General features: G+C 41.9%; 112 protein-coding genes, 1 riboswitch and 1 other annotated feature (1 of these 114 running past the window's edge). Of the genes, 79 read left to right on the top strand and 33 right to left on the bottom strand.

Annotated elements, in window-relative coordinates:
• The 3 genes in view from H538_RS0107950 to H538_RS0107940 are tightly spaced (at most 20 nt apart) and all read right to left on the bottom strand, a layout consistent with a single transcriptional unit that may run on beyond the window.
• Positions 1-1,208, bottom strand: partial view of a YheC/YheD family endospore coat-associated protein gene (locus H538_RS0107950; RefSeq protein WP_026677165.1) — the 5' portion only. It extends 166 nt beyond the left edge of the window; the window shows 1,208 of its 1,374 coding nt (coding positions 1-1,208); its start codon is at positions 1,206-1,208; its stop codon lies beyond the left edge, outside the window.
• Positions 1,186-2,274 (bottom strand): YheC/YheD family endospore coat-associated protein, encoded by a 1,089-nt coding sequence (locus tag H538_RS0107945; RefSeq protein ID WP_026677164.1) that lies wholly within the window; start codon positions 2,272-2,274, stop codon positions 1,186-1,188. Before H538_RS0107945 ends, H538_RS0107950 begins: the two co-directional genes overlap by 23 nt.
• A gap of 20 nt (positions 2,275-2,294) precedes the next feature.
• Positions 2,295-3,677 carry a YheC/YheD family endospore coat-associated protein gene (locus tag H538_RS0107940; RefSeq protein ID WP_051291385.1) on the bottom strand — a complete coding sequence of 461 codons (1,383 nt, stop codon included), beginning with the start codon at positions 3,675-3,677 and terminating at the stop codon, positions 2,295-2,297.
• A 105-nt stretch (positions 3,678-3,782) separates the two neighbouring features.
• On the opposite strand from H538_RS0107940, the gene H538_RS0107935 reads away from it, so the two are divergent.
• From H538_RS0107935 to H538_RS0107915, 5 genes are all read left to right on the top strand, one after another.
• On the top strand, positions 3,783-4,919 hold the full coding sequence (locus tag H538_RS0107935; RefSeq protein WP_026677162.1) for a DUF445 domain-containing protein: 1,137 nt from the start codon (positions 3,783-3,785) through the stop codon (positions 4,917-4,919).
• A 37-nt stretch (positions 4,920-4,956) separates the two neighbouring features.
• Positions 4,957-5,313, top strand: a complete 357-nt coding sequence (locus H538_RS0107930) for a YlbF/YmcA family competence regulator (protein ID WP_026677161.1) — start codon at positions 4,957-4,959, stop codon at positions 5,311-5,313.
• 109 nt (positions 5,314-5,422) lie between these two features.
• Positions 5,423-6,271: a Cof-type HAD-IIB family hydrolase gene (locus H538_RS0107925; RefSeq protein WP_026677160.1), complete on the top strand. Its 849-nt coding sequence runs from the start codon at positions 5,423-5,425 to the stop codon at positions 6,269-6,271.
• Positions 6,272-6,435: 164 nt separating this feature from the next.
• Complete coding sequence (locus H538_RS0107920) at positions 6,436-7,920, top strand: aldehyde dehydrogenase family protein (protein ID WP_026677159.1); 1,485 nt, start codon at positions 6,436-6,438, stop codon at positions 7,918-7,920.
• A 405-nt stretch (positions 7,921-8,325) separates the two neighbouring features.
• Positions 8,326-8,892, top strand: coding sequence for an MOSC domain-containing protein (locus tag H538_RS0107915; RefSeq protein ID WP_026677158.1), 567 nt, complete (start codon positions 8,326-8,328; stop codon positions 8,890-8,892).
• Between the two features lie 440 nt (positions 8,893-9,332).
• Here H538_RS0107915 and H538_RS0107910 read toward each other — a convergent pair whose 3' ends face one another.
• Entirely contained in the window at positions 9,333-9,518 is a 186-nt protein-coding gene (locus H538_RS0107910; RefSeq protein ID WP_026677157.1) for a YhzD family protein, read from the bottom strand.
• A gap of 146 nt (positions 9,519-9,664) precedes the next feature.
• Here H538_RS0107910 and H538_RS0107905 point away from each other — a divergent pair, with 146 nt between their 5' ends.
• From H538_RS0107905 to H538_RS27095, 6 genes are all read left to right on the top strand, one after another.
• Positions 9,665-10,882, top strand: coding sequence for a metallophosphoesterase family protein (locus H538_RS0107905; protein ID WP_026677156.1), 1,218 nt, complete (start codon positions 9,665-9,667; stop codon positions 10,880-10,882).
• Between the two features lie 12 nt (positions 10,883-10,894).
• On the top strand, positions 10,895-13,918 hold the full coding sequence (locus tag H538_RS0107900; RefSeq protein ID WP_026677155.1) for an ATP-binding protein: 3,024 nt from the start codon (positions 10,895-10,897) through the stop codon (positions 13,916-13,918).
• A gap of 48 nt (positions 13,919-13,966) precedes the next feature.
• The gene (locus H538_RS0107895) at positions 13,967-14,641 is read left to right on the top strand and encodes a response regulator transcription factor (RefSeq protein ID WP_026677154.1); all 675 of its coding nucleotides are present in this window, start codon (positions 13,967-13,969) and stop codon (positions 14,639-14,641) included.
• On the top strand, positions 14,638-16,011 hold the full coding sequence (locus H538_RS0107890; protein ID WP_026677153.1) for a sensor histidine kinase: 1,374 nt from the start codon (positions 14,638-14,640) through the stop codon (positions 16,009-16,011). Before H538_RS0107895 ends, H538_RS0107890 begins: the two co-directional genes overlap by 4 nt.
• Before the next feature lie 37 nt (positions 16,012-16,048).
• Entirely contained in the window at positions 16,049-17,011 is a 963-nt protein-coding gene (yhaM, locus tag H538_RS0107885) for a 3'-5' exoribonuclease YhaM (RefSeq protein WP_026677152.1), read from the top strand.
• A gap of 297 nt (positions 17,012-17,308) precedes the next feature.
• Entirely contained in the window at positions 17,309-17,572 is a 264-nt protein-coding gene (locus H538_RS27095) for a sporulation YhaL family protein (RefSeq protein WP_051291381.1), read from the top strand.
• 36 nt (positions 17,573-17,608) lie between these two features.
• On the opposite strand, the gene H538_RS0107875 is transcribed toward H538_RS27095, so the two are convergent.
• Positions 17,609-18,481, bottom strand: coding sequence for a peptidylprolyl isomerase (locus H538_RS0107875; RefSeq protein ID WP_026677150.1), 873 nt, complete (start codon positions 18,479-18,481; stop codon positions 17,609-17,611).
• Between the two features lie 420 nt (positions 18,482-18,901).
• On the opposite strand from H538_RS0107875, the gene H538_RS25460 reads away from it, so the two are divergent.
• Positions 18,902-19,003 (top strand): YjcZ family sporulation protein, encoded by a 102-nt coding sequence (locus tag H538_RS25460; RefSeq protein WP_081412604.1) that lies wholly within the window; start codon positions 18,902-18,904, stop codon positions 19,001-19,003.
• Positions 19,004-19,151: 148 nt separating this feature from the next.
• Here H538_RS25460 and H538_RS0107865 read toward each other — a convergent pair whose 3' ends face one another.
• Positions 19,152-19,337: a hypothetical protein gene (locus H538_RS0107865; RefSeq protein ID WP_026677149.1), complete on the bottom strand. Its 186-nt coding sequence runs from the start codon at positions 19,335-19,337 to the stop codon at positions 19,152-19,154.
• 87 nt (positions 19,338-19,424) lie between these two features.
• Here H538_RS0107865 and H538_RS0107860 point away from each other — a divergent pair, with 87 nt between their 5' ends.
• Together H538_RS0107860 and H538_RS0107855 are read left to right on the top strand one after the other, a co-directional pair.
• Positions 19,425-19,994, top strand: coding sequence for a YpmS family protein (locus H538_RS0107860; protein WP_026677148.1), 570 nt, complete (start codon positions 19,425-19,427; stop codon positions 19,992-19,994).
• Positions 19,995-20,058: 64 nt separating this feature from the next.
• The gene (locus H538_RS0107855) at positions 20,059-20,406 is read left to right on the top strand and encodes a DUF1878 family protein (RefSeq protein ID WP_245595206.1); all 348 of its coding nucleotides are present in this window, start codon (positions 20,059-20,061) and stop codon (positions 20,404-20,406) included.
• Here the strand turns inward: H538_RS0107855 and H538_RS0107850 are convergent.
• Both H538_RS0107850 and H538_RS0107845 read right to left on the bottom strand, forming a co-directional pair.
• Positions 20,397-20,978: an HTH-type transcriptional regulator Hpr gene (locus H538_RS0107850; RefSeq protein WP_026677146.1), complete on the bottom strand. Its 582-nt coding sequence runs from the start codon at positions 20,976-20,978 to the stop codon at positions 20,397-20,399. The genes H538_RS0107855 and H538_RS0107850 overlap by 10 nt on opposite strands.
• A 334-nt stretch (positions 20,979-21,312) precedes the next feature.
• Positions 21,313-21,678 carry a YtxH domain-containing protein gene (locus H538_RS0107845; RefSeq protein WP_026677145.1) on the bottom strand — a complete coding sequence of 122 codons (366 nt, stop codon included), beginning with the start codon at positions 21,676-21,678 and terminating at the stop codon, positions 21,313-21,315.
• Between the two features lie 437 nt (positions 21,679-22,115).
• Between H538_RS0107845 and H538_RS0107835 the strand changes: the two genes are divergently transcribed.
• Positions 22,116-22,535 carry a YkvA family protein gene (locus H538_RS0107835; protein WP_026677143.1) on the top strand — a complete coding sequence of 140 codons (420 nt, stop codon included), beginning with the start codon at positions 22,116-22,118 and terminating at the stop codon, positions 22,533-22,535.
• Positions 22,536-22,567: 32 nt separating this feature from the next.
• Here H538_RS0107835 and H538_RS0107830 read toward each other — a convergent pair whose 3' ends face one another.
• Together H538_RS0107830 and H538_RS0107825 are read right to left on the bottom strand one after the other, a co-directional pair.
• Positions 22,568-23,113 carry a tryptophan transporter gene (locus H538_RS0107830; protein ID WP_026677142.1) on the bottom strand — a complete coding sequence of 182 codons (546 nt, stop codon included), beginning with the start codon at positions 23,111-23,113 and terminating at the stop codon, positions 22,568-22,570.
• Between the two features lie 105 nt (positions 23,114-23,218).
• The gene (locus tag H538_RS0107825) at positions 23,219-23,644 is read right to left on the bottom strand and encodes an HIT family protein (protein WP_026677141.1); all 426 of its coding nucleotides are present in this window, start codon (positions 23,642-23,644) and stop codon (positions 23,219-23,221) included.
• 369 nt (positions 23,645-24,013) lie between these two features.
• Between H538_RS0107825 and H538_RS0107820 the strand changes: the two genes are divergently transcribed.
• The 3 genes from H538_RS0107820 to H538_RS0107810 all read left to right on the top strand — a co-directional run bounded on the left by H538_RS0107820 (position 24,014) and on the right by H538_RS0107810 (position 26,794).
• Positions 24,014-24,757, top strand: coding sequence for an ABC transporter ATP-binding protein (locus H538_RS0107820; RefSeq protein ID WP_026677140.1), 744 nt, complete (start codon positions 24,014-24,016; stop codon positions 24,755-24,757).
• Complete coding sequence (locus tag H538_RS0107815) at positions 24,754-25,974, top strand: ABC transporter permease (RefSeq protein WP_026677139.1); 1,221 nt, start codon at positions 24,754-24,756, stop codon at positions 25,972-25,974. Before H538_RS0107820 ends, H538_RS0107815 begins: the two co-directional genes overlap by 4 nt.
• A gap of 79 nt (positions 25,975-26,053) precedes the next feature.
• Entirely contained in the window at positions 26,054-26,794 is a 741-nt protein-coding gene (locus H538_RS0107810) for an EcsC family protein (RefSeq protein ID WP_026677138.1), read from the top strand.
• Positions 26,795-26,846: 52 nt separating this feature from the next.
• On the opposite strand, the gene H538_RS0107805 is transcribed toward H538_RS0107810, so the two are convergent.
• Entirely contained in the window at positions 26,847-27,278 is a 432-nt protein-coding gene (locus tag H538_RS0107805) for a ferritin-like domain-containing protein (RefSeq protein WP_026677137.1), read from the bottom strand.
• A 208-nt stretch (positions 27,279-27,486) separates the two neighbouring features.
• On the opposite strand from H538_RS0107805, the gene H538_RS23375 reads away from it, so the two are divergent.
• The gene (locus H538_RS23375; RefSeq protein WP_051291379.1) at positions 27,487-28,200 is read left to right on the top strand and encodes a phosphatase PAP2 family protein; all 714 of its coding nucleotides are present in this window, start codon (positions 27,487-27,489) and stop codon (positions 28,198-28,200) included.
• Positions 28,201-28,241: 41 nt separating this feature from the next.
• Here the strand turns inward: H538_RS23375 and H538_RS0107795 are convergent, their stop codons facing one another.
• Together H538_RS0107795 and H538_RS0107790 are read right to left on the bottom strand one after the other, a co-directional pair.
• Positions 28,242-30,167 carry an N-acetylmuramoyl-L-alanine amidase gene (locus H538_RS0107795; RefSeq protein WP_026677136.1) on the bottom strand — a complete coding sequence of 642 codons (1,926 nt, stop codon included), beginning with the start codon at positions 30,165-30,167 and terminating at the stop codon, positions 28,242-28,244.
• A 285-nt stretch (positions 30,168-30,452) separates the two neighbouring features.
• On the bottom strand, positions 30,453-31,844 hold the full coding sequence (locus tag H538_RS0107790; protein WP_026677135.1) for a membrane protein: 1,392 nt from the start codon (positions 31,842-31,844) through the stop codon (positions 30,453-30,455).
• A 209-nt stretch (positions 31,845-32,053) separates the two neighbouring features.
• Here H538_RS0107790 and H538_RS0107785 point away from each other — a divergent pair, with 209 nt between their 5' ends.
• The 11 genes from H538_RS0107785 to H538_RS23370 all read left to right on the top strand — a co-directional run bounded on the left by H538_RS0107785 (position 32,054) and on the right by H538_RS23370 (position 46,630).
• Positions 32,054-34,189, top strand: coding sequence for a transglycosylase domain-containing protein (locus tag H538_RS0107785; protein WP_026677134.1), 2,136 nt, complete (start codon positions 32,054-32,056; stop codon positions 34,187-34,189).
• A 64-nt stretch (positions 34,190-34,253) separates the two neighbouring features.
• Positions 34,254-35,858: an ATP-binding protein gene (locus H538_RS0107780; protein ID WP_026677133.1), complete on the top strand. Its 1,605-nt coding sequence runs from the start codon at positions 34,254-34,256 to the stop codon at positions 35,856-35,858.
• Between the two features lie 11 nt (positions 35,859-35,869).
• Positions 35,870-36,553 carry a response regulator gene (locus H538_RS0107775; protein ID WP_026677132.1) on the top strand — a complete coding sequence of 228 codons (684 nt, stop codon included), beginning with the start codon at positions 35,870-35,872 and terminating at the stop codon, positions 36,551-36,553.
• 189 nt (positions 36,554-36,742) lie between these two features.
• Complete coding sequence (locus H538_RS0107770; protein ID WP_026677131.1) at positions 36,743-38,047, top strand: CitMHS family transporter; 1,305 nt, start codon at positions 36,743-36,745, stop codon at positions 38,045-38,047.
• Between the two features lie 78 nt (positions 38,048-38,125).
• Positions 38,126-39,100: a tripartite tricarboxylate transporter substrate binding protein gene (locus H538_RS0107765; protein ID WP_026677130.1), complete on the top strand. Its 975-nt coding sequence runs from the start codon at positions 38,126-38,128 to the stop codon at positions 39,098-39,100.
• A 247-nt stretch (positions 39,101-39,347) separates the two neighbouring features.
• Entirely contained in the window at positions 39,348-40,382 is a 1,035-nt protein-coding gene (gene hemE / locus H538_RS0107760; RefSeq protein ID WP_026677129.1) for a uroporphyrinogen decarboxylase, read from the top strand.
• Between the two features lie 6 nt (positions 40,383-40,388).
• Positions 40,389-41,318 carry a ferrochelatase gene (hemH, locus tag H538_RS0107755; RefSeq protein ID WP_026677128.1) on the top strand — a complete coding sequence of 310 codons (930 nt, stop codon included), beginning with the start codon at positions 40,389-40,391 and terminating at the stop codon, positions 41,316-41,318.
• Positions 41,319-41,357: 39 nt separating this feature from the next.
• Positions 41,358-42,764, top strand: a complete 1,407-nt coding sequence (gene hemY / locus H538_RS0107750) for a protoporphyrinogen oxidase (RefSeq protein WP_026677127.1) — start codon at positions 41,358-41,360, stop codon at positions 42,762-42,764.
• Positions 42,765-42,930: 166 nt separating this feature from the next.
• Complete coding sequence (locus H538_RS0107745; protein ID WP_026677126.1) at positions 42,931-43,404, top strand: hypothetical protein; 474 nt, start codon at positions 42,931-42,933, stop codon at positions 43,402-43,404.
• A gap of 123 nt (positions 43,405-43,527) precedes the next feature.
• Positions 43,528-44,100 (top strand): TetR/AcrR family transcriptional regulator, encoded by a 573-nt coding sequence (locus H538_RS0107740; RefSeq protein ID WP_035350415.1) that lies wholly within the window; start codon positions 43,528-43,530, stop codon positions 44,098-44,100.
• A gap of 166 nt (positions 44,101-44,266) precedes the next feature.
• Complete coding sequence (locus H538_RS23370) at positions 44,267-46,630, top strand: YhgE/Pip domain-containing protein (RefSeq protein WP_051291377.1); 2,364 nt, start codon at positions 44,267-44,269, stop codon at positions 46,628-46,630.
• A 105-nt stretch (positions 46,631-46,735) separates the two neighbouring features.
• Here the strand turns inward: H538_RS23370 and H538_RS0107730 are convergent, their stop codons facing one another.
• Complete coding sequence (locus H538_RS0107730) at positions 46,736-47,458, bottom strand: amino acid ABC transporter ATP-binding protein (protein WP_026677124.1); 723 nt, start codon at positions 47,456-47,458, stop codon at positions 46,736-46,738.
• 157 nt (positions 47,459-47,615) lie between these two features.
• Between H538_RS0107730 and H538_RS0107725 the strand changes: the two genes are divergently transcribed.
• From H538_RS0107725 to paaX, 17 genes are all read left to right on the top strand, one after another.
• Positions 47,616-48,350 carry an MBL fold metallo-hydrolase gene (locus tag H538_RS0107725; protein WP_026677123.1) on the top strand — a complete coding sequence of 245 codons (735 nt, stop codon included), beginning with the start codon at positions 47,616-47,618 and terminating at the stop codon, positions 48,348-48,350.
• Between the two features lie 25 nt (positions 48,351-48,375).
• Entirely contained in the window at positions 48,376-49,365 is a 990-nt protein-coding gene (lplA, locus tag H538_RS0107720) for a lipoate--protein ligase (protein WP_026677122.1), read from the top strand.
• A gap of 90 nt (positions 49,366-49,455) precedes the next feature.
• Complete coding sequence (locus H538_RS0107715; RefSeq protein ID WP_026677121.1) at positions 49,456-50,199, top strand: type II toxin-antitoxin system SpoIISA family toxin; 744 nt, start codon at positions 49,456-49,458, stop codon at positions 50,197-50,199.
• A gap of 27 nt (positions 50,200-50,226) precedes the next feature.
• Positions 50,227-50,385, top strand: coding sequence for a hypothetical protein (locus H538_RS26040; protein ID WP_154657926.1), 159 nt, complete (start codon positions 50,227-50,229; stop codon positions 50,383-50,385).
• 674 nt (positions 50,386-51,059) lie between these two features.
• A complete protein-coding gene (locus H538_RS0107700) occupies positions 51,060-52,370 on the top strand; it encodes a phenylacetate--CoA ligase family protein (RefSeq protein ID WP_026677120.1) in 1,311 nt (436 codons plus the stop codon).
• A gap of 129 nt (positions 52,371-52,499) precedes the next feature.
• Entirely contained in the window at positions 52,500-53,408 is a 909-nt protein-coding gene (gene paaA / locus H538_RS0107695; protein WP_051291394.1) for a 1,2-phenylacetyl-CoA epoxidase subunit PaaA, read from the top strand.
• A 24-nt stretch (positions 53,409-53,432) separates the two neighbouring features.
• Positions 53,433-53,777 carry a 1,2-phenylacetyl-CoA epoxidase subunit PaaB gene (gene paaB, locus H538_RS0107690; RefSeq protein WP_026677118.1) on the top strand — a complete coding sequence of 115 codons (345 nt, stop codon included), beginning with the start codon at positions 53,433-53,435 and terminating at the stop codon, positions 53,775-53,777.
• Positions 53,777-54,583, top strand: coding sequence for a 1,2-phenylacetyl-CoA epoxidase subunit PaaC (gene paaC / locus H538_RS0107685; protein ID WP_026677117.1), 807 nt, complete (start codon positions 53,777-53,779; stop codon positions 54,581-54,583). The genes paaB and paaC overlap by 1 nt, the downstream gene beginning before the upstream one ends.
• A 38-nt stretch (positions 54,584-54,621) precedes the next feature.
• Entirely contained in the window at positions 54,622-55,116 is a 495-nt protein-coding gene (gene paaD, locus H538_RS0107680; RefSeq protein ID WP_026677116.1) for a 1,2-phenylacetyl-CoA epoxidase subunit PaaD, read from the top strand.
• A gap of 51 nt (positions 55,117-55,167) precedes the next feature.
• Positions 55,168-55,473, top strand: coding sequence for an EthD family reductase (locus H538_RS0107675; RefSeq protein WP_026677115.1), 306 nt, complete (start codon positions 55,168-55,170; stop codon positions 55,471-55,473).
• Positions 55,466-56,242, top strand: a complete 777-nt coding sequence (locus H538_RS0107670; protein ID WP_026677114.1) for an enoyl-CoA hydratase/isomerase family protein — start codon at positions 55,466-55,468, stop codon at positions 56,240-56,242. The genes H538_RS0107675 and H538_RS0107670 overlap by 8 nt, the downstream gene beginning before the upstream one ends.
• Positions 56,243-56,257: 15 nt before the next feature.
• On the top strand, positions 56,258-57,028 hold the full coding sequence (locus tag H538_RS0107665) for an enoyl-CoA hydratase-related protein (protein WP_026677113.1): 771 nt from the start codon (positions 56,258-56,260) through the stop codon (positions 57,026-57,028).
• A 107-nt stretch (positions 57,029-57,135) separates the two neighbouring features.
• On the top strand, positions 57,136-58,650 hold the full coding sequence (locus tag H538_RS0107660; RefSeq protein ID WP_026677112.1) for an aldehyde dehydrogenase family protein: 1,515 nt from the start codon (positions 57,136-57,138) through the stop codon (positions 58,648-58,650).
• A 171-nt stretch (positions 58,651-58,821) separates the two neighbouring features.
• Complete coding sequence (locus H538_RS0107655; protein ID WP_281172177.1) at positions 58,822-59,754, top strand: 3-hydroxyacyl-CoA dehydrogenase; 933 nt, start codon at positions 58,822-58,824, stop codon at positions 59,752-59,754.
• Entirely contained in the window at positions 59,751-60,953 is a 1,203-nt protein-coding gene (locus H538_RS0107650) for a thiolase family protein (RefSeq protein WP_026677110.1), read from the top strand. The genes H538_RS0107655 and H538_RS0107650 overlap by 4 nt, the downstream gene beginning before the upstream one ends.
• 12 nt (positions 60,954-60,965) lie before the next feature.
• Positions 60,966-61,742: an enoyl-CoA hydratase-related protein gene (locus H538_RS0107645; protein ID WP_026677109.1), complete on the top strand. Its 777-nt coding sequence runs from the start codon at positions 60,966-60,968 to the stop codon at positions 61,740-61,742.
• A gap of 69 nt (positions 61,743-61,811) precedes the next feature.
• Positions 61,812-62,705, top strand: a complete 894-nt coding sequence (paaX, locus tag H538_RS0107640; protein WP_026677108.1) for a phenylacetic acid degradation operon negative regulatory protein PaaX — start codon at positions 61,812-61,814, stop codon at positions 62,703-62,705.
• 36 nt (positions 62,706-62,741) lie between these two features.
• Here the strand turns inward: paaX and H538_RS0107635 are convergent, their stop codons facing one another.
• Positions 62,742-63,257 carry a gamma carbonic anhydrase family protein gene (locus tag H538_RS0107635; RefSeq protein ID WP_026677107.1) on the bottom strand — a complete coding sequence of 172 codons (516 nt, stop codon included), beginning with the start codon at positions 63,255-63,257 and terminating at the stop codon, positions 62,742-62,744.
• 74 nt (positions 63,258-63,331) lie between these two features.
• Here H538_RS0107635 and H538_RS0107630 point away from each other — a divergent pair, with 74 nt between their 5' ends.
• The 8 genes from H538_RS0107630 to lpdA all read left to right on the top strand — a co-directional run bounded on the left by H538_RS0107630 (position 63,332) and on the right by lpdA (position 72,535).
• Positions 63,332-64,282, top strand: coding sequence for an NAD(P)H-dependent flavin oxidoreductase (locus H538_RS0107630; protein ID WP_026677106.1), 951 nt, complete (start codon positions 63,332-63,334; stop codon positions 64,280-64,282).
• 638 nt (positions 64,283-64,920) lie between these two features.
• Positions 64,921-65,442, top strand: a complete 522-nt coding sequence (locus H538_RS23365) for a L,D-transpeptidase (RefSeq protein WP_051291375.1) — start codon at positions 64,921-64,923, stop codon at positions 65,440-65,442.
• Between the two features lie 186 nt (positions 65,443-65,628).
• On the top strand, positions 65,629-66,024 hold the full coding sequence (locus H538_RS0107620; protein WP_026677105.1) for a thioesterase family protein: 396 nt from the start codon (positions 65,629-65,631) through the stop codon (positions 66,022-66,024).
• Positions 66,025-66,555: 531 nt separating this feature from the next.
• A complete protein-coding gene (locus tag H538_RS0107615; protein WP_035350392.1) occupies positions 66,556-67,656 on the top strand; it encodes a Leu/Phe/Val dehydrogenase in 1,101 nt (366 codons plus the stop codon).
• A gap of 34 nt (positions 67,657-67,690) precedes the next feature.
• Positions 67,691-68,752, top strand: a complete 1,062-nt coding sequence (gene pdhA, locus H538_RS0107610; RefSeq protein ID WP_026677103.1) for a pyruvate dehydrogenase (acetyl-transferring) E1 component subunit alpha — start codon at positions 67,691-67,693, stop codon at positions 68,750-68,752.
• A gap of 2 nt (positions 68,753-68,754) precedes the next feature.
• On the top strand, positions 68,755-69,750 hold the full coding sequence (locus H538_RS0107605; protein WP_026677102.1) for an alpha-ketoacid dehydrogenase subunit beta: 996 nt from the start codon (positions 68,755-68,757) through the stop codon (positions 69,748-69,750).
• 103 nt (positions 69,751-69,853) lie between these two features.
• Positions 69,854-71,098, top strand: coding sequence for a dihydrolipoamide acetyltransferase family protein (locus H538_RS0107600; RefSeq protein WP_026677101.1), 1,245 nt, complete (start codon positions 69,854-69,856; stop codon positions 71,096-71,098).
• Positions 71,099-72,535 (top strand): dihydrolipoyl dehydrogenase, encoded by a 1,437-nt coding sequence (lpdA, locus tag H538_RS0107595; RefSeq protein WP_026677100.1) that lies wholly within the window; start codon positions 71,099-71,101, stop codon positions 72,533-72,535.
• A gap of 478 nt (positions 72,536-73,013) precedes the next feature.
• On the opposite strand, the gene H538_RS0107590 is transcribed toward lpdA, so the two are convergent.
• Together H538_RS0107590 and H538_RS0107585 are read right to left on the bottom strand one after the other, a co-directional pair.
• Positions 73,014-73,769 (bottom strand): dienelactone hydrolase family protein, encoded by a 756-nt coding sequence (locus H538_RS0107590; protein ID WP_026677099.1) that lies wholly within the window; start codon positions 73,767-73,769, stop codon positions 73,014-73,016.
• 17 nt (positions 73,770-73,786) lie between these two features.
• Positions 73,787-74,341: a helix-turn-helix domain-containing protein gene (locus H538_RS0107585; protein WP_026677098.1), complete on the bottom strand. Its 555-nt coding sequence runs from the start codon at positions 74,339-74,341 to the stop codon at positions 73,787-73,789.
• A gap of 97 nt (positions 74,342-74,438) precedes the next feature.
• Between H538_RS0107585 and H538_RS0107580 the strand changes: the two genes are divergently transcribed.
• Positions 74,439-75,146, top strand: coding sequence for an AzlC family ABC transporter permease (locus H538_RS0107580; protein ID WP_035350390.1), 708 nt, complete (start codon positions 74,439-74,441; stop codon positions 75,144-75,146).
• 3 nt (positions 75,147-75,149) lie between these two features.
• Positions 75,150-75,461 (top strand): AzlD domain-containing protein, encoded by a 312-nt coding sequence (locus H538_RS0107575; protein ID WP_026677096.1) that lies wholly within the window; start codon positions 75,150-75,152, stop codon positions 75,459-75,461.
• Between the two features lie 33 nt (positions 75,462-75,494).
• Here H538_RS0107575 and H538_RS0107570 read toward each other — a convergent pair whose 3' ends face one another.
• The 4 genes from H538_RS0107570 to H538_RS0107555 form a co-directional block, all read right to left on the bottom strand.
• Positions 75,495-76,187 carry a YetF domain-containing protein gene (locus H538_RS0107570; RefSeq protein ID WP_026677095.1) on the bottom strand — a complete coding sequence of 231 codons (693 nt, stop codon included), beginning with the start codon at positions 76,185-76,187 and terminating at the stop codon, positions 75,495-75,497.
• Between the two features lie 92 nt (positions 76,188-76,279).
• Positions 76,280-77,311, bottom strand: a complete 1,032-nt coding sequence (locus H538_RS0107565; RefSeq protein WP_026677094.1) for an ABC transporter permease subunit — start codon at positions 77,309-77,311, stop codon at positions 76,280-76,282.
• On the bottom strand, positions 77,301-78,182 hold the full coding sequence (locus tag H538_RS0107560) for an ABC transporter ATP-binding protein (protein ID WP_026677093.1): 882 nt from the start codon (positions 78,180-78,182) through the stop codon (positions 77,301-77,303). Before H538_RS0107560 ends, H538_RS0107565 begins: the two co-directional genes overlap by 11 nt.
• The gene (locus H538_RS0107555) at positions 78,166-78,567 is read right to left on the bottom strand and encodes a GntR family transcriptional regulator (RefSeq protein WP_026677092.1); all 402 of its coding nucleotides are present in this window, start codon (positions 78,565-78,567) and stop codon (positions 78,166-78,168) included. Before H538_RS0107555 ends, H538_RS0107560 begins: the two co-directional genes overlap by 17 nt.
• 169 nt (positions 78,568-78,736) lie before the next feature.
• On the opposite strand from H538_RS0107555, the gene H538_RS0107550 reads away from it, so the two are divergent.
• Positions 78,737-79,555 (top strand): HAD family hydrolase, encoded by an 819-nt coding sequence (locus H538_RS0107550; RefSeq protein ID WP_026677091.1) that lies wholly within the window; start codon positions 78,737-78,739, stop codon positions 79,553-79,555.
• Between the two features lie 35 nt (positions 79,556-79,590).
• Here the strand turns inward: H538_RS0107550 and H538_RS0107545 are convergent, their stop codons facing one another.
• The gene (locus H538_RS0107545; protein WP_026677090.1) at positions 79,591-80,079 is read right to left on the bottom strand and encodes a cupin domain-containing protein; all 489 of its coding nucleotides are present in this window, start codon (positions 80,077-80,079) and stop codon (positions 79,591-79,593) included.
• Between the two features lie 290 nt (positions 80,080-80,369).
• Here H538_RS0107545 and H538_RS26555 point away from each other — a divergent pair, with 290 nt between their 5' ends.
• The 3 genes from H538_RS26555 (at position 80,370) to H538_RS0107530 (ending at position 82,366) form a co-directional block, all read left to right on the top strand.
• Positions 80,370-80,594, top strand: a complete 225-nt coding sequence (locus H538_RS26555) for a hypothetical protein (protein WP_026677089.1) — start codon at positions 80,370-80,372, stop codon at positions 80,592-80,594.
• A gap of 84 nt (positions 80,595-80,678) precedes the next feature.
• Positions 80,679-80,960 carry a hypothetical protein gene (locus H538_RS0107535; protein WP_026677088.1) on the top strand — a complete coding sequence of 94 codons (282 nt, stop codon included), beginning with the start codon at positions 80,679-80,681 and terminating at the stop codon, positions 80,958-80,960.
• A 122-nt stretch (positions 80,961-81,082) separates the two neighbouring features.
• Positions 81,083-82,366, top strand: a complete 1,284-nt coding sequence (locus tag H538_RS0107530; RefSeq protein ID WP_026677087.1) for a M48 family metallopeptidase — start codon at positions 81,083-81,085, stop codon at positions 82,364-82,366.
• Positions 82,367-82,395: 29 nt separating this feature from the next.
• On the opposite strand, the gene motB is transcribed toward H538_RS0107530, so the two are convergent.
• Together motB and motA are read right to left on the bottom strand one after the other, a co-directional pair.
• Entirely contained in the window at positions 82,396-83,169 is a 774-nt protein-coding gene (gene motB, locus H538_RS0107525; RefSeq protein ID WP_026677086.1) for a flagellar motor protein MotB, read from the bottom strand.
• On the bottom strand, positions 83,162-83,947 hold the full coding sequence (gene motA, locus H538_RS0107520; RefSeq protein WP_026677085.1) for a flagellar motor stator protein MotA: 786 nt from the start codon (positions 83,945-83,947) through the stop codon (positions 83,162-83,164). Before motA ends, motB begins: the two co-directional genes overlap by 8 nt.
• 220 nt (positions 83,948-84,167) lie before the next feature.
• Here motA and H538_RS0107515 point away from each other — a divergent pair, with 220 nt between their 5' ends.
• Together H538_RS0107515 and H538_RS23360 are read left to right on the top strand one after the other, a co-directional pair.
• Complete coding sequence (locus tag H538_RS0107515; RefSeq protein ID WP_026677084.1) at positions 84,168-84,737, top strand: TlpA disulfide reductase family protein; 570 nt, start codon at positions 84,168-84,170, stop codon at positions 84,735-84,737.
• A gap of 212 nt (positions 84,738-84,949) precedes the next feature.
• The gene (locus H538_RS23360) at positions 84,950-86,431 is read left to right on the top strand and encodes an ATP-binding protein (RefSeq protein ID WP_051291373.1); all 1,482 of its coding nucleotides are present in this window, start codon (positions 84,950-84,952) and stop codon (positions 86,429-86,431) included.
• 73 nt (positions 86,432-86,504) lie between these two features.
• Here H538_RS23360 and H538_RS0107505 read toward each other — a convergent pair whose 3' ends face one another.
• A complete protein-coding gene (locus tag H538_RS0107505; RefSeq protein WP_026677083.1) occupies positions 86,505-87,260 on the bottom strand; it encodes a CAP domain-containing protein in 756 nt (251 codons plus the stop codon).
• A gap of 226 nt (positions 87,261-87,486) precedes the next feature.
• On the opposite strand from H538_RS0107505, the gene H538_RS0107500 reads away from it, so the two are divergent.
• From H538_RS0107500 to H538_RS0107475, 5 genes are all read left to right on the top strand, one after another.
• Positions 87,487-88,095 (top strand): hypothetical protein, encoded by a 609-nt coding sequence (locus tag H538_RS0107500; protein ID WP_026677082.1) that lies wholly within the window; start codon positions 87,487-87,489, stop codon positions 88,093-88,095.
• A 250-nt stretch (positions 88,096-88,345) separates the two neighbouring features.
• The gene (locus H538_RS0107495; protein WP_026677081.1) at positions 88,346-89,305 is read left to right on the top strand and encodes an aminoglycoside phosphotransferase family protein; all 960 of its coding nucleotides are present in this window, start codon (positions 88,346-88,348) and stop codon (positions 89,303-89,305) included.
• A gap of 614 nt (positions 89,306-89,919) precedes the next feature.
• Positions 89,920-90,702: an undecaprenyl-diphosphate phosphatase gene (locus H538_RS0107485; RefSeq protein WP_026677079.1), complete on the top strand. Its 783-nt coding sequence runs from the start codon at positions 89,920-89,922 to the stop codon at positions 90,700-90,702.
• Positions 90,703-90,827: 125 nt separating this feature from the next.
• A riboswitch (cyclic di-AMP (ydaO/yuaA leader) is annotated at positions 90,828-90,962 on the top strand.
• An 83-nt stretch (positions 90,963-91,045) separates the two neighbouring features.
• Positions 91,046-91,702 (top strand): potassium channel family protein, encoded by a 657-nt coding sequence (locus H538_RS0107480; protein WP_026677078.1) that lies wholly within the window; start codon positions 91,046-91,048, stop codon positions 91,700-91,702.
• Between the two features lie 39 nt (positions 91,703-91,741).
• Positions 91,742-93,061, top strand: a complete 1,320-nt coding sequence (locus H538_RS0107475) for a TrkH family potassium uptake protein (RefSeq protein ID WP_026677077.1) — start codon at positions 91,742-91,744, stop codon at positions 93,059-93,061.
• 15 nt (positions 93,062-93,076) lie between these two features.
• On the opposite strand, the gene bcaP is transcribed toward H538_RS0107475, so the two are convergent.
• Together bcaP and H538_RS0107465 are read right to left on the bottom strand one after the other, a co-directional pair.
• The gene (gene bcaP / locus H538_RS0107470; protein WP_026677076.1) at positions 93,077-94,474 is read right to left on the bottom strand and encodes a branched-chain amino acid transporter BcaP; all 1,398 of its coding nucleotides are present in this window, start codon (positions 94,472-94,474) and stop codon (positions 93,077-93,079) included.
• A 165-nt stretch (positions 94,475-94,639) separates the two neighbouring features.
• Positions 94,640-95,101 (bottom strand): hypothetical protein, encoded by a 462-nt coding sequence (locus H538_RS0107465; RefSeq protein WP_026677075.1) that lies wholly within the window; start codon positions 95,099-95,101, stop codon positions 94,640-94,642.
• Between the two features lie 284 nt (positions 95,102-95,385).
• Between H538_RS0107465 and hutH the strand changes: the two genes are divergently transcribed.
• On the top strand, positions 95,386-96,909 hold the full coding sequence (gene hutH / locus H538_RS0107460; RefSeq protein WP_035350387.1) for a histidine ammonia-lyase: 1,524 nt from the start codon (positions 95,386-95,388) through the stop codon (positions 96,907-96,909).
• A 24-nt stretch (positions 96,910-96,933) separates the two neighbouring features.
• Here hutH and H538_RS0107455 read toward each other — a convergent pair whose 3' ends face one another.
• The 3 genes from H538_RS0107455 to H538_RS0107445 form a co-directional block, all read right to left on the bottom strand.
• On the bottom strand, positions 96,934-97,968 hold the full coding sequence (locus tag H538_RS0107455) for an acyltransferase family protein (RefSeq protein ID WP_026677073.1): 1,035 nt from the start codon (positions 97,966-97,968) through the stop codon (positions 96,934-96,936).
• A gap of 169 nt (positions 97,969-98,137) precedes the next feature.
• Entirely contained in the window at positions 98,138-99,262 is a 1,125-nt protein-coding gene (gene ytvI / locus H538_RS0107450) for a sporulation integral membrane protein YtvI (protein ID WP_245595205.1), read from the bottom strand.
• Between the two features lie 19 nt (positions 99,263-99,281).
• Positions 99,282-100,094, bottom strand: a complete 813-nt coding sequence (locus H538_RS0107445; protein ID WP_026677071.1) for a YihY/virulence factor BrkB family protein — start codon at positions 100,092-100,094, stop codon at positions 99,282-99,284.
• A 320-nt stretch (positions 100,095-100,414) separates the two neighbouring features.
• Here H538_RS0107445 and H538_RS0107435 point away from each other — a divergent pair, with 320 nt between their 5' ends.
• The 6 genes from H538_RS0107435 (at position 100,415) to serA (ending at position 106,961) form a co-directional block, all read left to right on the top strand.
• On the top strand, positions 100,415-101,101 hold the full coding sequence (locus H538_RS0107435) for a TerC family protein (protein WP_026677070.1): 687 nt from the start codon (positions 100,415-100,417) through the stop codon (positions 101,099-101,101).
• Positions 101,102-101,223: 122 nt separating this feature from the next.
• On the top strand, positions 101,224-101,451 hold the full coding sequence (locus H538_RS0107430; RefSeq protein ID WP_026677069.1) for a FeoA family protein: 228 nt from the start codon (positions 101,224-101,226) through the stop codon (positions 101,449-101,451).
• Entirely contained in the window at positions 101,451-103,460 is a 2,010-nt protein-coding gene (gene feoB / locus H538_RS0107425) for a ferrous iron transport protein B (RefSeq protein WP_035350384.1), read from the top strand. The genes H538_RS0107430 and feoB overlap by 1 nt, the downstream gene beginning before the upstream one ends.
• A gap of 29 nt (positions 103,461-103,489) precedes the next feature.
• Positions 103,490-103,687, top strand: coding sequence for a FeoB-associated Cys-rich membrane protein (locus tag H538_RS23355; protein ID WP_051291371.1), 198 nt, complete (start codon positions 103,490-103,492; stop codon positions 103,685-103,687).
• 136 nt (positions 103,688-103,823) lie between these two features.
• Positions 103,824-104,075 (top strand) — a binding site (T-box leader).
• Between the two features lie 155 nt (positions 104,076-104,230).
• On the top strand, positions 104,231-105,385 hold the full coding sequence (locus tag H538_RS0107415) for a pyridoxal-phosphate-dependent aminotransferase family protein (RefSeq protein WP_026677067.1): 1,155 nt from the start codon (positions 104,231-104,233) through the stop codon (positions 105,383-105,385).
• Complete coding sequence (gene serA / locus H538_RS0107410; protein ID WP_026677066.1) at positions 105,378-106,961, top strand: phosphoglycerate dehydrogenase; 1,584 nt, start codon at positions 105,378-105,380, stop codon at positions 106,959-106,961. Before H538_RS0107415 ends, serA begins: the two co-directional genes overlap by 8 nt.
• A 110-nt stretch (positions 106,962-107,071) precedes the next feature.
• Here serA and H538_RS0107405 read toward each other — a convergent pair whose 3' ends face one another.
• From H538_RS0107405 to H538_RS0107395, 3 genes are read right to left on the bottom strand one after another with little or no spacing between them, the layout of a single operon-like run.
• Positions 107,072-108,052, bottom strand: coding sequence for an ABC transporter permease (locus tag H538_RS0107405; protein ID WP_026677065.1), 981 nt, complete (start codon positions 108,050-108,052; stop codon positions 107,072-107,074).
• Entirely contained in the window at positions 108,045-108,959 is a 915-nt protein-coding gene (locus H538_RS0107400; protein WP_026677064.1) for an ABC transporter ATP-binding protein, read from the bottom strand. Before H538_RS0107400 ends, H538_RS0107405 begins: the two co-directional genes overlap by 8 nt.
• The gene (locus H538_RS0107395; RefSeq protein ID WP_026677063.1) at positions 108,956-109,753 is read right to left on the bottom strand and encodes a GDSL-type esterase/lipase family protein; all 798 of its coding nucleotides are present in this window, start codon (positions 109,751-109,753) and stop codon (positions 108,956-108,958) included. The genes H538_RS0107400 and H538_RS0107395 overlap by 4 nt, the downstream gene beginning before the upstream one ends.
• Positions 109,754-110,488: 735 nt before the next feature.
• On the opposite strand from H538_RS0107395, the gene H538_RS0107390 reads away from it, so the two are divergent.
• The 4 genes from H538_RS0107390 to pdxS form a co-directional block, all read left to right on the top strand.
• Complete coding sequence (locus H538_RS0107390; protein WP_026677062.1) at positions 110,489-111,967, top strand: FTR1 family iron permease; 1,479 nt, start codon at positions 110,489-110,491, stop codon at positions 111,965-111,967.
• A gap of 7 nt (positions 111,968-111,974) precedes the next feature.
• Positions 111,975-113,141, top strand: a complete 1,167-nt coding sequence (gene efeO / locus H538_RS0107385; protein ID WP_026677061.1) for an iron uptake system protein EfeO — start codon at positions 111,975-111,977, stop codon at positions 113,139-113,141.
• A 26-nt stretch (positions 113,142-113,167) separates the two neighbouring features.
• Positions 113,168-114,439 (top strand): iron uptake transporter deferrochelatase/peroxidase subunit, encoded by a 1,272-nt coding sequence (gene efeB / locus H538_RS0107380; protein ID WP_026677060.1) that lies wholly within the window; start codon positions 113,168-113,170, stop codon positions 114,437-114,439.
• 236 nt (positions 114,440-114,675) lie between these two features.
• Positions 114,676-115,343 (top strand): pyridoxal 5'-phosphate synthase lyase subunit PdxS (gene pdxS, locus H538_RS0107375; protein ID WP_026677059.1); only part of this gene is annotated, 668 nt, incomplete at its 3' end.

Genomic DNA, 115,343 nt, shown 5'->3' with positions numbered 1-115,343 from the left:
TCTGTATCAATGCCAAGGTCAAAGCCGATTTCGCCGATTATGCCCGAAATCACCTGATCGATGCTTTCACTAATTTCAAGAGCAGCCTCCTTTAACCGATTTAACATCTCACTTGTTTTCCCCATTTCATGAATAATTTCTTGAATGGTTTTTACTTCACCGCCATTGGCAATATGGGTCGTCACACTTCCTGAACCTGCAATCTTCGCCGCCATCGCACTAACGACCCATTTTCCATTTTCGTCTTTGTTTGTGTGGATGCGGAAGTCTATCGCTTTATCATTCCATTTCAATAAATTTATTCCTTGCTGGACGAGAATGGACTTCAACTTCCCTGAAGGGTACTGCCTGAGCAAAAGCCGGTTCAAGCTCGAATAACGTCTCAGGCGGTTTTGGTCCGCTAAACGGAATCGGCAATAATAGCTCTCTCCCCGTTTTAAAATTTGTTGAATGCCTTGCCCGAGGCTTCCTTTCGCGGGCTTTAAATATAGGTGTGAATGGCGTGCGAGCATATCTTCGATTTGAGAGGAGTCAGGATCAAGATATGTTTCTGGCAAATAATGACTGACCTTTGGATCAGTTAATAAACTATGATGAATTTCCCATTTGTTAAAAAAGGACGGATTGAAAATAGGAATATGAAAATCTCTTTCAAAACGATCCATGGCGGATTTTAAACTTTCAAGATTTTCCGTCTTTCGATTCGGCAGCCGGTTATAAATGACAGAAGGAATCGGCACTTTTCGCTCGATCCAGCCTTTGGAAGTATAAAAAAGTCCATTGATCGTCGACTCTTCCCAATTGATATGATGAGGGCCAAACATAAAATAATAAGCGCCTACTTTTCGTTCCACTGAAAGCAATTTTGCAAACAGCATTGATCTATCACCGACAGGACGGAGTTTATTATCCGTAAAGCCGGCAGTAAAAATGCCAATGAGCGGGCCGATATAAAGAAAATTTCCCTGTTGAAATAAATGGACTGGACCTTCGTGAGGGATCAAAAGCGTATCCCATAGATCTTCTGATAGAAGAAATTCTTCCTTTTTATCTGGATGAGGCGCCATTTTGCATACAACTGTTTTACAACCGAGAACTAGAAACTGTGGAAATTCCCGTTTAATCACCCATTCCCTAAAATAGGATTCCGGGACATAAAAGGTTCCATTTTCTAGTTTCTCTTTTTTAATGGGTAATGGTTGTGACACGATGATCCACTTCCTTTTTCTTTTTGAGATACTGGTAAAATCGCAAAGGAGCCTCCCAGAGTTGTGGCATGACCTGAGGGTTTGTCTTTACGATAACTTTATGGCCCGGTTTAGAGTTCACCTCAAGCAACCAGACCTTTCCTTGTAGATCAATTCCAAAGTCGACACCGAGCTCAAAAAGGGAGCCGAATCGTTCTTCTAACAGGCCGGGTAAATAGCGGACGGTCTCTTGCAATTGCCACTCAATGTCCGCTTTTTGCTGATCGGTGTAGCGCTTCATAAATAGTTCATAGACCATTACAGAGCCTCTTGCGGCCAGGTTTGAAACAATTCCGCCGGGTTTGCCGCACCGGATTCCTCGCCCTCGTTCAACCCATCTGCCTTCTTCATTTTTTTGCAGAAGAATGCGAACATCAAACGGCTCATGTGCTGGCGTTTGAAGGTTTAGGAAAGGCTGGGCAATCATACGGTTAGAAAGTAAGATGGAAGATAATTCTTTTATGAGTGTATGTTCGGAAATGGCTTTTTTGCTTGTATGTTTTCGGTATTGTTTTATAAGGATAAAATCTTCTTTTTTCTTTTCGATCACGTGTATCCCCTGGCCGCAAGAGCCTGAAACCGGCTTGAGCAAAACAGCCTTATGCTCATTTAAAAATCGCAGGATAGAAGCTGGATGAGACGTAGAAATCGTGGGAATGAGCTTATCGATAAAAGCAGAATGAGCAAACAGCAGTTGATAGACCGCCCATTTTCCCGGAAGGCCGTGCCCGAGGAACGTGATGCCGGGACGCTTTTTAAGCTGTTGAACGATGGGCCGAAACGTCTGAAGATCACTTTCAGTTTGATAAAAACAGCGGTCATAGATAAAGGACGGCAGAGGCGATGTTCCCTGAACCCAGCCTTTGTCCTTTGAATACCGAAAGCCATCTACCGTTCTATTAGATAAATCGGCGCCTTGAGGAGTAAACAGAAGTACAGAAATGCCCATGTTAACTGAACATTTCCCGATTCCGTTATAATAGGTTTCTTCCTGGCCGGGATAAAGCATCATAATACCAAGTGTCACGTTAGTATCACCTCGGGTTTTTAAAGATGCGAAAAGCGTGCGAGATATAAACTGTATTGAACGATAGTAGAGGCGGAAGGGCGGATGGTGTTGGGACGGGAAGGCAAATCCATGTTTTTCGAAGGCTTCGAATTAACCTCCAATATCCATGGTTCCATGTTTTGGTCAAGTGCCAGGTCAACGCCAAGTTCACCATATAATCCATCCATTTCCCGGCTCAGCAGAGTCACCGTTTCTATACTTAATTCATAAATAAAGCGTAGCAATTGCCGTGCTTTTGTGACATCCATACAGCGCGCGAGCACCTCATCTATTTTTTTTTGCTCGCCGCCTCGTGCCAGATTTGAAATAAACTTTTCTTTTTCTGATACTCTTGCGACAGCTGATGTGACCTGCCATTCTCCTTTATCATTGCGATGGCAAAGAATCCTGAAGTCAAATGGGCGGCCATCATAGGTTAAGAGTTCCAGCCCTTGTTGAATAATGAAATTTCGCTTTTGAATCCGGTTTTTTAAGTTTTGGACGAGTGAAGAGTAGGAAGAGAATTGATGGCGCTGTTCGCCATTTAACGTTGAATAATCAAGCTCATACCATTCATTCATTTTTTTAACTCTGAAAATCTTTCGTCCCTGGCTGCCATGAATCGGTTTTAAAAACAGGCATTCATGTTTGGCGAGAAGGAATTCAAGCGTTGCCTTGTCTTCAAGCAGGACCGTTTCTGGCAAATAAGGTTTGAGTTCTTCATAGGGCGACAGCTTCTCGTAAACTTCCCATTTATTCAAAAAATGGTCGTTAAAAAAGGGGATGGATTCATCACGGCAGCGCTGGAAAAACAGTAAGCTTTTTTGCGCATTTTCCGCTGATCTTGTTGGTATTCTATTGTGCACGACATCAGGAAAAGGCAACGGCTTTTGAACCCATTGTTCATGCTCATTAACATATCCGTTAATAAAATCAGAACCGATATCTTCAAGGGAAAAAACATAAAGAAAGATGCAGTGTTTTTTACAATAAAGGGCCAGTTCTTTGCAATAATCGGTAAGGTTGCCGAAAATGGCTTCACCTTCTTTGTAGACCGTTGTTAAAACGGCAAGGATTGGCCCGAGTCGAAGCTGCTTTGATTGCTTCATCCAACCGACTTGCAGACATAATTGTGGGAAAGGGATCCGCAGTTCTTTCCATAAGGCCTCATTCAATCCAATGGTGTTCTCGTCAAGAGAATCAGAGGCTATAAGTTGAACTTTCCCTTCTGTTTTTCCAAATAAAATAAAGATGCTCTCTTTTTTGTCTACTTCTAATCGGTCAATAGTTGAAGGGTGAAGCAAAACCTCTCGTTTGTGAATAGGTTGATGAATAACTTGAATTGTAAAACATTCTTTCGTATCCATGGCCGTTCCTTTCATAAGCTGCTCATCTCATTCATTTGATTAGGCAAGTGCGGATATCGTATACTATGAAAGCAATATAAAATATGTGAAAAACTCAATTCTTTTTATAGAGGTAAGAACATGAATAGTTGGTTAACCATTATTTTTATGATTGTCATCGGTGCGGTCATTGGCGGCGTTACGAATTTAATAGCCATTAAAATGTTATTCAGGCCGTACAATACCCTTTATATCGGGAAGTTCCGTGTTCCGTTTACGCCGGGCCTTATTCCGAAACGAAAGTCACAGCTTGCCGTTCAGCTTGGAGAAACGGTGATGAAGCATCTTTTGACTGCTGAAGGGGTTCAGTCCAAAGTAAATGATCCTGTTTTTAAAGATGAATTAAAGACTTGGATCGGCAAAGAAATCGACAGGTTTTTAACGAGTGACATCACGATTCAGCATATTTTGCAAACGAAATTTCACATTCAAAATGCGGAAGAGACCATTAAGGAAAAAGCGGGGCTTTATTTGGAGAAGGAACTTTCTTCCTGGCTTACATCCGTTAAAGAACAATCGGTGGAAGAATTTTTGCCTGAAAGAATACAAGAGAAAATCGAAGCGAAACTCCCAGAGCTGACAAACATGCTTTTTGAAAAAGGGATTGATTATCTGGAAAGCTATGAAGGAAAACGGATGTTGGAGGACGGAATTAACACCTTTTTAAAGGATAAAGGCATGCTTTTGAACATGGTTTCGATGTTTTTTGAAAGCAGTACGCTTGTGGACAAAATTCGCCCCGAATTCGTCAAGCTGTTAAGACGGGATGAAACGAAACAAATGCTTGAACAAATTTTATTGAAAGAGTGGCAGGCCATTAAAAAGAAGAAGCTGGAAAATTTGGATGAACATCTTGAGCTTAAAAAAATCGCAGAACCGATTAAAGATGCGCTTCTGTCGCGCTTGCCCCTACAAGAGTTGTTCTATACTCCTTTAAAAGACCTAACGAAAAACTACCGGGAAGGCATTATCGAACGCTTCGTTCCGCAAGCCATTGAGCTCGCCACCCAATTGATTAACAATCATTTAGAAGTTATTTTTGAGAAACTTCAACTTGCGCGCATTATAGAGGAACAGGTAGAAGCATTCTCTCTTCAGCGGTTAGAGGAAATCATCATCTCGATCGCAAATAGCGAGCTGAAGATGATTACGTTTCTTGGCGCTCTTCTCGGAGGGGTTATCGGTTTCGTTCAGGGCGTTATTGTGATATTTTTGTAATTGAATGATCGCAAATAAAAATTAAGGGAGTTTTACAATGCCGAATCTATATGATCTTGCGTACGATCTTGAAAAAGCACTCCGCGACAGCAGTGAGTTTCAGACGTTAAAAGCCTGCTATGATGAGGTGGACAACGATCCAAATGCTAAACGCGCATTTGATGATTTTCGCGAGTTGCAAATGAACTTGCAGCAAAAACAAGTTGCCGGACAGCAAGTAAGTCCGGAAGAAATCGAAAGGGCACAACAGCTGTTCCAAAACGTTCAACAACATGAAGTCATTACAAAATTAATGGAAACCGAACAGCGTATGAGCTTAATGATCGCGGACTTAAACCGGATCATTACGAAACCGCTTGAAGAGCTTTACGGACCGATGATCGATAAAGAATAACCAAACTCCTCTGTTCTATAAAGAGCAGGGGAGTTTTTGTTCTAATTCCTCCCTTTTTAACATATGGTGATAAAGGAATACTACTTTATATGGGAAGAGGGGGATCGCCTTGGTTTACAAACTGCTTGCCCTTGACATCGATGGAACCTTGTTAAGAAGCAATTTTCGCCTTGACAGGGAGACCAAGGACGCAATTGAATATGTGAAGAAGAAAGGGGTATATGTGACACTTGCTGCGGGCCGGAACTTTCCATCAACGAAAAAGGTCGCTAAAGCCCTTAAGTTAAATAGTTATTTAATTAGCCATAACGGTGGTTTTATCGCTTCAGATATTGATAAACCTCTGTATGAATCGAGAATATCGGAGCAGGATACGTATGAAATCGTTCAGCTCTTAGAAAATTATGAATGCCACATCCGTCTCGTCCATGAGCGATATTCGGTTGGCAACCAGGTGAAGCAAAAAAATCAACTTGTTGCGAAATTAACGCTTGGGACCGGGGATCCGTTATTTTATCCAGTAACGTTTACAGAAGATTTAGGTGACCACGTTCTAAAGCATTCCGTCGCACCGCCGAAAATTGATGTTCAATTTTTGGATGAAAAAGAACGGAAATCGGCGTATCAACATTTGAAAACACAATTTCCGGAGTTTGAAATCACCTCATCAGCTTATTGCAATTTTGAAATCACCCCTCCGAAAGTAACGAAAGCAAGCGGATTGATCCTATTAGGAAGCAAGCTGGGCATCGCACCTCAAGAAATGGTCGCTGTTGGTGACTCATATAGCGATAAGGAAATGATTGAGCTTGCCGGACTCGGGGTGGCGATGGGAAATAGCCCGGAAGAAGTAAAAAGGAGTGCAAAGTGGATCACCCGGACAAATGATCAACTCGGCGTCTCCTATATGATTAAAGAAGTCTTCAGAAAACAGCTGCGTGTTAGCATGTTTCAGTAAAAGCTCCTTCCTGGGAGCTTTTTATGTTGCTTAAATTTGTCGAATTAAATCGAAAATTTTTCAATTTGATTACAAATGTAAATATACCGTAGAAATGAAAGGGTTTCCAAGGGAGGGGGTCGAATGTATGTAATGTAAGAACCAATATTGTAAGGAGGATTCAAATGGAAAAAACAGTTAGTCTCAATTTGTTACCGAAAGTTGCAGAATTTTTAAATGGCACGAAGAAGCATTTCATTAATGGTGAATGGGTAGCTTCTCAATCGGGAAAAACATTTGAAACATTAAATCCTTCAACTGGAGAAGTTCTTGCTGTCGTTGCGGAGGGCGGCAAAGAAGACATTGACAGAGCGGTTAAAGCTGCCCGCAAGGCATTTGAAACTGGCTATTGGTCAAAAATGAGCGCATCAAAGCGTGGGCAATTGATTTATAAGCTTGCTGATTTAATGGAAGAACATAAAGATGAACTTGCACAGCTTGACACACTCGACAACGGGAAACCGATCAATGAAACGAAAAATGCGGACGTTCCGCTTGCGATTGACCATTTCCGTTATTATGCAGGATGGGCAACTAAGATTGTCGGACAAACGATTCCGGTCGCCGGAAACTTCTTTAACTATACTCGTCATGAGCCTGTTGGCGTTGTTGGCCAAATCATTCCGTGGAACTTCCCGCTTCTTATGGCAGCGTGGAAACTTGGGGCGGCGCTTGCAACAGGATGTACGGTCGTGTTGAAACCTGCCGAACAAACACCTCTTTCGGCATTATACCTGGCGCAATTGGCGCAGGAAGCAGGATTCCCGGAAGGCGTCATTAACGTTGTTACGGGTGCGGGTGAAACAGGAGCGGCATTAGTTGACCATCCGGATGTGAACAAAATTGCGTTTACCGGTTCAACAGAAGTCGGCAAACTCATTATGGAAAATGCCTCCAAAACGTTAAAACGGGTTACCCTTGAACTTGGTGGCAAGTCTCCGAACATCATTTTGCCGGATGCAGATATGTCCCGCGCCATTCCAGGGGCATTAAGCGGCATTATGTTCAATCAGGGACAAGTTTGTTGTGCGGGATCCCGCCTATTTATCCAGAAAAAAGCGTTCGACAATGTCGTGGCTGATCTTGTGTCACATGCAAAAAGCATTAAGCAAGGTCCTGGCCTTGATCCTGAAACGAATATGGGACCTCTCGTATCCGAAGAGCAGCATAACCGTGTCTTAAGCTATATTGAAAAAGGAAAAGACGAAGGGGCTGAACTTCTAACCGGCGGTTCTGTGCCGTTTGAAAAAGGCTATTTCGTTGAACCAACCATTTTCGCTGATGTCAATGACGAAATGACGATCGCGAAAGAAGAAATTTTCGGTCCAGTCGTTGCGGCAATGCCGTTTGAAGAGTTGGATGAAGTGATTGACCGCGCCAATCGATCCGATTATGGCCTGGCCGCAGGACTCTGGACGGAAAATATTAAAAATGCCCACTATGTCGCCAACCGCTTAAAAGCCGGTACGGTATGGGTGAACTGCTACAACGCATTTGATGCCGCTTCTCCATTTGGAGGTTACAAACAATCCGGCATCGGCCGTGAAATGGGATCTTATGCGCTGAATAACTATACTGAAGTGAAGAGTGTCTGGATTAACTTAAAATAGGAGATAAACAATAGTGCAAGCCTTTTGATCCGAAGGCGTGCCTTAGGGGGTACAATAAAAGAACGGAATAGAAGAAGCCCGGGCTGTCTGATCCAACAGCCGGGCTTCTTCGTGTTTTTTGAATGTGTAGTAAGCTTGCTTTATTTTTTTACCCGCTTTTATAACCAACCCAGCCCTGTTAAATTTTTATCGGCTTTAAGGCAAATGGTACAAAAGTAGCGAGAATAGCCAATAAATACTAAAAACTCGCGCAAACTGATATGAAAGTTTTTCCCTGCATGATAAATTAATGCAATAGAGAGCAGGAGGGGGCGGCCCAAATAAACAAATGGACCGAGTAAAGAAGAAATTCATTTTTACAAGCTGCTACGTAACGGGCTTCATCTTTCAGGAGGGGAATTGCCAATGAAAACCGTTGAATCTACCATTGAAGCTATTTTAATTGCCGATCAGCCGGATACGTTTGTGACCCGCCGGATTCCGGAGGTAAAACTCGAATTTGGGGGGATTCCGGGTGACCGGCATTTCGGCATAACGAGCCGCGCTGATTCACGCCAGCCGATGTACCCGAGAGGAACGGAAATTATGAATCGCCGGCAAATCACCATTTTATCTGTTGAAGAATGTGAAGTAATCGCGGAACAATTAGGAATTGAAAAAGTATTACCGGAATGGCTGGGAGCAAATCTATTAATGAGCGGATTCCCCGATTTGACAAAGCTAACGATCGGATCGCGGATATTGTTTCCGAGTGGCGCCGGGCTTATTTGTATGGGGGAAAACCAGCCATGCAAATTTCCAGGAGAAGAAATTCAGAAACATTTTCAAGAACATCCAAAGTTGGCGGCTAAGTTCGTCCGTACGGCCTACAGACGACGCGGGATCGTATGCGCGGTTGAGCGGCCAGGAGTCATCCAACAGGGAGACAATGTACGCATTCTCATCAATGATTTTGCCAATCCAATGCAGTAGACACATATGTTTCTCCGAAATGGATAGACAAACTCTTTTTAATATTCCTTTTCCCAATCAAATAGTAGAGGACTTGAGCCTTTGAACATTCTTTGGGACTGCTTTTTTGTCCCTGAGACGGATTCTATTGGACAGATTGCTGGCTCCGGAACATAATTTTGTCCGAGAGACGGATTCTATTGGACAGATTTTTTCCTCCGGACCGTATTTTTGTCCGTGAGACGAATTCGATTAGACAGATTTCTTTCTCTGGGTCACTCTTTTGTCCATTAGACAAGCTTTTCGCTTAAGTTTTTTCAGATCCGATCAAGGCGCTCTTTATTAAAAGTGCGGGAAAATAGATCCAGTGTCCGGCGCTAACCGGGAAAGTAAAAAATATAATATGAAGAAGCTTGATTTTAAAAATAACCCGGTGCTGGCTTACAGCATCGGGTTAATTATTACCGATGAAACAAAAGCAATTGCCCCGCGGGGGATGTAAGGCGGTGAGTATGTTCATGGCAATTGGCTTCTTTTAAGCGGGCTTCACCGAGTTTTTTCGCTTCTTGATCATTTTCTGCCTGAATCGTTTCATCTAACAATTTCTCTCCGCTTTTATCAAATGCTGTTAAAAAGTAGGTTTTCAATGTCGTAACTCCTTTCACTCCATACTACTTTTCTATTTCGCTTTTTAAAGAAAATTTCCTTTCTATGAAATGAAAAATTGAGATAGAACGTATTTTCGTATTTATGATAAAATATTGGCAAGAATGGTAGTAGAGGAGGGGAAATCATGCTTAAATTTTTGCACTGTGCGGACTTACATCTTGACAGCCCGTTTAAAGGACTCTATCATTTGCCGACCTCGATATTTAAACGAATTCAAAACAGCACTTTCCAGGCGTTCAAACAGGTCGTTCAAACTGCGATACAGGAAGAGGTTGATTTTGTCATTATTGCCGGTGATTTATATGATGGGCAAGACCGGAGCCTGCGGGCGCAAACCCGGCTGCGAAGGGAATTGGAACGGCTAAGTGAAAAGAACATCCCGGTTTATATTGTTCACGGCAATCATGACCATTTAGAAGGGAAATGGGTGGATCTTCATTGGCCGGAATCGGTTCATTTTTTTAGCGGTGGACAAGTGGAAAGTATCGCATATGAAAAAGACGGAAAACGATTGGCGATGATTCACGGTTTCAGCTATGAAAAGCGTGCCGTGATGGAAAACCGCGTCCATCTTTATCCCGATGGAACCGATGAATGTTATCATATTGGAATTTTACACGGGAATGCTGAAGGGCGTAGCGGTCATGATCCTTACGCGCCGTTTCAAGTGGAAGAGCTAATTGGAAAAAATTATGATTATTGGGCGCTTGGCCATATCCATAAACGAATCGAATTGCATCATGATCCACCGATCATTTACCCGGGGAACATTCAAGGACGGCATCCGAAAGAAACAGGAAAAAAAGGCTGTTATGTCATTCAGCTGAATGGCAAGCAAGCAACAGCTGTTTTTCACGAAACGCAGGATATTATTTGGCATGAGGAAAAAATCAACATTGCCTCTTTTTCAAACCTTTCTGAGCTTGTAGAAAAGAGCTTACAAATAAAAGAAGGGCTTCGCGAGTACGGAAAGGGTGTTTTAGTTAAGCTTATCCTTGAAGGAGATTCGGATTTCCACCATGAACTAAACGGCCAATTTTTAGATGAGATGCTTGAAATGATACAAGAAGGGGAAGAGGAACATTCGTCGTTCGTTTATCCCTATCAAATTATTGTAAAAACGATGCCGAAATGGGATAGAGAGAAACTTGTAAATGAGACCCATTTTGTTGGCGGATTATTGCGGAATATTGACAGCTATGAAGAGGTGGATCAAGCTGTTTCTGAATTGTTTTTACATAAAAAAGCAAGGCGTTATTTAGAAGCCTTTACTTCCGAAGAGAAAAAAGAATTGATGAAAGAAGCGGAATCACTTTTACTTATGTCTCTATTAAAAGAATAAGGAGGTGGAAAGATGCGGATTAAAAGCCTGCATATCTATCACTTCGGGCAATTTCACAATTTGCAAATCGATCAGTTTTCGCCAGGGATGAATGTGATTTTCGGCGAAAATGAAGCAGGAAAATCAACGATCATGCAGTTTATCCAATCTATTTTGTTCGGTTTCTCGACAAAGCTGCAAAGTGAAAAGCGCTATGAACCAAAAGACGGCAATACACCAGGCGGCCGGCTGACAGTGGAAACGAAAAAGTACGGAACGGTGACTGTTGAGCGAATTGCGACAAAAGCTGCGGGAGAGGTCAATATCTATTTGGAAAATGGTGATCGGAAAGATGAAACGTTCCTCTCCGCAATACTTAATGGAATGGAAAAAAGCTTTTTTCAAGGCATTTATTGTTTTGATTTGGACGGTCTTCAAGGAATTGAAAAGATCAATGAAAATGAACTGGGCAACTTTCTGTTAAGTGCGGGAATGACCGGAAGTAAAGAACTTCTTGAGCTTGAAGCTTTTTTAGAAAAACAGCAGGCCGACTTGTTTAAGCCGGGTGGAAGAAAACCGCCGATGAATGAAAAATTGGCCGAGCTCCAAAAGGCGGAAGAAGAGCTGCTTAAATGGGAACGTAAAAATGAGGAATATGAAGCGATGGCGACAGAAAGGGCCAGGCTTCAAGAAATGATAAAGGAACAAACGTTTAAAAAGGCGGAGCGGAAGGAAAAAATAGCCCAATTCGAAAAATGGGCAAATCTCATGCCGTACCTTAAAGAAAAACGGAAATATGAGATGGAGCTTTATCAACTGGGGGATGAACCATTTCCAGAAAACGGGTTATCCCGGTTGGAACAATTAAAGGCACAGCTCGTTCCACTAAAAGGCGAATGGGAATTCTATACGAATCGCCTGAACGACACGAAAGCTAAAGAGAAAACGCTAGCGCCCTCTTTAGAAATTCTTTCGCTCGAAGGAGAAATTACATACCTCAATCAGCAGGCCGTTACGTTTGAACGGCTCCAAAAGGAAGAGAGCAGTTTAAAAGAGCGGCTTAAGGCGATTGAAGCCGAGCAGGAGGAGCTCGTGCAAGATGTCGGCGAAGAATGGACAGGCGACAGGTTACAAACATTGAATACGAGTCTTGCGGCAAAAGATGAACTTGTAAAACTACTGAAAGAAAAAGATTTTTTCGTTCAAAAGAAAAAGCTGTTGGATGATGAGCTCAACCGTGCGCGAGAGGCATTGGAACGTTCAGAAGCGCAGGAACGAAAATTATATGCATGCCTTTTGCCAAAAGAGGAACGAGACCGTTTAGAGGAGAAAGTGGCTCAGTTTAAAGCGAGTGAAAAGCAATTGGATGAAAGAAACCGACTTGAAGGCCAGGTTGAATCGATTGAAAGGCAGCTGCAATATTCAGCAGGGGGGGATCGAAGAAATCCTCCGATGCAAGCGATTCTATCTTTTCTTCTCGCTATTGGTCTATCAAGTTACTTCATGAGCCAGCATCATTATTTTTTTGGGTGTTTAGTTGGGCTGCTTCTATTAATAGCAGGCGGCTTTCAATGGAAAATGAATGTAAAGAAAAGCCCTCTCCATGCTATTCTGCAAAAAGAGAAAGAGAGGTTGCTTGAACGGATCCAAACGCTCAAGGATACTTGCGAAGAATGCATCCAAAGGGATGAGGCAAAGGAAATTGAACGCCAGCTTTCCAGCGATTTTGAAAACAGACAGGCCTATCGACATATAAAAGATCGTGTGCAAGAGGAGGAACGGCGATACCAGTCTGTTGTTTCAGATTATGACCAATTAGAAATTGCCGAACATCAGAATGAAAAGAAGCAGATAGAATGGTGCGACCGATATGGCTACCCGGGAGAAAAGGAACATTTATTCATTCCGGGGTACTTCGAAAAATTAGAAAAGTTGAAGGGGGTTTTGAAACGAGAAGAACAACTCCAGGCCCGCCTTGCCTATGTTCAGCACGAAATACAAGAGATGATTCAAAAGATTGGGCGCATCGCTTCTAAATTGAATCTCACTCGCCTTGAATCGTTTGTTCAACAAATAAGCCGAATGCAAGAAATGTTAACGAAAGAGAAAGATAAAAAGATAATTTACAAACAATTACAAGCAAAGATCAATGATGATGAAGAACGGGCAAAAGAGATTCAAATGAAGATCACACAATATGAAAAAGAAATACAAACTTTATTGAAACAAGCAAATGCAGCCAATGAAGAAGAGTTCAGAAGGAAGGCTTCCATAGCTGAAGAGCGGAGACAGCTTCGATCTAACCTTCAAACGTTAATGAGCCAAATGTACGCCGCTGGGTACACGGACAAAGAAATTGAAGAGATCACCAATCAACTTGCCGATCGGAATAAAGGGCTACATGAAGAAATTGAGGAACTTCAAAACAGTTTAGACCAACTGGAAAAAGAGCTTGAAACATGCGCGGCCAAGCAATCAGAGCTATCGGTAAAAATGACGCAATTGGAAGAAGGCGGATCATACTCTGAATGTTTGCACCGCTTTGAGCTTCTTAAAAGCGAATTTCAAGCAATGGCAAAAAAATGGAGTGTTTACCGTCTTGCTGATGACCTCTTGAAAAAAACGAAGGAAGGTTATCAAACTGAACGCCTTCCGAAAATTATTGAAAAAGCGTCTATCTATTTTCAAAAAGTCACATCGGGCCGTTATTCGAGCATGTGGTTGGCAAACGACAATGGTACGATCATTGTAGAGGATAGGAATGGAATACGGTTTAGCGTAAGCGAGTTAAGCAGGGGAACGGCAGAGCAGCTTTACTTGACGCTCCGCTTAGCATTAGCTTCCCTTTATCAAGAAGAAGGGCTTCCTTTTATTATGGATGATATCGCTGTGAATTTTGATAAAAAGCGGACGAAGGAAGCGCTGTCTCTGATTGAATCGGTTGCCCGGGACCATCAAGTCCTTTATTTTACGTGCCATGAGCCAATTGTTTCTGCTGCAAAAAGTGCGAACGTGCTGGAAATAAAATCTGACCGGACACGTACACTAATTCACTAGGTTTGTCCGCATTTTATTATATAATGAGAGAAAGATGAGGTGATCAAAATGTCAACATATCAAATTTATCTCGTTGAAGATGAACAAAACCTTTCCCAGGTGCTAAAAGCTTATATGGAACAAGAAGGCTGGGAAGTTACGATATTTGATGATGGGGAAAAGGCGTGTGAGCATATTGTTGATGAGCCCCATCTATGGATACTCGATATTATGCTCCCGGGCATTGATGGATATGAAGTGTTGAAGAAAATCAAGCGGCATAAGGAAGATACGCCAATTATATTTATATCTGCGCGCGACCAGGATTTAGACCGCATCGTCGGGCTTGAACTGGGAAGCGATGATTATTTGGCCAAGCCCTTTTTGCCGAGGGAACTTGTCATCCGGGCAAAAAAGCTTTTGGCAAGAATTTATGAACAATCTACGGCAGTGCCGAAAACGATCGAAATTACAGGATACGAAATTGATCCGATCGCCCGGAAAATTACACACGGGGACGAGCTGATTAATTTAACATCGAAAGAAGTAGAAGTTCTTCTTTATTTATTGGAGAACATCGGAACGGCTAAATCGAGGGAAGAAATACTCCATCACGTATGGGGAGAAGATTATTTCGGCTCGGACCGGGCGGTGGATGATGTCATACGGAGAATCCGTAAAAAAATGCCGCGCTTAAATCTCGAAACCGTTTACGGCAATGGGTATAGGATTGTAGAATTATGATTTCGCTAAACCTGTCACAGCGCATCTGGCTTTCCTTTGCGCTTCTCATTTTAACGATTGGTCTTGTCATTGCAATCATTTACCCACTATCGATCAGAAACACGTTGACGGAAGAGTCGTACCAGATTATTGAACTAAAGCAGGAAGAAATTTTAAATCAGGACAATGATTCGAATGCATACGGGGCTAAATTTCAACCGGACTCTTCCACTGGTTTTATTGAACGGCAAAAAGCGGCCCGGTCAGTCGGCTATATTGTTTTTACCCATCAGCTGGCAAAGATAGAAGGGGATTATGTGCCGAAGAATGTGGTTAACGAAATGGCAAAACATGCTTTCGGCCAACATTCGATTCAGGGAAGATATGAGCTGAATTATAAGGATAGGACATTATTTTATGTGGTGAGAAAATTAGATGATTTCAATTATCCTAACACGTATTTAGTTTCCTATATGTGGGACACTTACCGAAGTCAAATGGTCAGCCGACTCTGGTCCCGATTGTTATGGATTCTATTTATGACAGGGTTAATTGCTGTTATTCCGGCGCTCTGGCTGGCGCGTTATCTTCGTTCTCCTTTAATCGTCCTTGGGAAAAAGTTTGAACAAATCGCCGAACGGAATTGGAAGGAACCGTTTTATTGGCAGGGAGAAGATGAATTCAGACGACTGTCTCATCAATTTGAAAGGATGAGGCAAAACTTGATTCGCTATGACGAAAATCAGAAAACGTTTATCCAGCATGCTTCCCATGAGCTAAAGACGCCGGTGATGACAATTAAAAGCTATGCCCAGTCGGTGAAGGACGGAATCATGCCGAAAAAGAGTGTAGGGGAAATGATGGACGTCATATTAAGCGAAGCAAACCGAATGGAAAAGCGCATTCAAAACATGCTCTATTATACAAAGCTTGAAGCGATGAAATTAGAGCCCGTGGAAATGCAGGAAATTCAATTTGGTCCGTTAGCTGAAGAAGTAGTCGAGCGGTTCCGCTTTCAAAAGGATGGGATCCATTTTTCGATCAAAGGAGAAGAAGTCGTCTTTTATGGCGACCGGGAACAATGGACAATCCTATTTGATAATTTAGTGCAAAATGCCATCAGGTATGCAAAAACGGAAATTGAGTTATCAGCAAGAGTAGTCGGCGGCGATTCCATTTCACTTGCTGTTTGGAATGACGGGGAACTGCTTTCAGATGAGGAAAAAACGAGGCTGTTCTTGCCATTCCGTAAAGGGAATAAGGGTCAGTATGGCCTTGGGCTTGCCATTGTAAAGCAAATCGCCGAATTGCACGGCGGCCGCCCGATTGCCAAAAATGCGAATAACGGTGTCGTATTTGAAGTAATCCTTCCGATTGACCGGAAAAAATAGTTATATCAGTTAATTGAAATCATGTGAGGTGGAGAGAGTGCAAAAGGGGATAACCCATTATAAGGTTGGCGAATTCTTCGATGTATTTTTATTAATTAAATCCGTATCTAAATCGGTAGCAAGCAATGGAAAGCCTTTTTTAAGCCTTGTCCTGCAAGATCAAAGCGGTGACGTAGATGCAAAGTTATGGGATTGTTCGCCAGAAGATGAAGAAATTTATGTTCCTCAAGCAATCATTAAAGTAACAGGTGAAATGACGAATTTTCGGGGGAAACAGCAATTAAAACTCAAGTCGATTCGTCCGGCAACAGATATGGATGGCGTCAGGATCAGTGACTTTATTGAATCCGCTCCGCTCAGCCAGGATGTAATGATGGAGAAGATAACCCAATATATTTTTGAAATGAAAAATCCCAATATACAACGTCTGACAAGACAACTATTAAAAAAATACAAAGATGATTTTCTCGTTTTTCCAGCGGCAGTGAAAAACCATCACGAATTTGTTTCAGGCCTTGCTTTTCATGTCGTTTCCATGCTTGATCTGGCAAAAGGGTTGGCCGCTCTTTACCCTACACTTGATACCGACTTGTTGTATGCAGGCATCATTCTCCATGATCTCGGAAAAGTGATCGAGCTGTCGGGGCCGGTTGCGGCAAACTATACGCTTGAAGGAAAGCTGCTCGGCCATATTTCCATTATGGTCAATGAGATAGGAATGATGGCAAAAGAATTGGGGATTGAAGGTGAAGAGGTGATTGTATTGCAGCATCTCGTTTTAAGCCATCATAGCAAGGCGGAATGGGGAAGTCCGAAACCGCCGCTTATTAAAGAAGCTGAGATCCTCCATATGATCGATAATTTTGATGCGAAAATGAACATGATGGACCGAGCCCTTGAAAAAGTTGAACCGGGCGAGTTTACGGAAAAGCTGTTTGCCCTTGAAAACCGTTCGCTTTATAAACCTCTTTTTCAAGAAAAATCTTTAGTCGGAAAATAACTAATTGTAGTCTGTTATTTTGCAATTTTGATTGGCTATCCCTGAACGTTTTTTATTATTTGTGCTCTGTTTAATTGTGAGCGGAATCTACTTTTTGATGTTTTGCGCATTTGAGAAAAAACAAGCCTCAGGTCGGGAAAAAGAAGTACAAACCAATGAAACTCGCTGACATATCCTATTCCCCCTATTCATAGGATGATAGTAGAAAGCTTGTCTAATTAAAGGCGGAACATCTTTTAAAATGAAAATTAAGGTGTTTGCGTCGGGCAGTGAAAGTGGACAAAGGGGGGGAATAATTTGAAACGGTATGGCACGTTGTTACTTGGAGTCGTACTTGTAGCTCTTTTTTTCCTAAAGGCGTATATTAATCCGCTTGAACAATTTTTTGCGATAACACCATGGTGGGTATACATTGTGTTTGCAGGGATTCTTCTGAGCGGCTATATGAGCTATACGATCCGGGTGAAAGAAGTACGTGAAGAGGAACGGCTTATTGAACAGGAAGGCGAGATCTACATGCGGAGAATCGCCGAAGCAAGAGAAAAACGAAAAAATAGTTAAAACCCTCAAGCCATAAGCTTGAGGGTTTTAACGGTCTTATTGACCTGGAATTTGCGATTGTTGCGGTTTGATCGCATCTTTTAAGTCTTTATCTTTGATGACAACATCTTCTTTTTTAATAAGTTTAGGCAATACTTCTTCAAGCGGCTTCGCTTTTGACTTTTTAAGGTCATCAACAATTTGATCTTTTACATCGGATAATTTGTTCGTCTTCTTATCGGTAACCTTAATGATGTGATAGCCAAATTGTGTTTTAACCGGATCGCTAATTTCACCTTTTTTCAATGAAAAAGCGACTTTATCAAATTCAGGAACCATTTGTCCTTTATGGAAATATCCAAGGTCTCCGCCTTTATCTTTATTGCTTGTATCCTGGGAGTATTTTTTTGCAAGCTTAGCGAAATCTTCACCTTTATCTAATTTCGCTTTCACTTCTTCTGCTGTTTTCTTATCTTTAACAAGAATGTGGCTCGCTTTCACTTCATCCTTGTATTTTTCATTGTATGCTTTTTGAATGTCTTTGTCAGAAACTTTCGCGTCGCCCATTTGCGCTTTTTCGCGAAGGATCTGGCTCTTCATAAGCTCTCGGAGCTGCTTGTCCGATTTAATGTTATTTTGTTTTAAAGCCTGTTTGAAGGCATCTTCTCCGCCCATTTGTTCTTTTGTTTCTTTAATTTTTTTATCGATTTCTTTATCGGACACTTTATAATTCGCCGCAAGAACTTTGTCTTCAATCATCGTTCTAAGAACTTGTTCACCGCCGGCTTTTTTCAATTCTTTATATAGGTCTTCTTGCGTAATGTTTCCGGCTTTTGATTTCATAATGACTTCCGAATTTCCGCCTGATGAACATGCGGAAAGTGTTAGAACCCCAGCCGCAATCCCCAGGGATAAAATCCATTTTTTCATTTAAAACACTCCTATGCTTGAAGTTGATTTTTTTTACAACATTAACTATAGCATAAAACGAATGAAGAATCACATTGCCCACAGTAAATATGAGAAAAAATACACAAATTTAGTTTTTAAAGGTAATTTCGCCTGTATCAAAAGTAATACAAGCACTATTAAAGCCGGAGTTCAAATAGTTCGAATATCCCGCCTTTTTGTAAAGAAGAAAAATTATAAATCCGAGACATTCGTCTAATCAAATCTGGTCATTTCACTATATGATATGGAGAAAAGAAAAGCAAGGCGGATTACTTACTCCAGCACATCATACTTTCGAGAAGAACAACTGGTGCTGCTTGCCGCCGAAAAGCGAAACACTATGCAAGAGTTGACTTCTTTTGCATAGAAAAGTGGACTACGTCGTAAGGAGGTGTCATTATGGGCTTCGCACATGGAAATGGATTTGCGTTAATCGTTGTGCTGTTTATTCTTTTAATCATCATTGGTTGCTCCTGCTGGGGTGGCTGGGGCTGGTGGTAATTTACGAGCCTTTTGCTTCCGAAGAAAAACGAAGAGGGGGTGCTTATACGCATCCCCCTCTTCGCTTTTTTTAGCGACTTGCCAATTTAACCGAATTTCACTTCGTATCAATTAAGAAATTCGGAGCGTTTTTTACTCATTTATAAGTTTAGTACGTAAATACATTTTCAATATAAGCTGAAATTAATAAAATTGTTAAAAGCACATTAATCCATCGAAATAAATCAGGCTGTGTTTCTTTCGGAATGGAGCGTTTCATGCAAAGTTGATTGGTTAATGAATTGAACAATAATAAAAGAAAAGGGGCAAGAATAACAAATATGATTCCCGGCATGGTACAATACCTCCATATATAGCTACCTATAACTTTATCAAAAATTGGGCAAAATAGATAGAGTAAAAGTTCGGGAGGGGATGCACGATGTTCAATAAATGGAAAATCGCCTTTTTTGCTCTATTATTCTTTATTTTACTTATTGTTGCCATACCATTCTATTTCTTTTTTTCGAATAGCCAATCGTTTGATGAAAGCCAATTGAATAATGAACTGCGGGGCACTGATAAGCTTTTTAGCATACATATGGATAAGAGAGAATTAGAGTATCTAATGAATAAAGAGATTCGTTCAAAGAAAGATAATTTAGATCTTTACGTTCAGTTAAATAATGACATTCAAATCACAGGAAAAATCCACGTGTTTGACAGGGCTATTCCTTTTCAGCTTTTTTTCGTACCTAAAAGTCTGGAAAACGGGGATTTAACATTAAAGGAAAAAGGAATGAGCGTCAGCGGCCTATCGCTTCCGGGGGAGCAAATATTAGGACTTTTAGCTGAAACACCAGGAATCCCGGATTGGGTTACGATTTATCCGAAAGACAGGCTTATTCATCTCGCAACAACGAAGATCGATTTGCAAAAAAAATATAAAATTAAAGTGAATCAGTTTAACTTGCCTGAAAATCGCCTAATATTTGATGTTTATCAAAAATAAAAAGCGCTGTAAAATAGAAGAAGAAAACTACATCAATAGAGGAAGAGATAGGGGATATTACGAAATGAGCATGGAAACACTTGAAGATCGAATTGAGCGTCTTGAATTTTATAGCCGTCTAACCCTTCAAACGGTTGATTATACACAGTTCCCTTTTTTTACACTTGTAATGTCCAATAAGCTGACAGAGCAGGAAGTGAATGAAGTCCTCACTCTGTGTGATGAACTGCAGAAAAAATATGAACAACAAAAAGAGGAGGGGCTGGTGAATTTCGTTCCTCTCCTCATTCATTTTGCAGGTATGCTAACCCCAAAATTAAAACCGAAGGAAACCATTCAAGCAATAAAAGGGCAAGGATTATATCCCAACTTAATGGAAAAGCTTTATGAAATCGCTTCTCGTTATGAATGAGCTTCTGCTAATTCTTTTTCAAATGGTTTAGCCGCTGGCCGCTGTTCAACGGTTTGTAATTCAATTTTTTCTTCTAATTTATTGAAAATCGTCATAAAGTCACTGCCATAAATTTGTTGAATCATGTACATTAATTTTGGGAAATCTGGAAATGTGCCAAATAACTCTTTAATAGGCAGCGATGCACTGTACACGCCAAATTGGGCAGGATTGAATGTTCCAAGTGTATGTAGAAGCAACTCTTCCCCTTTTTTTGTTAAACAAATATATGTATTCCGTTTGTCATTTTCTTTCTTAGAAAATGTAAGCAGCCCCCGTTCCTCTAATTTCTTTGAAAAATTAAATGCGGTCGAAACATGCATGACACCGAATTTTGCAATATCAGAAATCGATGCGCCTTCAAGATGATGGGCAATCCATAGTATATGATGCTCATTAATATTGAGCCCGTAGTCTTTAATCCAATTTTGCCAGTCCTTTTCCACGCTTTTCCACAACGCTTTACTAATTTGGGCCATCTTATGACTAAAAATCATAGCCTCTTTCATATGAAGCAACTGTTCTTTTTCCATTTCTACTACCCCCTATTTAAGAAACTTATACCGCTAAAGCATAAGCGCTGGTTGTATTGTGGTTATTTCTGATTCTGTCCGAGCCGGTTTAGCGGTTTTTTAACTTTTTCATACATGGATCCATTAAAAGAACGGTCATTTAAAAATTGTAAAAAAATATATACCTATACCTTATTATGCCAGTATTTTTTAAAAGAAGAAAGAAAAATTTCCTAAAAATTAATAAAAAAATAGGAAAAAAGTAATAACGTCATTGCCTGGTATGGGTCTTTTGGCATGTTTTTGAAAATAGAAAGAAATCCTCCCGTGTGAGAGGATTTCCCGGCTTCGATTGTTATTTTTTAGCTGTTTCAAGTACCGCTTTGCTTTCTTCTAATGTTTCCTGTATCTCTTTCACATTTTCCCGGATATTTTCCATGTTCGGTTCAATGTCATTTTTCCATTCTTCAATATCCTTTTTTAAATCGGCTGATACTTCTTTCAGTGCATCCTTTCCTTCTTTTGAAATGCGCACGATTTTTTCCTTTAACAGGATGCTTTCTTGTTTTACTTTTGAAAGGGAATTTTTAAATTTCAGTGCACTATCTTTAATATCGCCCCGCAATGCTTTTCCTGATTTAGGAGTGGATAGTAAAGTCGCCGCTCCAGTTACGATCGTTCCAAGCGCAAACCCATATAATAATGATTTCCCTTTTGACATTCTATTTACCTCCTCATTTTGTTGTACATTACTATTTCTTGGTGGTTCACTTTATATCCTACCGAGAATTTCCCCGAATCGCATTTTTTTTAGCGATGAAATTCGGCATGAATGGACAAGCTTGCGCATAAAATGGTACAGGGAGGGGATTTACATGTTATGGTTGATGATCATTTTATTAGCGGTAGGCATTTATTTGGTTTCTAGCATGATTTATTCGCTAATAGGGGTTAAAGATTACTCGTTTCGAAATTCCTCTATTTTACGTTTAAGGCAAAGAGCATTTATGTTGGGTATTATAGGATTGTTGAGTCTTGTCGGAGTATTGATTTTATTTGTCATATTTTGAGGAAGCGGATTCGTTGAGAATCGGCTTTTTTCGTGTTAAAAAGGGAATAGAAGAAGTATACTAATTTAGGAGAAGGTGAGTTAAAAACATGGACCAAAAGAAAATTAGTAATTACTTCAGTAAAATGAAATCAAAAGCATCAAATATTATTACTAATTATGAAAAATCGGGTGAGTTGATTACTGATGCCGAGAAGAAAACTGAAAAAACGGGGCAAGCTTCCGCGCTGAAAAATTTTACGGAGCAAATTAAAGCACTAATCCGCCTCGTTAAGCATTACCGGGAAGGAACGTATCGGGATGTATCGAAGAAATCGATGATTCTTGTTGTTGCCGCATTGCTCTATTTTATAAGTCCAATCGATGCGGTACCGGATTTTTTAATTGGGATTGGCCTGGTCGATGATGCAGCGGTTTTAGGTTATTTATTGAAAACGATCAATGATGAGGTTGAACAATTTACAAAGTGGGAAGAAGAGCAGGAAAAAACGATAAAGACTGAGCCGTGAAGCCAGGCTCAGTCTTTATCGTTTTCATACGTTTATTTTTGTTGTTGCACGGAATTTAATGGATGCGCCTTTGGCAATGTTTTTTGGAATCCTTTTGTTATAGGGAACAAAAGAACCGTAACGGCACTGTTAAGTACAGTTGCCGGGAGAACGACAGTTGCAAACAAAGCCAAAAATGAACTGGAGCCCGGCAAGCCGACCGTCAATAAAGCGGTAAGCAAGAAAACAGAGCCACTTACCATCGTCCCAATCGCTGCCAACAGCGACACCGAAAGGGCATTGATTTTGTATTTAGAAACGAGTAAAAACAAACTTAAAAAGATGATCGCCGTAACGGGCTTATCAACCATATTGGCAACCTGGCCTCCAGGAAAAGAAGTTGTTATGGCGGCAATAGCACCTGTTGCGATAGACGCGGTCAGTACGTTTGTGATGTTTGGAAACAGAATAATGGATAAAAACATCATCACTAGCAGCATATCCGGCCTCATTCCTAAAAAGAATGCGGGCATGACCGTATGCAGCACAAAGCCTAAAGCCAATAAAACGCCAGTTAAAGCCAAAAATTTTGTTTTCATTTCTCATCTCTCCTCATCTAGGCTAATCTAAGCTTCCTCCAACAGTGCTTCTTTATGCCTGCTGCGAAAAAGTTGTTTCCAGTATAACAGAAATTCCTCCATACGTCATTTGATTTTTTCCTCAATCAAATGGGCAATTTTGTTAAAGTCGTCGGGTTTGTATGTATGAGTTTTCCATACCGCCCCAAACCCGTCACCGCTTCCGTAGCGGGGGATAAGATGCATATGAAAATGAAAGACCGTTTGTCCGGCAGCTTCTCCATTATTATTTAAAAGGTTCATTCCAATAGGGTCAAAGGCTGCTTTAATGCCGTTTGCGATTTTTGGAACGACGGAAAAAATCTTTTCTGCCGTTTCTGATGGCAGCTCATAAAGATCTTTGCAATGGTTTTTTGGAATGACGAGAGTATGGCCTTTTGTCACCTGTCCGATGTCCAAAAATGCAAAAACATTTTCATCTTCATACACTTTTGCTGACGGGATTTCCCCTTTAACAATTTTACAAAAAATGCAGTTTTCATCATGATTCATAACAATCACCCCGCTAGTTTTTATATTTATTTTACCAAATAAAGAGGGAGGGTTCTATTAAATAGAACCCTCCCTCTCAATAGAGGTTAGAGAAGAAAGGAGAAATCATACAATCAATCGATTCGTAGAACGAATGAATCGGCCTCACTCGCACGAACTCGTTAGTTGTACGAATTCTCTTTGAAGAAGGGGGGATGCCTTCTTCATGTATTAGCATCTCCACGTTTATATGATTTTTATACAGAAGAAATTAGAAAACTCGCCACACAGCGAGTTTTCTAATACTTTTGTATCAGTGGATGATAATCTGATATGATTATGGAAAGATAATGGAATTAGAAGAAAGCATTCGTAAAGAAGGGATACAAAATGAAAAAAATTCTTGAAGTGAACGGATTGACGGGAGGCTATGTACCGAATAAGCCAGTGTTACATGATATCACTTTTAATGTTCACGAGAGGGAGATTGTCGGCTTAATCGGGTTAAATGGAGCGGGCAAAAGTACGACAATTAAACATATATTAGGGTTAATGGAACCTGCAAAAGGGACGACAAAAATAGAAGGGCTTAACTTTAAGGAAAATCCGGAAGATTATCGAAGTAAATTAACATACATACCGGAGACGCCTGTGCTCTATGATGAGTTGACGTTATGGGAGCACCTTGAGCTTGCGGCAATGGCTTACGGACTGGATGAAGAAACATTTAAAGCAAGAGTTCATCCGCTTTTAAAAGAATTCCATATGGAAAATAAAACAAAATGGTTCCCGGGTCATTTTTCAAAAGGGATGCGTCAAAAAGTCATGATTTTATGCGCGTTTTTAATAGAGCCTGAGCTGTATATCGTCGATGAACCGTTTGTCGGCCTTGATCCGCTCGGAATCCATTCCCTTTTGGAGTGGATGGTCCGCTTTAAAAACAACGGTGCGGGCATTCTCATGTCAACCCACATTTTATCAACAGCGGAGCGGTATTGCGACCGGTTTTTGATTTTGCATGACGGCCGGGTCGTTTTAGAAGGAACGCTGGGTGAACTACAGGAGAAGACGGGCCTCGCGCGGGCGACGCTTGATGATATTTACATTCATGCGACAAGGGGACCTGTAGCATGATGGATTTAACAAAACTTTGGACGGAACGAAGAAATGATTATTTTACGGTGGCTATTCGCTATTTTCGCCTGATTGCCAACAGCGGTTTCATGCTTTCCGTTTATATTTTGTTTGTTGCTGGAAGTTATTACTATGCCCGCATTTTACGGCAACTTCCGGATCAATTTCCGGCGCTCTGGCTTTTTGTCATCGTTTTTGCTTATATGTTGACGAGAAGCCCTGTCAGAACGCTTTTAAAACGCGGGGATCTTGTTTTCCTGCTTCCGGTGGAGTCCCAAATGAGGACGTATTTTAAACATGCATTTATGTACAGCTACTGGATGCAAGCCTTCTTCGTCACGCTCGTCTTTTTAGCATTGGGGCCATTATTTTCCCGATTTATTTCTAATGACTTTTTTTCCATGCTGGTTACTTTAATTTTGCTTTTGGTCGCAAAAGCGTGGAACTTAGTTTGCTCCTGGGAAGAGCAGAGGCTCCCATTTAGAGCGACGAGAAGAAGTTATGCGGGAATCCGGTTAGCCGTCAATCTTGTTTTTTTATTTTTATTGTTTGACATGGCGCCTTACATTTTCTTAGCGGCTCTTTTGGCAATCATGTATGTTTTGAAAAATTTCGTGTTCGGCTTTATCAAAAAAGAACATGCGTACAAGTGGGAACATCTTCTGGAAAAAGAGAATGAGATGATGATGCGCCTGTACAGGATAGCTAATTTGTTTACAGATGTACCGCAGTTAAGCCACCGGGTCAACCCACGGCGCTATTTATCGTGGATCGCAAACGTTCCATATGGACAACAACATGTTTATTCAACAATTTATCGAAAAACGTTCATTCGCTCTAACGACTATTTAGGCATTTTTATCCGTCTTATTTTTGTAGGATGGCTGTTTCTTTACATGATCCCAAATGGCTGGTGGCATATCGCGATTATTTTGCTCTTTTTACATGCAACGGGCGTACAGCTGCTTTCGTTATATCCTCACCATAAGGGAAATGTTCTATTTGAGCTATATCCGGTTAAAGAAGAGTGGAAGTTCTCCGCTTTCCGGAAATGGATGCAGCTATTATTGTCTATTCAGGCATTGCTTTACATTGTCTTCGTGCTCGTGAAAAGCGGGAATTGGATGATTGCCTTGCTATCGGCTGCCGCTTCCGTGCTTTTTGTCTGGATCTTCACTACAAACTATATGAAAAAACAGCTGGCTCGTGTTTTTTAACCCTTTCTTTTCGGAAAGGGTTCTGTTTAGACGAAACCTTTAACCTAAATGATCGTATGATATCATCAGGGGTGATGTTATGGAGAGCTATAGCGAAATCGTCCAGAAGGAATTAAGCGAGTGGCAGAAAGAAGTAACGAGAAAGCCTTCTCTTTGGAATAAATCGACGAAAACGATTCAAACGAAAGTGAACGATTTAATCCCGGATAAAGTCCATAACGTAATTACAAAAAGTATAAAAAATATGGTTCATGCGGTGCTTGTCGGTTCCGAATATACGACGAAGCGGTTTCCGCTTAAAGAAGCGACTTTAGAAGAGCGGGATAAAAAGGTTGATGAAAAGATTCAATTTTATAAAAAAACAGCTTTGATTGAAGGAGCGGGGACAGGTGCCGGAGGAATACTTCTCGGGCTGGCTGATTTTCCACTCCTTCTCAGCATAAAACTAAAGTTTTTATTTGACGTAGCAAGCCTTTATGGTTTTGACGTAAAGGATTATCGGGAACGGTTGTTTATTTTGCACGTCTTCCAACTTGCCTATTCAAGCCCGTTTAAACGGAAAGAAGTCTATGAAAAAGTTGCTAATTGGAATGAAACGGTGAATGAATTTCCGACTCAAACAAAATATTTAGAAAAAATTGAGTGGAAAGAGCTACAACAAGATTACAGAGATCATATTGATTTAGCGAAAATGTTGCAATTAGTTCCGGGGATCGGCGCGGTTGTTGGAGCCTATGCCAATTATCAATTTCTTGAGGATTTAGGAAAGACGGCAAAAAACTGCTTTCGGTTAAGAGTCTTACAAAACGAAACACCGTGAGATGAAACTCACGGTGTCGTATTATCTATATGATGGGGAGAAGGGCCAGGCTTTATAGGTTAGGATCGCTCAATAGCCGGTCAAGCTCTTCCATATGATTCGTTTCATCAGCGATGATATCTTCAAGTTTTACGACAAGTTCTGTCATGTTTAATTTACCGGCAAGTGCTTTCCGTTCTTCGTAGCGGCGAATCGTTTCATATTCGGATTTGCGCGCTTCCTCTAACATTTCACGTACGGTTGATACTTGCTTTACTTCTGCAGGAGTTGTCGTCGGAATACCTCCTAATGTTTTAATTTTTTCAGCAAGATAAAGCGCATGGCCTTGCTCATCGCTAATTTCCGATTCGAAAAAGTCCTTTAACAGCGGTCGGTATAAGCCAGAAACGGTTGCCGCATTATTCGTATACATAATCGATGCCGCATACTCGTTAGCCAAATCTTCGTTAAGTCCTTCGATTAATAGTTGAACATCTTTTTCCATGATTAAATGACCTCCTAAATAATATCATCTGCTATTTATATACCCTCATATTGTGGGCATTAAACACGAAAATGGAAATGTTTATAAGAGAAGTGGAGCGGTTAATCGCGTATAAACTTGCTATTCCATAAAAAATATAGTTCAATACATTAAAAAAGCTGCTTCATTCGGGCGGCTTATTTAATGCTAGAAAGTAAGAGGTGGACGAATGATTCGAAACGCAGTTAAAAAATCCTCCTTTCCGCTTCTCCCTTCTATTCTCGTACTGTCAGGCTTTTTGCTGGCGGCCATTTGTATTGTCGTGTTCGCCGGTTTATCAGAAGAACTATTAGAAAACGAAACATTTGCTTTTGACCATGCAATTATCAAGGAAGTCCGGTCTTTCCACTCTCCCGCATTGGACAAGTTGATGATCGCGGTGACGGAGCTCGGTTCAACGATGACGATCAGCATTCTTCTATTGATCGGAATGGCATGGCTCTGGTTTAAACGGAAAAACAGCTGGGGAATGCTCTTTTTTTTCATCGTCGTTGCCGGTGGAGGGTTGCTCAATCTTTTATTAAAAAATACGTTTCAGCGGGCACGCCCGACCGTGAATCAAATGGTAGAGGTTACCGGGTTTAGCTTTCCGAGCGGGCATGCGATGGGCAACTTCATTTTTTATGGCTATCTCGGGTATTTAATTGTCCGGAGCAAGCGAAAAGCGCTCTCTAAAATGGTCTGGACGGTTGTATTTGTCGCGATTGTCTTGTTAATTGGAGTAAGCCGAATTTATCTCGGCGTGCACTATCCTTCTGATATACTTGCGGGATTCACGGCAGGTGCGGTATGGCTTTTATTATGTATTGCGGCGCTTGAACTCGTTTATTTCTATCAAAGAAAAAGAAAAAGAAAAAGAAAAACAGGCTCACCAGCAAAATAAAGAGATTTCCCTTTTAAAATAGGGAAATCTCTTTATCTCTATTAATGAACAGGTTTAACGGAACGTTTAACAAGTTCCACATCGCTTTTTTTCACAAAGGCTATGCGATGGTTGAAGAAAATTTGATAGTATTCGTCATGGCCGGAAACGACCTTGTTGCCTTCAAGGTCATTATAACGTTTAGCGTAATAATAATCCGATTGAACGGGATTTGTGGCGACATATACTTGCCCCGCCTTCATCGTGTACTGCAATGGAACTACTTTTCCGCCAGCTTCAGCGGGAATTCCGGTTCCATCATAAGCGGTTGATTCCGGATAAGCGGCGCCATATACGGGGATAGCATCCAGACCTTTTTTCGGCGTTATCAGTATTCCTTCGCCCCGAACGGTATTTTTTTCTTTAGGGTTATAAAACCATACTTTTTTTCCGCCATAATAGATTGCGGTCCAGTCTCCTTTCTGGTCGGCTCGATAAAACCTTTGGCCGGTTGACGCCTTGTCCCCCCAGTCATTAATGGCCGTAGTCCCTGGTTCCCCATCTTTATGGAGAGCGGGGTCACTTACTAATGGAGCGTCAAAACTCGGGGCGCTATATAAATAGACAAAATTAGCGGATTGAGTTTCTAATTGCTTCTCGCCATATGTTAATGGCGGTTTGTTTTTTCGATAGTCGGGGGCGATCATAACAATTGGGCTATCTTTATGGCCATTATGGTGAATGGGAGCGCCGAGTTTTTTGAAGAAATGTTCCCAATTCCAGTAAGCAGCCGGATCCCAATGCATGCGAGTCTGGGACGCCGGGGTTAATCCCGGAACATTGTCATGACCAAGGATGTGAGCCCGGTCTAAAGGAATATTGTATGTTGCCGCTAAATATTTCACGAGTTTTGCCGATGCATGGTACATTGGTTCACTGTACCATGTGGCACCTTCCACCGCGTACCCTTCATGTTCGATCCCGATAGAATGTGAGTTTACGTACCAGTTGCCTGCTTGCCATGCAACATGCTCGGGCTTGACCATCTCAGTAACCTGTCCATCAGATGAACGGATCACATAGTGGGCGCTAACATATGATTTTGACTGAAATATATTGATGGCTGAAGCGTAGCTTCCTTCCACATCATGAATGATGATGTAGCGGATATCGAGCCCATCATTTGGGCGCCTGGCAAGGTCGTAATTGCCGTAATCTGCCGGGCTGCTTGAAAATCGTTCATAGGCCGCAGGAATGAATTGGCAATCAAGTCTTTTTGGACAGTCAATACCTGTTGGTTTAGTAGGTTTTAAATGAAGCGAGCGGGCTGTGTCTTTCTTTGCTTTAACTTTTTCTGGTTGAAGAACGATATGCTGCCCGTTTGAGAGAGTTTCATGAGCACCTTCCCGAATCGTGGCGAATACTTGATCAGCAAAATCTTCTGCTACTGTCTTTTCATGAGAACCGCTATATTTGGCGACCGCCCCATACCAATCAGCAGGGTTATTGGAAGTATGGCCGATTGTATCGCGCGCATACTTCGCAAGTAATGCAGCGCCGCCTCGAATGTTTTGTTCAATGTCATTTTTTAATGCTTCAGGTTTCGCACCGAGTAATTTCGCCGCCTCGTCCAATCGATCCATGCCCGGATCAGCTATAGGAGGGGATTTTGTGCCTTTCACTTCATCACCCTTCGCATTTATTTCAGGCTTAACTTCTGTCAAGTGCATAACTCCATATCCACCGGACGTACTTGGATGGCCGTTGTGATCGATCCAGCGAGTTTCATTGTATGAGACGGACATTAAGATGCTTAACGGGACGCCAAATTCTTTTGCCGCTTTTGAAAAGAATTGCTGAAGGTCATTTTGGTTGGAAGGATTAGATGAGGATGTGCCAGCTGAAGCATAGCCTGAAGGGATTCCAGAAAATAAGACAAGTAGGATCATCAGGAATAGCCATGCACGATGACGGTAAATCGAGAACATAGATAAAACCTCCTCACGTAAATGGAATTGAATTGAAACAATATACACTTGTGTGAGATGGAAGAACTTGTCGAAAGAGAATGGATAGTTTCGAAATTGTTTCAATGTCTTTTTTTCTATTCACGATGCGTTAGAAGGATTCCTGCCTGTATTTTTCAAATAAGCCCAACATCCTATAAATTGTAAATTTATGTTGGTTTTCTATGTCTTTATCCGGTTTTTGTATAAAGGAAACGGAGTGGTTCTAATTGTTGGCCACTCCGAACGAATATATCTCCAGAGGAATTAAATGAGGAACATCGCCAAAATGGTTGTAGCGACAAGGCCGATGATGACCGGAATGAGGTTTCGTCTTGCAAGTTCAAATGGGCTAACGCCACAAATGGCGGCGGCGGGTATAAGTGCCCATGGAACGAGCGTCCCTCCGCCAACCCAAATGGCCGCAATTTGCCCGAGTGCAGTCAATGTGGCAATGCCGTGGCCGATTGATGCCGCAAAGAGATGGGCGATGGAACCGGCGAGTGAAATGCCGGAAAACCCCGAGCCATCAAGTCCAGTAATCGCACCGACCGCAGTCAGCGTGACAGAACCAATTTCTGCATTTAATGGAACGACAGAGGCAAGGGCGACACCGAGATCATTGACAATGCCAAGAGAGTGCTCTGGCAGGAAATCTCCGAGAATTTCTTTAAATCCTGAGTCGCCTAGATAGAAAAATGCGGCGATTGGAATAACCGGTCCAAAGATTTTAAATCCAAATTGAAATCCGTCAATGAAATAGGATGTCGTTTCTTCTAAGCCCTTATTTTTGTACGTAAAGAGGGCGATAATGATTAAAATAACGATCGATGTTCCGCCAATTAAAGCAGTCGCATCTCCGCCCTGCAAGTTAATTAAGGTCATAGCCACTAAATCGGCCGCAAAAAGAATCGGAATCATTAATGCGAAAAATTTTTTCTGTCCGGTAGATAAGGTGGGAGCTTCCTTTTTCTCTTCTTGTTCCGGGACAATATCTAGCGGGGCATCAATGGTTCCTTTTTTCATATCTCTGCGAAGAAATAAGTAAGCGGCAATAGTTGTAATGATCCCCATTGTGAAAACTAAAGGAACGCTTGCGGAAAGAACATCGCTTACAGGAATGCCCGCAGCTTCAGAGGTTAGTTTTGGAGCGCCTTGAATGACGAAATCACTGGAGAGAGCAATGCCGTGGCCGAATAAATTCATGGCGACGGCAACGCCAATGGCAGGGAGGCCGACTCGTGCAGCGACAGGAAGAAGAACGGCACCCATTAGAGCAACGGCAGGAGATGGCCAGAAAAACCAGGAGATTGTCATCATTAATATCCCAATGACCCAAAAGCCGAGAAAAGGGTTGCGAATCAATTTGGCGAAAGGGCGGATCATGACATCGTTGATCCCTGTAATCGTCAAAATATGGCTCATGGCAACAATGATGGAAATAACAAGAATAGTGCCAAGAAGCTCTTTAATCGCATAAATAAAACTATTGAAAATCCCGATCGTAGCTGAACTTACCGAATGAGTGGCAACAAGACCGAGAAGGAAAATGCCGATGATACATACAAGTGACGTATCCCTTCTAAAGAGCATAAAACCGATGATAAGCCCGATAAACAACAGATAAATCCAGTGCAGGGCAGTTAAATCTACAGCCACATTCAAACCCTCCTCGTATTAGAGTAGTTTCATCCTCTACTATATGAAGGTTGCTATTGGCTGGTCACTTACCCATATCCTCTAGTCTCCCCCCGGGCCTTACTCATTTTTTTTCCTGGAAATGCAAATGATAAACAAAAGGAATTAAAGTTAAATCATTCCATAAAGATGTTGCATATCAATCAAGTGCTACTGCAAGGAGGATCGTGATGGTAAAAAAGGCGATCGGAATGGTTTGTTTCATTTGCGGCGTTTTACTATTAGGATTTGTTGGTTATTTAGGCATCATCATGGCCGGCGATTATGTGATTGATGATAAAGCGCTTGTCCTGAATTCCGCAACGAAACTGGTTGATGAAAACGGAAACATCATTACAAGAGTATATGCGGAAAACCGTGAACCGGTTTCGATTGACGATGTTCCAGATCACGTGAAAAATGCGTTTGTCGCTGTGGAAGATTCGCGCTTTTATAAGCACCATGGCCTAGATACACATGCGATTTTCCGTGCTGTATACAAGGATATACTCTCAGGCGGCAAAGTCGAAGGGGCAAGTACAATTACCCAGCAGCTGGCGAAAAATGTTTTTTTAACGAATGAAAAATCATGGCTTCGAAAAACGAAAGAAGCGATCATCTCCCTTAATTTAGAGCGCAGGTACTCTAAGGACAAGATTCTTGAAATGTATTTAAATCAAATTTACTTCGGACACGGGGCATACGGTATTGAAGCGGCATCAAGGCTTTACTTTAATAAAAAAGTAAGTGATTTAACCCTCGATGAAGGAGCATTATTGGCCGGAATATTAAAGGCTCCGGGAGTGTATTCACCGCTCGAGCATCCTGACCGAAGCAAGAAAAGGAGGAACCTTGTCCTGGATTTAATGGAAGAGCAACATTTCATTCGCCCGGAAGAAGCAGTTCGCGCCCAGGGGAAAACCGTTGCGTTAACCATCCATAAAGAAGAGCGGAATCCGGCCTATTTGACATACGTGGATATGGTATTAACAGAAGCAAAGGAAAAATATCATCTTTCCCGAGAAGAATTAAGGAGGGGCGGATATAAAATTGTCGTTCCATTAAACGTTAAAGCGCAAAATGCAGCTTATAAAACGTTTCAAAAACGATATTACTTTAAAGGCACAGGGAAGGAGCCGCCAGAAGGAGCTTTCGTTCTAATGGATTCAAAAACGGGGGGAATTATAGCAGCTACTGGTGGGCGCAACTATTTGACGGAAGGCTTAAATCGAGTATATGTTCCACGCCAGCCGGGTTCTGCCTTTAAGCCGCTTGCAGTGTATGGCCCTGCCCTCGAGAAGAAAAAATATTGGCCTTATTCATTATTGAAGGATGAGCCGTTAAATTATGATGGCTACGTGCCGGAAAATACGAATCATAAGTATCGAGGGAAGATTTCAATGTATGAAGCGATCCAGCATTCAACAAACGCCCCTTCTGTCTGGCTCTTAAATAAGATTGGCATACATTATTCAAAAGAATATTTAAATAAACTTGGGATGCCAGTTACTGATCGCGGATTAGGAATCGCGCTCGGGGGGCTAACGAAAGGGGTTTCTCCGCTGCAGATGGTCAAGGCTTACCGGGCATTCTCGCAAAAAGGAAAGATCGTAGAACCCTATGTCATTTCAAAGATTTACGATCATGACGGACAGCTGATCGGACAGGCTGAGCCAATAGAAAAGAAAGTGTTCAGCAAGCAGACCGCGTGGAATATGACACGTATGCTGGAAGCGGCTGTGGAAAAAGGGACGGGGAAATATGGGAAGATTCATACCGCATTGGCAGGGAAAACAGGAACGACAAATATCGACGGTCAAGAGGACGGGAACCGGGATGCCTGGTTTGTCGGATATACTCCAGACATTGTTGGTGCCGTCTGGATTGGCTATGACCGGACAACGAAAGAAAGCTATTTAAATAGTGGCAGCCGTTATCCAACAGAATTGTTTAAGGCGATTATTAACCAGATTCCGTCCGAAAACCATTTAACCTTCCATAAACCAAAAGGGATAAAAGATCTCGAGCCCCCGATTAAAATGATTGATGTCAAAAATGTAGAGGGTCATGTAGGCTTTGGTCCGCTTGGAATGCCGACGGTGAAACTCACCTGGACACCTTCAAAAGATAAAAGGCTCAAATATAAAATCTATGCCGTTCAGAATGGAGCGAGTGAATTCATCGCGACAGTGAGAGGAAAGGGTGAGTATACAACATCGAGCAGATTTCTTTTTTCCCTTCCTGAATTTTATGTTGTTCCTTACAATCCGCTTACTAAAGAAAGGGGCAAACCTTCAAACATTGCGGCGGTCGATATATTTCGGTAAATTAAGCTCAAGGGTTTTCCCTTGAGCTTGTACTCTTTAAAGTCATTACGGGGAGCTTTAACAAATGAATAAATTCCTGAACGTTTCCTTACAAACAAAAATATTAGGCTTAATCATCACATTGCTCTTATTTGTTATTATTCTTCTAACCGGAATATTTGCCTACTTTGAGTCGACCGAGACGAAAGATGAAACGAAAAAACTTGCGCTGCAAACGGCAAAAACGGTATCGCTCATGCCTGCTGTTAAAGAAGAACTTCAATCGAACCCTTCTTCCACAGAAATCCAGACGATCGCCGAACAAATTCGCGAACAGGCCGGAGCGGCATCCGTAATTGTGACAAATCGTGACGGAATTTGCTACTCCTACCCTGATTCCGACCAAATCGGAAAAACAATTCAACACAAAGATGACTTCAAGGCGCTAGTTTTTGGAGGAAATTATGTAACAGAATCAACCGGGGAAATGGGCCCGGCCATTAGAGGAAAAGCCCCGATCATCGTAGACTTTGGTAATTATAAAAAAGTAATGGGTGTTGTTACTGTTGAATTTTTAAAGAAAGATCTTCACAACAATATCGCAAATAAAATTACAAAAATTATTCTTTTTTCCTCGTTTGTTTTAGGTTTAGGCATAATTGGGGGAGTTTATTTAGCCAAAAGCATTCGAAAAGATACGCTGGGACTCGAACCGTACGAAATTGCAGCATTGTTTCGAGAGAGAAGCGCCATTTTGTTATCCATCAGAGAAGGAATCATTTCGATTGATCAAAAAGGCTTGATTACGATGATGAACACTTCAGCAAAAGAAATGCTCGGATTAGAGAAAGATGCCATCAACCAGCCGATTGAAACTGTTTTCCCGCAGTCTACGATGAAGAAAGTGTTAGAAACTGGGGTAATTGAAAAAAATATAGAGATGGAGCTGAAGGATAAAATCGTGATCGTTAACAGTATGCCCATTATCGAAAATGGCCGGATTGTCGGTGTAGTCGCAAGCTTCAGGGATAAAACAGAATTGAAAAAAATGATTGATACCTTGTCCGAAGTAAGGAAGTACTCAGAAGATTTGCGTGCACAAACCCATGAGTTTACAAATAAACTTTACGTTCTCCTGGGCCTTCTTGAATTAGGCCATTATGACGAGGCGATTGAAATGATCAAAACGGAATCTACTATTCACCAAAATCAAAATCGCATCCTATTTGAACAAATTCATGATGCGAAAGTACAGGCGATTCTTTTAGGGAAATTGGGGAAAGCTTCTGAGAAGAAAATCAATTTTACGCTCGACCCTAATAGTTCCATCGAACCGCTGCCTCCGCATATCGGTGTCTCACAGCTTGTTACAATCATAGGCAACCTCATTGATAACGCCTTTGAAGCGGTGGCCAAGCAGGGAAAAAAAGAAGTATTATTTTTTATAACAGATGTCGGAAATGACATTGTCATCGAAGTGGTTGACAATGGACCTGGAATATCAGACGAACAAATCGAAACGATTTTTAAAAAAGGATTTTCAATGAAAGGCCCTAACCGCGGTTATGGATTGTCAAATGTGAAAGAAGCGATTGATGAGCTGGAAGGCACAATTGAAGTGAGCAATCAAAAGGATCATGGCGCCATTTTTACCGTTTTTATACCGAAAAAGATAGGCGAACAACATTAGGGGGGAAAAGTATGTTACGAGTGGCGATTGCTGAAGATGATTTTCGTGTCGCGCAAATTCATGAACAGTATCTTCTAAAAATAAAAGATGTTGAAGTCGTTGGAAAGGCGTTGAATGCAAGCGAAACGATACAACTGCTTGATGCTCATCAAGTAGATTTGCTGCTCCTGGATATTTATATGCCAGATGAACTTGGAACGAATATATTGCCGGAAATTAGAGAGCGGTTCCCGAACGTCGATATTATTATGATTACCGCGGCAACTGAGAAAACGCTTTTAAAAAAAGCGATCCAATATGGGATTTCAAATTATTTAATTAAACCGATAACGATGGATAAGTTTACCGAAACCATCCAACATTACAAAAGAAAAAAAGCATTATTGGAAGACGAAACGCCAATCAACCAGACGTTACTTGACCAATATTTCGGAACGATTAAATTTGCCCCTTCCGACCATAAAGATTTGCCAAAAGGAATTGATTCGTTAACGCTTCAAAAAGTAATCGAAATTATGAAGAAACGAGGAAATGGCATTAGCGCAGAAGAAATGGGGGAACAAATGGGGGCTTCACGGACTACGGCCAGAAGATATTTAGAATATTTAGTTTCGATTGATGAAGCCAGGGCGAAAATCGAATATGGTATCGTTGGGCGCCCCGAACGACAATATTCTTTAAAGCCATCTCGCTAAAGTATCGAGATGGCTTTTTTTCGTGAACAAAATGAACAAAATTACGTTAAAGCACTAAATAAAGCTTATTTTGAAAACGGTTACAACAAAAATATGATTCTATATAATTTTGATTAAATATTCGAACTAGTCCTTCAGAACAGAAGTTTCAGCATTTAAATGCAACATCAATGGTAAGGAGCGATAATCATGCTTACATTATTAGGTTTTTTAATGATAGCCGTCTTTATGTTTTTCATTATGACAAAGCGAATGTCAGCTTTAATTGCTTTAGTCGTTATCCCCGTCATCTTTGCTTTAATTGGCGGGTTTGGGCTAAAGATTGGCCCAATGATGCTCGAAGGGATTAAAAGTGTTGCGCCGACTGGCGTCATGCTTATGTTTGCGATTTTGTATTTCGGCATTATGATCGATGCCGGATTATTCGATCCGCTCATCGGATGGATTTTGAAGCTTGTAAAAGGCGACCCGTTAAAGATTGTCATCGGAACGGCGATACTTGCTATGCTCGTAGCGCTAGATGGAGATGGTACGACGACATACATGATTACCGTCTCTGCCATGCTTCCACTTTATAAACGGCTTGGCATGCGGCCGATTGTTTTAACATGTGTTGCCATGCTGGCTTTAGGGATTATGGATATGACGCCGTGGGGCGGGCCAATGGCACGCGCGGTTAGCGCATTGCATCTGGAAACAGCGGATGTGTTTGTTCCGCTTATTCCTGTTATGGCTGCCGGCGCGCTTTGGATTTTGTTTACGGCTTATGTTCTTGGGAAAAAAGAACGTAAACGTTTGGGCATCGTCCAAATTGAAACAAGTTCTCTCGATCGTCTGGCCGTTCGCGAACAAGCAGCAGCCGTCGAAACGGGCATTCAGCGGCCAAAGCTATTATGGTTTAACCTTCTATTAACCGTTGTGCTACTAGTTGCTCTTATTATGGAGATATTGCCAATTCCAGTTCTTTTCATGATCGGTTTTGCCATCGCGATCATGGTCAATTATCCTAAATTAGAAGAACAAAAAGAACGAATTTCTTCTCATGCGGGCAATGTGCTGGCGGTTGTATCGCTCGTTTTCGCTTCAGGAATCTTTACGGGTATATTAACGGGCACGAAAATGGTCGACCAAATGGCGTCTTCATTAATTTCGATTATTCCGCATTCGTTAGGATCGCATTTTGCGCTCATTACCGCGATTACGAGCTTACCGTTTACGTATTTTATGGCAAATGATCCTTATTATTTCGGGGTCCTTCCGATTATTGCCAAAACAGCAGCGGCATATGGAGTCAGTCCGGTTGAAATCGCCCGCGCGTCCGTATTGGGGATGCCGTTACATGTTATGAGCCCGTTAATGGCAGCAGCCTATTTATTAGTAGGAATGGCCGGGGTTGAATTTGGCGACCAACAAAAAATGGTTTTTAAATGGGCGCTTGGATTATCGCTGGTCATGATTATTGTAGCCCTCTTAACCGGAGTAATTTCTGTATAATAGGAAATAGTATTGAAAAAATCATCTCGGCTTAAGTTGGGATGATTTTTTTCGCTGGACGATTGAGGTGCATAGTTTATGAAAAACATGTTTCAGCTTACAGTATTCATCCCGTGTTTTTTCCTATCTGGATGCCTTTTTCAAAACGCTGAAAAGGATCATCCCATCTCCACTCAAAACCCGATCGAAATCGTCGCACCTGCTCCTGAAGGAGGAGGCTGGGACAAAACCGCGAGGGCTATGCAAAAAGTGTTAAACGGCAACGGAATCATCACTCAGCCAATCAAGGTTGTTAATAAGCTCGGAGGCGGAGGAGAAGTCGGGTGGAAATATTTAAAAAAACATGATGGGCGTGCTCTTGGCATAAATTCAAGTCTGCTAATTACCAATCATTTGTTAGGCCAAAGCAAGCTTACATTTTCGGATTTTACGCCAATCGCGATTTTGGCTACAGAATGGCAAACTGTAGCCGTAGCTAAAAACTCCAATTTAAAGAATGCGGAAGAATTAATGAAAAAACTAAAAAAACGGCCTAATTCGATAAAAATCGGAGTTGCTCCCGGTTTAGGTAATGACGATCAATTAGCTTTCGTCCAGGCAGCAAAGGTGTATCATGTGGATCCTGCAAAACTTAATTTTCGCATTTATGAAAGTGTTGGAGACGTTACCCATGCATTATTAACGAAAAAAATTGATGTCGCGACAATGGCTGTTTCAGAAGCTTCAAGGCCATATCATGACGGAAAAATCAATATTTTAGCCGTGACATCGAGCAAACGGCTAAAAGGGTTAAAAAACGTTCCCACCTGGAAAGAACAGGGGGTAAATATCGTATTCCCTCACTGGCGTGGCGTCATGGGGCCACCGAATATGTCGGAAAAAGAAATTGCGTATTGGAATCAAAAAATCAGAATAATGGTAAACACAAAAGAATGGAAAGCGATTTTAAAAAACAATGACTGGAATGACTTTTATAAAGATAGTGAAGAAGCCAGAGTTTTTTTAGAGGAGCAAAATAATCAATACGAGACGCTCATGAAGAGCGCGGATTAAAAACAGTGGATAGGCTGGGCCTTTATCCACTATTTTTTTTATGCAAATCAAGAAGATGTGTTAGGCAGGTCACATTAAACTCGTCAATTTCATGACATTTAAGTCAATTGGCTATACTTTTAATATGAATTCTTTTACAATACATTATGGAAATAAGTGTTCGATAAATCGAGGTTAAAATAGAGGTTTTTGTTCTCACTCCCACCTCCCATTCTCACCTCAGTAAGCAAGGAAGGTTGTGTTTCATTTGGGATATAATGACGAGTTTTTGAAAGCGTGTCGGAAAGAGAAAAATAGTTTTGTCCCGGTCTGGTACATGAGACAAGCGGGGCGTTCGCAGCCTGAATACCGCAAATTGAAAGAAAAATATTCACTCTTTGACATTACGCATCGTCCTGAACTTTGCGCGCAAGTGACAAAACTACCTGTTGATCAACATGGAGTCGATGCAGCGATTTTATATAAAGACATCATGTCCCCTGTCCACGGAATCGGTGTAGATGTTGAAATTAAAGCGGGAAAAGGCCCGGTCATTGAGAAACCGATCCGGACAAAAGAAGATGTTGAAAAATTAGGAGTTATTCAGCCAGAAAAGGACGTTCCGTATGTGCTCGAGACGATTAAGCTGCTTCGTGAGCAATTAGACGTGCCGCTTATTACATTTGCAGGGGCGCCATTTACACTCGCAAGCTATATGATCGAAGGCGGACCATCGAGAGACTATAATTTTACGAAAGCATTCATGTATGCAGATCCTGATGCATGGTTTCTTTTAATGGACAAATTAGGAGATATGACGATTTCTTATGCGAAAGCACAAATTGCATCCGGCGCGCAGGCGTTTCAAATTTTTGATTCGTGGGTTGGCGCATTGAACCAGGCAGATTATCGGAAGTATATTAAACCGGTCATGCATCGGATTTTCTCAGAATTGCGCAAAACAGGCATTCCATTAATTTTATATGGAACGGGCGCGAGACATCTTATTATGGAATGGAACGATTTGCCGCTTGATGTGATTGGCCTCGATTGGAGAATTTCTCCGAAAGAAGCGCGGAACATGGGCGTTACAAAGGCGCTGCAAGGCAATCTTGACCCTGCTATTCTTCTAGCCCCATGGAATGTTATTGAACAGCGGGCGAAGGAAATACTAGATGAAGGAATGGAAGAGCCGGGCTTTATTTTTAATGTAGGAAAAGGAATTTTCCCGGAAGTCCAAGTCGAAACATTGCAGCGGCTGACGGCCTTCATTCATGATTATTCTGCTAAACGGATGGGGTGAAAGATGATGGCAAAGCGAACAATCGGACTGCTCGTCATGGCTTATGGAACGCCAAGAAGCCTTGATGAGGTGGAAAAATATTATACCCACATTCGCCACGGGAGGAAACCGTCAGAAGAGCAGTTGAAAGATTTAACAGAGCGTTATGAAAAAATCGGCGGGATTTCACCACTGGCAAAAACGACAGAAGCACAAGCTCACAAACTCGAACAAAAACTAAATGAAATGTATGAAGATATCGAGTTTAAAAGCTATTTAGGTTTAAAGCACATTGACCCATTTATTGAAGATGCGGTACAGCAAATGAAAAAAGATGGAATTCGTGAAGCAATTAGCCTTGTCCTGGCGCCGCATTATTCAACATTCAGTGTAAAATCATATAATTCAAGAGCGGTGGAAGAGTCGGGATCAATCGGCGGCCCGAAAATTACAACGATTGACAGCTGGTATGAAGAGCCGAAGTTTATCGACTATTGGGTAAAACAAATCACTCACTTGATGAAAACGATTCCGTCAAGTGAAGAGGAGAAAACGGTCGTTATTTTCTCGGCACATAGTCTTCCAGAACGTATTTTACAAATGGGCGATCCTTACCCGGAGCAGTTGCAAGAAACGGCAAGACTCATTGCGGAAAAAGCCAATATTAAACATTATGCCATCGGCTGGCAAAGCGCGGGGAACACGCCGGAGCCATGGATCGGTCCAGACGTACAAGATTTAACGCGAGACTTGCATAAAGAGCACGGCTATACATCCTACATTTATTGTCCAGTCGGCTTTGTGGCGGAACATTTAGAAGTGTTATATGACAATGATTATGAATGTAAGGTTGTCACGGATGAACTTGGAGCGAACTACTACCGACCGCCGATGCCAAATGCCCAGGATGAATTTATTGATTGCCTTGCAGAGGTTGTAAGCAAAGCGTTAAAGTAATCAGAGCTAGAAAAGGAACATAGAAAGAATGTGAGTGGTATGGCAAGGAAGAAGGAAGTTTTAATAATTGGCGGAGGAATTACGGGGCTTACTGCCGCCTATTATTTAAAAAAAGAGATAGAGGAAAACGGGTTGCCGTTATCATTTACGCTAATTGAAGGAAGCGAGCGTCTTGGCGGGAAGATCGAGACCATTTGCCGCGACGGCTTCGTGATTGAGCGGGGGCCAGACTCCTATTTAAAACGCAAGACGGAAATGACACGGCTTATTGAAAGCGTTGGCCTTAAAGATAAACTGGTATCGAACAATACTGGACAATCCTATGTCCTTGCACGAAACAAATTAAACCCGATTCCTGAAGGCGCGGTGATGGGGATACCGACAAAGCTTACTCCTTTTATTACGACAGGGCTTTTTTCCTTAAAGGGCAAGATGCGAGCATCGCTTGATTTTGTTTTGCCTAAAAGGGAAGATGTAGAAAATGACATCTCAATTGGTCACTTTTTTCGAAGGCGCCTTGGCGGCGAGGTGCTGGAAAACTTAATTGAGCCACTTCTCTCAGGGATTTACGCCGGGGACATTGACAGGCTCAGCTTACAGTCGACCTTTCCGCAGTTCCATGAAGTAGAGAAACGTTCAAAAAGTCTTATTCTCGGAATGAAGAGAACGTTGCCGACAAATCCGAAGCAACCGGGAGCAAGCAGAAAACCTGGCCAATTTTACACATTAACAACCGGGCTTGAGTCATTGATTGACAAGCTTGAAGAAGCAATTGGTAATGAACGCATTTTGAAAGGGAATAAAGTTACTTCATTTTCCCGCGAACCCGATGGTCGGTATCAAGTCGAATTGGAAGACGGAACAAAGAAAATCGGAGATGTTGTATTATTTACCACGCCGTACATGGTAACGCGCAAACTGCTGCCTGAAGATCTCGATATCAAAGATTTTCATGTGACCCCACCGACATCGGTTGCAACGGTTGCCATGGCTTTTGATCAGTCAGCATTAAAAAATGACATAAATGGAACAGGTTTTGTCATCTCGAGAAGAGAAGATTATACGATTACCGCTTGTACCTGGACACACCGAAAATGGCCGCATACGACACCAAAAGGAAAAGTGTTGCTCCGCTGTTATGTCGGGAGGGCATCGGATCAGGAAATCGTCTTTCGATCAGATGAAGAAATAATGGAAGCCGTTAGTCGGGATTTGCAAAAAATCATGGGAATTACCGCTACACCTGATTTTTACTATGTCTCACGGTGGAAAAAAGCGATGCCGCAGTACGAAGTAAATCATCAACAGAAACTAAAAAAATTAATGGAAAAATTAGAGCAGCATTTACCGGGCGTTTATCTCGCCGGAGCCTCTTACGACGGGATCGGCCTTCCGGATTGCATCGTCTCGGCAGAAAAAGCTGTCGGGCAAATTCTTGGAATTTAAGCGATATATCCAATGGGATGTATCGCTTGATTCATGTTGTGATAAAAAAATTGCAATATTATGTTGTAAAAAGCTGAAAATGGGTAGTAAAATTATTCAGAATGGTTTACTTGTTGTTCTAAATGGGTAAATCATTACATAAATAGATGAAAAAGGAGGGGTAACTATGTATGATTCGTATTCAACTACGGGGGATGATTTCACTTTATTTGCATTATTAGCTTCTTTCTTCCTGATTTTTCTGGTCATTGGAATCATTATGTACATCTTTTTGGGAATTGGCCTTATGAGAATGGCCAAAAGGGAAGGAATTGAAAACGAATGGTTAGCATGGGTACCAATTGCCCAAATGTATATTTTGGGAAAAATTGTTTCCCATAAACTCGGGCCGAATGGCGGATTTATTTTGCTTGGCGTCAGCATTGGAGCTTTTGTGCTTAGTTTTATACCAATTCTAGGGGCGATCATTGGTTTTGCAATTGGAATTTTCATGTTTTTCGTATATCATTGGACGTACGACAAGTATTCGGATAAAGCCGTTCTCATGACTGTATTTACTGTATTAACGTGCGGGGGTTTAGCGCCTATCTTCATTTTTGCGATTCGCAATAATCATAAAATGAATACAGTAGCTGCATAATAATAAGCGAAAGTCAGGAAAATACCTGACTTTTTTTTATTATCATATTGAAACTGAAAGGGTAAAGTGGTATGTTTAAAAATGACCAAATTCAAAATTCGGTCATTGAAAGGAACAGCGACAATGATTGATCGAAGGCAAAACATTATTGAAGCAGCTTCAAAATCGTTCACTTTATTTGGCTATAAAGCAACGACAATGGAACAGGTCGCCAAAATTGCCAACGTTGGAAAAGGAACGATCTATACTTTTTTTGAAACAAAGGAAGAATTGTTTAAAGAAATTGTCAAAGATTTGATTAAACAAATTCGTGAAGTGGCTGTAGCCGCTATTCATGAGGATCGGCCGTTCCACGAAAATCTCCATTCCGCTTTGTACGGAATTCTTGATTTCCGTAAGAACCACCAGCTAGCCATTAAAATTACGCAAGAAGTAAAAGAAATGAACACCCCGGCTGTTCGGGAAGCATCGCAAATGCTGGAATCAGCGGTGCTTAAATTTGTAAAAAAAGAATTGGAAAAGGCCATTGAAAAAGGCGAAATAAAACCGTGCAATACCGAAATTACAGCCTTTTTAATGATCAGGATGTATGTCTCTCTTGTATTTGATTGGGAGAGGGAACATCAACCGCTTTCGAAGGAAGAAATTGCCCACGTGCTGGAAAATGTATTAATTAACGGATTGCGCAATCATTAAATGCTTGAAGTATTCATAAGAACATGGTATGTTCTAGAATGACCAAAAAACTGATTCAGTCATATAGATCTTTTCCGGGGAAGAAAGGTCTATTTTTTCATGATAGGTTGACCAAATGACTAATCTGGTCATTTGTTAGAAGGAAAAAAGGAAGGTGATTGGAGTCATGTTACTTCATCAGTTAAAAGAGGTTGTTCGGAATAAAAAGCTATTAATCTCAATTAGTGCTATTTTATTTATTCCGATTCTCTACAGTGGCGTTTATTTATGGGCATTCTGGGACCCATATAAACAAGTTGACCATTTAAAAATCGCGGTCGTTAATGAAGACCACGGAACAGAATTTAAAGGGAAAAACCTTCATATCGGGAAAGACCTTGTAAAGGAATTAAAAAAGGATCCTAAATTTGATTGGGTGTTTACGAGTAAAAAAGAAGCAGATAAAGGAATAGAGAATAATAAATATTATGCGGAAATTGTTTTGCCAGATGACTTTTCGAAAAAAGCGACGACAGTTTTAGACGAACATCCGAAAAAGCTTGAGATAAACTATCGAACCAATTCCAGCTATAACTATTTATCAACGCAAATCAGCGAAAAAGGAATCGGAAAAATACGTGAAAGCCTTTCTCATACGATTACTGAAAAATATTATGCCGTATTAATGGATACATTCGGAGACAACTTAAAGAAAGCGAAAAACGGAGCAACAAAACTTGCCGATGGAGCGGATAAAGCGGCAAATGGAGCAAATGACTTGAAAAACGGCGCAGGGAAACTTGCAGATGGTGCCTCCAATTTACACAAGGGACTTTCAAAAGCAGAGAAAGGATCTTCTGACCTGACGAACGGCCTTGAACAATCTTACAATGGAACGCAAAGCTTATATAATGGCTTAAAAGCGAAGACGCCGGAAATTAACAAGTTGTCAGGCGGTGCAACTGAACTGGAGCAAGGAGCGAAAAGCCTCGCAGGAGGACTTGGACAATTAACGGACGCCGACAAACAACTAGTAGACGGCCAGCAGAAGCTAAAAGACGGCAACGATGGACTATATGCCGGCATCCAAAAATCAGCAAATGGCATTTATACATTGCAATCGAAAAGCCCTGAATTAGTAGAAGGATCGGCAAAGTTAGATAAAGGCGCTAACGAGATTGCAAGACAGCTCAATGAATTTTCGCCAAAAGTCGATGAAGCATCTAAAGGCGTAGAGGAACTGCAAAAAGTATTGGGGGACTTTGCGAATGACCCGAATACTCCCCCGGAATTGAAAGAAAAATTGAAGTTGTTAAATGGGAAAATTGGAGGGGTAGGTAGTGATCTGCAAAAGTTCAAAGAATTAAACAAAGGGGTTAATGATCTGGCAAGAGGCGCGACAATGCTTCATAACGGTGAAGTTCAATTTAATAAAGGGCTTAACCAGGTAGCCGGTGGCCAGAAAGCATTGCTAGACGGTGCGAAAAAATTAAACGATGGCCAACAAGAAGAGCTGAAGAACATGAAAAAGTTTCACGGAAAGTTAAGTGAAGCCAGCAATGGAGCAAACCAATTAGCTGGAGGTATCGGACAACTAGCAAATGGAACCGGACAAATCGGAAAGAGCTGGTCTGACCTTGTCAACAACGTGTCGAAGCTTAACAACGGACAAAGCCAGCTTCTCGATGGAAGCAAACAATTATCAAAAGGCATTTCAGCGGCCAATGCAGGTTCCGGCGATTTAGCGAGTGGGGCGGCTAAATTAGAAAAAGGAACGATTGACCTTAATTCCGGCCTCGATGAGCTAAAAGACGGAAATCATAACCTTAAAGAGAAGTTAGGAAAAGCCTCGGCGGAAACAAACAAAGCAAAAGATAATAAAGATGAACAGAAAATGTTTTCCGATCCTGTGAAGACGAAAGATATGAGCACAAACAAAGACATGAAATACGGAACCGGATTTGCCCCGTATTTTATATCAATCGGTTTATTTGTCGGAGCATTAACTTTGACGATTATTTTCCCAATGACAGAACCTGCAAGAGAGCCCAAAAATGCATTCGGCTGGTTTATAAGCAAGTATGGATTTATGGCGATCGCCGGCATCATTCAGTCATTGATTGCGGATTGCATACTAATGTATGGATTAGGACTTCATGTTGAAAGTGTTCCGAGATTTATTCTATTTACCATTATTACGAGCTTAACCTTTATGGCGATCATCCAATTTCTTGTCACAACGATGGGGAATCCAGGAAGATTTATCGGTATCGTCCTATTGATTTTGCAATTAACCTCAAGTGCAGGAACGTATCCGCTTGAACTAGTGCCATCCGTCTTGCAAAAACTGCATAGCTTCTTGCCGATGAGCTACTCGATTGCGGGATTCAGGGCGGTCATTTCAGCAGGGGATTATAGTCTCATGTGGCAAAATGTTATTTCTTTATTGGCCTTTATGGTTCCAGCATTGTTATTGACTTACATCTTCTATGTAGTTAAGATGAAGAAATATCGCATAGATAAACAAGAAAACATCGCTGAAAGCATGTAAGTAAAGGCACTCTCTTTGTAAAGGGAGTGCCTTTTCTAATGATTCTTAAATGATATGGATACCGGAATCGGCTGTTCGCCGATTCTAAACCATCCAACCTGGTTCTTATAGAACTTTACTGAGGAATAATTTCGTACGTTCGTGCTGTGGATTGCCAAAAAGTTCAGAAGGCTTGTTTTCTTCTACAATATAGCCGCCATCCATAAAGAAAACACGGTCTCCAACTTCTCTGGCGAATCCCATTTCGTGTGTGACGACGACCATCGTCATTCCTTCCTTCGCCAATTGCTTCATGACTTCAAGCACTTCTCCGACCATTTCCGGATCAAGGGCGGAAGTGGGCTCATCGAACAATAAAATTTTCGGGTCCATTGCCAGTGCCCGGGCGATGGCGACACGCTGCTTTTGTCCGCCGGAAAGCTGTCCGGGGTAGCTGTCGGCTTTATCGCGAAGCCCAACTTTCGCAAGAAGATTAAGCCCTTTTTCTTTTGCAGCAACTTTGTCCATTTTTTTTACTTTGATCGGGGCAAGAGTGACATTTTCCAACACTGTTTTATGAGGAAACAAGTTAAACTGCTGGAAGACCATCCCGACATCTTCCCGCACTTTATTAATATTCACTTTCGGATCGGTAAGGTCGAAGCCGTTGACGACAACTTTCCCGCCTGTAATGTCTTCCAATTTATTTAAACAGCGGAGGAATGTGCTTTTCCCTGAGCCTGACGGGCCGATCACACAAACTACTTCCTGTTCTTTAATGACGGCATTGATGTCTTTTAACACTTCAAGATCGCCGAATGACTTTTTTAAATTGCGAACTTCAATCATACGTTATGGAAAACTCCCTTCTTTATTGAAGTGGATGGTTATTCTATTAATTATACCCTTCCTCTAAATAGAAAGCGACAACTTAACCTGGCTAAATCGTGGAATGGCCGTCAAGAATAGAGAATGGGTCTTATACTAGTCAATGGGAGTGAATGAAATGAAGCTTACGGTTCTTGGCTTTTGGGGAGGCTATCCGGCAGCAGGTAGCGCGACTTCCGGTTATCTTCTGCAAAAAGAAGGATTTAACTTGCTGATCGATTGTGGAAGTGGCGTGCTGGCACAATTGCAACATTTCATTAAGGTGGAAGAATTGAATGCCGTCATCCTTTCTCATTACCACCATGATCATGTCGCTGATATTGGAGTGCTCCAGTACGGAAGACTCATTCAATCATACTTGCAAAAAGGTTTGTCGCCTCTTCCAATTTATGGACATCGGCAGGATGAAAAAGGATTTGCGTCCTTAACATATAAAAATCTGACGACGGGAATGGAGTATAACCCTCTCATGCCGCTTGAAATCGGCCCATTCACGATTTCATTTTTAGAAACGAAGCATCCGGCCGTTTGTTACGCCATGCGGGTGACTGATGGTAAAAAAACGGTTGTGTATACAGCAGATTCCTCCTTTCAAGAAGTATTCATCCCATTTAGTAAGAATGCGGACTTGCTCATTTGTGAATGTAATTTGTATAAACATCAGGATGGAAGCGCACAGGGGCATATGAATTCTCATGATGCCGCAAAAATAGCCAATGGAGCGGATGTGCAACAGCTGCTTTTAACCCATCTTCCGCATTTTGGCGAGTGCGAACAGCTTGCGAGAGAAGCAAAAGAATTGTATAACGGAATTATAGAGCTTGCTCGCACCGGCTGGACATGGGAGAGCTAAACTAACGGTTAAAGGAGAAAAAGGCATGCTTTTTATTGATAATCAAAACATTACCGACCCGCGAATAAACCTTGCCATCGAAGAATACGCTCTTAAACATCTGGACATCAATCAAACGTATTTGTTGTTTTACATTAATGAACCTTCCATTATTATTGGCAAAAATCAAAATACCGTTGAAGAGATTAATGCGGAGTATGTAAAAGAAAACAACATCCATGTTGTCCGCCGCTTATCGGGAGGCGGGGCCGTATATCATGACAAAGGCAATTTAAATTTTAGCTTTATTACAAAGGATGACGGGAATTCATTTCATGATTTTAAAAAATTTACCGATCCTGTAGTAAAAGCATTGAAAAAGCTTGGGGTCAACGCGGAACTGAGCGGCAGGAATGATATTTTAGTGGACGGAAAGAAAATCTCGGGAAATGCCCAGTTTTCAACAAAAGGACGAATGTTCAGCCACGGAACCCTCATGTTTGACTCGGAAATCGACCATGTTGTATCAGCGCTAAATGTCAAAATGGACAAGATCCAGTCAAAAGGAATTAAATCCATTAGAAGCCGTGTCACCAATATTCGCGAACACCTGCCAAAGGACATATCGATGGAAGAATTCAAGCAAACCCTTTTACAATATCTTTTCGAAGGTTTTGTTGAAATTCCACAATATGTATTAACGGATGACGATTGGGAAAAAATTAACGAAATTTCGGAAAACAGGTACCGCAATTGGGAGTGGAATTACGGGAAGTCACCAAAGTTCAATGTCGAACTATCCAATCGTTTTGCCGCAGGTTCAATCGATATTCGCTTGCAAATTGAAAAAGGAATTATACAAGAATGTAAGATTTATGGAGACTTTTTTGGCGTCGGTGATGTAAGTGATATTGAAGAGCGTCTCGTCGGTACGCGCTATGACCGGACTGAATTGGAACAAGCATTAAGCGACATTGATTTAAAATTTTATTTTGGCAATGTGTCACGTCAGGAAATGTTGGACTTGCTTTATTAAAAAGTAAGTCCAAACACTTTTATAAAGGAAATGGAAGGATAGTTATAGAAATATACAATTACTATTCTCATCTTTCTTTAGGAGATTATTATGAATGGCTTTTTTCATTTAGGATTATCTATTATACTTTTGTTTATTATCGGAATGGTCATTTTCTACGGACGTAAAGAAGAGGTATTCCTGAAAAAGAAACAATTATTTCGAAGGATCTGGTATTTGTTTTTAATCATTGCATTCATTTGTTATTTTATGGTCAACGGCCTGGATTTGAAATTGTGGCGAGACATGTTGATCATTGTTTCCATGTTTATTTTTGTTGATATCGCCATTTTTCTAACACCATCCATTTCTAAAATTTGGGGTGCGGAATTGATTTTAGATGAGGTTGTGAAGACAAGCAAGGAACTTGAAGAAAAAGTAACTTCAACGAACGCTAAGATCGATTTATTTTCCGATATTTTAGGAAGGATCAATACAGACGATTTAAAGAGCATTTCATGGAAGACGGAAGATGACTACATCGATGATTTGCAATCCTTTTTGCAAGTCTATTCCAATCAGTGCTTTCAGGAAGTGTATGTGATCAACTACCAAAATAAAGTAGAGGTAGTTCAAAGCACAAGAATACTTGGCTTCCATTTGGAGAACGCTCATCTCGAAAGTTTAGAAGAGACCGGAATTATTCAAATAGATGACCAAATTGCCATTATGCTGATAAAAATCGTATATCCGGTCATTATTATCGCTAAAGCACAGCAGAAATCGATTCAAGATGTAGACTTTGTCAATTTGATTAATATGGCAACCATTCACAGCTGGCATAAAGCATGTTAAAATAGAAGCATAAGGATGTGATCAAGGATGAGTGTAAATGCGCAGAAGATCCCTGATGACCGGAAGAAAAAGGTATCCCTGTTAAGCGAGAATCCGAATCGCGTAAAAATTCCAATAGACTTAGCAACGAAACATATTATTGAAAAAAATAAAAATGCCCTGCAAAAGCTAAAGAATTTTATTTAAATTCGTGTTCAAAAAGGAGAACAAACAGGGCCAAGAAGTTCAAGGAAGCGTAGACTCCGAGTACCGGAGCGACGAGCAATGCAACCAGATTCACTGCGAGTTGCACCGAGGAAGCAAACTTCGGAGCAATGCTAGTAGACACAGGTGCATATATTCTTTAATACGTGAGGAACGAAGGAGCAAGCTGACGCGGAAATTCGCAGGCAATGTTTCCCGGACTTTTTGAACATCTTCTAAAGACATGGTGACCCATGTCTTTTTTTGTGTGCATTGTGATGAAACAGCATATACTAAAAATAACTAATTACCGATTAAGGGGCATAATGAATGAAGGAAAAAAGGAAAGTTCAGCTGCTTCAAGAAGCTCCATTCCCCCGGCCTAAAGTCGATTTTGATAAGGGGGAATTAATGAAAATGTGTAAGAAGATACAAAAATTGATCCGAAAACTATCCTGAAAAAATAAATGAAAAGGGATCACTTCAAAAAAGAAGAGACCCCTTTTCATTTTTTTATGAACTTCAACAATTGACAGAAAAATAGATAAACGATACACTTTAACTAGAAGTATTACAAAATAGTGTGTAAACGGATTAAAAACGTTATATTGTTTAAAACGAATTGTAAGGGCTTACATTTTGGGTGAGAGGTGAAGAAAGTGATTTTTAATCCGGAAATGGAATGTATGGATGCGGATAAGAAGGAAGAATTGCAGCTTGAGCGACTGAAACAAACGGTCCGAAATGTTTACGAGCGAGTTCCTTTTTATCGCCAAAAATTCGATGAATCGGGAATTAAACCTGAAGACATAACTTCTCTTAAAGATCTTGAAAGGCTCCCGTTTACAAAGAAACAAGATTTACGCGATCATTATCCGTTTGGCCTGTTTGCCGCAAGCAAAAAAGAAATCGTTCGCATTCATGCGTCTTCGGGGACAAGCGGAAAACCGACCGTCGTTGGTTATACGGCAAAAGACATTGACAATTGGGCTGAAATGGTCGCCCGCTCAATTGCGATCGCTGGAGGTGAGCCAGGGAATGTGTTGCATAATGCGTACGGGTATGGCCTTTTTACAGGTGGACTCGGGCTTCATTACGGTTCAGAAAAGCTAGGGATGGCGACCGTTCCTGTCTCTGGGGGAAACACGGAACGGCAAATTCTCTTGATTGAAGATTTTAAGCCGCAAGTCATTTGCGGAACGCCTTCTTATATTTTAACCCTTGCCGAAAAGATGGAGGAAATGGGCAAGAATCCGAGGGAAACATCTCTTCAATACGGAATTTTCGGAGCTGAATCGTGGTCGGAGGAAATGCGGGCGACGTTAGAAGAGAAATTGGGCATTAAAGCGCAGGACATTTACGGGCTTAGTGAAGTCATGGGGCCGGGAGTAGCGATGGAATGCCATGAAGCTCAAGATGGCCTGCACGTAATGGACGATCATTTCATTGTCGAAGTGATTAACCCTGATACACTGGAGCCAGTTCCTGACGGTGTAGAAGGCGAACTTGTTTTCACAAGTTTAACGAAAGAAGCATTTCCGATCATTCGCTATCGAACCGGAGATATTGCTTCTATTAAAAAAGAGCCGTGCATCTGCGGGCGGACCTCTGTCAGAATGTCGAGAATCAAGGGCAGGATTGACGATATGCTCATTATCAGGGGCGTTAACGTGTTCCCATCACAAGTGGAAAACTGTTTACTGCAAGTAAAGGATATTGTTCCTCATTATCAGCTTCACCTCATTCAAAAAGGGCTAAAAGAAAAAGTGGAGCTTCATGTGGAAGTGACCGAAGAATTTTTCGGAAACGTTTGCCAGGACATGGAGCATGAACTTGTTCACGATCTTAAGGAAAAAGTAAAGCATAAAGTGAAAAACAACTGCCTTGTTACATTAAATGTTGTTGTCCTGCCGCCAAAGTCCATTCCGCGTTCTGAAGGAAAAGCCGTACGGGTGGTCAAGCATTTAATTGAAGAGTTAAGCATATAATAGATTGCCAAAATATATAACGTTATTTTATAATGACGGTAATAAAACGTCATACAATTGGAGGGGAGTATAGTGCAAGCAGGTGTACAGTTTGATCAGTTGACGGAAGAGGAAAAGCACCAGCACTTTATGGATCGAATCAATAGGGGAGAAAAGATCGAAGCGGATGATTGGATGCCGGAGGATTACCGGATGTCGTTAATTCGATTAATTGCCATGCATGGTATTTCGGAAATTATGGGAGCGCTTCCAGAGAAAGAATGGGTGCCGAAAGCCCCTTCGCTTCACCGGAAGTTAGCGATCATGGCAAAAGTGCAGGATGAAATGGGACACGGCCAATTGCTTCTTCGCGTAGCAGAAGACTTAATGGCGCCGCTAGGGAAAAACCGTGAAGATATTATGCAAGATTTATTTGCGAAAAGGTTGAAGTTTCATAATGTCTTTCATATGGAAGCTCCGACGTGGGGGGATGCGGGAATGATTGCCTGGCTCGTTGATGGGGCAGCAATCATTTCACAAAGCATGATGCTCGATTCTTCATATGGCCCATATGCCAGAGCGTTGAAACGGATTTGTGCCGAGGAAGTATTCCACGCCCAGCACGGGGAAAGCATCATTCTCGCTCTGGCTGAAGGAACACCCGAACAGCGGAAACTTTTGCAAGATGCGCTTAACCGCTGGTGGCCATCGCTCATTATGTTCTTCGGTCCGAAATCAGCGAAAGAAACAGGCAACTCTCATGCCGATAAAAACATCATGTATAAAATTCGTACGAAAACAAACGAGGAATTGCGTCAGGAGTTTTTTACAAAATATGTGCCAAGAATCTGGGCATTAGGATTAACGATCCCTGATGAAACCATTCACTTTGATGAAGAACAGCAGTTGTGGATTTATAAAGATGTTGATTGGAACGAATTTAAGCAAATTGTCTCGGGCAACGGGCCGCGTTCAGCGAATCGCCTCGATTTACGGAAACGTTCTTACGATAATAACGCCTGGGTCAGAGAAGCGCTTGCTGCTAAAAAAGCAATCTAGTTTTGGGAGAGGAGGGGGACCCCTATGAGTGAAGAGAAAAATGACTTTTACAACATTTATGAAGTGTTCAGTAAGAAAACAGATAAATCTCCATTTCAGCATCAATTTAGCCTGCTGGCACCCAATGAAGATATGGCATTAATTATGGCGAAAGAAAATTTTTTCAGGCGTGAAGCTGTCAGCGATATCTGGGTAGTTAAACGGGATCATATCCGCGGGCTATCGCAAAGCGAAAAAGAGATGCTGAAACGGTTGGATAAAGATTACCGGGAAACAAAAGGATACGGTTATTTAAAGAAAAAGTGGCGCGAGTACAATCAGGAACAATTTACGGAAAAACACATCATGGGTGGAAGGGGAGACAGCTGATGAACAAAGAAACGATGAAACCCGAAGAGCGCCAGGCACTTGTTGAGCTATTATACCAGCTGGCTGATGATGATTTCATTCTTAGCTTTAGAGGATCGGAATGGCTTGGTCTTGCGCCGCACATTGAAGAAGATGTAGCCTTCTCTTCGATTAACCAGGACATGATGGGGCATGCTTCGATGTATTTCCGCCTGCTTGAGGAGCTGGGGGAAGGCGACAGTGACAGCATCGCCCATTTAAGAAAGCCGGAACAGTTCCGCAATGCGATTATTCTTGAAGAAGTGAACGGTCCTGGAACGTATTTGGAGAAGCCGGATTACGATTGGGCGTTTGCTGTTGTGCGTAATTACTTTTATGCGGTAGCCAAGCAAATCCGCCTTGAGTCGCTCCGGATTTGTTCGTATGAGCCGCTTCGGGAGGCGGCAAAAAAGATTTTGATGGAACAATATTATCATCTAATGCATTGGGAGCTATGGTTTAAGCAGCTTGTTACAAGCACGGATGAAGCGAAAAAACGGATGACAGATGCCATCCAAAAGGTATGGAAAGACTTCGGTGGCGTATTGACCCTTGGCCCGTACTACGCTGATATCGTGAAAGCCAATTTAATCGAAGACGAAGCGCTTTTAAAGAAACGGTGGATGAATAAGATGGAAGCTGTTTTTAAAGAAGTCGGGCTGGACTTCCCGGGTGCTCCCCGAATGGAGAGAGGAAATGGGAGAAAGGGAGAACATACTTCAGATCTAGAAGGAGCTTTATCCACATTGTCTGAAGTGTATAGGGCGAATCCGGCTGCCGGCTGGTAAGTTGACGATCGTATCTAGATGGAAAGGAGACAACAAAGATGGCAACAATGACTCTTCAAGAGAAGATCCTGTTCAAGCTTCAGGATGTGAAGGATCCTGAAATTGCCTCCATTAGTATAGTAGATCTAGGAATGGTGCACGAAGTGAAGGTGGATGGCAGCCGGGTAACGGTCAGCGTGTTGCCTACTTTTGTTGGTTGTCCTGCTCTTCACATCATCGAAAGGGATATTGAAAACGCGATCATATCCATTGATGAAGTCGAGGACGTGAAAGTTGATTTTGTCTACACGCCGCAATGGACATCGGATCGCATTTCGCCTGAAGGAAGAGAGCGGTTGAAGGAGTTTGGAATTGCTCCGCCGCCGCTTGACCATGTCATGGGAGAGCCATGGAGCATTGAATGCCCGTATTGCGGATCGCCATATGTGACGATGGAAAACATCTTTGGCCCAACCGCCTGCCGGTGCATTTTATATTGCAAGTCTTGTAAAAATCCGTTTGAAGCGATGAAGCCTGTCCTTAATTTGGATTAAAGACAAAAGAATTTGTTTTGAATAGATTATTTATTTGAAAGGATGATAGATATGGTAAAACTAATTGCGCTTTATAAAACACCTGAAAACACAGAGGAATTTGATAAGCACTATTACGGGGAGCATACAGAAATTACGAAAAAGATTCCAGGGCTTCGCAAAATGAAAGTGACGAAAATCGTCGGTTCGCCCATGGGCAAAAGCGAATATTACCTTTATTGCGAAATGTACTATGATGATCATGAGTCATTGAAGGCGGGTCTAAAATCGGCCGAAGGAAAGGCATCCGGAAAAGACTTAATGTCATTTGCCGGCGATCTTGTCACATTGATGATCGGTGAGGAAATCGATGAGTAATTTTACTACGATTGTGACAAAAGTGGAGGATGGCATTGGACTAGTCGAGCTGAACCGTCCGAAAGTGCTGAATGCGATCAATCGTCAAATGGTAACCGAACTTTTGGCGGCTTTTGAGCAATTTGAAGGTGATGATAACGTAAAAGCGATTGTCCTTACCGGAAATGAACGCGCTTTTGCCGCTGGAGCGGATATCGATGAAATGAAGGATGATGATGCGATTACGCTTGAATTGCTCAATCAGTTCAAAGAATGGGACCGGCTCGCGCTTATCAAAAAGCCGATCATTGGTGCGGTAAGCGGATATTGTTTTGGCGGCGGATTTGAACTCGCCCTTTGCTGTGATCTTTTATTTGCTTCAGAAAAAGCGCAATTCGGCTTTCCGGAAATTAAGCTTGGCGTTATGCCGGGCGCAGGCGGAACGGTCAAACTGACAAAACTGATGGGGCAGAAAAAGGCGCTTGAGTGGCTCTGGCTTGGAGAGCCAATGACGGCAAAAGAAGCGCTGCATTACGGTGTGATTAACCGAATCGTTGCCCCGGAACTCGTTGTCAGTGAAGCGGTGAAATTCGCGAAAACCCTTGCCCAAAAAGCGCCTTTGTCTCTTCGTTTGATTAAAGAAACGGTCTACAAAGCCGTTGACTATTCGGTCTATGAAGGCATGCAGTATGAACGGAAAAACTTTTACTTGCTTTTCTCATCTGAAGACCAAAAAGAAGGCATGAGAGCATTTGTTGAAAAACGCCGTGCAAAGTTTAAAGGAAAATAGAGCGGGAGGGTTCACATGTTCGAAACGATCACATATGAAACAAGAAGAAATGTCGCCTGGATTACATTAAACCGGCCGGATAAATTGAATGCCTTTACGAGCCAAATGCACAAAGAGCTGCTGTCGGCATTAAAAACAGCGAATAAAGAAGAGGAAGTCCGTGCTGTCGTGATTACAGGAGCAGGACGTGCCTTTTGTTCCGGGCAGGACTTAGGGAATGCCGAATCGTTAGATTATGGAGACGTTCTCCGTAATGGCTACAACCCGGTTATTCAGGCCATTGTTTCAATGGAAAAACCGGTCATTGCAGCAGTAAATGGGGTGGCCGCAGGTGCCGGAGCCAGTCTTGCGTTTGCCTGTGATTTCAGGCTTGTCTCTGAAAAAGCGAGTTTTATTGAAGCATTTATTCATGTCGGCCTCGTTCCGGATTCAGGTAATCTCTACTTTTTGCCGCGTCTTGTCGGGCACGCGAAAGCGATGGAGCTTGCCGTCTTAGGAGAAAAAATACCAGCCGAAGAAGCCAATCGTCTCGGGCTTGTTACGAGATTGGTAAAAGAAGAGTCATGGGTTGAAGAAGTTGAAACATTTGCTGAAAAGCTCAGCTCGATGCCGACTAAAGCGATCGGCTTGATCAAGCGGTACTTGAATAAAAGCTGGGATGCCGATCTTAATGAAGTGCTTGAGTATGAAGCGCTCGCCCAGACGGCGGCCGGAAATACCGCTGACCATAAAGAAGGGGTCGCAGCATTTATGGAAAAACGAAAGCCTGTTTTTATAGGAAAATAAATTTACAGAATGAAATTGTCTGATAGACGAATCAATGAGCTATTTAGACGAAAAAACGTAAAATCAAGTACTCTCGTAGAGCCAGAACGGAGAAGGAGTGGGAGAAAATGACGACAACACGAGAAGAGCAGGCAGTAAAATCGATGAAACGCGATTTTTACGAAATGGTGATTAACGGGGAAAGTGTAAAAGGGGCGAACGGAGAACATTTTATCACTTATAATCCGGCAACGGGCGAGGCGCTTGCGAAAGTGGCAAAAGCGACAAAAGAAGACGTTGATCGTGCGGTTCGTGCGGCAAGACAAGCCTTTGATCATGGGAAATGGAAGCGCTCCCCTGTAGGAAAACGGGCTCGTACCCTCAATAAAATCGCGAGTATTATGCGTTCTCGCTTCAATGAATTAGTAGAGTTAGAGGTTTTGAACAGCGGAAAATCACTTACTGCAGCACAAGGACAAGTGATGCAGGCAATTGAGGACTTCGAATTTTATGCAGGAGCGATTGTCGGACACCGCGGTTCTGTTAACAATGTACCAGGACCGTTTATGAACTATACGTTAAAAGAGCCTCTTGGCGTGTGCGCACAAATTATTCCATGGAATTATCCGATGATGATGGCGGCATGGAAAATTGCGCCGGCCATTGCTGCAGGTTGTTCCATCGTGTTAAAGCCGGCCAGCCTGACGCCATTAACCGCCATTGTGCTTACGGAAATCTGCCATGAAGCGGGAGTTCCAGAAGGCGTCGTCAACATCGTTACGGGGGATGGCGCGACAGTTGGCGCTTATCTTGCCGAACACGAAGGTGTTGACAAAGTAGCATTTACCGGAGAAACAGGAACAGGGAAAGACATTATGGCGAAAGCTTCGAAAACGTTAAAACGAGTGACGCTTGAACTTGGCGGTAAATCGCCAAATCTCGTCTTTGAAGACGCGGATATCGATGCGGCCGTGGATGGATCACTATTCGGCATTTTCTACAATACCGGGCAATCATGTGAGGCACGGTCACGCCTTTACATCCAGGAAAGCATATACGGACAATTTATGGAAAAATTTGTTGCGAAAGCAAAACAATTGACGCTTGGAGATCCATTAAGCAAGGAAACGCATGTTGGTGCGATCATTAGTGAAAAGCAGCTTGAAGTGATTGACAGCTACGTTCAATCCGCAAAAGAAGAAGGGGCAACGATCGTGCTTGGAGGCGGCCGCGCGAAAGTGGACGGCTTCGAAGGCGGTCACTGGTATTTGCCAACGATTATAGCCGATGTTACGGAAAATATGAAAGTCGTAAAGGAAGAAATCTTCGGACCGGTTGTTGTCGTATCGAAATTCAAAGACGAGAAGGAAGCGATTCAACTTGCAAATAACACCGACTATGGATTAGCGGCTGCCATTTGGACGAAGGATCACGCTCGCGCGACCCGTGTAGCTGGGATGATTCAAGCAGGAACGATTATGATTAATTCTCCATTCTCAGCGTTTCCTGGAACACCGTTTGGCGGATATAAACAATCTGGATTTGGGCGCGAGTTGTGCATTGAAACACTTGACCTTTATACAGAAACAAAGAGCGTGCTTTCTTATACGGGATCGCGTCCATTAAATCCATTCGGCCTTTGATAGGATGTTTAAAAAGTCCGGGAAACATTGCCGTCGAATTTCTTCGTTGGCTTGCTTTTGTGCTACTCACGTATTCACTGTATACGCTCCGTTGCGCAAAGCTTCGCCGCCTCGAACTTCTCGGCTCTGTTTGTCCTCCTTTTTAAACGTCGATTAAGTGTAAATGAAATAATGCGAGCTTTTTCTTGGAGAAAGCTCGCTTTTCCATACTTTACTTGCGGAGGGATACCAGTGATTCAATCAGTTGTTGTTATTGGTTCAGGCGTCATGGGACGCGGGATTGCATATGTTGCGGCTGTTGGCGGTTTTCAAGTCCAGCTTGTTGATGTGAAAGAAGAAGCGCTCCAAAATGCACAAAAAGAAATCGAAGGAATTTTTGCAAAAGCCATTCAGAGACAAAAACTGACGGAGACGGAAGCTCTTGAAGCAAAAGAAAAGCTTACCTATTCCAACCAATTAACCGTTTCAGTCAGCGGGGCGGATCTAGTAATAGAAGCCGTTCCGGAAAATATTGAGATTAAAAAGTCCGTTTTTGAAGAGATCGATCAAGCGGCACCAGACCACTGTTATTTTGCGACAAATACGTCGACGATGAGTCCGACAGAAATCGGCTCATTTACAAATCGTCCAGAAAAAGTGATTGCGATGCATTTCTTTAACCCGGTCCATCGCATGCCGCTTGTTGAAATCATCCGCGGACATGAGACAAGCGACGAAACGGTAGAAGTGGCAAAAGAAGTGGCGGCGAAAATGGGGAAAGAAACTGTCATTATTAATGAATTTCCGGGATTTGTAACAAGCCGCATTTCCGCCATGATCGGAAATGAAGCGTTTTACATGCTTCAAGAAGGAGTAGGCACGCCAGAAGATATTGATAAGGCGATTAAGCTTGGTTTGAACTTTCCGATGGGGCCGTTTGAGCTTGGTGATTTGGTCGGACTCGATACGCGCCTGAACAACTTAAACTATCTCCACCAAACACTTGGAGAAAAGTATCGCCCATGCCCGCTACTCGTCAAATACGTCAAATCCGGCAGGCTTGGCCGGAAAACAGGCCGCGGTGTCTATGATTACACAAAAGAGAAGGGCGGAGTCACAAAATGAGGGAAGTCGTCATTGTTGATGCGGTCAGAACGCCGATCGGACGATATAAAGGGGCTTTAAAACATGTGCGACCGGACGATTTAGGCGCGGTCGTTATTAAGGCATTGGTCGAGCGCAATCCGAACGTTTCTCCACATGAAATTGAGGAAGTCGTATTAGGAAATGCAAACGGAGCGGGAGAAGATAACCGTAATGTTGCGCGTATGTCCACCCTTTTAGCCGGCCTTCCGGTTGAAGTCGCCGCGACAACGATCAACCGTCTATGCGGTTCAGGGCTTGATGCGGTAATTTACGCCGCCCGGGCGATTATGGCGGAAGAAGGCGATGTTTTTATTGCCGGCGGAACGGAAAGTATGACGCGCGCCCCGTTCGTAATGGCAAAACCAAATGCCGAGTTTCCGCGCGGAGACATGAAAATGTTCGACACGACGATCGGCTGGCGTTTTATCAATCCAGCCCTGGAAGAGAAATACGGCACTGACTCGATGCCGCAAACAGCCGAAAATGTCGCTAAACGTTTCAACGTAACGAGGGAAGCCCAGGATCAGTTCGCTTACGAGAGCCAGATGCGAGCGAAAAAAGCAATCGAAGAAAACCGGTTTAAGGAGGAACTAGTTCCTGTCACCTATAAAGATAAAAAAGGAAATGAGATTGTGGTCGCTGAAGATGAACATCCAAGGCCCGATACAACGCTTGAGAAGCTTGCCCAGTTAAAACCGCTGTTTGCCGGGGGAACGATTACGGCTGGAAACGCATCAGGAGTAAATGACGGAGCATCGGCTCTTTTATTAATGAGTGCGGATAAGGCAAAAGAACTGGGCATCAAGCCGCTGGCGAAATATGTGGCATCCGGTGTTGCAGGCTTAGAGCCGGCGATTATGGGGCTTGGCCCGATTGAAGCGAGCCGCAAAGCGTTAAAACGCGCCGGGCTAAACGCAAGTGATCTCGGGCTTGTTGAGCTTAACGAGGCATTTGCTTCACAATCACTTGAATGCATCAGACAGCTAGAGCTTGATCCCGAAAAAGTGAATGTCAACGGCGGAGCGATCGCGTTTGGTCATCCACTCGGCGCAAGCGGTGCGCGCATTTTGACGACGCTTGTCCATGAAATGAAAAAACGCGAAGTCAAATACGGGTTAGCGACGATGTGCATCGGCGTTGGCCAGGGAATTGCCGCTATTATCGAAAAGATTGACTAAGGGAGGAAGACAATGTCGACCATATTATATGAAGTAAAAGACTATATCGCCTATGTAACCATTCACCGTCCGGAAGTCTTGAATTGCTTTAATTACGCCACGCTGCAAAAACTCGGAGAAACGGTGGAGGCGATTCATAACGATCCCGGGGTGCGAGTTGTCATTTTTACAGGAGCGGGCGAGAAAGCGTTCAGCGCCGGGGCGGACTTGAAAGAACGCCGGACGCTCTCGGATGCTGAAGTGAAACGGAATGTCCGCAAAATCCGCGACGTGTTTTCAGCCATTGAAGCATTACCTCAGCCGACAATTGCAGCGATGAACGGCCACGCTTTTGGTGGAGGTTTTGAGCTTGCCCTTGCGTGCGATTTCCGCGTTTGCGTTCAGGAAGCGACAATGGGTCTTACGGAAGTCAGCTGGGCCATTATTCCGGGAGCAGGCGGTACGCAACGGCTTCCAAGATTAATCGGCCAGGCGAAAGCGATGGAGCTCATTTTGACGGCGAAAAAGCTATCCGCCGAGGAAGCGCTAGGCTATGGCATTTTAAACAAAGTGGTAGAAAGGAAGCAATTGATCCCAACCTGTGAAGAATATGCCGCCCTCATTATGAAAAACGGACCGGTCGCTGTTCAGCAGGCAAAATACGCGATCAAGCATGGGATGGAAGTCGATTTGCAAACCGGTCTTGCGATCGAAGCGAAAGCATATGAAGTGACCATTCCGACAAAAGACCGGATCGAAGCGCTTAACGCGTTTAGCGAAAAGCGGCCGCCGCAATTTAAGGGAGAATGAGCCGGCTTGTTTTAGATCACTCTATTTGGTAGGATTATTCTTTAGATACGTAAAAAATGAGGGTACATCATGCAAAACAGTTTAAATACACGATCAATGATTTTCACCCTTTACGGGGATTATATACGTCATTATGGCAATGAAATATGGATTGGGAGCCTCATACGTTTATTGGAACAGTTCGGGCATAACGAACAGGCGGTTCGCGCAGCCATCTCGCGGATGAATAAGCAAGGCTGGATTGCTTCCCGCAAGGAAGGGAATAAAAGTTTTTATTATTTGACGCCGCGGGGAATTCGCCGTATGGATGAAGCGGCTAACCGAATTTTTAAATTGCAGCCGGATGTTTGGGATGGGAAATGGTATATGTTTACGTATACGATTCCTGAAGAAAAACGAAGCATCCGTGATGAGCTCCGAAAAGAACTTTTATGGAGCGGTTTTGGTTTGCTTGCGAACAGCTTTTGGATTTCACCAAACAACTTGAAAGAGCAAATGAAAGAATTAGTCGCAAAATATGAGATTGAAGAATACGTCCATTTCTTTACAGCATCCTACGAAGGCCCTCACGAAAATGCAAAATTAGTTCAGGAATGCTGGGATTTGCGCGACATTAATGCGCGATATGATGAGTTTATTAAAACGTATTCGCAAAAATATGTTATCGATAAAAACAAAATCGATAAAGGCGAAATGACGGACGGCGAATGCTTTGTTGAACGGACGAAACTTGTTCATGAATACCGGAAGTTTCTTTTCGTCGATCCAGGGCTTCCTGAAGAATTATTGCCGGCAGACTGGCTCGGCAGCCACGCGGCGTCACTATTTAGCGATTACTATAAAGCACTGGCGCTTCCTGCGAGCCGTTTCTTTGAAAGCATTTATAAAGAAGGAAATGAATTGCATAAAAAAGACAAGGAATACGATGTGTTCAATCATCCGCTAATGCAAGAGCAAAAATAGAAAGCACTTTCAGTTAAGAAAGTGCTTTTTTCAAAGTTATTTTTTTAGTTCAACCATCATTTGACGGCTCTTGTTGTAATACGTTTCGATCGTCAATTGAAGCAACTTGAAGTCTTTGTCAGTCAGCTCACGGACGACTTTTCCCGGTGAGCCCATTACCATTGTCCGTGGAGGGATTTTTTTGCCCGGCGGTAATAATGTATTGGCTCCGATGAAAGCTTGTTCACCGATTTCAACGCCGTCTAAAATGGTCGATCCCATTCCAACGAGGGCACCTTTTTTGATCGTGCAGCCGTGAAGAATGACGTTATGCCCGATCGATACTTCATCTTCAAGAACAAGCGGAAATCCTTCATATAGGTGCAATGTGCAATTATCCTGGACATTGCAGCGTTCCCCGATCATGATCGGACCTTCGTCACCGCGCAGAACGCTGTTAAACCAGATACTTGAACCCTGGCCGATGGTTACATCACCAATAATATGTACACCCGGGGCAACAAAGACGCTTTGATCCACTTGAGGGGATTTGCCGTTAAAAGGGTAAAGCATAGAACAACCTCCTTAATTTAGCGAATCTTATAAAAAGTATAGCACAATTTAAAGAAAAGAAAGGGGCGAAAGCGATGAATCGATTATGTGAACTCCTGAATATTCAATATCCAATCATTCAGGGTGGGATGGGAAATGTGAGCAATGCCCCTTTAACCGCGGCTATTTCTGAAGCGGGGGCAATGGGCACGATCGGCGCAGGAACGATGGACCTTGAAGACATTGAACGGTTAATGATAGAGACAAAAGAAAGAACTTCGCAGCCGTTTGCCGTCAATGTCCCGCTTTCGGTTGCTTCAAATGTAAAAGAGATATTCCAATTGATCATCAAGCATGGCATTAAAGTTGTCTCTTTATCTGCAGGCAATCCGGCTCCATTTATTCCGAAACTAAAGGAACATGGGATTACGGTCATGTGTGTTGTCGCTTCAGTCTATCACGCGAAAAAAGCGGAAGAAGCTGGCTGTGATATTCTTGTGGCGGAAGGGTATGAGGCGGCAGGTCTGAACTCGCCATATGAGACAACGACGATGACGCTCATCCCGCAGGTTGCGGATGCAGTATCTATTCCGCTTGTTGCAGCCGGAGGAATAGCTGATGGGCGGGGACTGGCGGCAGCGCTCGCTCTCGGGGCAAGCGGCGTACAGATGGGCACACGTTTTATCGCGACAAAGGAAGCACCGTTTCATGTGACATATAAAAACAAGCTGATCGAAGCAAACGATACGAGTACGGTCATCATCGGCCGGACTGTCGGCACGATTCGGCGCGTTTATAAAACGCCCTATGCTGAAAAAGTGTTAGAGCTTGAAAAAGAAGGAATCTCATCGGAGAAATATTTGACGCTCACATCAGAAGAGCAACATATATTAGGGGCGATGAAAGGGGACCTGGAAAAAGGGTTTATTAACAGTGGCCAAATTGCAGGTGCGATTCAAGACATCCCTACCGTAAGTATGCTGCTAGAATCGATGATGGATGAAGCGAGAAACGTGCTCCCGATCGTCAATCAATATTTAAAGTAATGTTAAAAATAACGGTCCATAGTTGGACCGTTATTTTTTCTGGAATCCTTATTATTATTTAGATTCAAAGACCGCTTGATAAAGTCGATCTTACTGTTATATTGAACACGCTTTTCACCTTACGAAAGATGAAGTGAACATCCATTTCATCTCGGGCATCCTTAAAAGCTGTTCCGAAAAGATGCCATTTAAATTGCATCAAACGCTAAATTTTTGAAACTCAAAACGACGAAAGCCCTGCCTCTCTTTCATCCTTACGGCCCCGTAGCCGCGCCAGTGTGAATTGTGCTGCAAAAAACATTCAACGATTACCTTTTTCATTACCATCTTTATTTCTAGAGAGTTATTGGATTCATGGGTGAGTAAAAGAAGTGATATAAAAGAAGAAATTTTTCTTTATGAAAAAAGGATATTAAATAGAAGTTATTCGTGCTCAATAAAATACAACTAATTAACAATACCATATAAAATGTTAAATGTCAAAGCAAGATGTTATATTCCGACTTGTAAGTTTGATAATTGGTAATCATTCTCAGATGATCATTTATTCATTGTAACCTTTTTGTTACCATATTACAGATTTATAGATTTATAATAACATTTGTAACGAAATTGTAATATTAAGGTGAGGGACAATCATGAAAAAGGTAATGTTCGTTATCATAACAACGGCGCTACTATGCACAATTATTTTTGGAGAAAAAGTGGAAGCAGCTGCTTCTAACCAATTTCTCGTTATAAATACATTAAAAAATCAACTTGCGTACTATAAAGATGGAAGAATCGTCAAGACATTTAAAGTCGCGACAGGTAAAACTTTAACTCCGACTCCAACGGGCAAATTTTTTATTGTCAATAAAATAAAAAACCGTCCGTACTACAGCGGGAACATTAAGGGAGGAGATCCTCGCAACCCGCTTGGAGACCGCTGGCTAGGGTTAAATGTGAACGGTACATGGGGAACGACGTATGCGATCCATGGAAACAATAACGAAAAATCAATCGGGCTTCATGTGTCAGCAGGCTGCATTCGAATGCATAACAAGGAAATCAGGTGGCTGTATGACCGTTTATCGGTATATACTCAGGTTTTGATTGTTAAATCGAACGCTTCATTTAATACTATGGCGAAGTCGAACGGTTTTTATGCAATAAATTAAGAGTGTTGGTTTTAAACCAACACTCTTTTTGTATATCTCATATTTCTGCATGTTAACATAGTTTCAAATGTTCAGCCTAATTATTGACGGTTTATTCTACAAAATGATATCATTACGTTAGGAAAACGTTATATAAATTATAGTCAGAACAAGCATTTAGATTACGCTGACAAAGAGGTGAAAGAATTGAAGCCAGGAATGAATATTGGAAACAAAGCGACAATTACAGCCGTTGTTACACCTGAAATGTTTGCACAGTTTGAAGGGAACCTTGTTCACCCTGCTTATTCAACAGTGTCCATGGTTTATCATATGGAATGGGCGGCGCGCCAGATCATTTTGCCGTATTTAGAAGATCATGAAGAAGGAATTGGAGGCGGCGTAACGGCCCGTCATCTTGCACCAACGCCGGAAGGAATGAAATTGGAGATTACTGCAACCTTACGGGAAATTAAAGGAAAAGCGGTCATATGCGATGTTGAAGTACGAAATGAACGAACAGTGGTTGGAGAAGGGGAGGTTACACAATTTATTTTGCCGAAAGAAGCAATTAGAGAGAAACTTAAAAAAATGCAAGTGTAGTCTGCCATTAAATGAAAGCGCTTTCACTTTAAAGCGAAAAAGCATAAACGCAACAAAGATGATAGTGCCCCTTCAGCAAGAAAGTTCTTATTTTCAAGAAGAAATTTTCACCTGTGAAAAAGATAAGAAGCTGGAAGCAAAAAACAGGATCAAACTTCTTTAGTAGTGGTGCTATTTTCATGGCATTTGGACAATAAACAGTTGATTTCCGACAATAAATTAATACTATCGGACAATTAATGGCCTCAGTCGGACAATAAATTTAGTATTTTTTTATTTATTATCCAAAAGCAGGATTTTCTTGTCTAAACCGGATGATTTATTGTCCAGATAAGAGCACTTATTGTCCGAGAACGAAATCATTTTAAATGATGTAACATTCTTGATTGTTTTTCCTCATTTCACAGATCTAACGAGGTGTTCTTAAAATAAGAATGTCCTATTACTGAAATCCAAACTTTTTTTCTAGAAGGGGCAATTGAGGCTAAGCCAATTAGCCGGGAGCAAGCGAATGCAGCAGGAGGAGAAACCATGTTTGAAAAGATTTCACAGCACGAATCTGTATTATTTTGCAACGATCCATCAACTGGATTGAAGGCCATCATTGCCATCCACGATACAACATTAGGGCCGGCTTTAGGCGGGTGCCGGATGAGGCCTTATCCATCGACGGATGAAGCGATTGAAGATGCTCTGCGATTATCAAAGGGAATGACCTATAAATGTGCCGGTGCTGATGTTGATTTTGGCGGCGGAAAAGCGGTCATTATTGGAGACCCGCTAACCGACAAAAGTCCTGAGCTGTTTCGGGCGTTTGGACAGTTTGTCGATTCGTTGAACGGCCGTTTTTATACAGGAACAGACATGGGCACGACGCCGGAAGACTTTGTCCATTCACAAAAGGAAACGCCATGTATTGTAGGGATCCCTGAAGAATTTGGCGGCAGCGGGGATTCTTCCGTTCCGACAGCGCAGGGAGTCATTTACAGCCTTCGTGCAACAATGCAGGCAATGGAAGGAACGGACGATTTATCCGGAAAATCATATAGCATTCAAGGCCTGGGGAAAGTCGGATTTAAAGTAGCGGAAAAACTGCTTGAAGATGGCGCACATCTCTATGTTACAGATATTAATGGGAAAGCGCTTCAACAGATCATTGAGAAGGCTGAATTTCTCCCTGGCACGCTTGAAGTCGTAGAAGGAGAAGAAATTTATGGGGTGAATGCGGATGTTTTTATCCCGTGTGCACTTGGAGGAATTATCAACGATTATACGATTGACCGATTAAAAGTGAAGGCAGTTGTCGGCAGTGCGAACAACCAGCTTCTTGAAGATAGACATGGAGTCTACCTCGGGCAAAAAGGCATTTTGTATGCGCCGGATTATATTGTCAACGCTGGCGGTCTCATTCAAGTGGCAGATGAATTATACGGGCCGAATAAAGCGCGCGTTTTAAATAAAACAAAAGCCATTTATGATTCGTTACTAAAAATTTTTCAAACAAGTAAAGAACAAAACATTTCAACTGTGGAAGCGGCCAATCGCTTCTGTGAAATGAAAATCGAGCAAAGAAAAACGAGAAATAGCTTCTTTTCACATTCTAAACGTCCAAAATGGCAGGTCAAACATTAAAAGAGAAATTCAATCGTTAAAGGGAGGGTCTTTAATGGAAGAGAGATTTCCGATGCTTCAGATCGTAAATGGAAACGGAGAAGTTGTTGATGAAGCTTACCGAAGCGAGTTGACAGAAGAGTTAACGAAAGAACTGTATACGAAAATGCTGCGCATCCGATTGTTTGACAGAAAAGGTGTCAATCTTCAGCGGCAAGGACGAATTGGGACGTATGTGCCGTTTGAAGGGCAGGAGGCTTCGCAGGTAGGCAGTGCAATGGCGATGGGAGAAGGCGATTGGATGTTCCCTACTTACCGTGACCATGGGGCAACATTAACCTTCGGACATTCGCTCAAAACGATGTTCCTTTACTGGAAAGGGCGCCATGAAGGCTGCCTGCCGCCGGAAGGGAAGAAGATTTTTCCGCCGGCCGTTCCGATTGCTTCTCAATTGCTTCACGCGACAGGTGCAGCATGGGCGGAAAAGATGAAAGGGACGGATCGGGCCTCCATCGTTTATTTTGGCGACGGTGCAACTTCAGAAGGAGACTTCCACGAAGGATTGAACTTTGCCAGCGTCTTTAATGTTCCGGTTATCTTTTTCAATCAAAATAATGGGTTTGCCATTTCTGTTCCCATGCATAAGCAAATGAAAGCAAAAACGATCGCCCAAAAAGCGCTCGGCTATGATATCGAAGGGATCCGCATTGACGGGAATGATGCATTTGCCGTTTACTTTCATACAAAAAAAGCAGTTGAGCGGGCTCGTAACGGAGGCGGTCCTACATTAATCGAAGCGGTGACATGGCGCTATGGTGCCCATACAACGAGCGATGATCCTTCCAAATACCGAGATCAAAGCGAAACAGAAATTCGCCGGAAAACAACGGATCCCGTTCTTCGCCTCGAGCGCTTTATGAAAAACGAAAACATGTGGGACGAAAAATGGGCGAAGCAGCTAGAGGAAGAGCTTACGGCTGAAATTGAGGAAGCGGTAAACGAAATGGAAAACGAGCCGGATGCAAATATCAATGACATGTTTGATTACGTATTCGAATCGAATCCATGGCCAATTGAGGAACAAAAAGAAGCATTTATGGCGGGGAGAGGTGAATAAAAATGACGACAGCTATCGGTACAAAGAAAATGACGCTTGTGCAAGCGGTAACAGACGGACTTCGGACGATGATGAAGGAACATGACGATGTCATTGTTTTAGGTGAAGATGTTGGAAAGAACGGCGGTGTATTCAGGGCGACGGATGGATTATATGATGAGTTCGGCGAAGCACGTGTCATCGATACGCCTCTTGCAGAATCCGGAATTATCGGAACATCTATTGGCCTTGCGATCAATGGCTTTCGTCCGGTCGCTGAAATTCAATTTTTCGGCTTTATCTACCCGGCGTTTAATCAAATCATGACACATGCGACTCGCATTCGTTCAAGAACGCTCGGCGCTTTTACCGTTCCAATGGTTATCCGGGCTCCATATGGCGCTGGTGTTCGTGCACCGGAAATTCATTCTGATTCCGTTGAAGCCTTGTTCACTCAGATGCCAGGGATCAAAGTCGTCGTTCCATCCAATCCGTATGATGCAAAAGGCTTGTTAATCGCGAGCATCGAAGATCCCGATCCGGTGTTGTTCCTGGAGCCGATGAGACATTACCGCAGTTCGAAAATGGATGTCCCTGAAGGAAAATACACGGTGGAAATCGGAAAAGGCGCACGGCGAAAAGAAGGAGAAGATGTTACCGTCATCGCCTATGGAGCAATGATGGATGTCGCCGTAAAAGCTGCTGAAAAGGCCGAAAAACAGGGCATTTCTGTTGACCTTATCGACCTTCGCACCCTTTATCCGCTTGATAAAGATTTAATTGCTGAAAGTGTGCAAAAAACGGGCCGAGTTGTCATTGTCCATGAAGCTCCTTCAACCGGTGGGCTCGGTGATACGATCATCTCGTTAATTAATGACACATCGTTCCTATATATGAGGGCGCCGATTGAGCGGGTGACCGGCTTCGATACACCAGTTCCAATGTTTTCGCTTGAAAACGATTATTTACCGAATGAAAAGCGGGTGTTCGATGCGATTCAGAAAGTCATTCGATTCTAATACGTGAACGTAAACGATCTATTCGAATCTCAAGGGCGACCATAACAAGAGCGCGATCGCCCGGGTTTTCTTAGAGGATAAAATCGATTTTGGAGGTGTGTCCATGGTTGAAGTAAAGCTGCATGATATTGGAGAAGGAATGCATGAAGGGGAAATTATACAATTTCTCGTAAATGTTGGAGATACGGTGAAAATTGATCAACCGCTCGTAGAAGTTCAAACTGATAAAGTTTCCGCAGAACTTCCGTCGCCTGTTTCCGGAAAAGTAGCGGAAATTAAGGTGAAAGAAGGCGAAGTTGTTGAAGTCGGTACAGTTTTAATGCTGCTTGAAGGAAATTCTTCAGGTGGAGTAGATCAACCGAAAGAAATAAACAACGGGAACAAAGAGGCAAAAACAGAAGCGCAACCTGCTCCTAGGGCCTCCGCCTCAAGATCAAGTGTTGCCATCTTATCGAAACGGATACTCGCGGCTCCCTATACAAGAAAAATTGCCCGCGAGCATGGGATCGATATCGAACAAATAAAAGGTACCGGCCCTGGCGGGAGAGTAACGGATGAAGACGTTTATCGTTTCATTCATAATGACGTTCAGCAAAAAGAAGAGCCATCTGTAATAAAACCGAAAGAAGAAACAGTGGTTGCCCGCGAATCTATTCCATTTAGAGGACGAAGGAAGCAAATCGCGAAAAAGATGGCCCAATCGTTGTACACGATTCCACATGTCACCCATTTTGAAGAAGTAGATGTGACAAACGTCATGGAATTAAAGAAACAACTAAAAAGCCTCGATCCGGACAATAAAAAGGGATTAAACGTTTCGGTCGCTGCCTTTTTTGTAAAGGCGCTTCAACTGGCATTAAAAGATTTTCCGATTTTTAACGCAAAACTTGATGAAGAAAACGAAATGATCCATCTTGAAAAAGAGGTCAACATCGGAATTGCGACAGATGCAGAAGAGGGTCTTATCGTTCCTGTGATCAAACAAATTGAAAAGAAAAATGTAAAAGAGATCGCCAGGGAAATGAAAGAGAAAATTAAAAAAGCACAAGAAAACAAGCTAACGAGAGAAGAATTAACCGGGGGAACGTTTACGATTTCAAACGTTGGCCCGCTCGGCAGCATGGGAGCGACACCGATTATTAATCACCCGGAAGTCGCGTTAATGGCGTTCCATAAAACAAAGAAAATGCCTGTGGTCATCGATGATGAAATTGTTATTCGCCAAATGATGAATGTATCAATGTCGTTTGACCATCGTGTAGCAGACGGTGGAGCGGCTGTACAGTTCACCAATCGTTTTAAAGAGCTAATCGAAAATCCGAGTGTTATGGTATTGGAGCTGATCTAAATGGTAGTCGGAGAATTTGCACAGAAACGTCAGCTGATCATTATTGGCGGAGGGCCGGGCGGCTATAATGCAGCCATTCGCGCCGCCCAGCTTGGAATGGAAGTCACTTTAATAGAAAAGGAAAAACTCGGAGGAGTTTGCTTAAACAAAGGCTGTATTCCATCAAAGGTGTTGACATATGCAGCCAGCCAGTATAAAGGTGTTCATCAATTGAACGGAATGGGGATAGAGACGAGGGGTGCTGTCTTTCATCCAGAAAAATTTAGAGAATATCAAACGACAATTGTGTCGAACTTGCAAAAAGGGGTAGAGGCTCTTTGCAAGGCGAATAAAATCGAAATCGTGGCGGGCACTGCATCCTTTATGTCGGAAAACCGCATCGGTGTCGATTCTGGCCACCATTTTGAAATGTATGAATATGAACATGCGATGATTGCGACCGGGGCACACCCGGTGTTACCTGAAGGAATCGAAAAAGCGGGCGACCGCATTTTATCCGGTTATGATCTCGTGAACTTAGATGTTGTGCCAGAGCACTTTATTGTGTACGGTTCGGATTATATTGCGCTTGAGACGGCAACCGCTTACCGGAATCTAGGAAGCAATGTGACGTTAATCATGAAAGAAGAAACATTCGCCTTTGATTCTACGATTACAAAAGAACTTCTGCGTGTATTAAAGAAAGCGAAAATCAAAGTCTTAAAAAGCAGCAAACTAATTGAAACTGTTTCTGATGATGAGAAAGTGGCCGTTACCGTACAATCCGAAAGTGGAGAGAAAGCAACAATTGAAGGATCGCATCTATTCATTTCATTTGAGTATAAATCGAACACGAAAGATCTTGGGTTAGAAATGGTGAATATTGACCTTGATGAAAAGGGCTCGATTCTCGTTAATGATGTAAGTCAGACGAATGTGGAAAATATTTATGCGGTTGGAGATTGTACAATTGGGCCGAAGCTTGCGAGCCGGGCCATTAAACAAGGAAAAACAGCGGCGGAGCATATTGCGGGAATAAAGAGCAGCTACAATTTATCGTTTGTGCCGATGATCGTCCATACAACTCCTCCGATTGCGACCGTCGGGTTAACCGAAGAAGAAGCAAGAGAACAGGGCTATAAGGTGAGGACGGGGCAGTTTGCGATAAGCGGAAACGGCTATGCCGCCATTCTCGGGCAAAAAGAAGGCGTGGCGAAAATGATCGTCGACAAAGAAACCGATCTCTTATTAGGCGTTCATATGATGGGCGCAGGAGCCGTTGAAATGATTCACGCCGGCACGCTTGCCCTTGAAATGGTCGCAAGGGAAGAAGATGTTTCGTACCCCATCTTTGCCCATCCTTCTCTGAATGAAAGCTGGCTGGAGGCAATCGAAAATGTCACCGGAAAGGCGATCCACATCGCCCCGCCAAAGAAGAAAGAGACAAGCAATGTTTAAATAGCATTGAGAAAAGAGGGCTGGCCCGGGGCCGCCCTCAATTTATGGAGAAATCCAGCTTCTAAACATAATTCAACAAATTTTAAAGATAATTCAACCAGAGCTGGTCATAATTCAGCCGAATTTAGAACTAATTCCGCCGATTGAAGACATAATTCCGTCGAATGAAAACACAATTCCGCCGATTTAAGGCATAATTCCGTCAATTTAAAACATAATTCCGCCAATGGAGAGATTATGTATGAATAAACGACCTGTTTTCGCGAAAACTGTTGTGCACGATTAATTTTGAGATAGTCCTTTTTCTCTCTATGATTTTATGGGAAATCATAAGGGTTGGATTCGGAAAAGAAAGTTTTGGAATATGGTTTTTACCGACCTTTTTCATTATTGTGTTTGGGACGATAGGTATAACTATTTACCGTATTGTTCGCTTACGTTAAAATGCCAGAACCTTTGAAGGGTTCCGGCATTATGTTTACGTGCCTTTAAAATGCTCGTTAAGCCATTTTATCATGTATTCCGCCATCCCGATCGTAATGACATGCGTGACTCCGGGAAAGGATTGAAACTCAACGTTAGAAGCTTCCTTACCGTAAATAGAGATGGCTTGTTCGTAATAGATTCTTTGTTCATCTATCGGGATAATTGGATCATTTGCCCCGTGCAGTAACAAGATTGGTCGTTTCTTTTCGTGATCGATACGATGAATCGGATCAAATTCTCTTATTTTCTTTCGTTCATCTCCGTTAAGTTTTGGCCTTCCATCACGCTTTCTAAAAATAATTTCGGATTCTTCCCAGGCGCAAGAACCGATGAGGTTAATTAATCCTTCAACTTTATAAGATTGGGCAAAAATGCCAGCCGCAATGCACCCTCCCATGGAACTTCCTGCAACAACTAGTTTATGATCCTTGGATAAACAAGACAAATTATCAATCAGTTTTTTTGACTCCTTCACCGTTTTAATAATCACTTCCCAAAAATAAGCTTGCATCGTTTTTGGATCAAAGAAGTTGATAAATGGCCGTTCTCTTTCCCCGTGATATACGCAATCAGGAATGATCACTTCATATCCATAAAAGGTTAAAAGCTTGCCGAGAAATTGTTGATTTTCCTTGCACGACCCCCAGCCGTGATAAAGAAGAATAGCTGTGTTTTTTTCCTGAGCTGGTTCTGGTTTTAAACTCAGGCAAGGAATATTATTGATTGAAATTCGTTGTTCAATAATCATTTGAAGTTGCTCCAAGTCTATTTTTTTCCATAATACATAATCATCGTGACAAAGCAGGTAGAATCGCTAGTATTTTCATAGATATGCTCATAATCGCCGCTGAAGCGGATGGACTGGCCTTTACATAGCGTGTACGTATTTTCATTAACGATGACGTTTAAACTTCCTTCTTCTACGATTAAATATTCTTCCACTCCGCCCGGGTGGGGGGAAGAGACGTAATGGCAGCCCGACTTGAGTTCAACGGAATAAATTTCAAGCGGCTTTCCTCCTTCCATTGGATATAATGGACGGACAATATATTTCCCGTTATTTTCTTTAAGTGAATCGACATCATCACGATCCACAATTTTTATTACCGGCTCATCATTTTCCAAAAACGTTGTAAACGGTACGCCGAATCCGTTGGCAATTTTCCAAAGCGTACTGACGGTCGGATTAGACTCCCCTCGTTCAATCTGGCTGAGCATCGGTTTACTCACCTCAGTCATGGTGGCCGTCTCTTCTAAACTCCATTTTCTTTCCTTTCGAAGCTGTTTTAATTTCTTTCCAATTACTTGATTTAAATTCATTGAAAAAACTCCTTGAGAATTGAAATATAATAACATACAATATGTATAATATAACATACGAATGATTTTGAAAAATCAAAAAAGGGGTGTTTGATCTATGCTGCCGTTATCTGCTGAAATCAAGGGCAATTTGTCGTTTCGTACAGGGGTGCAGGCTGGAATCTCGCTTGCTATTGGCTACATGCCGATTGCATTTGCTTATGGATTGCTTTCGAAAACGACAGGCTTAACGTTCTGGGAAACTGTGGCGATGAGCGCATTTGTTTTTGCTGGTGCTTCGCAATATACAGCCTTATCAATGATCGCTGCCGGAGCAAATCTTCTTGAAATCGTTTTAACAACCTTTTTTATGAATATTCGCCATTTGTTAATGAGTACCTCCATTAATGAAAAAGTAGAGCCGGATAAATGGTGGAAAAAAGCGTTGTACGGGTTCATGATTACGGATGAATCGTTTTCCGTTGCCGCTACGAGAGAAGAAAAAATGCTCAGTACGCCATTTATGTTCGGTTTGGGAGTCATTGGATATGGAAGCTGGGTCGTTAATTCGGCGCTCGGCTATTTAATTGGAGCAGGATTACCGCAAACGCTTCAAACAGGCATGGCAGTCGCTCTTTATGCGATGTTTATCGGCTTGCTCGTGCCGGCAGCCAAAAAATCAAGAAAAGTCATTTTACTTGCAGGTACGGCAGCGATTTTAAACAGCCTTTTTTCATTGTATGAACCGTTAAACGCAGGATGGAGAATCATTTTATCGACTTTAATTTCGGCGGTCTTGATTGAATTTATTTCAAAGGGGGAATAAAGAATGACAGAAGAGATTTATTGGATGATCGCCGGAATGGCTATCGTTACTTATACACCACGAATGCTGCCGCTCGTTTTATTGAATGCGAGCCGGATTCACCCGCGGCTGCAAGGGATTTTGAAAAATGTCCCGTATGCGATATTGGGAGCATTGATTTTTCCAGGAGTTATAACGATTGACCCGAATCATCTGTCATTCGGCATCATTGGCGCACTAGTTGCCTTCATTGCTGCTTATTTGAATTGGAATGTCATTCTGGTCGTCCTTAGCTCTATTTTAGCTTTAAGCCTGTATTCATTTATTGAAAAATAAAATGAAATTCAAACTATGAAAGCCGCTCAACATCTAATTTTGAGCGGCTTTTTTGGCGATAAATAATGATCCGTCTTCTTGAAGCTGTGCAAAATACACTTCATCAATGGAGGAGATACCGGCTTTATCAAGCTGCTTTGTTAACCAGTTTTCCGTTAACCCGTATTCTTTCAAATTTCGTTTCATCACGATGCCTTCTACGATCACCTGTGACGGCAAATATTTCGGTTCGATTTTCGAAATGTTCATATCTTCCCGGCACAAACTTTCTTTTTCCCTTTTCTTCTTAATGCTTAATTCGCCGTTCGGCTCCATGATTGCGTAATCGACTTCCATAATGGAAAATACGTCTTTAATTCTCAGCATCATTGATAAGTCGTCCATCCCGAGGCTTAATTTTTTCAAAGCTTCTTGAATGATTTCCCCTTTTTTAATAAGGATCGTCGGCTCGCTTTTAAGAACAACCTTCGCCTTTGAAGGTTTACGGGTGGCAAACTCAATAATGAAAATTAAAAGGCCCCAGACAAACATCGTTATGATCCCATCAAGGATTTTAATGTCCCTATGGATAATCATATCTCCAATAATGCCACCTGTCGCGATTCCAGTCACGTAGTTAAAATAAGTAAGTTCCCCGAGCTGCTTCTTCCCCAGCACACGAGTTAGAACGAGTAAAACTGAAAATCCGATTATTGTCCGTATGACCATAATCCAATGATCGTTCATAATCCACCTCGACAAATTCTCTACCAACAGTAGTTTCGCCATAGAAAACAGAAATCAAACCAAGAAAAAGGCAGAGCATTATGACTCTGCCTTCAGCGTTTGCCCCATTGGAACCGGGTGTTCATCACTTTTCGTAAAATAAAATAACAGATCGTACCTGTCAGTATGGCACGAATATAGTAAGAAAAAATATTAGACTGATCGGAAAAATTATCTTGAGCAAAGAAAGAGCCACCGAACATGCTAAAGCAAATAATGACTCCGATCATAAAAAAAGGTTTAAGGCGGTCAAACACAAGAATTTTTCCGTTATTCTCACAGTGTGCATGCTTATATAAGAGAACTCCTATAATAAGGCTAACTATTATATAAAGAATGGGTATAACAAGTAGCATGAGAGAAGGCGTTCCCATTTGAAAACTTTCTTTCGTAGCAGAATATTCTTCAAAGAAAAATAGCAGCTTGGGTAATGTTATTGCGTTAAAGAAATCTCGTATTTTATCAGAATACAAATAAAAGGACTGATTACCTTGTGACCAATGTACTTGAATAAAGGACATCATTAGTTCAAATAAACCATAAGGTAAATAAAGGAAAATGATGTTTAGGGAGATCTGGGAAAAAATGCTTCCGCAAATGGTTCCTACAAATAGTGAAAAAGTGTAAACAGCAATAAAGGTCAATAAGGAAAATAAGTAAAACCAAAGCCATGTATCTACGTCTTCAAATCGATCAAGGATGCTCGTTTTTATGACAAGGACAACAAGTGCTGAACTAATTGTAGTTGCTCCAAAAATATGTGTTACCCCTATAAACCACTTTGACAAGAATAGTGTGGTTCGTTGAAACGGGAGAGAGAACGAAAAATCCATCGTAGATGAAGAGCGCTCTAAGCCAATTAAAACAGATGCTAAGCCTATCAAAATGAACATTTCGAAAATCGTCCATTGCAAATTAGGATAATATTCATAATGAAAATCAGGAAACTTTTTTATTAAATAAGCCGTTTTTTGCGCTTTTTGATAGTAGGTAAAAGGCAAAAAGTACAACGGAACTAGCCATAATGCCCAAATAAGAAACTTCGAATGCTTATAATTCAGTTTCCACAACGCTTTATGAAACATTATGCTCACCTCCAAGTGTTGTGACGAAAACGTCTTCTAATGTCATCGGCAGCTCTTCAAGCAAGATTGGATTTTCCATTTTAAAGCGTTCCATTGTTTCATCGACATTTCCTTTAATTAAGAGAGTGGTCACCCGTCCGGTTTTGTTTAAGATTACGATATTTGAAAGATCCTCGAGTTTTTCAGGTAAGGAATGTTTATAAACGACCTGGATTTTTTTAAAGGAATTTTTCGCTTCATCCATTGATGTGATTGACTCGATGCTTGCTTCTTTCATCATGATGACGGTATCCGCTATTTTCTCCATTTCATCCAGATGATGTGTCGAGAGCAATACGGTAATGTCCCGTTCTGACACTTCTTCGATTAAAAATTGGAGGATTTGCCGCTTTATGATTGGATCAAGCCCATTTGTCGGTTCATCTAAAATAATCAAATCTGCCTTTGTGGAAAAAGATAGAATCATATTCAATAAGGCTTGCATTCCTTTTGAAAACCCGCGTATTTTACGGTCGGGCAAGTTAAACCGGTTGAGCAATTCATAAAAATAGTCCGTATCGAAATCGTTATAAATCATTTCATAAAGCTTAACGATTTCTTTAATGCTGTAATTTCGCAGCAGGTTTGTCGAATCGGGAACGTATGCGATTTTTTGCTTGATTTCAGGATGAGTATGTATATTGACATTATTATAAGTCACGCTTCCAGAATCAGGATCGAGAATGCCGACAAGCGTGCGGAGCAACGTCGTTTTCCCCACACCGTTTCGTCCGATCAGCCCGGCGATTTTTCCTTTTTCAAGCGAAAAAGAAATATCATCTAAAATGAGTTTCCCTTCAATCGATTTCCTGATGTTATTCACGCTCAGCATCGTTCGTTCCTCCTAATTCATTCATGCATTTTTCAACCCAGAGGAAAAAAGTTTCCCTATCAATTCCTAAATATTGCGCTTCAATGATGAGCTGTTTCAAAGATTGGCGAATGGCTTCCGCTTTTTTTTCATCCGCTTTTGGTGTTATGTTGGCGGCAACAAATGTCCCTTTTCCCCTTAATGTTTCAATAATCCCTTGCCGTTCAAGTTCCTGATAGGCTTTGCTTACGGTGTTCGGATTGATTAACAGATTGGAAGCTAACTCGCGAACGGAAGGCAGCTTATCTTCCGGAAGAAGGACTTCTTTTAAAATCAGTTCCTTAATTTGATGGACGACCTGCTCCCAAATCGGCGTGCTGCTTCGTGGGTCAAGATTTAATAACAAGTTTATCCCACCTTACTTGTCTTTTGTGTATTACTTAGAGTAGTACGCTATATACAGTATGATATAACTTAAGTCTTGTCAATCATTTTTTGGAGAAACTAAACTGGACAGAGTTCATTCATTTCGGGCATCATGAATATAAAAAGGAGTGTGTGTGAAGTTGAAAGAAATGATTCAACAAAGCAAGCTGTTAATTTTTGATTTGGACGGAACGCTTTATGAAGATACGGAGCATTTTGATTATTATTGTAAGCTGCTTCAGAAAAAGGTGGACCCTGAAATCGCTGATGAGTTTTATGAAACGTATGAGAAAATGAAAGAGGGCATTCATCCAGTTAAAATCGGGAAAGTATATGATCTCCAAAATGATGCCGCCATTACGATTGAGCCATTAACTATGCAAATTACAGCAGTACATAATTGGGATGGAAGCGAATGGACAAGAGAGAAGAGGGAGAAGGAGTACGGAGAAACGATTTCTTTTGATTTAAAGCGGATGATTGCGATCGGGGACGGCTGGTGGCTGCCGTTTGTAACAGCCGTTCATTACGGATTAACCGAGCAGGATACATGGGAAGCTTATAATCTAACAAAAGAGTATATGGTTTCCGACCAATTTTCATTAACGAAAACGCCGGGGTTGAAAGAAGCGCTTACCCGGCTGAAAGAAGAGAAAATCATCGCCGTTTTAACGAACAGCGAGCATGAGGATGTGATGAGGCTTTTAAGGGAACTTGGATTAGAAGGGCTGTTCCATGAAGTTGTTACATCGGCTTTAAAGCCGGTAAAAACGAAAGAGCGGTTTACGTATTTGCTCGAAAAATACAAGGTGAAGCCCGAAGAAGCCGTTTCGATTGGAGATAATATTTTGAATGAAATCGCGCCCGCACTTCTTTCAGGGATGAAGGCCATCTATATTCAGCCAAACGGCTTTGAGACGGAACATGAAAATTTAACTGTCGTTCCGACACTTGCAAATGCTTTTTAAGAGGGCGAAATAGCCCTCTTAAATGATCGGCATGCTTATTTCAACCATAGCTCAATAAGTGGACCCCGATCTCCAAAAACAGGGTCTTTTTTCGGGAGTGGAACCTTTCGGATATTTTCCAAAACCCCTGGCCGTTCTTCAGGTTTGCCGGTGCATAAGTCCCACTTTTGCCCTTTCGGATAAGCGCCCACTACTGAAAAATCGGAACTGGATTGTATGTTTTTATGCCCGACCCCTGCGGGGATGACAGCGACATCCCCCTGTTTCATTTTTACAGCTTCGCCCTGCTGGCCGCCAAATTGCACGATTGCTTCCCCTTGGATCACACCTAAAACTTCATGGGCCGTACTGTGAAAATGATGAAAAGGAAAAATGCCATTTACCCACACGCCATCCCAACCATTTTTCAAAAATAAATCTTTGCAGGACGCCTCCTGTAAAACGTCTGAATAAATAACTAATTCTAAATCGGGATGGTTAGGGATCTTGCCATCGTCCGTGAATTTGTACGTTTGTATATTCAAATCTTTGCCCTCCTGTTAATGGCATTACATTACAAGCCATAATTAATCGAACCGCTTTTGCTATGCTTTTACAGTTGCGGAAGAAATCCTTGAAGAAGAAATACAAAGAAATGGAATGCCGCTGATCAACTTGTTGCCGTGATAAAGAAAGGCGAAACGACACCGTTTGCGATGTAGTCTATAACAAAGAAGGTCGTAGTGTCACATTATATCAGAAAGGCTTATGTTATATGTAGAAATTGGCGTAAGAATTGAAAAAGTTAAAAGTTATAAATAACAGGTGGTAAAAATTGTTTTGTTATGAAATGGTTTCTTTTATAATTGGATTTTATTTATTGGGCTCAGGATTTTATATGATTTTAAAAGATAAAGACCAGGAGAAATTTAAAGGTTTCATTGCTGGATTTATTGATTTAATTTCTGACCCAATCACAAGCGCGTTTTTTATTTGGAGGAGTTTTTTTGGGAATTGGATTGCTTCTTATGTTTTTATAACAAATATAACATCCAATTAAGTTTATAAAAAGATTATTTAAGCTTACTTGAAAATGGATAATCTGCTTAACAATATTAAAATAAGCGACATCAGGAGTGAGACTGTGACATGCTTGATGGAGATTCAGGAGATAACCCAACAAGTGGAAGAAGCGATTTCAACGGCATTGAAAGTGGAAACGGAAATTGTGGGTGAGACGATTACTGTTGTCGCTGGAACAGGGAAATTAAAGAAAAGGATTAATACAAAAGAAGAAGGCGGGCAAAGGAAACGGGATATGTGTATGGGCGTGAGATTCAATGATGTCAGGCTCCGCATGGGCTTTCGTTGGATTTTGTTATTATCTTTATATTACGAAGTTGTTTCAACGCGCACCGCAATTTGAATTTAAAGAAGCGTTGTAAAATAGAAAGGAGATGCGAAAGAGAATCTCCTTTCTATTTTTTTGTTCTAATTTGGACAAAGTGACTTAAACTAGGAGTAGGTGTAAGAAAGGTGGGAAGCAAGATGAAAAAGGCATTATGGTTCGGACTCGGTTTTGTGATGTTTGCGATCCTTATGTGGTATTACTTGTTTCATTGGGCGAATACGGAGCTTCCTTTGCATTTAAAAGGAACGGCTGCGGATCCTTCAATGTTTATGAATGAACGGCAGCAAGAGTTAAGCCATGAATTTTCAAGAATGAAAGACTTTATTTACTTTATATCCGTACCGCTTAATTGGCTTATTTATCTTCTCGTATTAGGCTTCGGCCTGTCCAAAAAGTTTAGGGAAGCATCGAGCGGAGTCACACGCTTTTCAATTATACATACCGCTCTTTATGTCCTTCTTTTATCCATTGTAAGCTACATTTTTACATTTCCGCTTGACTATTACAGCTATACTGTTTCTAAAGAGTATAACGTATCGGTACAATCCTTTTCAGGCTGGATGAAGGATGGCCTCATTTCCTTCTGGGTGGACTATTTATTCACGGTTTTAACGGTGCTCGTAATTTTCTTTTTTATCCGCAAAAGCAAAAGGCGATGGTGGTTTTATGCATGGCTCGTTTCCATCCCGTTTACCATTTTCCTTTATTTCATTCAGCCTGTTGTCATCGATCCGCTATACAATGATTTTTATCCATTAAAAGATAAGGTGTTAAAAGAGAGAATTCTTGCTCTGGCTGATCGGGCCGATATTCCTGCATCCAACGTGTATGAAGTGAACATGTCGGAAAAAACGAATTCGCTTAATGCTTATGTGAATGGTATTGGTTCGAATTTACGAATTGTTTTATGGGATACGACATTAAAGCAGTTAAGTGAAAACCAGGTTTTATTTGTCATGGCTCACGAAATGGGGCATTATGTCATGCATCACTTGTATTGGAATCTTTTGATCGCCTTTATCGAGTCATTTATCGGCCTCTTTCTTGGAAACAAGCTCTATCAATGGGCGGTAAACCGTTGGGGCGACAGGTGGGGGATTAAAGGGGTGGAAGATATAGCCGGCCTGCCTGTTCTGCTTCTCATTTTTGCTTTATTGTCGTTTGCTGTGAGTCCTGTCGAAAGTGCGATATCAAGAAAGGTGGAATATGATGCCGACAAATATGCGATTGAAATGACAAAGGATCCAAAGGCAGCAGTAGGCGCTTTTCAAAAGTTGACGATTTCAGGGCTTAGTGAAGTTAATCCGCCGAAACTTGTGAAATTTTTCTTGTATGACCATCCGACAATGCTTGACCGCATTTCATTTTTGGAAGATTATCAAAAGAGCCGTGAACCGAAGGTAAAGGAGAAGAAAAAATAAAGAAAAAGCGCATTATAGGCGCTTTTTCCTTACTTCGCTTTCTTAATATCGTAATTAGGCAAAATTAATACTTCTACACGCCGGTTTTTAGCTCGACCATCTTCTGTTTGATTAGAAGCTTTTGGATGGTATTCTCCATATCCGCTCGCGCTAACCGACTTTGGAGGAAGTTCGGGATTTTCAATCAATATGCGCATAAAATTGACCGCACGCATGGCGCTTAACTCCCAGTTTGATGGATATTGAGAGGTTTTAATCGGCACATTGTCCGTATGACCTGCAATAACGATATTTCGCGCAGGATGGGTTACTAAAAGCTTAGACAATTTTTTTGCAAGTTTCACAGAACCCGGTTTTACGGTTGCGCTGCCGGAATCAAAGAGCGCATTATTTAAAATCGTAATTAAAAGCCCGTTTTCTGTCAGTTCTGTTTGCAGGCTTTTATTTAAGTGATTGTCACTTATAAAATGATCCAATTTTTCTTGCAACCGTTGTAACGATTCCAGTTCTTTTTTTGCTTTTTCCAGCCTTTCATGATCTTCCTTTGTTAGATGATCATTTTTTTCCTTTTCTGGAATGGACGGCGTTTCAGGAGGAACAGGCGCTTGTTCTTCCATAATTCCGGTTCCGCCATTGAACTGATTGCGAAAGGCGCTTGCCATTTGCTTGAATTTCGAAGCATCGATTTCACTCATTGCAAATAAAACAATGAACAGGGCAAGCAAAAGGGTTAATAAGTCAGCATATGGAATAAGCCAGGACTCATCAATATGGTCATCTTTTTTTTTCTTCTTTTTAGCCATTCGTACCACCATCTTTATAAGCATCCCGTTCACTTGCAGGAAGATATGTTAATAATTTTTCTTCTAAAATTTTCGGGGAAGTTCCATCCTGGATGGAAAGCAGCCCTTCGATCATAATTTGCTTGATCATTACTTCGTGTTGGGATTTTCGTTTTAATTTATTTGCAAATGGGTGCCAGAGAACATACCCGGAAAAAATCCCAAACAATGTTGCGATAAAAGCTGCGGAAATCGCGTGGCCAAGTTCTTCAATATCGGCCATATTGCCTAGAGCAGCCACAAGGCCGATAACCGCTCCAAGAACACCCAGTGTCGGTGCATACGTGCCTGCCTGGGAAAAGATAGAGGCGTTGTTTAAATGCCGTTCTTCCATTGTTTCAACATCTTTCATTAAGACGTCGCGAATAAATTCAGGGGACTGGCCGTCTACGATCATTTTTATTCCTTGTTGCAGGAATGGATCATCCACTTCCTCAGCTTTCGGTTCAAGAGCAAGCAGCCCTTCCTTTCTCGCGATAGTTGCCCATTCAATAAACAATTCAATAAGTGTAGTGATCTTCAATAACTTTTGTTCAGTAAACAAAATCTTAAATAGTTTTGGAAGTTTTTTTATTTCGCTTAAAGGGAATGCGATTAATATAGTGGCAAGTGTTCCTGCGAAAATGATAAGTATGGCTGCCGGATTGATAAGGGCAATCGGGCTGACGCCTTTTAAGATCATTCCAACAGCTATAGCAATAAATCCGATAATTATACCGATGATGCTTGTTATGTCCATCGTTGTCATCCTCACTTTATTCTCTCGTTGTGCATGTGTTCGAATTATATATCGGCTAAAATTCAATATTCTTTATAAGTACGAATATAGGCTAAAACTCCTATTTTCTTTAAAATTTAAAAAGAATGGTCAATATCATACCGAAGACAAATAGGAGAAAAGGATATATAATGGAGTCAAAGAGCGAAAATTTTAAAAACTGACGATAAAGAGGCTTGTTATGAAAGTAAAACCGTTGTTCATTCTTCTCATCCTTCTAGCCCTTATAGGAATCGCCGTCTGGGCATCACGTCAGGAAGGGAAACCTCTTATTGATAATCCTTCCGAAACGTTTGAGAGCAGGGATTATAACGGGAAGACAGGTTTAAATCCCGGAAACCGTGCACCCAATTTCACGTTAACTTCATTAGATGGGCAAAAAATCGCGCTTGATGACTACCAAGGAAAAAAAGTCATTTTAAATTTCTGGCAAACTTCATGTGTGCCTTGCCGAAAAGAAATGCCAGCACTCCAAAAGTATTATAAAAAATACCAAGCAAAAGATGTAGAAATTCTTGCAATTAATTTAACGTATAATGAAAAAAACAGGGACGACATTGAATCGTTTGTGAAGGAATATGATGCATGGTTTCCCATTTTGCTTGATCAAAATGCAGAAGCCGTAAAAAAATACGAAATTCTATCTGCCCCGACAAGTTACATTATTGATTCGAAAGGGATTATTCAAAAAAAACATCTCGGTCCAATGTCATATGCATTTATTAACAACATTATAGGAAAAATCAAGTAAAAATCACCGCCAGTCCTTCTATTTTCAATATTTATGAAGGGCTTTTCTGTCTTGGGCTGACTGAAAAGTTAGTAAAAAAGAACTAAAATAGATAGTGTTGAAAATAGGATATTTGCACAATAGGATTGTCTCTAGATTTGTCGAAGAGATAACACGGAAAATATTTATGCAATAAAATGATAAAATAACAAAGTAAAGGGGTTTCAGTACGGATGGTCGAGCAGGATCTAGAAGTCATTCAATTGAAAAGAGAAATCCGTCAGTTACGGGACCGTTTACACATGCTAGAGTCTCGTTATGTTAAACCATTTACGGAAACGTTGCACTTGAATCCAGTTTATACTTTTCGGCTAAAGCGGTCACCTAAAGGTTTTTTAATCGCATTTTTGAAAGAACATACTGTAAGTGATCTTGAGAAGGATGAAGATCGTTTCCGTAATATGAACGAACTATTTTCCGAGCATGCATTGGCAGATTGGACACCCTTCATCGAAGAAGCTTTTGAAGGAAAGATTTCGACATTAATGACGCATTATAACAAACACAGCTTCTATACTACGCTTATTCCCATAACTGATCATGGGAATGTAATCGAAGTGATTGGCACTTCCGTAGACGTAAAGCATCACTTTTTTGTTCAAGATCAGGATGAATCAAAGTTCAAAGAGCTGTTCAAAAATGCGCTTGATGCCTTTATTCTCCTTAATGATGATCGCCAAATCATTGATGTAAATCCAGCCGCATGCAAACTATTCGGAAGAGCGGAAGATGATCTATTAATGCAAAAATTGGATCCTTTTTTTGATGGGGTTAATTGCCAAAAGAGTGTATCGTCGTACTGGAAGGAGTTATTCCAGGAAGAAAAATTAATCGGTGAATGCCAACTGCGTCATAGAAGCGGTGAAATAAAGCATATTCATTTTACATGTAAAAAAGATATACATCCCGGCATTCATCTTGCCATTTTTCATGACGTGACCCGGCAAAGGGAAACGGAAGAAAAACTAAGAAAAGCCGAAACGTTAAATGTTGTCGGGGAACTTGCCGCTGGTGTCGCCCATGAAATCCGCAATCCTTTAACTTCATTAAAAGGATTCATTCAATTGATTAAGGCGGAAAGCAACATCAATGAATCGTATTTTTCCATCGTTTTAGGTGAAGTGGATCGAATTGAACATATTATAAAAGAATTTTTATTGCTTGCAAAGACAGATCGAAACCACCTTGAAAAAAACAATCTTGGCGAAACGTTAAAAGATACGGTATCATTGCTCCGGACACAGGCCATTTTGAAAAACGTTGATTTATTTTTAGGAATCAATGAACCGCTGCCTGAAATCTATTGCGATTCGTTTCAAATTAAACAAGTTTTCATCAATTTAATTAAAAATGCAATAGAAGCAACACCAGAAGGCGGAACAATTGAGATTACCGCAACGATGAAAGGTGACGATTCAATTTGCTTCACTTTTAAAGATAGCGGTGTAGGAATGAACAAAGAAGTACTTGAAAAAATAGGGCAGCCGTTTTTTACGACAAAAGAAGAAGGCACCGGGCTTGGACTTATGGTCAGCCATAAAATTATAAAAAACCATAAAGGAATGCTCTATGTCACGAGTGAAAAAGGAAAAGGAACGACGTTTGAATTACTTTTGCCGGTGAGACAAAAAGAACCAACGGTTACGAATTGGTAATCAATCGTATAATAGCTGTAAAAATGAAGAAAATAATAAGACCCCATCTTTATAAGATGGAGTCTTGAATGATTTATCCAATGAATTGTTGTGTAAACATTTTGCCATAAGGGCCGCCGTCTACGATCCCAATGCCCACTTTTGTATAAGATGGGTTAAGAATGTTTTCGCGGTGTCCTTGTGAGTTCATTAACGCTGTATGAGCAGCTTGTACTGTTTGGTTGCCTGCAATGTTTTCGCCTGCAGTATTATAAGAAATGCCAAACTTTTTCATCATATCAAACGGAGAACCGTAAGTTGGCGAATTGTGGTCGAAATAGTTTTTGTCAATCATGTCTTTTGATTTAAGACGGGCTGTTTTTACTAAACGCATGTCGATTTCAAGCGGCTTAACGCCAGCTTTTTGACGTTCTTTGTTGACAAGATCAAACATTTGTTTCTCATCTGCCGTTAATTGAGAAGTAGATGGTGCTTTTGCAGTTTCATTGGTTTGTTGTTTTTCCGTTGTTGGCTGTTTTGGAGCCGGTTTTGCCTCAGGTGCTTTTGCTTGTTCAGGCACCTTTACTTGTACTTGTTTGTTTGGTTTTGCTTCTTCTTGCTTCCAATTGTCGCTTTTCTTAATCACATGAACATTTTCTAGTCCATATTTTTGAATAAGCTCCTGGATATAGTTGTTGAAATCTTCGTTATTAAAATATTTATTAAAATCTTCGTTCGAGAATTGAACGTTGCAGTCATTGTTTGTTTGCGGTGCCGCTGCGTGAGAAACACCTGCGTTTACACCAATTAGAGAAGCTCCTAAAATAGATGCAACTAATAACTTTTTCATGGATGAGTACCTCCTGTTTTTTCGTAATGTTAGTTACGCAAATAGGTTTCGGGAAAGCGTGGGGGTCAATGGGGGTGTGGTAACATCTACCAAACTATGATTATAGTTGGCTCACTTTAAATAGGTTCCGGACCTATTTTTTTTATGCCCGGGTCGATAACCGTTTTACTTTAACGAATGATGTATATGTATAGTTTAAGAAAAGGGAGAGAAGGGAGAACTTAAAGTGTACCCTGAATTAAAGCAATTCGTTGAAATGAGTGAGGAATACGAGGAAAAAATTAAAGCGGCAACTCAAAAATGGAACAAATTAAATAAACAAAAAGAAAACGCCTCGAAAGAATATGAAGATCTTTTAAATGAATATGGGAGGCGGAATTCAAAAATAGGAAGGGAAGAGCTTCAGGAAAGCAGGGATGTTTTTTTGCGGTATCTTTCTAAAGAACGAGAAGCGCTCGAGGAACTGGATGCTTTAAAGGAAAGTAAAAACGATCGAATGGATGAGTTTGTACGAACGTTAAATGAAGCAAGGGACCGGGAAGTGGAAGCGGCCACACGCCACATGCGCAAAAAAATCAATGAACTTGAACGAATGAAAGCAGAATATTTTATGATTGTCCAGCAACTCCATCAAATCCAACAGTATGTCAATTCCATTGAAGAAGATACAAAGAAAGCGGTTGAGTCTCTCGGCCGGCGCTATGAAAGAGGGAGAAGCACATCCATTTATCCCGCCATCTCGAAAGTTGAAATTCCCCACCGCGAACTGATTCAAGTATTTGAACAAGGAGAACTTCCGCTTTATTTAAGACGATATGTAAATGGCGGGAAATAAAAAAAGCCATAATCCTGAAGAGGAATTATGGCAAAACGAACGCATGATGAAGAAATGGGGGTAGGGAATTGCAAAACTGCCGCTTGAAAGCCAGGGACACAAACTGAGGTTCCGCCCCCCCTACTTTAAGCCGGGCAGGAGAGAATTCATCTCACATCCATATAGTATGTATAAAAGAAAAAAGGGTCTGGACAAGTGTCTCGGGTGGCGGAAAACAGGCGTTTATTAGGGGAGTTATAGGAGGCGGAGCATGCGAGCAAACGACATTTCGAGCTGGGAAGAGTGGAAAGAGATTTTTACAAATGAAGTTTATTGGGAGGCGGCGATTAAAGAAATTTGCAAAAAGGAAAATATCAAGTGCCATTCTGTGCAAAAAGGATATCCGGGAACACACGCCGTCTTCATGATTGATGGTGTTTACGTGCTGAAGATTTTTATGCCGCTCATTCCCAACGATTTTTATTCGGAGCGTGATACATACCTCCATTTAAAAGATGTTAATTTGCCGATTCCACGTCTTATTGCCGTTGGCCAATATGGCGGATGGAATTATTTGATTGTAACGAAAATTGAAGGAGAGGCGGTTCGCGAGGTTTTCGATAATATGACCGAAAGTAATAAAATAGAAATAGCGCGCGAGCTCGGGGGCATCATCGCAAAACTTCATGGTTACCCCGTTGGTGATCTTTCCGATAAAATGAATGCTTACTTAAGTAGTTGGGAGTTACTTCAAGAGGAAAGAAAAGAGAAAGTCGTGAAGGAACTTACCGGTGTCCTGCCACAAGAAGTTATTCTTGAAATCGGGGCGTTTCTGACCAATTATGACGAACATCAATGGGAGAGCTGCCTCGTTCATGCCGATTTAACAACTGATCATCTTCTTTTGGATAAAGACGGTGAAAACTATGAAATTGCAGGGCTTATTGATTTAGCCGACTGTCGGATTGCTCCTCCAGAATATGAGTGGGTATGCCTTTATACAGATTTATTATCCCAACATTCGCCGGCCATGCAAGCATTCATGAACAGCTATCGGCCAGGGGTGAAATTGGATGCCGCCTGGCGGAGAAAAATGATGTATGTCACCCTCACCCATTTATACGGCGTGAATTTGATCAAGTGGGTATTAAATGAACGCGGCAATCCAATCATCCGTTCAATGGATCAATTGCAAGAACTGATCTGGCCAAAGGAGCTGGGAAATGCTTGATTAAGCATTGTTTCCAAATCAATTGACTTAAAACTGATTTTCTATCCCTCATTTCTGAGAGATAACAAGAAAGCATTAATCTTAAAAAAGCTTGCTAAAGGACTATTTTTCATGAGGTAGCCTGGATTTTGTTCGCATAGAGCCGTTCTCAAGGACAAAAATGAGTCCTTGAGGTAGAAATGTGTCCAATAGAGCCCGTCTCAAGGACAAAAATGAGTCCTTGAGGTAAAAATGTGTCCAATAGAGCCCGCCTCAAGGACAAAAATAAAGAGTGGAGGCAAAATTTTGTCCGATAGAGCTCGTCTCAAGGACTAAAGCGAGTCCCGGAGGTGAAAATATCTCCAATGGAACCGTACTGCAGGGCATTTTTTATGTCGTGGGCTTCAATTTTTCCCCAAAGTGCCTATATGTAAAAGCATTTAATTGGGGGTTCACCAGTTTTGAAGATAGAAGTGAAGAATTCTTATCCAATCTGCTAAAGGATGAAATTCAAAACCAATGATGAAATTGATAAGAACCATCCGATTCCCTCGGTAAGAATAATGAACTTGTACTATTGATTTCCATTCCTGAATACGCTGTACCAATGGACTCGGGATTAGGGGTGACGGATAATGGATTGGTTTCAGGCGATGATTTTGGGGATCATACAAGGATTAACGGAGTTTCTTCCGATAAGTTCAACGGGTCATTTGCTTTTAGGACGGCACCTGTTTCATTTGGATGATGCGGGTTTGTTTCTTGACGCCATGCTGCACTTCGGCACATTAATTGCTGTTATTACCGTCTATTGGAGAGAACTGCTTGACCTTTTGAAAAAACCGTTCTCCCGAATAGGACTGCTATTAATTGCGGGAACGATTCCGACCGTTATTATCGGTCTATCTTTTAAAGATTATTTTGAAGAAATTTCGAAAACGGGTGTGACGGTCGGATGGGAGTTTTTAGCGACCGGTTTCATCTTGTGGGCAGCAGATTCAATGAAAGAAAAAGGATTTAAAAAACTTCATCAAATTTCGTTTGCGGATGCAATTGTCATTGGCACGTTTCAAGGCGCAGCCATTTTGCCAGCTATTTCGCGATCAGGTCTCACAATCGCCGCAGCGCTTTTTCGGAAAATCGATAAAGAGACGGCAGCTTACTTTTCATTTTTCCTCTCCATTCCGGCAATAGCCGGCGGCTGTTTGTTGCAGGCGAAAGATCTTTTTACAGAACAAGCGGAGTCGATATCGTTTGGCGCATTGGCCATTGGCACGATCATGTCGGCTCTATTTGGCTATATTGCGGTCAGATGGATGATTTCTCTATTAAAAAAAGGAACTTTAAAAGGATTTGCCATTTACGTCTGGGGGCTGGGCCTCATTATTGTCGTCCTTCAGCTTACTGGTAAATTTTAATAAAATGATTGACAATTTTCGCTAGGAGGATTAAATTAGACTTAAATTCCTACGAACTGAATAAATGCCTTGAAAATCGCTGAATTCTAAATGTGTGTTTAAAAAGGAGAGCCTGAAAGCTTCCCAAACTTTTTAAACTATCACAAAAAAAGAAGCGGGGGACCCAATCATTCCGGGGTGAATCTTGCATTTGCAGCAAGAGGGGATACTCCATTCCCTAATCCGACAGCTAACCTCGTAAGCGTTATTTGGGAGAAAGGACAGTTTTAACACAGGCTGACCATTTTTCGCAATGGTCTTTTTTTGTTGTTTTCATTTTGTATTCAACATAAGGAGAGAGAGCATGGACAAGCAATTTGCAGTAATTGGTTTAGGACGTTTTGGAGGCAGCATTTGTCGTGAGTTTTCTAATATGGGATATGAAGTGCTCGCGATTGATAGGGATATTGAGCGCGTCAATGAATTTTCCAACATTGTCACACAGGCAGTTCAGGCCAATTCGACCGATGAAAAGGCGCTGCAGGCACTTGGCATTCGCAATTTTAATCACGTTATTGTTTCAATCGGGGACGACATTCAATCGAGCATTTTGACAACATTGTTGTTGAAAGAAATGGGAGTCAAGAAAGTCTGGGTAAAGGCACAGGATGATTATCATCATAAGGTGCTGGAGAAACTAGGGGCAGACAGAATCATTCACCCTGAACGGGATATGGCACAAAGGGTCGCACAACTGATCACATCAGATAAAATCATTGATTTTATTGAACTATCGAATGAATATAGCATCATTGAGATTCCCGTTTCTGATAAGTTGATCGGGAAAACGTTAACGGAATTGGATGTTCGCGCCCGTTTCGGCTGCAACATTGTTGCTATTAAACGAAAGGAAGAGATTTTTGTCTCCTCCATTGCCAACGTAAAACTTCAAAACGGAGATATTCTCGTTGTCATCGGAAGAAATGAAGATTTAAACAGGTTTGAGGCAGAAGGAGTGTAACAGAAAGTGGCTCTTAGAGTAAAAGAGAAAAAGCCATACATGTATAATCCAATTAAATTAAATCCGCCACAAATATTAGCACTCATCTTTCTTTCGCTTGTTATTATCGGTGGGTTGTTATTAAAGCTTCCAATTGCAACAGAAAAACCAATTTCCTGGATCGATTCTTTTTTTATCGCAGTATCGGCTTCAACGGTGACAGGATTAACTTCTATTGACCCGGGTTCTTCCTTTACGTTATTCGGTGAGATTGTCATCATGTTTTTAATTCAAGTCGGTGGCCTGGGAATTATGTCGTTCGCCGTTTTGGTCGTCATTATGATGGGAAAAAGGATTGGCATTAAGCAGAGGCTAATTATGCAAGAAGCCTTAAACCAGCCCTCGATTGGCGGAGTTATTCGCCTTGTACGGAATCTTTTCTTATTTACCGTTTCAATCGAACTGATCGCAATCTTCTTTTTATGCTTAAAATGGGTGCCGGAGATGGGGTTCGCAAAGGGCTTGTACTATAGAATCTTTCATACCATTGCAGCATATAACAATGCTGGATTTGCCCTCTGGCCTGATAATTTGGCCCGTTATGTCGGTGACCCGACGATAAATATGGTGATTACGTTACTTATTATAGTAGGCGGACTTGGATTTACCGTTCTTGTTGATCTTTGGGCGAGCAGGAAATGGAAGAATTTATCCCTGCATTCAAAAGTAATGATCATAGGTACGATTGCCGTTAATATTGTGGCGTTTATTGCCATTTATTTAATGGAACGAAATAACCCGGGAACGCTCGGGAAGCTTTCAGGAGCGGATAAAGTTTGGGCGGCCTACTTTCAGGCGATTGTTCCAAGAACAGCGGGATTCAGCACGATCGATATCGGACATATGGAACCCGCAACATGTCTGTTAACCATTCTCTTAATGTTTGTTGGTGCCGGAAGCACATCAACAGGCGGTGGGATTAAATTAACGACGTTTATCGTGATTGTGGCTGCTGTCGTTACATTTTTACGTGGAAAAGATGAAACGGTTATCATGAAACGGACCATTCGAAATACGATTGTTTTGCGTGCATTGGCCATCTCCTGTATTAGTGCCATCTTTATTTTTCTTGCTGTAATGATTATGAGCGTGACCGAAAAAGGATCATTTTTGCAAATATTGTTTGAAGTCGTATCCGCCTTTGGGACGGTCGGATTAACAATGGATTTTACGATGAATTTAACTGTAGTCGGAAAAATTGTGATTATTTTCATGATGTTTCTCGGGAAAATCGGCCCGCTCACACTTGCCTTTTCGTTGGCAAAACCCGCCGATAAGGCGAATATTAGATACCCCGATGGAGAATTATTTACGGGATGAAAAAAGGCAGGGAACTTACCCTGCTTTTTTTTCATCATTCAATTTACTATGCTTGCGTCCGTAAAAGAAATAGACGATAAAACCGATAGCAATCCAAATGACAAACGAGATCCAGGTTACTTTGGACAGGCTGATCATCAAGTAACCGCAAATGAAGACGGTAATGATCGGCAAAACAGGCACAAACGGAACTTTAAACGCTCTTTTCAAGTTAGGATGCGTTTTTCTCAAAATAATTACTGCAATAGCGACTAAAGTAAACGCGGACAAAGTTCCGATATTCACCAATTCCGCAAGCGTGTTTAAATCAACTATTCCGGAAATAATTGCGGCAATGCATCCGATTAACCACGTATTTGCAAATGGTGTTTTGAATTTTGGATGAACTTTTGAAAAAACAGGCGGCAAAAGTCCATCCCGGCTCATTGCAAAAGAGATTCGAACCTGTCCGTATAACATAACGAGAAGAACGGTTGTAATCCCTGTAATGGCCCCGACAGATATTAATCCAGCAATTGTATTTTGGCCTACAAAGTGAAGCGCAAAAGCAACGGGATCAGAAACATTTAATTTCGCAAATGGGACAATCCCAGTTAAGACTAACGAAACAATAATATATAATGTCGTACAAATGACCAGTGATGAAATGATCCCGATCGGCAAGTCACGTTGTGGCTTGCGTACTTCTTCGGCTGCCGTTGATACTGCATCAAAACCGATATAGGCAAAAAAGACTGTCGCCGCGCCCGCCATAATTCCCTGGAAGCCAAAAGGCATAAAAGGTGTCCAGTTATCCGGTTTCACATATCCTACACCTGCAACAATAAATAAAATGACAACGGCTAATTTGATAAAAACCATAATATTGTTTACTTTTGCACTTTCCCGAATGCCTTTACTTAATAATGCAGTAATAATTAAAATTATGACAATTGCGGGCAAATCGACAATTCCGCCTTTTCCCGCTCCCGGAGCGGAAGATAAAACAGCTGGGATGTGAATGCCAAATCCGCTGAGCAATGATTGAAAATAAGCCGACCAACCGGTAGCGACGGATGAGACAGCGAGCAAATATTCAAGCATTAAGTCCCAGCCAATAAGAAATGCGACAATTTCCCCGATCGTTGCGTATGTGTACGTATATACGCTTCCGGCAATCGGCACAGATGAAGAGAATTCGGCATAGCATAATGCCGCACATCCGCAAGCAATAGCGGAAATAATAAAGGATATAATAAGGGATGGCCCTGCATGCTGTGCCGCGGCAACACCTGTCAATACAAAAATCCCCGTTCCGATAATGGCGCCGATTCCGAGAAGTGTTAAATCAAACGCTCCGAGAGAACGGCTTAATGCTTTTTTATTACTTTCAGAAATCATTTGTGAAATAGATTTCTTTCTCATGATGTTCATAGTAATGATGCCTCCATAAAAATAATTGAATTTATTGAAAATTTAATACTACGAACATTTTGTAGTATATTGTCGAAATTTATTTTTGTCAACCAATTTCAATATTTTTATAAATTAAAATATCGATTTGGAAGAACTGGAATATGTCGGCATCATCATTTTTCATTAATCTTCTTGAAGTAATAAAGACAATCGATCGCGATAACGTTCTTTTTCTTGAAAATCCTGCGCCTGGTTAAACCGGTTCAGGGTGTCTTTAATTAATTGATCTTGTTGGAATCGTGACCATTTAACATACGATTGATAAACGGGTTCAGATAGAAAACGAGTCAGCATCGCATGATTCGGTCCGAAGAAAAAATCTAAATGATCGTGGAACATCGTGAAGCTGTTTAAATGAACAGCTTTAATTTGATTGCCTAAATGGTATTTGTATACATTTTCTGCATCGCGTGAAAAAGAGATCGCATACATTTCTGAATCATCCAATAGTCCTTTTGCCGTAGGCAAAATCAAATATGGAATGCTTTCGGCATCATAGCCGATAAAAAAATCTTCGCCATTTTCATCCGCGACCGGAGTACGGCTCATCACGGCACGGACGATCTCCCTTTGAACTTCCAGCATGATCATCACTCTCTTTCATCTCATTTAGTAGTAACATCATTGCCGGTAGATTCATAGTTTATACATCAATTCCTTTAATTTGATAAACTGATAAGTTGTTGAAAGGTAATTGACGGAATTTTTCAAAGCAAATAAACTGTATGTAAAGCAAAACATCTCAAATAATGGCGTAATTTTGTATGCCTGATGAAAGGAGGCTGTGTCTGGAGTGGTAAATTTCTGGATACAGCCTCCTATTTTCATTTCTTTATCACGATATAGAACTAATAGGAAAGAGGGAGAATATGGTCACATTAACTGGCAACACACTTACACTTGAGGAAATCAAACGTATTCTTGATGAAGGGGAACAGGTCACCGCTTCTGAAGAAAGCATGAAAAAGGTCGCTGACAGCAGGAAAGCGGTTGATTACATTGTGAATAATAATAAGGTGATTTATGGGATCACGACCGGTTTCGGCAAATTAAGCGATGTTTATATTGATCAAGGCGATGTTGAAGAACTTCAGCTGAATTTAATTCGCAGCCATGCATGCGGCGTAGGGGACCCGTTCCCGGAAAAAGTGGCTCGCCTTATGGTACTTCTTAGAGCGAATGCCCTTCTTAAAGGATTTTCCGGGGTTCGTCCGGTTGTTGTCGAAACATTATTGAAGCTCGTTAACCAGGAGGTGATCCCGGTTATTCCGCAGCAAGGCTCTCTTGGCGCAAGCGGTGATTTGGCGCCGTTATCTCACCTTGCACTCGTGTTGATTGGCGAAGGAGAAGTCTTTTACAAAGGAAAACGTGTCCCGGCAATTGAAGCATTAGGGGCGGAAGGCATTCTACCCATTACATTAACTGCCAAAGAAGGACTTGCCCTGATCAATGGAACACAAGCCATGACAGCACAGGGGGTTGTCGCTTATTTAGAAGCCGAACAATTGGCGTATCAAACCGAGGCGATAGCGGCACTAACAATGGAAGGCTTAAATGGTATTATTGATCCGTTTGATGAAGACATTCATTTAGCACGTGGATACAAAGAACAAATTGAAGTGGCTGAGCGCATTCGCAATTATTTGGAAGGAAGCCAGCTGACGACTCGCCAGGGAGAAATTCGGGTTCAGGATGCTTATTCGATCCGGTGTATTCCTCAAGTACACGGGGCTTCATGGCAAGCGCTTACGTATGTGAAAGAAAAGCTTGAGATCGAAATCAATGCGGCAACGGATAACCCGCTTATTTTTGACGAAGGAAGAAAGGTTATTTCAGGCGGTAACTTCCATGGACAGCCAGTCGCACTCGCAATGGATTTTCTGGGAATTGCAATGGCTGAATTTGCGAACATCTCCGAACGGCGCATTGAACGGATGGTAAACCCTCAGTTAAGCGGAGGACTGCCTGCATTTTTGAGCACGAATCCTGGTCTTGAATCCGGGGCAATGATTCTTCAATATGCAGCGGCCGCCCTTGTTTCTGAAAATAAAACACTCGCTCATCCGGCAAGCGTTGATTCCATTCCGTCATCTGCGAACCAGGAGGACCATGTAAGCATGGGAACAATTGGAGCCCGCCATGCGTATCAAATTATCGCGAACGTTCGCCGTGTACTTGCGATTGAAACCGTATGTGCTTTGCAAGCTGTTCATTATCGAGGGGCGGACAAATTAGCTCCGAAAACGAAGGAAGTTTACGAAGCAGCCCGGCAAGTTTGCCCTGTTATTACAAAAGACAGAGTGTTCTCTAAGGATGTTGAAAACATCGCAAAATGGCTGACTGATAAAAAGTGGAACGAATTGCTGTTAAAACAAAAATGCATAGTCAACTAAGCAAAACGAAAAAACCTGCGGCATTTAAACTTCCGCAGGTTTTTTTCGATATTTTTTCAGCATGAACTGCAATTTCGACCACCTCATTTCAATCAACGGCTGAGCAATAGTAACAACCGGCTTGCTCGCTAAAATTAACGTAATCGAAACCGCTAATAATAAGACGACGAAATAAGCGTGCTGATTCTTGAGCGTATGGAAAAATTCCGTCGTAAAAAGATATTTTAAAATAAATCCGTGCAACAAATAAATATATAATGTTCGTTGGCCCATCTCTGTAAAAAACATCTTCCTGCGTGGAATAATCGCAAGAAAGCTAAATGTCGCTAAAAAGGCAATCGTGTACATTCCAAGCCTGATAAAGCCCCCATACCATGCATTGTTTCCTAAAATGTCGGCATAGGATGAGGAGGCAAGCAGCCAGTCTTTTGAACTATCGGGAATGATGAAATGATAGAAAGCAAATAATGCAATTAAGAAAAGGCTGGCTAAAATTTTCATCGAAGGTTTAAAAATAAGGCGAAAATCTTTTTTCTCCAAATAATGTCCTAATAAAAATATAGGGAAGAACACGAACGTCCGTTGAATGCTTAAATACGTTCCCGCTTCTGTAAAATAGCCGACGGCAACGCCGATAATAATCGCAATAATAAGTGAATATTTAATTCTTGTAAATACGACAAGCATTAAATTCCAAAAGACGAGACTCAACAGAAACCACATGGCCCAATTCGGATCAAATAGCGTCAGATGAATATCGTCTTTATCGTATAATTTGTAGTAATAAATGGTGTAAATGATTTGGAAAATAATATAAGGGACAAGGACGTTTTTTAAAATCTTTTGAATGTACCCTTTTTTAAATACACCTTTTGTGAAAAATCCTGCAATTAAAATAAACGCAGGCATATGAAACGTATATATAAAGTTGTAAAGTGTATATAAGATATCTTTTTGATCTTTAATTGGTGTTAAGAAATGGCCTAAGACAACGAGAAAAATTAAGATGAACTTCGCATTGTCGAAATAATGGTCCCTTTCTTTCACTTTGGTATTCATAAAGACCTCCTTGCTGCTGTTTACATGAATACTATTTCGAGATAGAAATTTCCTTTCTGTAGTTCCCTTTCATATTTCCCACCTTTTCCATTTTTCTAACGCAAATTACGAAAACGATACGAACTTGTAATGTTTGTAAAAAAATAAAAAACTCGCAAATAAGCGAGTTTTAAAAATCGATTCTAAATTTTAAAAAGCCGGCACTTCTTAACGCTTCAAATATAATAACAATGGCAGGACCAACAATCAAACCGATCATTCCCAATACTTGAAATCCGAGATAAATGCTTATGAGCGCCGCAAGAGCAGATATTCCCAGGCTTGATCCAAGTATTTTAGGTTCGATAATTCGCCGGACAATAGTGATAACGGCAAACAGAATCAAAAGCCCTATAGCAAGAAAATCATTATTGACGACAAAGTTGTAAACCGCCCATGGGACAAGGAATGAGCCCGTTCCTAAAATTGGCAATATGTCAACGATAATAATTAACAACGCGATTAACATCGCGTAGTCTACGCGAAGAATAAGCAGGCCAATTAAAGCAAGAACGTAGGTTATAAAACTTAAAATTATTTGTGCTCGTATAAAGCCTACCGTTGCTTTTGACAATTGTGAGAAGACAAGATCGACTTTTTCCCTTGCTGAAAGAGTGAACATATTTAAAAAATTGTTTCTCAGCCGCGGTAAATCTAACAAAATTAAAAAGACGGCAACGAGGTAAATAATAAAATAGATAAGCAGCTCGGGGATATAGGTAATGATACCAAGGATCGCCCCTGTTAAACTGCTGGCAGCGTCAACCGCATATGTTTTTAGCCCCTCTAGGCCTTTTTCTACAGTTGAAACAACTTCGGGAGGAAGATTGGTGTAAAAGTTTTCAAATTTGTGAAAGTACTTTTCCGCCAGTTCAAATACGCTTTTTGAGTAAGAGGGCACCATTTGTGAAAATTGAATGACCTGTACTACGAGCGTTGTTGTCAGCCAAAAAATCAATAAACCGAGTAAGGCGAAAAATAAAATAAAGACAACCGTCACGGAAAATACACGTTTTAACTTTAACCTGTTAAAAAATTTAACGGCAGGCTCCAACATAACCGAAGTCGCCAGAGCAAGCAAGAGGGGAATGCTGTAAGGAATAAGGAAAATGCTAACTGAAACCAACAATAAAATAATGATAATATTTTTAACCGACATTTCAATCTCCCGTTCCAAAATAGAAATTAATCTTGCTTCACCAAAAATTGCAACGATATCTGTTTCCATCATCGTACGGAAGATTCTATAAGTCAATGCCTCTTATGAAAAATTTTTAGTATCTTCGTTTTTTGAAAGTTAAAAGAATCGCATTGATTTGCCCGCCGACGATCATAATCATGGCAGACAAATAAAACCAGATCATTAACGTTAAAAGGGCGCCGAGATTCCCGTAAACTTCCCGATAATCAAAAATAGTAACGTAATAGGAAAAACCGATGGAGATGAATTGCCAGCCGAATGTTGAAAAAAAGGCTCCGGGAAGCACATTTCGAATGCTCAATTTCCGATTCGGCGCAACGAGATAAAGTGTAATAAAAACAATCATTAAAATAAGAAAACTGAGCACCCAGCGTGAAATGTTCCATAGCTGCCAGATCGGGTTCCCCAGGCTGAAATGGTCAAATACGTAATAGCCGCCCACTTCCCCGAGCGTAAGGAGGAGAAGGGAAGTAATGACGGCAAAAACGAGCCCAAGCGTTAAAAAAATTCCAACAACGATTTCTTTTACTAGCGGTCTGCTTTCTTCCACTTGATAGGCCTTATTAAACACGCGAATAATTGCCAGTATTCCCATTGAAGCAAGCCATGTTGTGACAAGGATGCTGATATAAATCAATTCTCCTCTTTTCCGGTCCAAAATCGATGTCAAATTGTATTCGATAAGCCGGAATGCCTGTTTTGGCGCATATGGTTGAATGAGTTTTAATACGTCTTCTGTTGAAATGGGCAAAAAGCCGAGAAAAGTAAAAAGTAAAAAAAGAAAAGGGAACAGCGATACAAGGAAGTAATAAGCCAATTGAGCGGATAAATCAAAGACTTTGTCTTCAAAAAAGCGGGTTTTTAATTTATGAAAAAAAACAAGCATATCGATACACTCACCGTTCTTTACTTTAAAGAGGATGTTCAAAAAGTCCGGGAAACATTGCCGGTGAATTTCTACGTCAGCTTGCTCCTTCGCTCCTCACGTATCAAAAGCCATACGCTCCGGTGCTCGGAGACTGCGCTTCCTTGAACTTTTTGGCCCTGTTTGTCCTCCTTTTTGAACACGTATTTAAAGTAGTATTTCCATCGGATAAGAAATCAACACAGGCTTGTTTCATCTATATGAATGAGCCTTTTTATTTACTACTATATTTGGACAAAGGTTCATATATGTAAGTAGGAGACATGAGTGGAGGTTGAAAGATGGAGATCGTATCGATGGAGTTTCTAACGGCTTTGTTTTCCATTGTGGTCATTGACTTAGTGCTTGCCGGGGATAATGCGATCGTTATAGGGCTTGCGGCGAGAAATTTGCGCGAGGAACAGCAAAAGAAAGTGATTGTTTTAGGGACACTTGGAGCGGTCGTTATACGGGTATTCGCAACGCTTGCGGTCGTCTGGCTTTTGAAAGTACCGGGGCTTTTGCTTGTGGGCGGCCTAATGCTTATTTATATCGGGTTTAAATTGATGACAGAAGAGAAGGATCATGATATAGAGGCAAAAGACAATATCGTTAGTGCGATTATTACGATTATCGTTGCCGATGCGGCAATGGGGTTGGACAATGTGCTGGCAGTTGCCGGGGCGGCCCACGGCGGTTTTTTGCTTGTCGTACTCGGCTTGTTTATTTCCGTCCCGATCGTCGTTTGGGGAAGCACGATTTTTATCAAATTAATTGTCAGATTTCCGTTCATCATTACACTCGGCGCCGCGGTAATTGCATGGACGGCCGGAAAAATGATCGTAGAAGAGCCATTTTTGAAGGAGCATTTTAAAAACGAAAATATAAAGCATTTATTCGAGCTGCTTATCATTGCATTTGTTGTGATCACAGGCTATATCAAAAAATATAGAAATCAATCAACCCACCCTAAATCGCCTCCGATGTAATGGAGGCGGTTTTCAATGTCAAGAAATTGTTAAAAAGTTTCTCTTTACGAATGATAATCAATCTCATATAATTAAACTATCATCTACTGATAATAATTATCATTCTTATAGAGGTGGACGCCATGACATTAACAGACCTGCATGCTGGAGGAAAAGCGCGAATTATTAATACGGGACAAATCAATGAGCTTGTTCAACGCCGCTTATTGGATTTAGGCATTATGGAAGGCTCGGTTGTTAGCATTAAACGCATACTGCCGTTAGGTGGCCCTGTTGCCGTTGAAGCAAAAGGACAATTAATCGGGATCAGGCGCCGTGAAGCAAAAATGATTCAGGTGGAAATGGCGTGATGAATATTGCTTTAGCCGGTAATCCAAATACCGGGAAGACATCTTTGTTTAATACGCTTACAGGATCCTATGAATATGTAGGGAACTGGACAGGGGTAACGGTTGAGAAGAAAGTCGGCGTTTTAAAGAACAAGCGAGGGAATCTGATCGATCTCCCGGGAATTTATTCCTTGAATCCTTTATCGCGTGATGAAGGTGTCGCGACCCATTATCTTCTATATGATGATACTTCTATCATTTTAAATATTGTTGATGCATCACAACTTGAACGGAATTTATATTTAACGATACAGCTATTAGAATACGGAAAACCGCTTGTAATGGGCTTGAATATGATCGACGTCGCCAAAGGACGGGGAGTCGAGATTGACGATAAGCTGCTGGCTGAGCGCCTTGGCTGCACGGTCGTTCCTATTGTAGCGAGAACAGGAAAAGGCTGCGATGTCCTTGCCGGCAAACTTTCCGAACAAGAAGAGCGGGTGAATGCTCCACTTGTATTGGATTATGGCGGCAATTTAGAGGAAGCGATTGCCCGTTTAACAGCATTGCTGCCGGCTGACGAAAAACTGCCGCCGGGAAGATGGCTGGCCCTCCAATTTTTTGAAGGAAACCAGCTTGTGAAGGAAATGCTTACGGACTACATACCGTCCTCAACGTTGGAAGGTTTGTATAAGGAAACGGAACACGCTGTCCAATCGGAGACAAAAGCAAAATCAATGGCCCATCACATTCGCAAAGTACGGGGCAATTACATTCAAGCGCTATTAGCTTGTTGTGTAAATGATGTTGAAAAAATTGAATATACGCTTACTGATCGAATTGATAACATTTTGACGAATAAAATACTCGGTCTCCCGATTTTTCTGCTGTTCGCTTATTTAATGTTTAAATTAACATTTGATTGGATCGGGACGCCTATTTCTGATGCGTTGGACGGCTTTATTACAGGGACGCTTACCGATACGCTTGATGGCTGGCTGAAAGCAGCTGGAGCCACAGAATTTATTCGCGCTTTAATTTTGCAAGGGATTGTCGCGGGTGTCGGCGGAGTCATCGTTTTCGTTCCGCAAATCTTTATCCTTTTCTTTCTCATCTCCTTTATTGAGGATTCCGGCTATATGGCGCGTGTGGCCATGGTCATGGATAAGATTATGGAGTCGATCGGCTTAAACGGTAAAGCCTTTATCCCAATGATTATCGGGTTTGGCTGCAACGTTCCAGGCATTATGGCGGCACGGACGATTGAACAGCCGAAAGAAAGGCTGTTGACCGTAATTTTGACGCCGCTTATGTCATGCTCCGCTCGTTTAACAGTGTACAGCTTATTTGTCGGGGCATTTTTTAAGCAAAACCAGGCATTAATCGTATTGTCGCTGTATTTAATGGGAATCATCCTTGCGTTGACGCTGGCGAAGCTTTTTTCGTCAACGATTTTGAAACAGCAAAGTTCGTTCTTTGTTATTGAATTGCCGCCTTATCGAATTCCGCAATTCCGAACATTGTTAAAAAGCACGTGGGAAAAAGGGAAAGGATTTGTCCGCAAAGCAGGAACGTTTATATTCGGCGGATCTGTCGTCATCTGGCTGTTGACCTATGCGGGTCCGGGCGGCTTGAATGTGGAAATGAATAAAAGCTTTCTTGCCATGATTGGCGGGGTGCTGGCACCGATTCTTCATCCGCTCGGCTTTGGCAACTGGCAAGCGGGAGCCGCTCTTTTAACTGGCTTTCTCGCAAAAGAAGTCGTTGTTTCCACAATGAATATTATTTATGCTGCACCCGATTTGCATACGTTGCAAGGTGTCATGGCGGACTTTTTTACACCGCTGTCCGCTTATAGCTTTTTAGCGTTTATTTTATTGTATGTTCCATGTCTTGCAACGGTCGCTGTTATTCGAAAAGAAACCGGTTCGGCGAAATGGACGTGGTTTTCTGTTATTTACGCATTAGTCATCGCCTATATCGTATCGATTATTATTTATCAGGGCGGACGTCTTCTCGGCTTGAACTAATACTTCTAAAAGAAAGAAGGGATACGACAATGGTCATTAGCGTTGTCATTGGCGTACTTATTTTTGCATATGCAGGGTTTACCCTTTACCGATTCGTAAAAAGAAGCAAAATGGGAAAATGCGCGGGCTGTTCATTAAACAAAAGCTGTACAACCGCATGCAGCGAAGTAAAAGAAGAAACGATTCCATTTTCCGCTCGATATTCCCATGCAACAGCTGAAAAATAAAAGGCAAATGCCAGAGTGAAACGGAATGCGATCCTTCGCATTCCGTTTTTTAGTTAACTCAACTTCGACTCTTTTAAATTTTGAAAAATTCCTCTTGACGTGTACAAATGTCCATGATAAAGTAACTAACAAATATGAAACAACGATGATGAAGTTATGCTGTAAAGCTGGGGCGTAAAGAGAGCCGGTGGTTGGTGCGAATCGGTCGTTTCGTTTACAGATAAGCGCTTTGGAGTTGTCAGGCCGAACATCTTAGATTCGCATAAAAGATTAGTAGGTTTGTCCGGATGATCCGTTATCTCGAAGGTCATGGACCTGGTAAGGTTTTCTTTTGTGAAAAAGAAAACAAATGAGGGTGGTACCGCGAAATATACCTCTCGTCCCTCACTACAGTCGTAGTGTGTGGATGAGGGGTTTTTGTTTTTTGTACTTTCAGAAAATTTGCACTCAGGTTGCGAATGAAAGTATAAGAAAGAAAAACTATCGGCCGTTTGGTCACGGTTTTTCAAAGAGAAAAAGTGGATAATAAAAGGAGAGAGAACCATGTTTGAAGACAAATTAGTTTTACGCATTCCGGGGCCAACCCCTATCCCACATCGCGTTCAGCAAGCGATGAACCGCCCGATGATCGGGCACCGAAGCGGTGAATTTTCTAAGCTTTTCGCAAATACTGCCGAAAGGCTTAAGCCGATTTTCGGAACGAAGGAGGACGTTTTCATCATTGCAGGTAGCGGTACGAGTGCCCTTGAGATGAGTGTTGTCAATACCGTAAAGCCAGGGGAAGAAGTTGCTGTTTTAGTAAGCGGCGCGTTTGGCGACCGTTTCGCAAAGATTTGTGACCGCTATAACATCGTTGTCCATCGCTTAGAAGTAGAATGGGGCGAAGCAGTAACGCCGGAATTGCTCCAATCGTTTCTGAAGCAACATACAAATGTGAAAGCCGTGTTTGCGACATACTGTGAAACATCGACGGGGGTGTTGAATCCGGTTAAAGAATTAGCTGAAGTCGTGCATGAACAGACGGATGCGCTCTTTATCGTCGATGCGGTCAGCTGTTTAGGTGCTGTTCCATGTGAGATGGACGAATGGGGAATTGACATTATTGCTACCGGTTCACAAAAAGCATTTATGCTTCCAACTGGACTTGCGTTTCTTGCTGCAAGCAAACGGGCGTGGAAAACAATCGAAACCATTACCCCGCCTGCTTTTTACCTTGATTTAAAAGCGTACCGCAAGTCGTTAGAAAATCAAACGACGCCGTACACCGCAGCCGTTTCACTCGTTTTCGGATTGGCTGAAGTTTGTGAAATGATTGAAGAAGAAGGGCTTGCGCAAATTATTAAGCGCCATGAACTAATGCGTGACATGACACGTGCTGCGATCCGAGCCCTTGGCCTTCCGTTAATGACGAAAGATGAATATGCTTCGCCAACGGTAACGTCGATCGACCCGAAAGGCGCATTTGATTCAGAAGCATTACGCAAAGCATTGCGGACAACGCATAATGTCGTTGTTGCCGGCGGGCAGCAACATTTAAAAGGGAAAATTTTCAGGATCGGGCACATGGGATATTGTGAACCACTCGATGTTCTTACGGTAGTTTCCGCCATCGAAGTCGCTTTGAAACAAATTGGCGTGGAAATCGAACTGGGTGCAGGTGTGAAAGCAGCGCAGGAGGTGTTGATTCAACATGTTTAAAGTGCTCATTTCCGATCCGCTCAGCAAATCCGGCATTCAGCAATTGTTAGATGCCCCGGACGTAGAAGTGGTTCAGAATACGAATCTTTCCCCGGATGACTTACTAGCCGTTATTGGGGAATATGATGCGCTTCTAGTGCGTAGCCAAACGAAGGTGACGGCTGAAGTATTAAAAGCTGGAAAACGATTGAAAGCAATCGGCCGTGCCGGCGTCGGAGTTGATAATATTGATCTAAATGCGGCGACGGAAGCCGGAATTATCGTCATCAATGCGCCGGAAGGGAATACACTTTCGGCTGCGGAACATACGTTTGCGATGCTTATGGCCGTTTCGCGGAACATTCCCCAGGCGTATAAAAAATTAAGCGAAGGCATTTGGGATCGAAAAAGTTTTCAGGGAGTAGAGCTGAATAATAAAACGCTTGGTGTTGTCGGCATGGGGCGTATCGGTACAGAAGTTGCGAAACGGGCCAAAGCATTCAATATGCATGTCATCGGATATGATCCGTTTTTAACCGAGGAGCGCGCGAAAAAGCTCGGCGTCGTTTGCGGGTCTGTTGAAGATATTGTTACTGAAGCGGACTTTATTACAGTCCATACACCGCTTACGAAAGAAACGCATCATCTTCTAGGGGCCGCTGAATTTGCCAAAATGAAAGACGGGGTGCGGATCATTAACTGCGCCCGCGGTGGAATCATTGATGAGAAGGCATTGTATGATGCCATCCAAAACGGAAAAGTAGCCGGTGCCGCGCTCGATGTATTTGAAGAAGAGCCGCCGGTCGATAATCCGCTCATTAAGCTTCCGCAAGTCGTCACAACGCCGCACCTCGGGGCATCTACTGTTGAGGCCCAGGAAAATGTAGCCATTGATGTATCGGAGGAACTTATAAAAGTATTGCGCGGTGAACGCTTTAAAAACGCGGTAAATCTTCCATTTATCCCTCCTCATGTAATGGAGCGGGTTGAGCCTTACTTCGTGTTAGGTGAAAAGCTTGGCCGGTTTATCGCACAGTTGTCAGTTGGACCTGTACAAGAGATCACCATTACGTATAGCGGGGAATTGGCGGATGTCGATACAGCGCTGCTTACGAGAACGATTTTAAAAGGGGCGCTTTCCTTTAGAATCGGACCGGAAGTTAACTACGTCAATGCACTGTATCTTGCCAAAATGAGAGAAATCAATGTCGTAGAACAAAAGTCTTCACAAAGCCGCGGCTTTACGAACCGGTTAAAAGTCGAATTTAAAACGAGCACACAAAGCCATGTTGTAGCCGGCACCCTTCTCAATGGGTATGGGGCGCGGATCGTCAAAATCGACGACTATACGATCGATGCTGCTCCTGAAGGAAATTTGCTTTACGTTCACCATAATGACCGTCCTGGTGTTATCGGACGAGTGGGAACGATTCTTGGCAACAAAGATGTCAACATCGGTACGATGCAGGTAGGACGCCGTGGTGTCGGAGGAGATGCGATTATGCTGTTAACCGTTGACAAGCAGCTTTCCCCGGAAATGGTCGAAGAGCTTGTTGCCCTGCCGGAAATTATGAGTGTCACCCCAATTGAATTGTAAAAAGAAAAACACTGCTCAAAGGCAGTGTTTTCTTTTTGTTATTTTTGGTAAACTAACGGAATTTCACCTTCAAATAAGTGAACTATTTTCATCACATTATATTTCCTATCTTAATATACATCTCTTTTTGTAAAGGTAAAGAAAGAGATGATGAGTGCGGCCAGCGCCCAGATCAATAAAACAGCGATCGAGAATCCGAGCGTCATTCCTTCTATCGGCGGCTTCAAACCGTTTACGTAATTCGTCAGCTGCAAATTTACCATAAACAAATACTTCGCGCTGTGCCATGAAGAAACCATGTTCGTCAGGATGACGCCGCTAATGAGGGCGGCAAGCATAATTCCCATTACAGCTGCTGTACTTCTAAGTAATACCGAAAGCATAAAGGTAAGCGTACCGACTACGAAACATACAAACCAGACGAGGCCGAACTCCATCAAAATGTATTCCCAATGCGGAATCAAATGAACGCCTGTCGTGATCAATTCTTCACCCTTCGACGTAAATCCGGTCAACATTGGCATGCTCCAGCCGCCGTAACCAAAGACCAATCCTGAAATTCCATAAGTCAAAATTGCAACGCATAAAACGATAAAAGAAATGGACAGAAGCAAGGCTATATACTTGCTTAATAAAATTTTCCACCGTTTGACCGGCCGTGTCAAAAGAAGCTTAATCGTGCCGCCGCTCGCTTCAGAGGAGACTAAATCGGCGGCAATGACCATGACGAGCAAGGGGAGAAGCAACCCGATTGAATTCTCCGCAAATACGCGCATAAACGTCGGGGCACCTGGCGCATTTGGATTAATGTTGTGGTCAAGATAATATTGCTGCTGGGTCAGTCGGACTTTTAAAAACTGGCGGATATCCTCCTGGAGCCTGCTTGAGCTGAGACGGTTTTGCGTATCGACAATTTCTTGCTGCAGCTGGGTCCGCCAATCGGTCGTCCCGAGCCGTTCCTCCGTTGTTTTCACCTGTTTGTATTGCGCATATGTAAAAATAGGAACAAGAAAAGCGACGATCAAAATAATGACAAACAATCGCTTTTTTCGAAAAAGCTTTAATTGCTCATTGTAAACGAGGTTAATCAATGTGCTCTCCCCCAGTCAGTTCCAAAAACAAGTCTTCAAGCGCTGGCAGCTTTGCCTTCATTTCTTTTACTTTAACGCCTCGATCGACCAATTTTTTATTCCAATCCGCTATTTTTCCTTCGACATGTGGTGTAATCAAAATTCCGTTATCCCCAAGTTTAACATCGGTTTCTTCGGCTAATAATTGTTTCGCTACGTCAACCGGTTCGGCTTTCCATTCTACTCGCTCTTGCTCCTCAAGAAGGGAAGAGACCGTGTCAATGCGGATGATCTGCCCCTTTGAAATAATGGCTACCCGGTCGCATAACAATTGAATTTCACTCAGTAAATGGGAAGAGACAAGAACGCTTAAACCTTCCTTTTCCGCAAGAAAGCGGATAAATTCCCTCATTTCCCGAATACCGGCAGGATCAAGGCCGTTTGTCGGTTCATCTAAAATAAGAAGCTGAGGGTTCCCGAGCAATGCCTGCGCAATGCCAAGTCGCTGGCGCATCCCGAGCGAATACGTACCAACCCTGTCGTGAATGCGAAGTTTCAGGCCGACGAGATCGATCACTTCATCGAGCCGCTTTCTCGGAATGGAAGGGTCCATTCTTGCAAAGTGCTCAAGGTTTTCCCATCCGGTCAAGTAAGGGTAAAGCTCAGGATTTTCGACAATGCAGCCAAGATGTTTCATCGCGGCGGTGAACTCGGTTTGAACGTTTTTGCCCGAAATGAAAATGGATCCGGAGCTAGGTCGAATTAAACCGACGAGCATCCGGATCGTCGTCGTTTTGCCAGCGCCGTTTGGCCCTAAAAATCCGAAAACTTCCCCTGGATACAATTCAAATGAAAGCCCTTTAATTATTTCTTTGCCCGCGATCGTTTTTCGTAAATCGGTTACTTTTAATGCTGGCACCTGACTCACCTTTTCCCCTCCTCGCTGAATGTAATAAGGGCGGCAACCCGTTCCCCGATTAATTTATAGCCCGCTGCATTCGGATGGAATTTATCATTAAATAAGTAGTCATTTACATTCAGCTCAAATAAGTCAAATGTCGGCACGTAAACAATTTTTTTATAATCGGCAGCGGTATTTGCTGAATCGAAGTTCCACTGTCGGACAATAGTTGAGGTTAACTTCGATTTTTCCATGTCGATAAACGGATTGTACAGGCCGATATGGAATACGGTTGCTGATTGGTTAAGCGATCGGATCGTAGAATAAATTTTTTTAACGTTCGCCAAATACGTCTTTTCCGAACGTTTCATAAATGTCGGGTCGAGATGGGAAATGGCTTTTCCTCCTTGAAATAAATCATTTCCCCCAATCGTAAGAAGAATGATAGTTGCATTTTTAATTTGACGCCGGATTTCCGGCTCGGCCAGTTGTTTTACAAGCTGTGATGACGTTTGCCCTTTAATGGCGCTGTTTGACAGGGTAATCGGCTTTTTTGTCTTTTTCTTTAATTCCTGCATGAGGTAGCCGATATACCCTTTTCCTTCGGGATCACCGGTACCGCGGGTAAGGGAATCGCCAAAAGCCGCAATATGTATTTGTTGATGGGCAGGATGAGGGACTTCTTGTGCGGGTTGTGTTGTAACTTTCGTGTTTTTTGTCCCGATCAATTGATCTTTCATGACCCATCCAAGGCCGATAAGACAAAGAGCGGCAGACAAAATGGAACAAGCGGTAATGATCGTAATGATTCGTTTTTTCACATGACCAATCCTTCCAACTGAATTACCTAAAGAATACCAGAATCGCGAAAAAAAGATTAATACTTTGCATGGTTTTCCTATCTTCTTTATTGCCCACAAACGCCCCATCCATTCTGTAAGGTGGGGAAAAGCTAGTGCCCCTTCTAGAAAAAAAGTTTGGATTTCAATAATCAAACATTCGTTATTTTAAGAACACCTCGTTAGATCTGTGAAATGAGGAAAAACGATCACGAATTGTTACATCATTTAAAATGATTTCGTTCTCGGACCATAAGTGCTCTTATTTGGACAATAAATCATCCGGTTTAGACAATAACATCTTACTTTTGGACAATAAGCGAAAAATATACTAAATTTATTATCCGACTGAGGCCATTTATTGTCCGATGGAAACGATTTATTATCGGAAATCAACCGGTTATTGTCCAAATGCCATGAAAATAGCACCACACTAGAGAAGTTTGATCCTGTTTTTTGCTTCCATCTTCTTATCTTTTTTACAGGTGAAAATTTGTTCTTGAAAATAAGAACTTTCTTAGGTGAAGGGGCACAAGAGAGTAATTTTTCATTTGAAAAGAATTTTTATGGATGTACCACTCTCCCATCAAAGCTTCCATTCAACGAAAGGCGGGCATTTCATGGTGTAAATTTCATATTGACAAAGTAGGCTTTCTCATTGATAATGATAATGATTTTCAATGATTATCATTATCAGTTGAAATTGGAGGTATAGTCATGAAACAAAGGGGTTTCCTATCTATCGTCACCGCCTTTCTTTTCGTATACATAATACTTGGCTTATCCAACTATGCGCAAGCAGCAGTAAAACCGGAGGATGATGTCAAAAAAGCCGAGGAGCTTGTTGATCAAGCGATTAAGCTTGCGAAACAAAATAAGCTCGATGAAGCGAAAAAGACGTATGAAGATTTCAATAATCGCTGGCTTGAGATTGAAGATGGCGTGCGCAAAACATCGAGTGAAGCTTATGCGGACATTGAAGATAAAATGGGGCAAGTTTCCTTTGCCGTTATGCAAAATAAAAAAGAAACGTTGATCAGCACACTTGAATCATTAAAAAAAGCAAATGAAAAATTTATAAATGGAAACTATAAAGCTGGCAGTCATATTAAGAAAAATGTTAGTTTGAAAGATTATATTTCGCTGTTAAAAGAAACAAAATCGCTCATTAAGGACAATCAATACAATGAAGCGAAAGAACGAATGAATGAAGTGAAGTCGACATGGCTTAGCGTTGAAGGGAATGTCGTGAGCCAATCAAAAGCCGTTTATGATAGTACGGAACGGGATATGGGGACGGTTTCTGCCCTCCTTCATGCACAAAAACCAAATACCGAACATGCCGTAAAAATCATCGACCATATGATCGATGATCTCGAGCCGCTTGCCAACCAAAATGGCTATGGGATCATCGATGCCGCTTTAATCCCTATACGGGAAGGGCTTGAAGCGTTATTGGTGGTCGGCGCATTGCTTTCGTTTACGAAAAAAGCGAAAGCGCCTAAAGCAAATAAATGGATTATTGGCGGAGTCGGTGCGGGAATTCTCTCAAGTATTGCTCTCGCCCTGCTCGTCTCGTTTATTTTTACGTCCGTTTCCTTTGGCGACAACAACTTTTTAATCGTCGGCTGGACTGGGATTATCGCGGCCCTTATGTTGCTTTATGTGAGCTATTGGTTGCACCGTCAATCCCATATTAGCAACTGGACGTCCTATATTCGCGAGAAAAGCGAAGCGGCTCTTGGTACAGGAAAAATGTTTTCATTCGCTTTGCTCTCGTTTTTAGCAGTTTTTCGTGAAGGGACGGAAACGGTCTTATTTTTAATCGGCTTAATTCAGCATATGACGCCACTAAGACTACTTTCAGGAATTGCGCTTGGACTGGGAACATTGGCCGTAATTGCTTTTATTTTTATAAAAGTCGGCCTCAAAATACCTTTAAAGCCATTTTTTATCGTGTCGAGCGTGATTGTCTTTTATTTATGCCTTAAATTCACAGGAACAGGTATTCATAGCTTGCAATTGGCAGGAGTCATCCCGGCAAACGTGAATTTGCACTTGCCAAGTATTAACTTTATCGGCTTTTACCCGTCGTGGTACAGTGCGATTCCGCAAATTATATTAGTAGTGGCAGCAATCGCCGTTCTTCTTATTACAACCATTTCTAAAAAACAAAAAGCTGCACTGAAAGGATGAACCATTAATGAAACGTTTTACTTCGATTTTATCCGTACTGGTCGTTAGCTCTCTCGCTTTAAGCGCTTGTAATACTAATCAGGCAAACGACCAGAAAAATAATGAAAAAGCAAAAACGGCCCAATCTGCGCAAAATGCTGTAGGGGAAGGTACAGACAAATTACTTCAACTATCTGATGAGCTTACAAAAGCGCTCGATCAAAAAGACAGCGCCAAAGTGAAGAAATTAGGCGAGCAAATTAACAAAACATGGTTTTCGTTTGAAAATAAAGTACGCAAAACGGCTCCGCTTCTTTACACAGAAACGGAAAAATCGCTATTGCCACTTGTTTCAGGTACAAAGATCGAGCCAGTCGATCAGAAAACATTATCCGGCCTTAATGAAAAAATGGCCGTTAGCTTAAATAAATTGAAGAACTTTAAGCCTTCTAAAAAAGGGACTGCAAATGCTGACCTTAATAAGGCTGTTGAGCAATATAAAGAGTATGTCTTGAAGCAAAGCAATCAGCTTGTGGCAGCAACGGAAGAGTTTTCAAATGCCGTGATCAAAGGCGAGATGGAAAAGGCAAAGAAGCTATATCCGAATGCTAGAACGTATTATGAAAGAATTGAACCGATTGCCGAAAGCTTCGGAGACCTTGATCCGAAAATCGATGCCCGCGAAAATGATGTCTCAAGCCCTTCGGAATGGACGGGATTCCATGTCATTGAAAAGGCATTATGGGTGAATAAAACGACTAAAGGACAGGAGAAAGTTGTAAATCAGCTTATCCAGGACGTTAAAGAGCTTCACAAGAAGATTAAAGCTGTACAACTTGAGCCGGCTCAGGTCGTTGCCGGGGCGGTTGAATTGTTGGATGAAGCGGCGACTTCAAAAATTACCGGTGAAGAGGAACGTTACTCTCACGTTGACCTTGTCGACCTTGCGGCAAACGTCGAAGGATCGAAAGCGATATTTGATGTCGTAAAAGAGCCGTTAATGAAAAAAGACCCGGAGTTGGCAAACTCCATTGAAAAAGAGTTCAGCGCATTGCAACGTTCATTAAAACAATTTAAAAAAGGCGCTAGCTTCGTGTCATACAATCAATTAAAGGAAAAAGACACTCGCAAAATTAGCCAGCAGCTTAATACGTTGTCCGAATCGTTATCGAAAGTTGCTAAACTATTAAGCTAGTCGTTTCAAATTTAGGGGGAAGTCAAATGACAGCGCAGAATAAAAACGAACATGTTCAAATAGAGGATAAAGAGAATACAATCAGCCGGCGGGATATGTTGAAAATGACCGCGGTCGCCGGGGCGGGCGTCGCCCTTGGTGCAAGCGGCATGGGCGCTCTTTTCTCGCTAGATGCTCTCCGTCCTGGAGCAAAAGAGGGCAGTCAAACGAGTTCAGGCACGGTTCCATTTTATGGAGCAAAACAGGCCGGGATAACGACTCCCCAGCAAAAATACATGTGTTTTGCCGCATTTGACGTCACCCATAATGACAGGGATGAGTTAAAGAAACTATTGAAAACATGGACGGAATACAGCGAGCGGATGACAAAAGGCCGGATGGTTGGAGAGGAGCAGCCAAACGAATTCTTGCCTCCGGATGATACCGGCGAAGTATTGGGTCTTTCTGCATCCCGCTTAACGATTACGTTTGGATTTGGTGCAACGCTTTTTACGAAAAATGGGGAAGACCGATTTGGTTTTGCCGCGAAAAAGCCTGCCGAGCTAGCCGATATTCCGCCAATGCCGCGGGATGAACTGAAAAAGGAACTATCGGGCGGCGACATTTGCATCCAGGCATGCAGCGACGATCAGACGGTTGCCTTTCATGCGATCCGCAATCTTGCAAGAGTTGCACGCAGCGGTGCGGTCATTCGCTGGATGCAAAACGGCTTCATTAGCATACCAGATGGAAAAACGCCAAGAAATCTTTTCGGATTTAAAGACGGAACGGCCAATCGTGAACTTGGCGATAAAAAGGCGCAAGATCAATACTTGTGGGTGACCAAACAGGAACCTTCATGGATGCAAAACGGCACGTATTTAGTAGCCAGAAAGATTCGGATGTTTACAGAAACGTGGGATCGTACATCGTTTAAAGAACAAGAAGCAACATTCGGAAGGAAAAAAGTGAGCGGAGCGCCGTTTGGAAAGGTACATGAATACGATTCTGTATCATTGAATGATTTGCCGGCAAACTCGCACGTGCGCTTAGCACGCGAGACGAAAACGAAGATGCTCCGTAGAGCCTATTCGTATTCGGATGGGCTTGATCCAAAAACAGGGTATTTAGATGCAGGATTATTCTTTATCAGCTTTCAGCAAAGCGTAAAGAAACAATTCATTCCGATGCTCTCAAAAATGGCTCGAAGCGATGCTTTAAACGAATACATTCAGCACGTTTCAAGCAGCGTATTCGCATGTCCGCCGGGAGTGAAAAAAGGGGGCTTTATCGGCGAACAGCTTTTTCACATCATCTAAGTCAACCTAACAATCATTAGTTAGTGAATAATTTCCTCTAGATATGTTGAGGATAGTACTTTATAATGATATTCGTATAATACATCAATCGTAGAATTATTTTTTATCGCGTTTTTTGTTCTATAAAAGTTTCCTTCAATTAACAGATAGAAAATATTCAAAAAATACGATAAAATGGATTGGAATACTTAAAAATTTTGAAACCAGTAATCTTTACATCTAGGAGGAATTGAAGCATGTCAAAGACAGGTACAGAGCGTGTTAAACGCGGAATGGCAGAAATGCAAAAAGGCGGCGTCATTATGGACGTTGTCAACGCAGAGCAAGCGAAAATCGCAGAAGCAGCTGGAGCGGTAGCCGTAATGGCATTAGAACGCGTTCCTTCCGATATTCGCGCAGCAGGCGGTGTAGCCCGCATGGCTGACCCAACGATTGTCGAAGAAGTCGTGAATGCGGTTTCGATTCCTGTCATGGCGAAGGCGCGTATCGGCCATATCGTCGAAGCGCGCGTGCTTGAAGCGATGGGTGTAGACTACATTGACGAAAGTGAAGTGTTAACGCCGGCAGACGAAGTATTCCACTTGAACAAGCGCGATTATACGGTTCCATTCGTATGTGGAGCCCGCGACTTAGGCGAAGCAGCGCGCCGCATCGGAGAAGGCGCTTCCATGATCCGTACGAAAGGGGAGCCAGGAACAGGCAACATTGTTGAAGCGGTACGCCATATGCGCATGATCCAGGCGCAAATTCGTAAAGTCGTGTCGATGAGCAAGGACGAGCTAATGACCGAAGCGAAAAACCTTGGCGCGCCATACGAAATCCTTCTTCAAATTAAAGAAGCAGGCAAGCTTCCAGTTGTAAACTTTGCGGCAGGCGGCGTGGCAACTCCAGCGGACGCAGCACT

This window comes from Fictibacillus gelatini DSM 15865, from assembly GCF_000430745.1.
In the GTDB taxonomy this organism is placed as follows: Bacteria; Bacillota; Bacilli; order Bacillales; family Fictibacillaceae; genus Fictibacillus_A; species Fictibacillus_A gelatini.
Note: the sequence above shows the minus strand (reverse complement) of the source record. Positions and strands in the feature narration are given on the sequence as shown.

Coding starts and splice junctions, on each gene's coding strand:
- H538_RS0107940 (WP_051291385.1), bottom strand. CDS start 3,677: ATGAAAGGAACGGCCATGGATACGAAAGAATGTTTTACAATTCAAGTT.
- H538_RS0107935 (WP_026677162.1), top strand. CDS start 3,783: ATGAATAGTTGGTTAACCATTATTTTTATGATTGTCATCGGTGCGGTC.
- H538_RS0107930 (WP_026677161.1), top strand. CDS start 4,957: ATGCCGAATCTATATGATCTTGCGTACGATCTTGAAAAAGCACTCCGC.
- H538_RS0107920 (WP_026677159.1), top strand. CDS start 6,436: ATGGAAAAAACAGTTAGTCTCAATTTGTTACCGAAAGTTGCAGAATTT.
- H538_RS0107915 (WP_026677158.1), top strand. CDS start 8,326: ATGAAAACCGTTGAATCTACCATTGAAGCTATTTTAATTGCCGATCAG.
- H538_RS0107905 (WP_026677156.1), top strand. CDS start 9,665: ATGCTTAAATTTTTGCACTGTGCGGACTTACATCTTGACAGCCCGTTT.
- H538_RS0107900 (WP_026677155.1), top strand. CDS start 10,895: ATGCGGATTAAAAGCCTGCATATCTATCACTTCGGGCAATTTCACAAT.
- H538_RS0107895 (WP_026677154.1), top strand. CDS start 13,967: ATGTCAACATATCAAATTTATCTCGTTGAAGATGAACAAAACCTTTCC.
- H538_RS0107890 (WP_026677153.1), top strand. CDS start 14,638: ATGATTTCGCTAAACCTGTCACAGCGCATCTGGCTTTCCTTTGCGCTT.
- H538_RS0107875 (WP_026677150.1), bottom strand. CDS start 18,481: ATGAAAAAATGGATTTTATCCCTGGGGATTGCGGCTGGGGTTCTAACA.
- H538_RS25460 (WP_081412604.1), top strand. CDS start 18,902: ATGGGCTTCGCACATGGAAATGGATTTGCGTTAATCGTTGTGCTGTTT.
- H538_RS0107865 (WP_026677149.1), bottom strand. CDS start 19,337: ATGCCGGGAATCATATTTGTTATTCTTGCCCCTTTTCTTTTATTATTG.
- H538_RS0107860 (WP_026677148.1), top strand. CDS start 19,425: ATGTTCAATAAATGGAAAATCGCCTTTTTTGCTCTATTATTCTTTATT.
- H538_RS0107855 (WP_245595206.1), top strand. CDS start 20,059: ATGAGCATGGAAACACTTGAAGATCGAATTGAGCGTCTTGAATTTTAT.
- H538_RS0107850 (WP_026677146.1), bottom strand. CDS start 20,978: ATGGAAAAAGAACAGTTGCTTCATATGAAAGAGGCTATGATTTTTAGT.
- H538_RS0107845 (WP_026677145.1), bottom strand. CDS start 21,678: ATGTCAAAAGGGAAATCATTATTATATGGGTTTGCGCTTGGAACGATC.
- H538_RS0107835 (WP_026677143.1), top strand. CDS start 22,116: ATGGACCAAAAGAAAATTAGTAATTACTTCAGTAAAATGAAATCAAAA.
- H538_RS0107830 (WP_026677142.1), bottom strand. CDS start 23,113: ATGAAAACAAAATTTTTGGCTTTAACTGGCGTTTTATTGGCTTTAGGC.
- H538_RS0107825 (WP_026677141.1), bottom strand. CDS start 23,644: ATGAATCATGATGAAAACTGCATTTTTTGTAAAATTGTTAAAGGGGAA.
- H538_RS0107820 (WP_026677140.1), top strand. CDS start 24,014: ATGAAAAAAATTCTTGAAGTGAACGGATTGACGGGAGGCTATGTACCG.
- H538_RS0107815 (WP_026677139.1), top strand. CDS start 24,754: ATGATGGATTTAACAAAACTTTGGACGGAACGAAGAAATGATTATTTT.
- H538_RS0107810 (WP_026677138.1), top strand. CDS start 26,054: ATGGAGAGCTATAGCGAAATCGTCCAGAAGGAATTAAGCGAGTGGCAG.
- H538_RS0107805 (WP_026677137.1), bottom strand. CDS start 27,278: ATGGAAAAAGATGTTCAACTATTAATCGAAGGACTTAACGAAGATTTG.
- H538_RS23375 (WP_051291379.1), top strand. CDS start 27,487: ATGATTCGAAACGCAGTTAAAAAATCCTCCTTTCCGCTTCTCCCTTCT.
- H538_RS0107795 (WP_026677136.1), bottom strand. CDS start 30,167: ATGTTCTCGATTTACCGTCATCGTGCATGGCTATTCCTGATGATCCTA.
- H538_RS0107785 (WP_026677134.1), top strand. CDS start 32,054: ATGGTAAAAAAGGCGATCGGAATGGTTTGTTTCATTTGCGGCGTTTTA.
- H538_RS0107780 (WP_026677133.1), top strand. CDS start 34,254: ATGAATAAATTCCTGAACGTTTCCTTACAAACAAAAATATTAGGCTTA.
- H538_RS0107775 (WP_026677132.1), top strand. CDS start 35,870: ATGTTACGAGTGGCGATTGCTGAAGATGATTTTCGTGTCGCGCAAATT.
- H538_RS0107770 (WP_026677131.1), top strand. CDS start 36,743: ATGCTTACATTATTAGGTTTTTTAATGATAGCCGTCTTTATGTTTTTC.
- H538_RS0107765 (WP_026677130.1), top strand. CDS start 38,126: ATGAAAAACATGTTTCAGCTTACAGTATTCATCCCGTGTTTTTTCCTA.
- hemH (WP_026677128.1), top strand. CDS start 40,389: ATGGCAAAGCGAACAATCGGACTGCTCGTCATGGCTTATGGAACGCCA.
- hemY (WP_026677127.1), top strand. CDS start 41,358: ATGGCAAGGAAGAAGGAAGTTTTAATAATTGGCGGAGGAATTACGGGG.
- H538_RS0107745 (WP_026677126.1), top strand. CDS start 42,931: ATGTATGATTCGTATTCAACTACGGGGGATGATTTCACTTTATTTGCA.
- H538_RS0107740 (WP_035350415.1), top strand. CDS start 43,528: ATGATTGATCGAAGGCAAAACATTATTGAAGCAGCTTCAAAATCGTTC.
- H538_RS23370 (WP_051291377.1), top strand. CDS start 44,267: ATGTTACTTCATCAGTTAAAAGAGGTTGTTCGGAATAAAAAGCTATTA.
- H538_RS0107730 (WP_026677124.1), bottom strand. CDS start 47,458: ATGATTGAAGTTCGCAATTTAAAAAAGTCATTCGGCGATCTTGAAGTG.
- H538_RS0107725 (WP_026677123.1), top strand. CDS start 47,616: ATGAAGCTTACGGTTCTTGGCTTTTGGGGAGGCTATCCGGCAGCAGGT.
- lplA (WP_026677122.1), top strand. CDS start 48,376: ATGCTTTTTATTGATAATCAAAACATTACCGACCCGCGAATAAACCTT.
- H538_RS0107715 (WP_026677121.1), top strand. CDS start 49,456: ATGAATGGCTTTTTTCATTTAGGATTATCTATTATACTTTTGTTTATT.
- H538_RS26040 (WP_154657926.1), top strand. CDS start 50,227: ATGAGTGTAAATGCGCAGAAGATCCCTGATGACCGGAAGAAAAAGGTA.
- H538_RS0107700 (WP_026677120.1), top strand. CDS start 51,060: ATGGAATGTATGGATGCGGATAAGAAGGAAGAATTGCAGCTTGAGCGA.
- paaA (WP_051291394.1), top strand. CDS start 52,500: ATGGATCGAATCAATAGGGGAGAAAAGATCGAAGCGGATGATTGGATG.
- paaB (WP_026677118.1), top strand. CDS start 53,433: ATGAGTGAAGAGAAAAATGACTTTTACAACATTTATGAAGTGTTCAGT.
- paaC (WP_026677117.1), top strand. CDS start 53,777: ATGAACAAAGAAACGATGAAACCCGAAGAGCGCCAGGCACTTGTTGAG.
- paaD (WP_026677116.1), top strand. CDS start 54,622: ATGGCAACAATGACTCTTCAAGAGAAGATCCTGTTCAAGCTTCAGGAT.
- H538_RS0107675 (WP_026677115.1), top strand. CDS start 55,168: ATGGTAAAACTAATTGCGCTTTATAAAACACCTGAAAACACAGAGGAA.
- H538_RS0107670 (WP_026677114.1), top strand. CDS start 55,466: ATGAGTAATTTTACTACGATTGTGACAAAAGTGGAGGATGGCATTGGA.
- H538_RS0107665 (WP_026677113.1), top strand. CDS start 56,258: ATGTTCGAAACGATCACATATGAAACAAGAAGAAATGTCGCCTGGATT.
- H538_RS0107660 (WP_026677112.1), top strand. CDS start 57,136: ATGACGACAACACGAGAAGAGCAGGCAGTAAAATCGATGAAACGCGAT.
- H538_RS0107655 (WP_281172177.1), top strand. CDS start 58,822: ATGCGAGCTTTTTCTTGGAGAAAGCTCGCTTTTCCATACTTTACTTGC.
- H538_RS0107650 (WP_026677110.1), top strand. CDS start 59,751: ATGAGGGAAGTCGTCATTGTTGATGCGGTCAGAACGCCGATCGGACGA.
- H538_RS0107645 (WP_026677109.1), top strand. CDS start 60,966: ATGTCGACCATATTATATGAAGTAAAAGACTATATCGCCTATGTAACC.
- paaX (WP_026677108.1), top strand. CDS start 61,812: ATGCAAAACAGTTTAAATACACGATCAATGATTTTCACCCTTTACGGG.
- H538_RS0107635 (WP_026677107.1), bottom strand. CDS start 63,257: ATGCTTTACCCTTTTAACGGCAAATCCCCTCAAGTGGATCAAAGCGTC.
- H538_RS0107630 (WP_026677106.1), top strand. CDS start 63,332: ATGAATCGATTATGTGAACTCCTGAATATTCAATATCCAATCATTCAG.
- H538_RS23365 (WP_051291375.1), top strand. CDS start 64,921: ATGAAAAAGGTAATGTTCGTTATCATAACAACGGCGCTACTATGCACA.
- H538_RS0107615 (WP_035350392.1), top strand. CDS start 66,556: ATGTTTGAAAAGATTTCACAGCACGAATCTGTATTATTTTGCAACGAT.
- pdhA (WP_026677103.1), top strand. CDS start 67,691: ATGGAAGAGAGATTTCCGATGCTTCAGATCGTAAATGGAAACGGAGAA.
- H538_RS0107605 (WP_026677102.1), top strand. CDS start 68,755: ATGACGACAGCTATCGGTACAAAGAAAATGACGCTTGTGCAAGCGGTA.
- H538_RS0107600 (WP_026677101.1), top strand. CDS start 69,854: ATGGTTGAAGTAAAGCTGCATGATATTGGAGAAGGAATGCATGAAGGG.
- lpdA (WP_026677100.1), top strand. CDS start 71,099: ATGGTAGTCGGAGAATTTGCACAGAAACGTCAGCTGATCATTATTGGC.
- H538_RS0107590 (WP_026677099.1), bottom strand. CDS start 73,769: ATGATTATTGAACAACGAATTTCAATCAATAATATTCCTTGCCTGAGT.
- H538_RS0107585 (WP_026677098.1), bottom strand. CDS start 74,341: ATGAATTTAAATCAAGTAATTGGAAAGAAATTAAAACAGCTTCGAAAG.
- H538_RS0107580 (WP_035350390.1), top strand. CDS start 74,439: ATGCTGCCGTTATCTGCTGAAATCAAGGGCAATTTGTCGTTTCGTACA.
- H538_RS0107575 (WP_026677096.1), top strand. CDS start 75,150: ATGACAGAAGAGATTTATTGGATGATCGCCGGAATGGCTATCGTTACT.
- H538_RS0107570 (WP_026677095.1), bottom strand. CDS start 76,187: ATGAACGATCATTGGATTATGGTCATACGGACAATAATCGGATTTTCA.
- H538_RS0107565 (WP_026677094.1), bottom strand. CDS start 77,311: ATGTTTCATAAAGCGTTGTGGAAACTGAATTATAAGCATTCGAAGTTT.
- H538_RS0107560 (WP_026677093.1), bottom strand. CDS start 78,182: ATGCTGAGCGTGAATAACATCAGGAAATCGATTGAAGGGAAACTCATT.
- H538_RS0107550 (WP_026677091.1), top strand. CDS start 78,737: ATGATTCAACAAAGCAAGCTGTTAATTTTTGATTTGGACGGAACGCTT.
- H538_RS0107530 (WP_026677087.1), top strand. CDS start 81,083: ATGAAAAAGGCATTATGGTTCGGACTCGGTTTTGTGATGTTTGCGATC.
- motB (WP_026677086.1), bottom strand. CDS start 83,169: ATGGCTAAAAAGAAGAAAAAAAAAGATGACCATATTGATGAGTCCTGG.
- motA (WP_026677085.1), bottom strand. CDS start 83,947: ATGGACATAACAAGCATCATCGGTATAATTATCGGATTTATTGCTATA.
- H538_RS0107515 (WP_026677084.1), top strand. CDS start 84,168: ATGAAAGTAAAACCGTTGTTCATTCTTCTCATCCTTCTAGCCCTTATA.
- H538_RS23360 (WP_051291373.1), top strand. CDS start 84,950: ATGGTCGAGCAGGATCTAGAAGTCATTCAATTGAAAAGAGAAATCCGT.
- H538_RS0107505 (WP_026677083.1), bottom strand. CDS start 87,260: ATGAAAAAGTTATTAGTTGCATCTATTTTAGGAGCTTCTCTAATTGGT.
- H538_RS0107495 (WP_026677081.1), top strand. CDS start 88,346: ATGCGAGCAAACGACATTTCGAGCTGGGAAGAGTGGAAAGAGATTTTT.
- H538_RS0107485 (WP_026677079.1), top strand. CDS start 89,920: ATGGATTGGTTTCAGGCGATGATTTTGGGGATCATACAAGGATTAACG.
- H538_RS0107480 (WP_026677078.1), top strand. CDS start 91,046: ATGGACAAGCAATTTGCAGTAATTGGTTTAGGACGTTTTGGAGGCAGC.
- H538_RS0107475 (WP_026677077.1), top strand. CDS start 91,742: ATGTATAATCCAATTAAATTAAATCCGCCACAAATATTAGCACTCATC.
- bcaP (WP_026677076.1), bottom strand. CDS start 94,474: ATGAACATCATGAGAAAGAAATCTATTTCACAAATGATTTCTGAAAGT.
- H538_RS0107465 (WP_026677075.1), bottom strand. CDS start 95,101: ATGCTGGAAGTTCAAAGGGAGATCGTCCGTGCCGTGATGAGCCGTACT.
- hutH (WP_035350387.1), top strand. CDS start 95,386: ATGGTCACATTAACTGGCAACACACTTACACTTGAGGAAATCAAACGT.
- H538_RS0107455 (WP_026677073.1), bottom strand. CDS start 97,968: ATGAATACCAAAGTGAAAGAAAGGGACCATTATTTCGACAATGCGAAG.
- H538_RS0107445 (WP_026677071.1), bottom strand. CDS start 100,094: ATGCTTGTTTTTTTTCATAAATTAAAAACCCGCTTTTTTGAAGACAAA.
- H538_RS0107435 (WP_026677070.1), top strand. CDS start 100,415: ATGGAGATCGTATCGATGGAGTTTCTAACGGCTTTGTTTTCCATTGTG.
- H538_RS0107430 (WP_026677069.1), top strand. CDS start 101,224: ATGACATTAACAGACCTGCATGCTGGAGGAAAAGCGCGAATTATTAAT.
- feoB (WP_035350384.1), top strand. CDS start 101,451: ATGAATATTGCTTTAGCCGGTAATCCAAATACCGGGAAGACATCTTTG.
- H538_RS23355 (WP_051291371.1), top strand. CDS start 103,490: ATGGTCATTAGCGTTGTCATTGGCGTACTTATTTTTGCATATGCAGGG.
- H538_RS0107415 (WP_026677067.1), top strand. CDS start 104,231: ATGTTTGAAGACAAATTAGTTTTACGCATTCCGGGGCCAACCCCTATC.
- serA (WP_026677066.1), top strand. CDS start 105,378: ATGTTTAAAGTGCTCATTTCCGATCCGCTCAGCAAATCCGGCATTCAG.
- H538_RS0107390 (WP_026677062.1), top strand. CDS start 110,489: ATGAAACAAAGGGGTTTCCTATCTATCGTCACCGCCTTTCTTTTCGTA.
- efeO (WP_026677061.1), top strand. CDS start 111,975: ATGAAACGTTTTACTTCGATTTTATCCGTACTGGTCGTTAGCTCTCTC.
- efeB (WP_026677060.1), top strand. CDS start 113,168: ATGACAGCGCAGAATAAAAACGAACATGTTCAAATAGAGGATAAAGAG.